The sequence below is a fragment of the Streptomyces sp. NPDC047061 genome, from assembly GCF_040643955.1.
Classification (GTDB): Bacteria; Actinomycetota; Actinomycetes; order Streptomycetales; family Streptomycetaceae; genus Streptomyces.
The window spans coordinates 1-112,245 of the sequence record NZ_JBEYVI010000029.1 but is presented as its reverse complement, the minus strand read 5'-3'; the positions used below and the strand labels follow the sequence as shown (position 1 = coordinate 112,245).

Below are 112,245 nucleotides of genomic sequence, written 5' to 3'. Positions count from 1 at the left end.
CCGACGGATAGCGGTGCATCGCGCCGGGCGGCAGGCCCACGTCGTCAAGCGCCGCCAGCACCCGCTCGCGGATGGTGTCCTCGGGCAGACCCAGGTTGTGGCGCAGCGCCTCGGCGAGCGTGTCGCCGATCGTGTGGGCGGGGTTCATGGAGCCGTACGGGTCCTGGAAGACGACCTGCATACGGCGGGCCAGCAGCCGGCGGTCCGCACGGGAGCTGTGGGTGATGTCCGCTCCGTCGAAGGCGACGCGGCCGCCGGTCGCGGGGACCAGTCCGAGGACGGCCGAGCCGATGCTCGACTTGCCCGAGCCGGACTCGCCCACCAGGCCGACGGTTTCGCCGGGACGCACCGTCAGATCCACGCCGCGTACCGCGTTGACGGCCCCGCCGCGACGGCCGGCCCTGCGGTAGGTGACGCTGAGGTCGCGCACATCGAGGAGCGCGGCGGTGCCGGTGTGTTCAGTCATGCGCTGCTTCTCCGATCAGCTCGGCGGGCCGGATGCACCTGGCCGAGCGCTCCAGGGCCGCCAACTGCGAGATGACGACCGGCTTTTCGCGGCACTCCTCGGTCACCCGCGGGCAGCGGTTCTGGAAGTGGCAGCCGACCGGCCACTGCGAAGGCGGCGGTACGGCACCCTCCACGGCGGGCAACGGCTCGCCCGGCACCGCGTGGTGCGGGTCGGAGCTCAGCAGGCCGGCGGTGTAGGGATGGGCCGGTGCGGTGACGAGTGCGGTGACCTCGGCCTCTTCGACGACTTCGCCGGCGTACATCACCACGGCCCGGTCGCACAGGTCGGCGAGCACGCCCCAGTCGTGGGTGATGAGGATGACGGCCGTTCCGGACTTCCGCAGCTCGCGCAGCAGGTCGAGGATTTCGGCCTGCACGGTCACGTCGAGCGCGGTGGTCGGCTCGTCGGCGATCACCAGGACCGGGTCACCGGCCAACGCGGCCGCGATGCCGACCCGTTGGGCCATGCCGCCGGACAGCTGGTGCGGGTAGCTCGCCGCGACGCGGGCCGGGTCGGGCAGCCGTACCAGCTCGAAGAGTTCCAGGGCGCGCTGCCGGGCCTCCTTGCGGGTGCAGCCGGTGTGGACGCGGACGGCCTCCGCCACCTGGGCGCCCGCGGTGAACGACGGGTCCAGGCTGGAGATGGGGTCCTGGGAGATCCATCCGATACGACGGCCCCGTATCCGGTGCAGCGAAGCGGCGTCGGCGTGGGCGAGGTCCTCGTCCTCGAACCGGATGGTGCCGGAGGTGATCTCGCCGCCGGGGGGCAGCATGCCGAGCAGCGAGGTGGCCGTGACGGTCTTTCCGCAGCCGGTCTCGCCCACGATGCCCAGCACCTCGCCGGCCCGCAGGTCGAAGGAGACGTCCCGGATGACGTCGGTCGGTGCCCCGTCGACGGGCAGTGCGACGGTCAGTCCGCGGACCGACAGCAGTGCGTCCGGTGCGGGTTCGGCCGGCGTGGTGAGGGATGTCCTGGGTGCCGCGAGCAGGTTCTGCCGAGCGGCGCGACGACGGGACGGCGGCTTGTCGGCCGGGGGCGCGTACCGCTCGGCCAGGGTGTCGCGCAGCGCGTCGCTGAGCAGGCCGAGCGCCAGGATGAAGCTGATGATCATGAAGCCGGAGGGGACGAGGAGCCAGGGGTCGGTGCCGATGTTCTTGGACGCCTCGGCGATCATGCTGCCCCAGCTGGCCTGGGTGGTGCCGAGGCCGAGGAAGCCGAGGCCGGTCTCGAGGAGCACGGCGTAGGCGCCGTACACCGAGGCCTGGACGAGCACGACGCCGGAGACGCGGGGCAGCACATGGCGGCGGATGATGACCCGGTCGCGGATGCCGTTCGCGACGGCGGCGCGGATGTACAGCTCCTCCTTGACGCCGAGGGTGGCCGAGCGGACGACCCGGGCGAGCAGCGGGGCGCCGAGCAGGCCGTTGGCGGCCATCGCGGCGCTCTCGTTGCCGGTGAACACCGAGAGGACGACCAGCAGCACGATGATGACCGGCACGGCGGAGACGAGGTCGGCGGTCTTGAGGACGAGCCGGTCGAACCATCCGCCCCGGTACCCGGCGAGCATGCCCGTGGGGACACCGAGCGTCAGATACACGGCGAGGGTGATCAGGACGCCGAGCAGGGTGACCTGCCCGCCGTGCATGAGCCGGCTCAGCACGTCCCGGCCCAGCTCGCCGGTGCCCAGCCAGTGGGCAGCGCTCGGGGGTTGCAGCGCGGCCGTCAGATCCTGCTCGTCGGGGCCGTAGGGAGCGATCCAGTCGGCGAGCAGGGTGGCGAGAAGCACCAGCAGGAGGTAGCCGGCGGAGGCCACCGCGGTGGGCTTGCGCATGAGCCGGGCGGTGAGGCCGCGCGAGGTGACGGCCGCTCGCCTGACAGCGGGGGCGGTCTCCGCGCCCGTGCGCCGGGAATCCGGGCTGCCGGAGTCCGTGCTCTTCGGGTCCACACCCTTCATGTCGGTGCCTTTCATGTCCGCACCTTCGGGTTGAGCATCGTGTACACCACTTCGATCAGCAGGTTGATCAGCATCACCGTGACGGTGAAGACGAGGGCCACGCCCTGGACCATCGGGATGTCCTGCGTGGTCGCGGCGGTCACGGCCAGCCCGCCCAGGCCGGGCATCACGAACAGGGTCTCGGCGAGGACGGTGCCGCCGAACAGCGTCACGACGACCACGCCCAGCACGGTGACGATCGGGGCGGCGGCGTTGCGCAGCACGTGCCGGAAGATCACTGACCGTTCCGGGATGCCGCGCGCCCGCAGCACCCTGACGTACTCCCGGTTCAGCTGGGTCAGCACACCGTCCCGGGTCTGCTTGGCCACCGGCGCGGTGGCCGGTACGCCGAGCGTCAGCACGGGCAGCACCAGCGACTCGAACCACTGCGTCGGCGACTCGGTGAAGGGGACGTACCCGGTGGCCGGGAAGAGCGGCAGCTGCACGGCGAACGCCGTCATCAGCACCAGGCCGAACCAGAAGTTCGGCACCGCCAGCCCGACCAGCGAGATGCCGTCCACGGCCCGTCCCAGCCAGCCGCCCTTCAGCGCGCTGAGGACACCGAGCGCCACCCCGGCGACGGCGGCCACCAGGATCGCGCCGCCGATGAGCGACAGCGTGACGGCCAGCCGGGAGCTCAGCTGGTCGCTCACCGGTACGCCCGAGGTGATGGAGTCGCCCAGGTCGCCGTGGAAGACGCCGGTCAGCCAGTCCCAGTAGCGGACCGGCAGGGAGTGGTCGAGGCCGAGCTGGGCGTCGAGTGCCTTGACCTGGGCGGGGCTCGCGTTCGCGCCCAGGATCGTACGACCGGGGTCGCCCGGGACCAGGCTGGTCAGGACAAACGTCAGAACGGAGACGCCGAACACCACGGGGACGGCGCCGACGAACCAGCGGAAGAGGATCCTGTGCATCTCACCTCACTCCTTTCTTGGGCCGGGCGGCCCCCGTTGTCAGGCCGGGGGCCGCCCGGAGCGCTTACTTGGTGGCGTAGAAGGCCAGCGGACTGGCGAAGGGCGCGCCCGCGCTCACCTTGACGCCGCCGGTGCCGGGGCGGACGTAGTAGTTGACGGGGGTGAAGGCGACCGGGGCGTACCAGGCGTTCTTCACCAGGTACTCCTGCATCTGCTGGTCCAGCGTGGCCCGCTCGGCGGGCTCCGCGGCGGCGGCCTTGTTGAAGAGGCTGGTCAGTTCCGGGGCGGTGCTGCCGAAGCCGTTGAAGACCTTCGAACCGGGCATGAACAGGTCCAGGCCCTCCAGGTACATCGGCTCCTCGGTGAAACCGCCGGAGACCGCCGGGTACTTCTTGTTGGTCTGGTTCTCCACGAACGAGGTGATGCTGGTGACGGCGGTGACCTTCACCTTGATGCCGACCTTTTCGAGCTGGCCGGCGATGGCCTGGGCCATGGTGTCGAAGCCGACGAACGTGGCGGCGAGGACGGAGAGCTGGAAGCCGTTCGGGTAGCCGGCTTCCTTGAGCAGCTGCTTGGCCTTGGTGGGGTTGTAGGTGTAGTAGTCGGCGAGGTCCTCGGAGTAGCCGTCGCCGCCCTTGATGACGGTCTGGACGGTCGGCGTACCGCTGGAGCCGAGCAGCGCCTTCGTCACCGCGTCCCGGTCGATCGCGTAGTTGATCGCCTGCCGGACCCGGACGTCTCCGAGCGGCTTGGAGACCTCACCGGCGCGGTCGATCAGGCTCAGTCCCTGCAGGATCACCGGCAGTCCGACGGTCGACATGCCCGCCGACTTGGCGGAGGCCGCGGAGGTGTAGTCACCCTTGTAGACGTCGATCTGCCCGGTCTTCATGGCGTTGACCGCGGTCTGACCGTTCTGCACGATCTTCATCACGATCTTCTTGTAGTTCTGCTTGGACTTGTCGTAGTAGTCCGGGTTGGCGGTGTAGGTGTAGTGGTCGCCCGCCACGCTGTCGGAGGGCGAGTAGACGTAGGGGCCCGCGCCCGCGCTGGCCTTGGTCGGGGTCAGGGCCGTGGGGTCGGCCAGGCCCTTGGGGCTGATGATCTGGCCGATGCCGTAGGACTGGGTCAGCAGGGTCGGCAGGATCGGGTTCGCCTTGGCCAGCTTGATGGTCAGCCCGAGGTCACCCGAGGTCGTGATGGTCGCGTCGGCCAGATAGTGCGCCTGGTTGCCCTGCGCCTTCTTGGCGTACTCCAGCGACGCCTTCACCGCCGCGGCGTCCACAGGGGTGCCGTCGGCGAACTTGACGCCCGAGCGGAGCGTGACGGACAGCTCCTTGTTGCCGCTGCCGACGTACTTCCAGGACTTCGCGAGCGCCGGTTCGACCTTGCCGTCGGGGGAGAGGTAGAACAGCGACTCGTACGACAGCATCGTGAAGTCGACGAAACCGAGGTCGAGGCTGCCCGGGTTCATGGTGGGCGGCGCCTGCTGCTCAGCGACGGTCAGGGTGTCGCCGGCGACCTTGGTGCCGCTGGTGGAGCCACTACCGGCGGCGCCACCACCGGTGCTGCCCCCGCACGCGGCCAGCGTGAGGGTGAGGGCGGTGCCCAGGGCGGCAAGGCTCAATCCGGAACGGGCGAGCCGACGTGTTCTCGGCGCGGCCGGTCGGGGTGCGGCATCGTGGGACGTCATTGTCTCTCCTTGCTCTGAGCTCGGCGGGACGCGGCTGCGCCCTCGGGGCGGGGATGCACTGGGTCAGTCCGCCGGAGGGTCGGCTCCGCGCACGTCGGCGGAACGGCCGTGAGGGTCAGGGGGGATGCGCGGCCTGAGCGGCGTGTACCGGACGTGGACCACGGAAGTCGCACGGACCGGTGGTGTCCTGTGGGGGCGTCCGCCTGCGCCTGTTCTGCGGGAGTGGGCGAGTCGGCCTAAGGGCCGAAGGGGGAGGGGTCGCGTCGCGAGGACCGCTGTGCGGCAACGGCCATGGGCCGTGTGACGTCGGCGGTCACCGATGAGCGGCGTCGAACCGGAGGTGCTCCCGCTGCTCGCAGGGTGATGCTCAGGGGTACTGCCACACCGGGGGCTGGCCGGTGAACCGGGGCGAGATCGACCCGGTGCTGTAACCCTGCTGAAACGGTGCGGCGGTGTCTAGCGGTCGTACAAGAGCAAATTGGTCACAGATCCGAAAGATAAGCATGCGGGACGCGCTCTGTACGGCTGGTTCGCCGCGCTGCGGGCGGTTGGCGCGGTTGCAGCCGTGCCGGTCTCAGCCCAGCAGGCCGTGCAGTGCGCCGGCGGTCGCGCGGATGGGATCGGCCCAGCTCAGGAGCGTGTCGCGGGACTCCAGGTAGGTGATGGCCGAGATGCTGACGCCGCCGACGACAGCCCCCTTGGTGTCGCGGACCGGCGCGCCGATGCAGCGTACACCGATCTCGTTCTCCTCCTCGTCGAGGGCGTAGCCCCGCTCGCGTACCTGCGCGAGTTCCGCGCGGAGGTCGGTGAGGTCGGTGAGGGTGTGCTCGGTGCGGGCCGCCAGTCCGACGCGCTCCATCAGCGCGGTGAGTTCGTCGTCGCTCAGGCCGGAGAGGATGCACTTGCCGATCGACGTGGCGTGCAACGCCAGTTGCATGCCCACCCGGGACGAGGTCTGCACCGGCTTGGGGCTGGCCACCTTGATGAGGCAGGTGGCCGCGTCCCCGGTGCGCACCCCCAGATGCACGGTGCTTCCGACGTGCCGGCTGAGCACTTCGAGTTCGGCGCGCATCACCTGGTCCTCCTCGCAGCCCTGGGTGACGCGGGCGGCGAGGGCTCTCAGCCGCGGCCCGGGGCCGTAGCCGCCGGTGCCGTCGGAGGCGAGGAAGGACGTCGCCACCAGGTTGTTCAGGATGCGGTGCGCGCTGGCCTTCGGGACCCCGGCCGTCGTGGCGACCTCGCCCAGGCGGTGCGGATATCCGGGCGCCACGGCGGCTTCCAGCAGGTTGAGGGCCTTGTCGGTGGCGTTTCCCGCGAGGGAGGCACGTCCCCCGCGACCTCCAGTCTGAGAGTCCTCCGAAAATTCGATCCCGGCCATTGACAGGCTCCCGTCTCACGGTTTCACTGATGAGCGTTCCGCTAGAGGATACGCCATTCCACGTAACGGAACGCCGCCCGGAGTGGCGGAGCCGGAGGGCTGCCGGCATCCGTCCCGGAGGATCCCGGGCTCTTATGTGAGACCCACCGAGAGGACAAGCCCCGTGGCCGAGAAGGTTCACAAGGTACGCACGACACTCGAGCAGATGGCAGAGATCGAACAGCAGTGGATCGACGAGGTCCAGGAAGACCAGGAGCTCACCACTTTCGGTCTCTACCCCCAGCCCTCGCGCGGAAGCGCGGATGCCCAGGGCAGCTACCAGCTCTACCTCCCGCCGCAGTACGAGACCGAGCCGGAGCGGCGCTTCCCTGTCATCTACTGGCTGCACGGCGGGTTCGGCAATGCCCGGCAGGGTTCAGAAATGGTTGCGCGGATCGACAAGGCGATCCGGGGCGAGGTCATGCCGCCGGCGATCGTGGTCGTACCGCAGATCCTGCCGATCGGCTGGTACGTCGACTCCAAGGACGGCGCCCGCCCGCTCGCCCAGATCACCGCCTTCGACCTGGTGCACCACATGGACACCACCTACCGCACGATCCCCGAGGCCCAGGCCCGCACCGTCGAGGGCTTCTCCATGGGCGGGTTCGGCGCCCTGCACCTCGGCCTGAAGTACCCGAAGGTCTTCGGCAAGGTGTCCGCGGTCGCCCCCGCGATCCTGCGCGACCTCAAGGACGAGCCCGAGGACCGGGTCAACAACACCTACTTCGGCGACCAGGAGTACTACGACCTCTGCCACCCCTGGAGCCTGGTCCTCGCGGGCGCCCCCGAACTGCGCCGCACCAGCCAGGTCCGGCTGCTCTCCGGCCGCCTCGACACCCGCCTCGCACCCACCATCCGCGACCTGGACAACCGCTTCACCGACCTCGAAGTGCCGCACGACTTCTTCGAGTTCCCCGACGCCGACCACGAGTACGCGGACATCATGGACGGCTACGGCGACAAGTACTACGCCTGGTGGCGCACCGCCTGATCATTTCCCCCCGGCCGCGCGGGGCGGCCGGCGCCAGGCCTTGGAGGCCTGGCGGCGCCCCGTGAGCCGACCTCCGGTCCCTTGCCCGCCGTCGGCGGGTGAGCGGACCCGCCCCCGCGCGGAGCGGGCGGCTCTCCGGCGCGGGCAGCGGCGGCTGTGTCTCCTCACCGGTCCGCGGCCCGCGGCGCACCCCGCCGCCACCGCACCGCACCGCATCGCATCGCACACGCCGCGTTCCGCGAAGACGGACGGTGTGCGCCGTCCCGGCGGTAGGCCGGGACCGTACGTGGCCGGACTTCTGCGGCTGTTCCTGCTCTTGCTTCGCCGTGGCCTGGCGTGGCGTGGCAGGCATGCCCGCCCCGCGGCGCACAGGCTCTCCCGACGCGGACATGGTTCATCGGCCGGCCGCGTCCGGCAACTCCAGGAAAGAGCAGGAAAGAGAACGCGCATGCCCCTTCCATGCCCCACGGCGCGTACCGAGTACGGTCTCGTCTCCGGGACCGATGCCCTGCTGCCCGGAGTCACGGCGTACAAAGGGGTTCCCTACGCGGCGAGCACGGAGGGCCGGAACCGCTGGCGCGCCCCGAGCGCACTCGCCGCCTGGGACGGCACCAGGCCCGCCGACACCTTCGGCCCCATCTGTCCCCAGCCTCCCTCCGAACTCGCCGATCCGGCGCTCCCGCGGGGCGAGGACTGTCTCAACCTGAACATCTGGACCGCCGCCGGGCAGCCGGACGAGCGCCTCCCCGTACTGGTCTGGCTGCACGGCGGTCGCTTTCTCTACGGCTCCGGGAGCGACCCGCAGTACGACGGATCCGCCCTCGCGGCCAAGGGCCTGGTGGTGGTCACCGTCAACAGCCGTCTCGGCGCCCTGGGTTACCTCGCCACACCGGAACTAAGCGCCGAATCGGCCGACGGAACCTCCGGCAACTACGGCCTGCTCGACCAGATCGCCGCCCTGCACTGGGTGCGGCGCAACATCGCGGCCTTCGGCGGCGACCCCGGCCGGGTCACGATCGCCGGTCAGTCGTCCGGGGCCGCGTCCGTGATGGACCTCGTCTACTCCCCGTCGGCCGCCGGCCTCTTCCACGCGGCCGTCGCCGACAGCGCCGTACTGCATCCCAGGGATCCGGCGATCGCCACCCTCGCCCCCTCGCACCGCACCCTCGCGCAGGCGGAGCGGGATGGGGCCGCCTACGCGCGCGAGCGGGGCGCCGCCACACCGGAGCAACTGCGCGCCCTGCCGCTCGACACCCTGGTGAGCGGCAGCGCGGCCGACGATCCCCGCATCCCCGGAACTCCGCCCCCGCCACTCTTCAGGCCGGTCGTCGACGGCACGGTGCTTCCCGACACCTACGCCGGTGTCCTTGCCGCCGGCACCCAGAACGACGTACCGCTGCTGCTCGGGAACAACCGTGACGAGAGCGGAGCCGGGCCCGGCGTCGCGCTGACCGTGGAGGAGTACGAACGCCGGGCGGCCGGTCGGTACGGGGATTTCACGGCGGAGTTCCTGACGCTGTATCCGGCGACGACCGACGCCCAAGCGAGCGCGCGGCACACCGCCGCTCGTGCTGACTCCGCACGCACCAGCACCCACCTGTGGGCGGGGGAGTGGGCCAGGGGCGCCCGCAGTCCGGTCTTCACGCACTTCTGGACCCGCACCCCGCCCGGCCCCGAAGGGGCGGCGCGCGGGGCGTTCCACGGGTCGGAGATCCCCTATCTGCTCGGCTCCCTGCACGCCCTGGACCGGCCGTGGACCGAGGCGGACCGGCACACGTCGGCGCTGCTGACCGCGTACCTGGCCAACTTCGCGGCGACCGGCGATCCCAACGGTCCGGATCTGCCCGCCTGGCCCGCGACCCGTCCCGACCGGTCCGAGGTCTTCGAGTCCGGCCAGGGCTGGGCCCCGATCCCGCTGGCCGACCCGGCGCGGACGGACTTCCACCGCCGCTTCCTCCAGGCGCAGACCACCGCCTGGTGACCGCGACCTCCCACCGAAAGGCACCAAGCACATGCGACTGACCCCCATCACCAGCCTCACCGCGGAGCAGACCGAACTCCTCGAAACCATCGTCGGACCCGGAGTCGAACCGCCCCCGCCGTTCCTCGTCTGGGCGCGCAACATGGAACTGGCCCACTGGGTCGAGAACCTCGGCCGCTACTGCCGCAACGAGTCGCGCTTCCCGCAACGGCTGCGTGAGCTGAGCGTGCTGATCGCGGGCCGCCACTTCGACAGCCAGTCCGCGTGGAACGCCCACATCCAGCAGGCGGTCGAGGAGGGCGTCCCGGCCGAGTGCCTGGAACGGCTCGCGCGCGGTGAGGACCCGGAGTTCAAGGCCGACGACGAGCGGGTCTTCCACGCCTTCGCCCACGAGATGCTCTACGACCACTTCGTCACCGACGAGACCTACGCGCAAGCGCTGGCGCTCTTCGGGGAGGAGGGCGTGCTCGACCTGATCGGCTGCATCGGCAGCTTCTCCATGTCCGCGATGATGCTCAACATCTTCCGGGTCCCCCTGCGGCCCCACCTGCCCCGCCCGTTCGCCGACGTGGACGGCTTCCGCAAGGTCGCCGGGGGCGAGGCCTGATGCCGCGTTCGCCGCTGCAGATGCTCGACGGACTGCTCGGCCAGGAAGGCATGGAGAGCGCGGCGCACCGCTTCGTCCTCGGCGGTCCCTTCGGCGCGGAGCCGGCCGAGGTCTCCGCCGCGCGGCTGGCGCACTTCGCCGACGCGGGCGGACTGCTGGTCGAGACCTCGCACAGCTACGCCAAGGGCCAGGCCGAGGTCGCGATCGGCCCCTGGCTGCGCCAGAACCCCGGCACACTCGGTGTGGCCACCAAGGTCGGCCACGATTTCACCGGCGCGGACATTCCGCTCAGCCGCGACACCGTCCACGGCCATGTACGGGCCGCGCTGCGCAGCCTGGGCGTGGAGACCATCGACGTCCTCCTCTACCACTGTGACGACCCCGACCGGCCCGTCGCGGAACTCGCCGACACCCTGGTGAGCCTCGTCGAGGCCGGCTACGTCCGTCGTGTCGGCGCCTCCAACTGGCCCGCGCAGCGCCTGTCCGCCCTCACGGCCGAACTGGCCGAGCGTGGCCACACGCCGGTGGCCAGTTACCAGTTCAGCCTCGCCGAACCCGACCCGGCGCACCTGGGCGGCAGCCTCCACGCGGACCGTGCCGTCCTCGACGTCGTCGGCGAACACCGGCTGCCGCTGCTCGCCTGGTCCTCCCAGGCCCGCGGCTACTTCGCTCGCACCGAGCCGCGGGAGATCAACGGGAGACCGGACCCGTACGACACGGTGGACAACCGGCACCGCCGCCGGCGCTGCCTGGAACTCGCCGACCAGCTCGGCACCCGACCGGAGACGGTGGCTCTGGCCTGGACTCTCCACCACCCGCAGGTGTGGCCGTCGATCGGCGCCAGGACGACCGAGCAGATCGATCGATCGCTGGAGGCCCGCCGGCTCCAGCTGACGGACGCCCAGGTCGGCTGGCTCCGGCACGGCCGGTGAGGGACCAGGGATTCGCGACCGGGCGGGGTTTCGCTCCGCCGCCCGGCCGTCGTGTCTCCGCGAAGGTCGCGGTCGGCGTGGTGTCCGTCGCCGCGAACTTCATGGCGATCATGGACACCACGATCGTCAACGTGGCCCTGCCGGCCCTCGGCCACGACTTCTCCGTGGACACCTCCGGCCTGAGTTCCGTCAACGTCGGTTACCTCGTGGCGATGGCCGTCTTCATCCCCGTCTCCGGCTGGCTCACCCACCGCTTCGGCACCCGCCGCACCGCACTGGCCGCACTGCTGCTGTTCACCGCGGCCTCCGGCCTGTGCGCCACGGCCGACTCCCTGATGGCGCTCACGGGTTACCGCGTTCTCCAGGGGGCGGGCGGCGGTCTGCTGGCTCCCGTCGGGATGACGATGATGCTGCGTGCCTTCCCCGTGGCCGAGCGGTTGGGCGCGCAGAGGTACCTCATGCTGCCGACCGCCGTCGCGCCGGCCCTCGGCCCGGTCCTCGGCGGCTGGCTGGTCGACACCGCCTCCTGGCACTGGGTGTTCCTCGTCAACCTGCCCGTCGGGACGCTCGCCCTGCTCTTCGGGCTGTGGACCCTGCCCGACGTCCCCGGAGCGGGCGCGCCCCGCTTCGACCTTGCGGGCTTCGTCCTGGCGGGAGGCGGCCTCGCCGCCGTCCTGTACGCACTCACCAGAGCCCCGGACCGCGGCTGGGGGAGCGGGCACACCCTCGTCCCGCTGCTGGGTGGCGCAGTACTGCTCACGCTGATGGTGCCCTGGGAACTGCGCGCCAGGCATCCCATGATCGACCTGCGGATCGTCGAGGACCAGCTCTTCCGCACCACCCAACTGGGCCTGCTCCCGATGGGGGCCGCCTTCATGGGCGTGCTCTACCTCTACCCGCAGTTCCTCCAGACCGGCCTCGGCTACGACGCCCTCCACGCGGGACTGTCCACCTTCCCGGAGGCACTGGGCATGCTGACCGTCAACCAGCTCATGCCCCTCCTGCACGCCAGGGTCGGCCCCAGGCGTCTGATGGCCGCGGGCGGCGGGGGCGCCACACTGATCATCGTGTTCCTGGCGGCTGGAACAGGTGACTCGCCGTCCTTCACGCTCTACCCGGCCATGTATCTGCTCGGCTGCTCGGTGGGTCTCCTGTTCGCCAGCGGTCAGAACGCCGCCTTCGTCACCATCCCGCCCTCCCGCACGGCCGACGCCACCACCGTGCTCACCATGCAGCGGCAACTCGCCGCGGCCTGCGGGGTGGCCCTGGCCGGAACCCTCGCCGCCCACGGCTACCGTGCCGGCTTCCTCACCATGGGGGCGGTGAGTCTGTGCGCCGCCCTCTTCTCCCTCCGGGTCAGCGACCGCCGGGTCCGGGAGGGTTACCGCGCGGACAACGCCCGCACAGCGTCCGCTCATCGGGCGCCTGCGGCGGATCCCTGACGGATCCGTATGCTGGGCGTCCCGGTGGCCGGGACAATCGGTCCGAAGAATGGACATCGCTCCGCCCGCACCTGACGGCAGCGCGTGTGAGGTGGTCGCAGTGCTCAGAACCGATGTCCGGCTGGAATGGTTTCTCTCCTTCCTCGCCGTGGTGGACACCGGCAGCTTCGGCGCGGCGGCCGAGTCCACGCACCGCTCGCAGCCGCGCGTGAGCATGCATGTCGCCGCGCTGGAGCGGGAGGCCGGGGTGGCACTGTTCGACCGGCGCAGACGTCCCGTGGCACTGACCGACGCCGGCGCCGCCCTCGCCGACCACGCCCGCCGCATCCTCGGGGAACTGCACCTGGCGGAGGAGGCCATGGCCGCCCGGCGCGGCACCGCGCGGGGCGTGGTGACGCTCGGCAGTTACCCGAGCCCGAGCGCGGCGTTCGTCCCCCGTGTCCTGGGCGGGCTGGCCCGGACGAACCCTGACATCGAGGTGATCCTTTCCGACCACTCCATCCCGGTCCTGGACGAGGCCTTCGCCGGCGGGCGGATCGATGTCTGTCTGCGGCCGCTGACCCCGCCCCCCACCTCCAAGTCCCTGCGCCACCAGACCCTGTGGTGGGAGCCACTGGTCGTCGTCCACCCGCCGGACCATCCGCTCGCCGCGGTCCCGGGACCGCTGCCGGTCGCCGCCCTCGCCGAACACCCGGTCATCACCATCGGGCGGGCCGAGGACATGGCCTTCGAGTGGTACAAGCTCTTCCGCGACCGCGGCCAGGACCTCCAGCCCGTGCACACGACGAACCAGCCCCAGACCGTCATCGGACTCGTCCGGGAGAACCTGGGCGTCGGCATCATGAACGCCCTGGCCGCGCGTGTCTCGGACACGACGGGCGTCGCCGTGCGCCGGCTGGAGGGGGACTGCGGTCGGCGTGTCGCCGCGTTCTGGGACGCGTCGCGTCCGCTGACGCCCGCCGCGCGCACCCTGTTCCGCCACCTCGGCACCACCCCCATCCCCGAGGGAACGGAACCGGCGCCCGCCGAGGACGTCGCGGGAGTCTGAGCGCCCAGCGTGAGCCGAACGCTTCATCAGCAAAGCGAATACAGGCATTCGAAACGTGTGCTTAACGCGCTCGACATGCCCGCCTAGCCTCGTCATGCGGACGGCCCCGCAGGCCGCACCCCCCACCCCGCCCTCCCCGCCCGCTCGCACCGCACTGGAGCCCGCATGTCTCCAATTACCGAGAGTAATCAAGAGGATGCTCGGAGAGACGCCCCGTCCCCGCCCAGAGGCCGGGCCTTCCGGGGCACCCGCTGGGGGATCATCTCGGTGGTCTTCGCCGGTACCGCCGTCAACTACCTCGACCGCGCCAACCTCAGCATCGCGCTGCCGTACATGAAGGACGACCTGCACCTCTCGGGCACGGTCTCCGGCCTCCTCCTCGGCGCCTTCTCCCTGACCTACGCGCTGATGCAGTTTCCGGCCGGCTGGCTGGTCGACAGACTGGGCCCGCGCAGGCTCTACGGCTACGCCCTGATCGCCTGGTCGGTGGTCACCATGCTCGTCGGCGCCGCCACCGGCCTGCTCGTCCTGGTACTGCTGCGCATGCTGCTGGGCGTGGCCGAGTCCCCCGCCTACCCGTCCAGTGCGAAGATCGTCTCCAGGTGGTTCCCGCTGCGGGAACGTGCCACCGCCGCCTCCGTCTTCGACAGCGGCGCCCGGATGGGCAGCGCCGTCTCCCTGCCGCTGATCACCGGCGTCATCGCCTGGCTGGGCTGGCGCGGCGCGTTCGTCGCCGCCGGCCTGGTCGGTCTGGCCTTCGGCGTGTTCTGGCTGAGGTTCTACCGCGACCCGGAGGACCACCCGCGGCTGTCCGCCGAGGAACTCGCCTACATCCAGGCCGACTCGAAGGCCGAGACCGCGACCGCGGCGGAGACCGGGACTCGCGGCGCACGCGAACCCCTGCCCTGGATCGCGCTGTTCAGGCACCGGGCCACCTGGGGCATGATGCTCGGCTTCTTCTGCCTCTCCTTCGTCCTCTACTTCTTCATCACCTGGTTCCCGTCCTACCTGGTCGACGCCCGCGGCTTCGACCTCCTCAAGCTCGGTTTCTTCGGCATGATCCCGGCCCTGTGCGCCATGCCGGCCGAATGGCTCGGCGGACTGCTCCAGGGGCGCCTGATCGCCCGCGGCAGGAGCGTCAACTTCGCCCGCAAGGTGCCCCTGGTCAGCGGCCTGGTACTGGCCTCCGTGATCGTGTTCGCCGGTTCCGCCCCCAACGCGGCCACCGCACTGATCCTGCTGACCGTCTCCTACTCCGCCCTGACCTTCGCCGCCTCCAGCCTGTGGGCCATGCCCTCCGACATAGCCCCGACCCCGGGCAACGTCGCCTCCCTCGCGGGCATCCAGGGCTTCGGCTCGAACTTCGCGGGCTTCCTCAGCCCGATCGTCGTGGGCTCACTGCTCGACGCCGGAAACGGCTCCTACGGTGTGCCGCTGACCGTCGCCGGTGGCGTGTCGATCGCGGGCGCCCTCGTCTACGGCCTGGTCATCGGCCGCATCGAGCCGCTGGGGAGCGCCAGGTGAGTTTCCTCGACTCGCTGAAGGGCGCGGGCTGCGTGGCGGTGCTGCGCAGCCGGTCCGCAGCCGACGCCGTGACCACCGCCCACGCCCTCGTCGAGGCGGGCATCCGAGGCATCGAACTCACCTTCACCGTGCCGGACGTCCTGACCGCCGTGGACCGGCTCCGCGCCGAACTGCCCGACGACGTCCTGGTCGGTCTGGGGACCGTGACCCGCCCCGAGCAGGTCAAGGACGCGGTGGCCGCCGGAGCCCGGTTCCTGGTCAGCCCCGGTACGGACGCGGGTCTCGGCCGGGCCCTCGCGGACAGCCAAGTCCCCTTCCTCGCGGGGGCGTTGACGCCCAGTGAGGTGATGGCGGCCATCGCGTACGGGCCCGCCGCCGTCAAGCTGTTCCCCGCCTCCGCCGTCGGTCCCTCCTACCTCAGGGCCCTGCGCGGCCCCTTCCCCGAGGTGCCGGTCGTGCCCACGGGAGGCATCGGCCCGGACAACGCCGCCGACTGGATCGGCGCCGGAGCCGTCGCCGTGGGCGCGGGCGGCTCGCTCGCACCCGTGGACGCCTCTCCCGAGTCCCTGGACCGGGCCCGCGAGACGGCCGTCGCCCTGCTCGCCCGTATACACAGCGCTGGAGCCTCTTCGTGAAAGTCGTCATCACCGACTCCGAGTACCCCGACTTCGACATCGAGCGGAAGGTGCTGGAGGAGGCCGGACTGAGCGTCGTCCGCGCCCAGGTCCGCACCCCCGATGAGGTCGCCGAGGCGGCCCGGGGCGCCGACGCGCTCATCGTCCAGTGGGCGAAGGTCACCGACGAGGTGTACGAGGCCGCGCCCACCGTCGGCCTGGTCTCCCGCTACGGAGTCGGCGTCGACAATTTCGACGTGGCGGGCGCCGAGCGGCGCGGCATCTGGATCGCCAACGTCCCCGACTACGGCACCCAGGACGTCGCCGCCCACGCCTTCGCCGGCGTCATGGCCGGCGCCCGCCACCTCAAGCAGTACGACGCGCTCAGCGCCCGGGGCACCTGGGACTACCTGGCCACCGGCCCGGTCCGCAGGCTCTCCTCGCTGACCATGGGCGTCCTCGGCATCGGCCGCATCGGCCGCACGCTGGCCGCCGGCGCGGCACCCTGGTTCGGGTCCGTCATCGCCTACGACCCCGCGCTGCCGGACGCGGCATGGCCGGCCGGTGTCGAACGAGTAGGCCTGGACGAGCTGTTCCGGCGCTCCGACACGCTCTCGTTGCACCTTCCGCTGAACGCCGACACCCGGCACATCGCGGACGCCCGCCGACTGGCCCTGATGCCCCCCGGCGCGATCCTCGTGAACACCGCTCGCGGCGGGCTCGTCGACGAACGGGCCCTGTACGACGCCCTGGAGTCCGGACACCTGGCGCTCGCGGCGGTGGACACCTGGACCGACGAGCCCGTGCCCGCCGACCACCCCCTGGTGGGCCACCCCAAGGTCATCGCCACCCCGCACGCCGCCTGGTACTCCCAGGAGGCCGAGGAGGAGGTACGCCGCCGGGCCGCCCTCAACGTCGCCACCTGGGCACGCACCGGTGCACCGGACCACGCCGTGGTCGCCGGCACCCGCAGCCCGCGCTGACCCGCACAACCCCGCCCCGCACCCCGCACCCCGCATTCTCAGGAACGAAGGAGCATCCATGCCCGCCACCTATCCGCAGCAAGTCATCGAAGCCTTCCGCGCGATCACCACCGCCTCAGTCGCCGACGCGGTGGAGCAGGTCGGGGTCCGCGGCTACCTCGACGGCGCGATCAAGCCGGTCGCCCCCGGCAAGATCGTCGGCCCGGCGGTCACCGTCCGGGAGGTGCCCGCCGAAGGGGCGCAGGCACCCGTCCACGCCCTGCAGGCCATCGACGAGTCCGCGCCGGGCAGCGTCATCTGCATCGCGGCCGACGGCGCGGACGTCGCTGTCTGGGGCGGTCTGATGACCGCGGGCGCGGTGGCCAACAAGCACGCCGGCGCGATCCTCGACGGCGGTGTACGCGATGTCGAGGAGATCAACCGGGACTTCGCCTTCCCGGTCCAGGCCCGCAGCGCGGTGCCCGCCACCACCCTGGGCCGGATCAAGACGATCTCCCTCAACGAGCCCGTGGTCCTCGGCGGAGTGACCGTCGAGCCCGGCGACCTGATCGTCGCCGACGGCGACGGCGCCGTCCGCATACCCGCCAGCCACGTGGGGGAGGTCCTCATCCTCGCCACCGAGATCGAGGAACGGGAGAAGGAGCAGACCAAGCTCATCCTCGAAGCCGGATCCCTGCGCGAGGGCCTGGCCAAGTACGGCCGGATCTGACCCATGGCCCATATACCCACTAGCCCCGCCGACATCCTCGCCCTCGGCGAACCGATGCTGGAGTTCAACGCCGACGCCGACGGAGCTCTGGAGAACGCCGGGTCCTTCGCGGTCGGCTACGGCGGCGACACCTCCAACTTCGCCGTGGCCGCCGCCCGTTCAGGCGGCCGTACGGCCTATGTGACCAGAGTCGGCGACGACGCCTTCGGTACCGTTCTCACCCGGCTGTGGCAGAGCGAGGGCGTCGACACGAGCCATGTCGCCCGGGAGCCGGGCGGCCGGACGGGCATCTACTTCATCGCCCGCGGCCCGGCCGGACACGGCTTCACCTACTACCGGGCGCACTCACCGGCCAGCCGGCTGACTCCGGACGACGTCCCCGAGCAGGCGGTCGGCGAGGCCCGGCTGCTCCACGTCACCGGCATCACCCAGGCGATCAGCACCAGCGCGTGCGACGCGGCCTTCCACGCCATGACCGTCGCCCGTGCCCACTCCACCCTCATCACCTACGACCCCAACCACCGGCCCGCGCTCTGGCCCGAGGACCGGGCCCGCGCGGTCATCCTGCGCAGCCTCGAACTCTGCGACATCGCCCTCCCCAACATCGAGGAGGGGCGCATGCTCACCGGCGAGGAGACACCCGAGGCCGTACTCCGTGCGCTGCGCGCCCGGGGCCCGAAGGTGGTCGTCCTGAAGATGGGGGAGCAGGGGGCACTGGTGGCCGACGACGCGGGCGTGACACATATCCCGGCATACCCCGTCACCCCGGTCGACGCCTCTGGGGCGGGCGACACCTTCGACGGGGCGTTCGCCGCCCGTCTGGTCGAGGGCGCCTCGCCGCTGGAGGCCGCCCGGTACGCGGCGGTCGCCGCGGCCCTCACCACGACCGGTCACGGCGCCGTCCGGCCCATTCCCGGCCGCGCCGAGGTACTGAGCCGACTGACCGCGGCCGAGCACGAGTTCTCCCGAGGAGAGGCACACGCATGAAGCGACGTACGTTCATCACCGCGACCACCGTGTCCCTGACGGCCACGGGACTCGCCGCCCCGGCGTCCGCCTCCACGGGCCGGAAACCCGGGTACGAAGTGGTCCACCGCTTCCGGGCGGCGATGCCCACCGGTGTCACCGTGTCCCGTCACGGCCGGATCTTCGTCAACTACCCTCGCTGGGGCGACGACGTCCCCTTCACCGTGGCCGAGATCCGCGGCGGCAGGGCCGTGCCCTTCCCGGACGCCGAGGTCAACCGCGAGGACGCCGCCGACCTGGCCGGGCACTTCCAGTCGGTGCAGAGCGTCGTCGTCGACCCCGCCGACCGGCTGTGGATCCTCGACACCGGCAGCCCGCTGTTCGCCGCCTCCGCCTACGGCGGCCCGAAGCTGGTGGCGGTCGACCTGCGCACCGACCGGATCGTGCGCAGGATCCTCTTCCCGTCCGACGTGGTGCCCTCCGACGGCTACCCGAACGACGTGCGCTTCGATCTGCGGCGCGGGGCCGAGGGGATGGCGTTCATCACCGACTCGGGCGGCGACAACGGCGTCATCGTCGTCGACCTGGCCACGGGCCGCTCCTGGCGGCGGCTGACCGGAGACCCCTCGGCGCTGCCCGACCCGGACTTCCTGCCCGTCATGGACGGCGAGCCCTTCATGAACCGGCCGGCGGGGGCGGCACCGACGCACTACGAGGTCGGCTCGGACGGCATCGCCATCAGCGACGACGGCAAACTGCTCTACTACTGCCCGCTGTCCAGCCGCCGTCTGCAGAGTGTGTCCGTCGACGTGCTCGCCGATCCCGACGCCACCGAGGCGGACGTCGCCGCCACCGTGGTGGACCTGGGCTACAAGCCCATGGCCGACGGACTGGAGAGCGACGACAAGGGGCGGCTGTACGGCGGCGACCTGGAGCACGACGCCCTGTGGCGCCGCAATCCGGACGGCACCTACGACACCCTCGCCCAGGGATCCGAGCTGGTCTGGATAGACACCCTCTCCGTCTCCTCCGACGGCCACATCTACGCCATCGCCAACCAGCTCAACCGCCAGGCCCCCTACCACGAGGGCGTGGACCTGCGCCGCAAGCCCTATCTCCTCATCCGGGTGCCGATCGACGCGGGCCCGGTGCGGCTGCGGTAGCAGGAGGCCGAGCGACAACGGGGCAGCGGCTGACGCATGGGTGCCGCCACCGGGTCCGGACCGGCTTCGACAGCAAGTCCGGACCCGGCCGTGTCGTCGGTTCCTGGGCGAACCGGTGCGCCAGGAACTCGCCGTCACGGGCCCGGGGGCTTCTTGACGGCCGCCGAGCCCAGCGGGTCGAGGAGCCGAGCAGCGCGGGCGCGTGGGGCCTCGGGATGAGCGGCTACCAGGCGCGGGCGGCCTGCCGGAGGAGGTCGCGGACGCGCAACACGTCGGGGTTGGTGTCGGCGCCGGGCCGCTGGACGAGGAAGAGGGTGTTGAGCGGGGGCTCCTCCGGTTCGTGCAGGAGTGCCAGTCGGCCCGAGTCCAGGTAGTCCTGGCACAGCGAGCGGGGCAGCACGCTGTAACCGGCCCCGGCGTTGACCGCCGACAGCACGGCGTACAGATTCGGCACGGTGAGGGCGGCGCGGGCGGTGAGCTGCCTGCCGAAGACAGTGCGCCAGTAGCGACGCACGATCGGCAGGTCCTCGGCATATGTCACCATCGGAACCTTGTGCAGCGCCGCGCACAGGGCGTCGACACGGGGCCGGGCGGCGAGATGTTCGGCCCAGGCGGGGCTCGCGACCAGTACGTACTCCTCGTCGGCGAGCGGCACCGACTCCAGCGCCCGGCCGCGCGGCCGGCGGGTGGCGATCACCAGGTCGTGCCGGCCGGAGCGCATCTCCTCCAGCAGCGGCTCCGGCAGGCCCTGAGTGACGCGCAACTGGACGCCGTCGGCGACGAGCGGGACGAGGGCGGGCAGCACCCGGACGCACAGCAGCTCCGACGGCCCGGCCAGATGCACGGGCGTGATCGGCGCGCCCGTGTCCTCCAGTATGGCCAGCGCGTCGAGCGGGCTCGCGATGTGTCCGGCGAGTTCATGGGCGTAGGGGGTCGGTTCCACACCCCGCGGCAGCCGGGTGAACAGGTCCCGGCCGGTCTGCTGCTCCAGGGTGCGCATCTGCGCGGTCACGGTCGGCTGGGACAGCCCGAGCAGTGGGGCTGCGGCTGTGAACGAACCCGAGCGGTACACAGTCAGGAACGTGCGCAGCAGATTCAGGTCCGCGTGCGCAGGCAACTGCTTGCCACCGGCCGCAGGAGTCACTTCCAGGGCCCGGCCCGCAGGCTCCTCCGCAGTGATGGTCTGCTTCTTCATGGGTGCCAGCTTAACGACCGGTCATATCGGAGTTCCGATGGAAGGAATCGGCATACCTATTGGTGAGCGGATGGTGCTTCGGCCTACCGTCCTCTCTGTCGCCGAGTGGCGACTCACCGCCCGAGTGGCGACGATGCGGCCAGAGGCATGGGAGAAAGCACGTGGCGAGGATTCTGTTCGTGATGACTGGAGCCGACCGGTGGACGCTGGCTGACGGCACCACCCACGCCACCGGTTTCTGGGCGGATGAGGCGGTGGTGCCGTACGAGGCTTTCCTGTCGGCCGGCCACGAGATCACCGTCGCGACGCCGGGCGGCGTGGTGCCGCCGGTGGACCCCGCCAGCCTGGCCCCGCAGGCCAACGGGGGCGAAGAGAACGCCGCGGCGGTGCGGGCCGTCGTCGAGGGCGCCGCGGAATTTCGCACCCCGGTCGCCCTCACGGACGTACGGCTCGACGGCTTCGACGCCGTGTACGTCCCCGGCGGCCACGGTCCGATGGAGGACCTGGCCGTCGACGCCGATTCCGGCCGCATCCTCACCCGGGCCCTGGAGGCCGGGCTTCCCGTCGGCGTCGTCTGCCACGGGCCGGCGGCCTTGCTCGCCGCCGTCAAGGACGACGGCACCAACGCGTTCGCCGGTTATCGGATCACTGCGTTCACCAACACGGAGGAGCGGCTGGCCGGCAGTGCCGACAACGCGAGGTGGCTGCTCCAGGACCGGCTCACCGAGGCCGGCCTGAAGGTCGAGGTGGGCGAGCCGTGGGCCCCGCACATCGTGGTCGACCGGGGCGTCGTCACCGGCCAGAACCCGGCCTCCGCCGGCCCGCTCGCCGCCGAACTCCTCAAGAAGCTTTCCTGACACCGCACTTCACCGTAAGGACACCCGCATGACCACGCAGAACGCGATCAACTGGCCCGAGAAGTACCTTCCCGGCACCGGCGACAACTTCGTCTCCAACGAGGTGATCGTCAAGGGCGTCACCGCCGCCCGGGTCTGGCACTACCTGACCGACACCTCCGAGTGGGAGGGCTACTACGACAACGTCGCCGACATCTCCTTCCCCCAGGGCGGCGGCCCGGAACTGAAGGACGACCAGGTCTTCAGCTTCGGCACCTTCGGTTTCCCGCCGCTCGCCGCTCATGTCGTGGAGTTCCAGACCCCGGCGGAGGGCACTCCCGGCCGGCTTTCCTGGACGGCGAAGCAGGACGGCAAGCCCGAGGAGCGCCTCGACGTGCTGCACGCCTGGCTGGTGGAGGACCTGCCCGGCGGCCGGGTACGGATCCTCACCCAGGAGACCCAGATCGGCGCACCGGCCGCGGCCCTGGCGAACGAGCGCCCGAACCCGATGCTCAACGGCCACCAGGCCTGGCTCGACGGCCTGATCCGCGCCGCCGCCGAGTAGACCCTCGTCCGGGTGTGCCCGTCAGGACGGGCACACCCGGCGCTTCGTCTGCCCACCGCACCGCAGGATTCAGGAAGTTGACGTCATGACCGACAAGCTCACCGTGAGCGTCCTGGGCACCGGCATCATGGGTGCCGCGATGGCGCGCAATCTCGCCCGGGGCGGACACACCGTCCGCGCCTGGAACCGGAACTACGCCAAGGCCGAACCACTGACCGCCGACGGCGCGTTCGTCGCGGACACCCCCGCCGAGGCCGTGCGGGGCGCCGACGTCGTCCTCACCATGCTCCACGACGGAGCCGCCACGCTGGACGTCATGCGGCAGGCCGCCCCCGAACTGCGCCCCGGCACCGCCTGGGTGCAGTCCGCCACCGCCGGCATCGAGGCCATCGCCGGCCTGGCCGTACTGGCACGTCAGCTCGAACTCGTCTTCTACGACGCCCCGGTGCTCGGCACCCGCCAGCCCGCCGAGGCCGGACAACTGCTCGTCCTCGCAGCTGGACCGGTGGACGGACGGGAGAGGGTGACGCCCGTCCTCGACGCGGTCGGCGCCCGCACTGTGTGGACCGGTGCGGACGGAGCGGAAGCTACCGCCACCCGGCTGAAGCTGGTCGCCAACAGCTGGGTCATCGCGACCACCAACGCCCTGGGTGAGGTCCTGGCCCTGGCCCAGGCACTCGGCGTCGACCCGCAGAGCTTCTTCGACGCGATCGCCGGCGGCCCTCTCGACATGGGCTACCTGCGTGCCAAGTCCGGGCTGATCCTCGACGACCGGCTTTCCCCGGCCCAGTTCGCGGTGGCCACCGCCGCGAAGGACGCCCGGCTGATCGTCGAGGCCGGCGAGAAGAACGGCGTCCGCCTGGACGTCGCCGCCGCGAGCGCCCACCGCCTGGAGCGCGCCGTCGCACAGGGCCACGCGGACAAGGACATGGCCGCCGCCTACTTCGCCAGCTTCGACGAACAGCACTGATACACGGAGACGAGATGTCCAAGCCGCCCCTGCCACCCGAGGCGCAGGACCTGCTGCGCCGCCCCAACCCGGCTGTCATGGCCACGCTTCGCTCCGACGGCACGCCGGTGTCCACACCCACCTGGTACCTGTGGGAGGACGGCAGTGCGCTGATCAGCCTGGACGAGGGCCGCGTCCGCCTGCGGCACCTGCGCCGCGATCCTCGCCTGACCCTGACCGTCCTCGACGGCGGCGACTGGTACACCCACGTCACCCTGATCGGCCGGGTCGTCGACACGTATGAAGACGACGGCTTGACCGACATCGACCGCATCGCCGGCCACTACACCGGCAAGCCCTACCCGGACCGGGTCCGGGCCCGGGTCAGTGCCTGGATCGAGGTGGAGCGCTGGCACGGCTGGGGCCAGCACAGGGACAGCGACCAGGCATTCACCTGAGACGAGGACGAGAGGCAGCGGGAGACGTTCCCGCCCGCGTCGCCTGATCCCCGGCCACAGGGGCCGGACAGCCGGGCTCGGCCATCGCCCCTGGTTCCCCCGGTCTCCTCCTTGTTCACGATGACGAAGAACCGGGTCACGAGAACGAGGTACGCGTACTGAGGCTCGTCCGGAGCATCGTCACGCCACACGGAGGCGTTGCTGTCCCCGTACATCCCTACGGTGGAGGATCCATTCGCGGGTTGAGGCGTCCGACTGCACGGCCACGAGAACCGGAACACTCGTGATCCGCCGGACAGACCTCAGACGGGATCGACCCCGGGGGTCCGGGGGTCGGCCGGCGCAGTCGTGGGGCGCTCGTGTTGCGGCTCGGGATCGGGTTCGAGCGCGTGGTCCCTGAGAGGGGTCTCCCGGATGAGGAGGGCCAGCGCCAGGCCGAGCAGGGCGGCGGGAGCGGCGAACAGGAAGAGATCGGCGATGCCGTCCCCGTAGGCGCTCTTGACGATGGTCCGCAACGGTTCGCGGAGCGTGGACAGGTCGGGAACGCTGCCCTGGGTGTCCGACGCCGCCTTCGGCGCGCCGATGCGGGCGAGTCCGTCGGAGACGTAGTGGGTCACACGATTGGACAGGAGCGCGCCGAGAGCGGAGACGCCGACGGTGCCCCCGAGCGAGCGGGTGAACGCCACCAGGGAACTGGTGGCGCCGAGGTCGGTCGCGTCGGCCTGGTTCTGTGCCGCGAGCACCAGGTTCTGCATGCTCATGCCGAGCCCGAGCCCGGTGAGTGCCATCGCGGTCGCGACCTGCCCGTACGGGGTGTCGTAGTGCAGCCGGGCCAGCAGGGCCAGCCCGGAGGTCAGCAGGATGCCACCCGAGATCAGCCATGCCTTCCAGCGCCCGGTGCGGGTGATGAGCCGGCCGGAGACGGTGGAGGCCAGGAACAGGCCGGCGATCATCGGGATGGTCATGAGTCCCGCCTTGGTGGCGGAATCGCCGCGGGCGAGTTGGAAGTACTGGCTGAGGTAGACGGTGGCGGCGAACATGGAGGCGCCGACGAAGAGCGAGACCGAGGTGGCCAGGGCGATGGTGCGGTTGCGGAACAGCCGCAGCGGGATGACCGGGTCGACGGCCTTCGTCTCGGTCAGCGCGAACAGGGCCGCCAGGACGACGGATCCCCCGAGCATCGCGTAGGTCTGCCACGAGTTCCAGGGATACGAGTCCCCGGCCAGCGTCACCCAGACCAGCAGCAGGCTCACCGTCGCCGTGATCAGCGCGGCACCCAGCCAGTCCACCTTCTTGCCGCCGGTGCCGCCGGGCAGGCGCAGCGTCCGCTGCAGCACGCCCAGGGCGAGTACGGCGAACGGCACGCCGACGTAGAAGCACCAGCGCCAGCCGAGCCAGGACGTGTCGGTGATGACGCCGCCGATGAGCGGGCCGGCGACGGTGGCCACAGCGAACACGGCGCCGAGGTAGCCGTTGTAGCGGCCCCGCTCGCGCGGCGGGATCATTGCGGCCAGGACGATCTGGGACAGCGCCGTCATGCCGCCGGTGCCTATGCCCTGGACGGCGCGCATCGCGATGAGGAGCGCGGTGCCCTTGGCGAGCCCGGCGAGGACGGACCCGGTCACGAAGATGACGAGAGCGGTCTGGATCAGACGCTTCTTGTCGTAGAGGTCGGCGAGCTTGCCCCACAGGGGGGTGGACGCCGTCATCGTGAGCAGGGTCGAGGTGACGACCCAGGTGTAGGAGGACTGGGTCCCGCCCAGGTCGGAGACGATGTGCGGGAGGGCGTTGGAGACGATCGTGGAGGACAGGATTGCCACGAACATGCCAAGCAGAATCCCGGACAGGGCCTGCATGATCTGACGCTGTGTCATGGCGGCGGGGACGGGGGTGGACTGCGGGGAGTGTGATGCGTCGACGGTGGGCATGGGTGCTCTCAAGGTCGTGGATGTGCGGTGGGGGACGCCGTGGCGGACGTGCGGTGCGGGACGCCGTGGTGGATGCGCACGGCGGCCCGCACCAGCAGGCGATCAGTGGCCGTTCATGACCCCGAGGGAGTCGAGCATCGCGAGGAAGTCCGTGGTGTCCCAGTGTTCGACGATCACGCCGTCCTCGAAGCGGAAGGTGTCGGCGGTGGTGAAGTCGACGGCTCGCCCGGTGGCCGGGAGGGGACCCAGATCGCCGAGGTGGTATCCGTCCCAGCGGCTGCGGGTGATGACCCGGTCCCGCTCGGCCACCATCTGCACCTGGTACGCGCGTCCCTTCTGGAAGACCTTGCGGAATCCGACGAACTCCTCGTTGAAGTGGGAGGCGCCGTCGGGGGCGCGGCCGGTGTTCTGGATGTAGACGTCGGCCATGCCGTAGGCGTCCTCGGCGTTGCCGGTGGCCACGACCCCTTCGTACATGGCACGTACCTGGGACTTGTGCCAGTCGGGCCTGGTGGTCTGCCGGTTGACGCCGATACCGAAGGGCGACCCGGGCTTCTCGTCGAAGAGCGGGATGCTCGGGGGGATCAGACCGCACTCGGCGAGGATGCGGTAGCTGTCCTCGACCTCCCAGTGTTCGACCAGCCGGCCGGCCCGGTGGCGGAAGAAGTGGTGGTTGCCGATACGGAAGCTCTTGCCCGTGGGCTCGTGTCCGGCGTACGGCCCTTCGTGGGTGCCGGAGACGTAGGTCCGAAGGGCGAGCAGGTCGCCCTCCACGACGACTCCGACGTTCTCGTGGATCTCGTAGGTGAGGTCGGGGAAGGCTCTGCGCAGGGTGAGCAGTCGGTTCTTCTCGCCGTTGCGGCCGGTGGTTCCGGTGCGACGGTGGCTCTCGTAGGTCGGGGCGAGTACGCGGTCGATGTCGTCGTCGGTGCCCTCGTTGAGCGCTTTGAAGTACTCGCGGACGACGAGGTCGGCCTGTTGGTTCTCCCAGGTGAGGTGGAAGCCGTCGAGGCTGGTGGCGGGGATGAGACTCACGGTGGTGTCGCCTTTCCGGTCTTGCTGAGTCGCGTTCTTCGAGTTCCCGCGGTGCGGTCGGTCAGAGCACGCCCATCATGTGGGCGATCTTCTGGTCGGCTTCCTGGTCGGGCAGGGAATCGACGAGGTCGAGGATCTTCTGGTCCGCGGGGTCGGTGAGCACCCGCGTCGGCGGGTTCGGGTCGGCCAGCAGGCCGGCGATCTGGGCGGCGACGTCCTTCGGGTCGACGCCCCCGTCCGCCGCCTCGAGGTCGGCCTTGGCGAAGCGGCGCAGCGACTCGCCGTACAGGGCGTCCTGTTCGGGCGTCAGACCGTCGATGAGGGCCTGTTGGTTGCGAGCCGCCTTGGGGAGCGCGTTCGTACGCATCTTTCCGGCGCGGACGATGGTGATCGGGATGGACCAGGGCAGCAGTTCGCGGCGGAGCAGGTCCATCAGCCCCTCCATGGCGAACTTGGAGCCAGCCAGGATCCCCTTGTACGGCAGCGCGACGTGGCCGGTGAGCGAGCCGATCTCGACTATGCGGCCGTGGCCGCGACGCAGGGCCGGCAGCAGTGCCTTGATGGTGGCCACATGCCCGAAGACGTTCACGTCGAACTGCCGGCGGATTCCCTCCATGGAGACGATCTCCATCGGTCCGGGCACGAGGATGCCGGCGTTGCTGATCAGGGCGAACAGGCCCTGGTCGCCGATCTGCTCCTCGACGGTGCGCGCCATCGCCTCGACCTGGGCGTCGTCGGTGATGTCCATGACGATCGGGGTGACCCTGCCCCCTGTGGCCGCGGACAGGTCGTCGGACTCCGCCTCGTCGAGGGTGGTTCCGAAGACGCGGTAGCCCTGTTCGGCCAGCAGCATCGCGGTTGCCCTTCCGAGGCCCTCGGAAGCTCCGGTGATGACGACGGCTTGGGTATGGTCGGCCATGAGTGTCCTCCTCAAAGGGTGACAAACGGCATTTTGTGAATGGACTCATGAGCGAGTGCGGGTGTTTCGTCATGAGTGCGTGAGTGAAAATATCGCAATCACACAATCATAGGTGAAATGAGCGGTGTCAAGTCTGGTGGTTGTGGTGGCTGTGTGCGCTCCCTGTGGGGTGCGTGATGCCCGGGTCGACCCTCACGTGCCGCTGGGTCGTACGGATGGGGCCGGCCGTGGCCGGTGTCGCCTTCGGGTGGGCGGTGGTGGTGCCGGGGGGTGGGTCGACGCTCGGGGTCGCGACTGCCGCGCTGCCCCCACTGTGCGCAGCCGAGATCGCCGCGTGGCGGTCGGCGATCTCTTCCGGGGCGAGTGGGCCCTCAGCGTGGTACCGGCTCGTCACCGCCTGGCGCGTACCGGGCGGGGCGCGGCTGGTGTCCGGTGTGCTGTCCGCCTCGAAGAGGCCTCTGGGGCGCGCCCTCCTCGGCGATCCGCAGAAGGGATTCCGCCAACTCCTTGCGCGGGGCCGCGTACTTCGCCGCCCGGATGGGGCGCGGATCGGGCGGCGTGAAGGCGCGCCGCCCTCCGATGTGCGTGTCCGTGTCGGCGCTGCTCTCGCCGGTCGGAGCCATGGCCGCGAGTCTAGCGAGCGTTAGCTTTTACCTGAATAGTGGCCGCTCGAGAGCTCGTGCGGCTGTTCGGGCGCATGGGGCGACTTGACCTTTCGCTAAATCACAGTAACTTAGGTGATTAAGTGATCGGTGGTGCTCGGTAGACCCCCATGGGGTGCACGGCCGGTCAAGGATTTCGCAACCTCCCTGGAGGCCAGGCATGACAACCCAAGCCGCCGTAGCCGAGCGCAAGGCTCTCGTCGAACGGTCACTGCACGTCGGAGACCCCCTGGCCGACGCCGTGATCGCGGAGATGGACGAGCTCGGGGCACCGGCACGAGGCACCTTCAACGAGGGCCTGGAGAAGGGGCTCGCGTCGCTCCAGGACGTGCCGCCCGCGATCGCTGCCCTGCTGGCCGAGGTCCAGGCCGTTCCGGACTGGGTGGACGCGGAGAAACTGGCCAGGGGTGAGACCGGGTACCTGTCCGTCGAGGTGCAGTGGACCCAGATCGCACTGGCGCTCGGCTCGCTGCTGCCCGAGTACAGCACGCCCCGTATCGCGGGCGTCCTGGCCGGCACTGGTCGGCTGGTGACGATCACCCAGCGTCGGCTGCAGGAGACGGGCAAGTGGCTCAACAGCGTGGCCCTGCCCGGCGGGATGCTGCTGGGCGGCCCTGGCTACCTGGACACCGTGCAGGTGCGGCTGATGCACGCGCGAGTACGCAAGACCCTGCTGAAGCACGGCCACGACACCGCGACCCTCGGGACGCCGATCAACCAGGTCGACCTGGTGCGCACCTGGCTGGACTTCACCTACAGCCCCCTTGAGGCCCTCCAGAAGCTGGGCATCACCTTCACCGACGACGAGATGGCCGGTCTCTACGGCTACTGGCATTACGTGGCCTACCTCCTCGGTGTCGACCCGGACCTCTACCAGAGCATCACCAACCACCAGGAGGCGGGGGAGTGGTACGCCGCGATCGCGGCGGTCAGCGGTGAGCCGGACGAGAACTCCGTCGCCCTGACCGCGGCCACGATCGAGGTCCTGACGGGGATGCTGTCGCAGATGACGTTCAAGACCCCCCTGCCGCTCACCAAGGACCTCGTGGCGGCCTTCGCCCGTCGCATCCTGGGCGACGACCTCAGCGACCGGCTGGGCGTGGCCACGTCCGAACTGGTGCCCCTCGTCGAGTTGTTCGCGCAGGGCAACCGGCAGTCCCGGCGCTGGCTGCGGCTCTCCGACGAGGCATGGCAGCAGGGGCTGAAGGAGAACATCGCGGCCCGACGCTTCCTGATCAGCCTCACCGAGGGCGCCACCGTGTACGAGCAGAACCTGGCCGCCTGATCAACGGATTGAGGATTTTCCCCCCATGACTGAGAGCATCACCAGCGAACCACTGCCCCTGGACGACTCGTACGGCAGCCCGGTGTCGGCCGCGAGTCTCGACCGTGCCGTGGAGGCGCTGACCGCGAACGGCTTCACCGTGCGGACCGTCGACACCGTCGAGGACGCGCGGCGTCTCGTGAACGAAATCCTGCCGACCGACAAGGCTGTATTCACCTCGACCAGCGAGACGCTGCGCCTGTCCGGCATCGCCGAGGACATCGACGGCTCCGGCCGGTTCGTCAGCGTCCGCGCCGGCCAGGCGGACTGGGACCTGCGCGCACGGTACGACGAGGTCCGCCGTACGCGATCGGCCCCCGACGTCGTGGTGGGCAGCGTCCACGCCGTCACCGAGGACGGGCGCCTGGTCACAGCCTCCGCCAGTGGCAGTCAGCTCGCCCCCTACTCCTCCGGCGCCGCGAGCGCCGTGTGGGTCGTCGGCGCGCAGAAGATCGTCCCCGACCTGGAGTCGGCACTTCGCCGGATCGAGAGCTACTCCTACCCCAAGGAGGACGCGCGGGCCCAGCAGGCATACGGCCAGCGCAGCGTCGTCGCCAAGATCCTCATCACCAGCCGGGAGATCGTGCCCGGTCGTGGCACGGTCGTTCTCGTGCGCGAAGCCATCGGGTTCTGAACCCACCCCTCCCTCCCTCACCACCTTCCCTCAGCACCTCCCCGGAGTCAGCGATGTTCATCGTCACCGTCATACTCGCCGTCCTGCTGGCTCTGGCCTTCCTGGCCGCGGGTCTGCCCAAGATCGCAGGACAGGAGAAATCCGTTGCCCAGGCCGACCACCTCGGTGTTCCGCAGGGTGTCAACCGCGGCATCGGCGGCCTGGAGGTCCTGGGCGCCCTGGGCACCGTCGCGGGCCTGTGGGCTGCCTGGCTGGGTGTCGCGGCCGGCGTAGGCCTGGGTCTGCTCATGGTCGGCGCGCTGGGCGCGCACGTCCGGGCCAAGGACCCGGGCAAGGCGGTGGCACCGGCCACGGTGTTCGGACTGCTCGCCGTGGCGTACGTCGTGCTCCGGGCGGCGACCGCCTGAGGAAGCAGGCGCGCCGGGGAGACGCACGGCAGAAGGCGGTCGCCGACCTGGTCGGCGACCGCCTTTCCCTCTGCCTGGTCACTTGCCCGACCTCTGTTCACCTGCGGAGGAGCCGTGGAGCGTCTGGAACGGATGCGTCGCCATGCCGAGTCGGCGGTGGAGCCGGATCCCGGCGCGTTCGTCGAAGGCATGGCGGAAGGCGTCCGCATGGGCCGGGGCGACGCGGTCGTCGCCGGCAGCCTGTGGGAGCCTGAGCCCGGTGTGCTGATCGTCGAGGCGACCGTCACCTACCGCTACGAGAGCGAGGTGACCGAGCCTGTCCCTGTGACGAGCGTCTTCCGGTGGCGCGAGGACGAGGTGGTGGACCTGTGCGTCCACATGGACAGCGCGCGGACCTCAGCGTCTCTCGTAGCGGCTACGGCACGGACGTACCAGGGAGGCGCTGCTCGGCCCGGACCGTCCCGCCGCGCGTGGTGTGGCGGGTGCCCCAGCGATCGGACAGTTGCGCCACCGGAAGAAGCCCGTGATTGCCCTCGGCGAAGCCGTGGGCGCGCCGAAGACGGCGTGACGTGTTGTCGGCGTCCGGGACTTCGCAGATCAAGTTGCGGACGCGGATCAGACGCAGCCGGATGGGCTCCTCGCCGTAGCGGATGGAGTCGGTGATCAGCTCGTTGACGGCCAGCCCGGTGACGCAGGCACACTTCTACGGACCCTACTGCGTCAGGCGCTCCAGGGCCTGCGCGCGGGCTGTGGCCACGACGGACGGGGCGCACCGCAGTTCCCAGGTGGCGACGTGGGAACTGTCCAGGGCGCGGGCCCGCGCGACGAGGAGAGCGACGTCGGCGACTGGCTGATCGGGCAGGAGCCGGCCCAGTGCGGTATCGCACCCATGTTTCCAGCGACGGATTCGGAGCGGTGAGAGTGCGGCGCAGCAGCGCGCTGTCGGCGTCGTTGTCGCGCCCGCCTGCCTCGATCAGTCCGTCGGTGTACAGAGCGAGCAGACTGCTCTCCGGTACGTCGAGCACCACCTCTCGAGGAGGAGGCACAGTCGCCGTTGCCCGCCTCTCCAGCAGCATGCCGCTGGCGCGGTACGACAACAGGTCCGGGCCCGGCGGCGTCGCGGTGATCGGACGGCCTTGGCGGGAACGACGCCCATCCGGTCGGTCAGCCGTGTGCGGCGACCTGCCAGCGGTGGACAGGGCGCCGAGCGCCAACGCGGCTGTGCCCTGGATGTCGGCGTTGCAGGTGAGCAGCCGATCCGGTAGCGGGTGTACCCGGGCACCCGGGCCGGCCGTTCCCGTTGCCCGAGTGGTGCTCAGACGCCTTGCCCGGAACACCTGTTTTCGGCAACCTGCGCCGGCACAGGTTGCCGAAAACAGGCCGCGCGTGGGCGGTGGCGAAGTCCTCCCGCTGGAGCAGCGTGTCCGGCGGCTCGGTCTCGACGGCGCGGACGAACGCCTCGATCAACTCGTCGTACTCGGCGCCGGTCAGACGGCGCTCTCGCCGCCCGAGATGGCCAGTGCCCCGGCAGGCAGCGTTTGCCCGTCAGGGAGCGGCGTCCGGTGCGTGCTGTCGGCATGCCGACCGAAAGTCCTCGTACTGGATGTACTTGGGCTTTCGGCCGGTGTGGCGAGTGGGGGTACCCCCACCATGGGAGCGTGCCGGGCGTCACGACGGGGCGAACGTCGCCTGCCGGGGCACCAGGGTCGGCCGGGCCGAGGGCGGCTCGTTCGCGCGGGCTGAATGCCCTTGCCTTGTCGAGGAGCGGGTCGGCGAGGAGCGTGGCGCCGCGGTGGGGGGCAGGAGGATCTCGGTCATCACGAAATCGGGTGGGTTGCCTGCCACTACGGCAGTACGGGTGCTGCCGTACTGCCCGCCGGCGGGGCGGCGCGGGGAGGCCGTCCTCCACCGCCCCGCCGGGATTGGGGGCGCGCCCGGATCAGGGGTAGTAGGGGCCCTTCTTCTCGTGCGCGAGGATGTCCTCCACCAGGGCCTTCAGGTTCGCGAGGGACTGCGTCTCGGTGCCGGAGGTCACCGTCCTCGACTCGTCCGAACCGGCGCCGTCGACGGTCCGCCGGAACACCGTGGTCTCGCCGACCGCCTCGAAGGTGTACGAGATGCTGCCGGGGCCGGGCACGAGCGCGATCGTGACGCGCTTGGCACGCTCGTACTCCGTGACCTCCCAGGTGAGTTCCCTGGTGCCCTCGCCGGTACGGATGAACTCGGTGAAGGTGTCACCCGGGAGGAACGGACGCTGGACCGTGCCGGTGACGGACCGGGTGAGGATGTGCCACTCGGGCCAGTAACGGACCTGCGTGATGAGGTCGAAAACCTGCTCGACAGGTCCGTCGATGGTGATTTCCTTGTGGATGGGGTCCACGAGAGTTCTCCAGGTTGTGGGGTGTGGAAGAAACTTATGAAACGAACGAGACAGAAAGAACGAGGTGAAACGGACGAGACGGAACGGACGGTGTGACGGGGGCCGGGGCGTCGAGTCCTGGCCGGGTGGTCTGCCCTTCTCGCTGGTCAGTTCTTCTTGAGCAGTGCTCCGGCGCCGTCGGCGACGGTTTCCAGGCCGAGGGTGCGCAGGACCTTCCACGAGGTGGCGGCGGCCGCGGTGACGATGGGCAGGCCGAGGCGCTTCTCCGCGGCGGGGATCGCGGGGAGGGACGGCATCTGGACGCAGGCGGAGAGGACGACGGCGTCCACGCCGCGGGTGTCGAGGTCGGCGGCGATGTCCGGGAGGCGGGAGGGGTCCAGGCGGCCGACGGCGAGGTTGTCGTCGACCTCCAGGCTGATGGAGTCCTGGACCTCGATGCCCTCGGACTCGATGTAGCCGGCCACCAGCGCGGTGAGGGGCTTCATGTACGGGGTGACGATGGAGACCTTCCGGGCACCGAGGTGGTGCAGGCCCTCGACCAGCGCGCCGGCGCTGGACAGCACGTCGACCGCGCAGCCGTTCTCGGCGGCGGTCCGGGTGAGGTCCTCCTCGATGCCGCGGTGGACGCCGTTGCCCTGGGACATGATCGCGACCAGGCAGGCGTAGGCCATCACCTCGACCTGCGCGTCGGCGAGTTCGATCGCCGCCCGGCCGGCGTCGGCGTTCATCGCGGCCAGTTCGCTCTTCTCGACGGTCTTCATGCGCATGCGGCTCGCGTGGAAGGTGAACTGGTCACCCGTCAGCTCGCTCTGGCGGCGGAGTATCTCGGGGATCTCCGTCTCCATCGTGGTGTTGGAACTCGGCACCAGCAGGCCGATCCGGTGACTGGACATGGCTTTCCTTACGGTGTGTCTCAGAACTGGGTCTGGGAAGGGCGGTGAAGCATGGACAGGTACAGGTGGTCCAGCAGGGGCCACACGTACTCGGGGTTCTGCAGGTGCGGGTTGTGGCCCGCGCCGGCCAGCACGGTGGCCTCCGAGCGCAGACTCACCAGGTCGCGCGGCTGTGACAGCGGATCGTGTTCGCCCGTGGCCAGGACGGTCTCCTGGGCCCGGCACGCGGCCAGCAGCCCAGGCAGATCCGGTGCGCCGACCGCCAGCGAAGCGGAGTCGGCCACCATCTCCCACTGATCGCCGTCGCCGATCACGAGCGAGTCGCACAGGGCAGAGCCCGGATCGACCACGTCGTCCATGGCGGCGACCCTGAGCACCTGGCACACGGCCTCGTCACGGGAGGCGAAGACCCGGGCGGGCGCCGCCGCAACGGCGGCCAGCATGGCCTTCTCGCTGTCGGACCAGGCCGGTCGCACGCCGATCGCGCAGACGGTGGACACGTCGATGCCGAACCATCCGCTGGCCAGGGTCAGTGCGACCGCGCCGCCGAGCGAGTGCCCGAGGACGTGTACCGGAGTGCCCGGCGTGACGTGTTCGGCCACGGCCTGCGCGACATGCGCGGCCATCCTGCCGTAGCTGTAGTGGGACAGCCGGGTGGAGCGGCCGTGGCCGGGCAGGTCCGGGACCAGCCAACTGCCCGGCCAGCGCTCCCCAAGGATGCTTTCGAGGCCGTACCAGACGTCGCCGTTGACCAGCGCGCCGTGGAGCATCAGCAGTACGGGGCCGTCCGCTGTGCCGCCGAAGCGCAGCCGGACGCCGTTCTCGGACACCGACCGGTCCGTCAGCGACCTGGGGGATGACATGGCGCCGCCTCCTACCCGCGCCGGGTCTGGTCGAGGTAGTCGAAGACGGGCTTGGCGGGGGACAGGGCCAGGTCGGTGTTGATGTGGCTGGCCGAGACGACCTCCAGCACCGGCAGGTCCGCCAGCGGAGCGAGAGCGTGCTGGAACAACTGAAGCCGCGCCGGTCCGGCCCATGCCTCCTTGACGGTGATGTCGGTGATCTGGGTGCGGACCAGGTCGGCGACCCGGGGCTTGAAGTCGTAGCCCGGCACGATCTTCACCATGTAGGTCGGGACGCTGATCTGGCGGCGGGCCTCTTCCTTGTCGAGCACCCGGTGCTTGTAGCCCATGGTCGCGGTGGCCACCCGCAGGGTCCCGAAGTCGAGGGTGCCCACGAGCGTGCCGTGGTCGACGTAGAGGCTGGGCTTGCCCATCACCTTGGGGTACGCGGACAGCTCCCGGCCGCCGGCCGTGGCCGGGAAGTTGTCCAGGTACATCGAGTGCAGGTACTCGCCCTGTTCGCCCTCGAAGTCCACCGGGATCGCGATGCCGGCCTCGGTGTAGGGGCCGAAGCCCCCTACGTCGCCCATGTGCATGATCTCGAAGCGCACCAGCGGCTCGCCGACCGTCAGCGGCTCGGGTACGACGGCCCGCAGCGCCTCGGGGTCGGTGCGGTAGACGATGTTGAGGTACTCCCGGTCGATGAACCGGGTACCGGACGGGATGGGGTATGCGGGTGCGGTCAGCGGGGTGTTCAGGCTGCGGACGACGTCGTCGGCTTGCATGACACGGCTCCGATCAGGCGTTGCGCCAGGTGGCCAGGTAGTCGGAGTCCTCGGTGGCCAGCGCGGCCTCCCCGAGGTCCAGTGGGCGGAAGGTGTCGATCATGACGGCGCGCAGGTTCTTGATCTCGATGCGGCCGGCGTTGTACGCCTCGGTGGACCGCTCCAGCTCGTTGGTGTGCGGTCCGTGGATGAATCCGGCGGGATGCCAGGTGATCGCGCCCGCTTCGATGCCGTGTCCCGACCGTGCCCCGCCCGCGGCGTCCACGTAGAACATCAGCTCGTCGGAGTCGACGTTGGCGTGGTTGTAGGGGACGATCACCGCGTCCGGGTGGTACTCCACCTTGTGCGGGACGAAGGAGCAGATCACGAAGCCCGGCGCCTCGAAGGCCTGGAAGGTGGGCGGCGGCTGGTGGATCCGGCCGATGATGGGCTCGTAGTCGTCCATGCTGAACGCGTACGGGTAGAGGTGGCCGTCCCAGCCGACGACGTCGAAGGGGTGATGGGCGTAGGTGTAGACGGTGCCGCCGGCCCGGTGGCGGACGTACACGTCCACGTTGTCGCCCTCGACGATCAGGGGCTCGGTGGGGCCGCGCAGGTCGCGTTCGCAGTAGGGGGAGTGCTCCAGGAACTGGCCGCTGGTGGACACGTAGCGCTTCGGGGGGCGGATGCCGCCGTTCGACTCGGCGATGAGGAGGCGTACCGGCTCGTCCCCGGTCGGTATCCAGCGGTGGGTGGCGGAGGTCGGCATGATGACGAAGTCGCGGGGGCCGACCTCCAGCGCGCCGAAGACGGTCTCGACGCGGGCGGTGCCGGACTCGACGAAGTACATCTCGTCGCCCATGGCGTTGCGGTAGAGGGGGCTGGGCCGGTCGGCGACCACGTAGCTGACCCGCACGTCCTCGTTGCTGGCGAGCAGGCGGCGGCCGGTGATCGCGTCACCGCCCTCGTCGACCTTGTGGGTGTGCACCAGGCGCGGCTTGAGGGGGTGGTTCGGCGTCGTCTGACGCCCGTCGATGTCCCAGGCGGCGACCGCGACGACGTCGGTCGGGGCGTAGGTGTGGTAGAGGAGGGCGGAGTCGGAGGAGAAGCCCTCGGTGCCCATCAGCTCTTCGCGGTACAGCCCGCCGTCGGGCTTGCGGAACTGGACGTGGCGCTTGTGGGGCACCTGTCCCAGGGAACGGTAGAACGGCATGTCGGCTCCAGAAGGTGAGTGAGGGGTGGGGCGAGGGGGCTCAGGAAGCGTCGACGCGTTCGCCGAGCCACTTCGTGACGATCTCGCCGGCCTTCTCGCGCGGGTTGTAGTCGGTCGGCGCGTTCGGGAGCAGGAAGAGGTAGTGGTGGGCGTGGGGAAGGCCGGTGAACGTCTTGTCGGTCGCCGGGATGCGGGAGTAGATCTCCTCCTGCTCCTCCGGGTAGGCGTCGGTGTCGCCCATCGGCGCGACCACGAGGGTGGGCACGGTGATGTGCTCGGCGGCGTGGGTCCACTCGGCTCGCGCGGACAGGCCGCTCCAGGTCGACAGCCAGGCCCGCGCGGTGAGGATGCGGCCCAGTGCGTTGGGCCCGTAGGAGCCGCGCAGCGGGTGGCCGCCGGAGAAGATGCTGCCGGGGACGCGGTGGTTGGGGTGGATGGTCGGATCGGTGTGCGCCGGGTTGGCGACCGTGCCGTAGATGCTCATGAACGGCGACATGAGAGCCCTGCGGGCGGTGGGCGAGCCGAGGTTCTCACGGTCGACCGCCTGCCGCGCCTCCTCGTAGCCGGCGATCAGGGCGCGGGCGATGACGTCCAGGCGGCGGGCGCGGGCGCGCTGGCCCGCGCGGTACTCGGCGAGCCATGCGGTGTCGTACTTGCTCGGCTCCGGGAACGGCTGGTAGCCGTTGGCGGGGTTGAACATGTCGAGGGCCGGGTCGATCGCCGTGGGGTTCGACTCGTCGACGACGGCAGGGTCGAGCATGTTGAGCATGATGATGCCCTCGCCGGCGTGCGGCGCGAGGGCGACGTAGAAGTCGGCGGGCGGCATGTCCTCCTCGGCGAACCGGGTCGGTGTGCCGTGCGGGCCGTGGGTGTCCCGCTCCTCTGGCGGGAGGGACGCCTGCCACTGGTAGTACGACAGGAGCGAGGTGCCTCCGCTGCTGCCGATGAGGACGATCTTCTCGAAGCCGCGGTCCTTCAGTAGCCGGATACCGGCGGCGGTGTCGCGGATCACTTCCTCGTGGACCATGTCGCTGTCGTTGTTCAGCGCGCGGCTGGTCTGGCCCCACACCGCGTAACCGGCTTCCAGGAGATAGGGGCTCAGGTACTGCCGGGACTGGTTCTCCCGCGGGTGCATGAACACCGCGACCGTCTTCGGGCGGGGCCCCGGGGGCAGGTGCAGCAGCCCGAAGGAGAACGCTCCGTCGGAAGCGGTGATGTCGATGAACTCCCGCTGCGTACCGGTCGGGAGCTGGTCCATCCGGTAGGCGTTCACGCTGCCCCGGGCGCGGCGCTCGGGGGCGACGAACAGCTCCGGGAGCGGCGCGTCGGGGAGTCGGTACCTGCTCTGCGTGGTCATGTCGGGTCCTTACACGGGCGACAGGGGTTGCCGTAAAACTATGAATCACATATTCATATGGGAAACATGGAAAGTCAAGAGGGCGCCGGCCGTGCCGGCGAGAGACCGCTGTCTTTGATGAAGAGGGGCCATGCTCATGTCGAACGAGTCCGGTGGCGCCGGGAACCCGGGTCCTGCTACGGACGACGGTGACGTCCTGAACCCCGACGTCCCGATGCAGCAGCAGATCTACCGGCAGCTACTTGCGGAGATCCTCGACGGTCTCTGGGTGGGCCGGACCGACTTCCCGGGCGAGCGCGAGTTGGCCGAGCGGTTCAAGGTCAGTGTGGTGACCGCCCGGACGCCCCTGGAGCGCTTGGGCGAGGAGGGCCTGGTCGAACGCAGCCGGGGCAAGCGCCCCAGGGCCATGTACGCCCCGCCGGGTCCCGGCGACGCCGACGGCCTCCCGGTCTTCTATCCCGAGGAGGAGGTGTCCGAATACGGCTTCGAGGTCCTGCAGGTCGGGGTCGACGTGGCCCCCGCGGGGGCATGCCGCGTCTTCGGACTCCCGCCGGGCAGCCGACTGTGGCAGTGCGTCCGCCTGCGGGTCCACCAGGGCATCCCGTATGTCGTCTCGCTCAACGTCCAGCTGCCCGAGACCGGCGAGCGGCACAGCCTGGAGGACCTGAACACCAAGCCGATGATGTCGATCCTGAGCGCGGAGGGCGTCGATGTCATGACGATCCGCAGACGACTGCATGCCGGCACCGCGCCGCCGCTCGTCTCCCGTCATCTGGGCCTGTATCTCGGCACGCCGGTGTCCGTGTGCGTGTTGACCCTGCTGGACGCAGATGACGTCCCCGTCGAATGGACAAGGGCGTACGTCGACCCGAGGCTGCCGGTCCGTGAAGAGGTCCGTGACGTCTACAAGGGCTATTGGACGATTCCTCGTCCCGAGATGGGCTGAACCGCCTGCGGGCGGCGTCCGGGGCAGGGGAGGAGTGCCGGGCGCCGCCCGCGCTGTCCATTCGGGACCGGGCCCGGACGAGACGTCCGGACCGGCCCCCGGATCAGGCCGGCAGGTACACCGACTGCCACTCCAGGTAGGAGCTGAGCCCCTCCGGACCCAGCTCACGGCCCAGACCACTGGCGCGCTTGCCCCCGAACGGGGAGTTGAAGTCGAGCCGGTAGCCGTTGACGCCGATGCTGCCGGTGCGGACCCGGCGCGCGATGGCCGCGCCGCGCTCCACGTCGGTGGTCCACACCGTGCCCCCGAGGCCGTACTCGGAGTCGTTGGCGAGTGCCACGGCCTCGTCGTCCGAGTCGTAGGGGGTGACGACGAGGACGGGTCCGAAGATCTCCTCGCGGAAGATGGTCATCTCGGGCCGGACGTCGGCGAAGACCGTCGGCTCCACGTACCAGCCGCGGTCGAGTCCGGCCGGGCGTCCGCCGCCGGCCGTGAGCCGAGCGCCCTCGGCGTGGCCGGACGCGATGTACCCCTCGATGCGCTCGCGCTGCGCGGCGGAGACCACCGGTCCCACGGCGGTGGCGGGGTCGAGAGGGTCGCCGACCCGCAGTCCGGAGGCCATGGCCGAGACGGCGTCGAGCACCTCGTCGTAACGGCTCGCGGGTGCGAGGAGTCGGGTGCTGCCGTAGCAGGTCTGGCCGTTGTTGAAGAACGAGACGCTCGGGAGCCCCTTGATGGTGGCGTCGAGATCGGCGTCGTCGAGGACGATCGCCGCCGACTTGCCGCCCAGCTCCAGGGTGACCGGGCGCAGCAGTCGCCCGCAGACCTCGGCGATCGAGCGGCCGGCCGTCGTGGAGCCGGTGAAGGCGACCTTGTCGACGCCGGGGTGGGCGACGAGGGACTCGCCCGCTTCGAGCGCGCCGGGCACGATGTTCAGCACACCGTCAGGCAGGCCCGCCTCAGCGGCGGCCTCGGCCAGGACGTAGGCGTCGAGGGAGGTCTCCAGGGCGGGCTTGAGAACGATCGCGCAGCCCGCCGCGAGCGCGGGCGCGACCTTCATGATCGCAAGTGTCTGCGGGTAGTTCCACGGCACGATCGCGCCCACGACCCCGACCGGTTCGCGTCGCACGAGGGTGGTGGTGCCGGTGAAGGAGGGACGTCGCTCCTCCCACTCGAAGGTGCGGACGAGACCGGCGTAGTACTTCAGGATCGCCGCCGTGCTGAGCGCGTTGGCCTGTGGGGACATGGCGATCGGCATCCCGTTCTCGCGGGAGACCAGTCGGCCGAACTGTTCGGCCCGGGCCGCTATGGCGTCGGCGAACCGCTCCATAGTGTCGGCGCGTTCGGCAGGGCTCGCGGCGGGCCACGGCGCGCCCGGGGCGTCCAGCGCGCGACGGGCGGCGGTGACCGCGGCGTCGACGTCCTTGCCGCCGGCGACCGGGACGCGCCCGATCGGCTCCTCGGTGGACGCGCCGATGACGGTGTAGGTCTCCGAGCCGAGCGGCTGCCGCCAGCCGCCGTCGATGTAGAAGGAGGTGTGCTCCGTGAAGCTGTCCATGTGCATGTCCCTCGGTGGGGTCCAGGGCCGGTCCGGCCGTAGTCCGCACGACCCGCCGGCCCTGTAAACGGCTATTCATATGTGAATATACGCGCCGAGGGTGTGTGTGTCAGCGGGGTGCCATGCGAATTGCGCCGTCGAGGCGGATGACCTCGCCGTTGAGCATCGGGTTTTCGGCGATGTGCTGGACCAGCGCGGCGTACTCGTCGGGCCGGCCGAGTCGGCTGGGGTGGGGGACCTGGGCGCCGAGGGAGGCCTTGGCCTCCTCGGGCAGTCCGGCGAGCATCGGGGTCTCGAACAGTCCGGGGGCGATGGTCATGACGCGGATGCGGTGGTTTGCCAGATCCCGGGCGACGGGCAGGGTGAGGCCGACCACACCGCCCTTCGAGGCGGAGTACGCGGCCTGTCCGATCTGCCCGTCGAACGCGGCCACGGAGGCCGTGTTGACGATGAGGCCGCGCTCTTCGCCGCCCTCGGCCGGTTCCAGTGCCGCCATGCTCTCGGCTGCCAGCCGGATGACGTTGAAGGTCCCGATCAGGTTGATCTGGATCGTGCGGGCGAAGTCGGGCAGCGGGAAGGGGCCCTTTTTGCTCAGGGTGCGCGCGGCGGTGCCGATGCCGGCGCAGTTGACGGCGATCCTCAGGTCGCCGAGTTCGGCAGCCGCCGCCACCGCGGCCGTCACGTCGGTTTCGCTGGTGACGTCGGTGGGGGCGAAGACGGCCCGGTCGCCGAGTTCGGCGGCGGCCGTCTTGCCGTCGGAGGTGGGGAGGTCGGCGAGGACCACCGATGCTCCGGCGTGGTGGAGTCGTCGGGCGGTGGCGAGGCCGAGGCCGGAGGCTCCGCCGGTGATGAGGGCGACGCTGCCTGCGATGTTCATGGTGGTGTTCTCCTTGTGTTGCTGTGGTTGTGCGGGGTTGGTCACAGGCGTTCGATGATGGTGGCGTTGGCCATGCCGCCGCCTTCGCACATGGTCTGCAGGCCGTAGCGGCCGCCGGTGGCTTCGAGGTGGTTGAGGAGGGTGGCGAGGATGCGGGTGCCGGAGGCGCCGAGTGGGTGGCCGAGTGCGATGGCGCCGCCGCGTGGGTTGAGGCGTGTGGGGTCGGCGTCGAATTCGCGTTGCCACAGCAGGGGCACCGGGGCGAATGCCTCGTTCACCTCGTAGGCGTCGATGGTGTCGATGGAGAGGCCGGAGCGGTCGAGGATCTTGTGGGTGGCGGGGATGACTCCGTCGAGCATGAGGAGGGGGTCGGAGCCGGTGACGGCGAAGGAGTGGTAGCGGGCGCGGGGGCGCAGGCCGAGTCGCTGGGCGGTGGCCGCGTTCATGATGAGGGTGGCGGAGGCGCCGTCGGTGAGGGGGGAGGAGTTGCCGGGTGTGATGCGCCAGTCGATCTCGGGGAAGCGTTCGGCCCCGGGTGCGCCGGTGAAGGCGGGCCGGAGTCCGGCGAGTCCCTGGGCGGTGGTGGTCGCGCGGACGGTCTCGTCGATGGTGTGGCCGGAGACGGGGATGATCTCGTTGGTGAAGCCCCTGGCTTCGGTGGTGGCCCAGGCGCGTTGGTGGGAGCGTTCGGCGAAGGCGTCCAGTTCCTCGCGTTCCAGTTTCCAGCGGGTGGCGAGGAGTTCGGCGGATATGCCCTGGGGGATCAGTCCCTCGGGATAGCGGCGACGCAGCCCCTCGCCGGCGGTGTCGGCGCCGCCGGCGCTGGAGCCCATCGGCACCCTGCTCATCGACTCCACACCGCAGGCGATCACGATGTCGTACGCCCCCGCCAGCACGCCCTGGGCGGCGAAGTGGCCGGCCTGCTGGCTGGAGCCGCACTGGCGGTCGATGCTGGTCGCCGGCACCGATTCGGGGAAGCCGGCCGCCAGCAGTGCGGTACGGGTGATGTTGAACGCCTGTTCGCCGGCTTGCGAGACACAGCCGCCGATCACATCGTCGACCTGGGCGGGGTCGAGGCCGTTGCGCTCGACGAGGGCGGCGAGGACGGTGGCCAGGAGATCGGCGGGGTGGTGGCCGGACAAGGCGCCGCCGGGCTTGCCCTTGCCAGAGGCGGTACGCACGACGTCGACGATGACGGCATCGTTCATGCTGGGCATCTGAGGTCCTTCACTGTTGGGGCCGGGTACGGGTGTTCGGTACGCGTGGCCGACGGGGAGGTGGGACATGGGGGAGTGGTAGGGGGATGAGGTGTGCGGGCCGCCGGTCAGCGTCCGGTCCAGTGCGGGGCGCGCTTCTCGGTGAACGCGCGCGGACCTTCCTTGGCGTCGTCGCTGGTCAGGATCTGCTGGAAGACATCGTCGTTCTCGACCCAGGCCTCGGCCTCGGCCCGGACCTCGCCCCACGACATGAGCCGCTTGACCGAGTTCAGGGACAGGGGGGCGCCCTTCGCCACCTGTTCGGCCAACTCCATGGCGACGTCGACCGACTTGCCCGCGGGTGCGACCCGGTTGAAAAGGCCCCAGCGCGCTGCTGTGGCGGCGTCCACCGGAACGCCGGTGAGGGCGATCTCGCGGGCGATGTTGCGCGGTAGCCGGTGCTGGAGCCGGAGCACCCCTCCCGCGGCCGGGAACAGGCCGTGGTGCACCTCGGGCATGCCGAAGGTGGCGTTCTCGTCGGCGACCACCAGATCGCAGGCGAGGACGATCTCGGCGCCGCCACCCAGTGCCGGCCCGTTGACGGCGGCGATGACCGGCTTGTCGATCGGGTGCCGGACGATGCCCGCGAAGCCCCACTCGGGGTGCAGTGGATCCGTGGCGTCGCGGCCGGCCGCCGCCTCCTTGAGGTCCATGCCCGCGCAGAAGGCGCGCCCGGCACCGGTCAGCACGGCGACCCGCAACTCCGGATCGGTGGCGAACTCCTCCAGGGCCGCGCCCAGGGCGGCGGACAGCTCGGAGTTCACGGCGTTGAGGGCCTTGGGGCGGTTGAGCGTGATCAGAGCGATGTTGCCGCGCCGTTCCAACATGATGTCCGACTCCTTGGTTCACTGTCGTGCTGGCCTACTTAACGTACGTTAGAGAATGGGTGAGCGGAATAGGGGTGCGGCGAGTGATCGAGGGCTTGGTCGCGAGATTCAAAGCCCATAAATAGCGCCTTTTGTCGGAAAAAGTCCCGTGGCGCTAGATCGGTCAGGATGTTGACCTCTGCAGAGGCGGCTCAAGGTGCCCTAGCTAACGTTAGGTAACTCTCGGAGTCGCGAGGACCGCATGGCGATCGACTTCACCCTTGAGCTCGGGCCTGTCGAGCTCAAGGGCCGTACGGCCGGGTTCGTCCGGGCCGCCGTGCTCCCCGCCGAGGCGGAACTCCTCAGCGGCCGGGCGCCCCGACGTCTCGCTGTGCCGCGGGTTCCGGCGGGCGGCTCGGGGTGCCGGGGTTTTCGCCCCGACCGTTGCGAAGGATCTCGGAGGTCTCGGGCTGGGCACGTGTGGGCAGTCCGTCATCCCGGAGGAGGCCGGATCCGGACTGCTGGGCCCGCTCGCCCTGCACTGTGCGGCACCGGACGAGGGCGTGACGGTCGGGGAAGGCCTCGTCAAGGCGTGACCGTACTCTGCGGGCACCTGGGTGGGGCCTACCCGGAGCGGGAAAAATAGCGGGGGTTGGCCACGCCGAGCCGTGCGGCGGTGGCGGAGCACATGGTCTCCCGCACGGCGTGATCGGTGTGCGGGTCGACCTCGGCACGGCGGATCGCCAGCGCCAGGTCCCGTTCGTCACGGAAGCCGAGGCGGCGCAGCCCCTCCGCGTGCTCCGCGCGGGCCGCCGCCCCGAGCACGAGTTCGCGGGAGATCATGTCCAGCGTGTGCGTGGCGATCCGCCCGAGGTGCCGGGTGCGTGGGTCGGCCGCACCGCTCAGCTCGGTCAGCAGGGAGCCGACCGGAGTGAGGAGCTCGGCCGCGGACGGGCTCCCGAACAGGTCGGCGTCGGCGGAACCGGCCGGCGGCGCCGCGTTCGGAGTGGCCGGCAGACCGAGGAGGCACAGCAGGTCGTACTCGCACTCCGCCACGCGTCGACCGATGGCCAGCAGCTCCAACGCGTCCTGCGCCGGGCGGTTGCGTGCGCGCAGAGCCTGGACGCGGCAGAGCACGGCCCAGCGCAGCGTTCCGTAGATCTCCCACCAGTGGACCGCCTCCGGGTCGGGGGCCGTGCCGCTCTCGTCGGCGTACCCCCGGAAGAGTTCGGAGCGCGGACCGAAACCGCCGACGGGGCCCTCGGCGCCGAACCGCCAGGCCCGGACGCACAGCCATCCCAGGTCCTCCATGGGATCACCCCGGTGCACCAGCTCCCAGTCGAGCACCGCGCGGACGCCGTCCGTGCCGACGATCAGGTTGCCGTTGCGGAAGTCCCCGTGCACCACCGCTTCGCGGCCGGCCGCGGGCCGCTGGGCCGCCAGCCGGCGGAAGGCGAGTTCCAGGACGGGCAGGGGGGCACTGGTGGAGTGGTACATCCCGCGGAGCTGCTCCAGCGGGTCCTCGGATGCCAGGCCGGGGATTCGGTCGGGGTCCATCCGGTGGTGGACACGGGCGAGCACCTGTCCGAGCTCGTACGGCATCCGTGGCCGGACGCCCGCGAACTCCTCGTCGCGAAGCAGCCGCTGGGGCAGCGCCTGTCCGGGCACCCTCGTCATCAGGAGGTAGGAGGGGCCGAGTCCGGTGGCCCCCGAGTGCGACACCGACTCCCCGGGGGCGCGGTCGCACAGTCCCGGGACGGGTACACCGACCCGGGCCGCCTCGGTGAGGGCGTCCGCCTCACGCGCCATGCGCGCTGGGTTCTCGGCGCCCGGTGCGTCGCGCCTCAGGATCAGCTCGGCCGGGGGCTCGCCCGGGACCGTCAAGGTCAGGGCCCATGTCTCGGCGCTGGCACCACCGGTGAGGCGATGCAGTGCGGTGACCGTGCAGTCGGCGCTGTACAGCTCTGACAGACGGGCGCGGAGCGCGGTCGCCAACGCCTCTGTCCGAGATGTCTCCTGCGAGTGCGGGGAAGTCAATCCGTGGGTCCTTCCTGGGTGTGGCCGACCGCGGCCAGGGCGATCTCCTGGTAGCGCCGTACCAGTTCGGCCGCGCCGAGTTCTCCCTCGGGCCGGAACCAGGTGGCCACCGCGGTACAGGCCGTGACCACGAACCGGGCGGACTCCTTGGGACTCGGTGTGCCGAAGACGCCCTGCTGCACGCCGTCCGCCACCACGCGGTCGAACATCCGCTGCTGGGTGTCGCGCTTGGACATGACCAGCCGCAGGTCGGCGGGTTCGAGGCTGCGCAGTTCGGAGTTGCCGATGAGGCTCTCCAGCGGCCCGGCAGTGTGCGTGCCCACGTGCGCTCCGACGATGGCACGCAGCCGGTCCGCCGGATCGGTGCCCGCGTGGAAGAGCGCGTCCTCGGTGACGGTCACCAACTGGTCCATGGCGCGGTTCATGATGGCGACGAGCAGTTCGTACTTCGATCCGAAGCCGTTGTAGACGGAACCGACGCTGAGTCCGCTCTCCGCGGCGATGTCGCGCACAGATGTCCCGTGATAGCCCCGGGCCGCGATGACCCGGACGGCCGCGCTGATCACGGCGGCGGCCATGGCGTCATCCTCGTCGGTCACCAGCGAACTCGACTGTGGCGACGACGCCGACGCGGCGGATGCAGACAAGGCGTACACCTTTCGATGGTCAATGAACGATTGTTCACACGCCAGCCTATCGTCTGCATCGACTTGCATCCAGCTCGTTAAATCCCTTTGTCATGACGCTTGCCGCTGTCCATATCGAGCGTTAGGTTCGATGAACGATCGTTCATCGCACCTCATTGGAGAGGGCGGAGCCATGCATTTCGGCATCCCTGAGAACCTGCGAACGCTGCTGGTGGAGCTGGACGGCTTCATCGAGTCGGCCATCATCCCCTTGCAGGAACAGGACGACAACCAGCGCTTCTTCGACCACCGGCGGGAGTGGGCGCGCACCGACTTCGACGGCGGTGGTCTGCCCCGCCCCGAGTGGCGCGCGCTGATCGCCGAGATGCGGCGGCGGGCCGACAAGGCGGGTTTCCTGCGCCGCGACCTGCCGGCCGCGCTGGGCGGCTCGGAAGCGAGCAACCTGGAGATGGCCGTGGTGCGTGAGCACCTCGCGCACCGTGGCCTCGGGCTGCACAACGACCTCCAGGACGAGTCCTCCGTCGTGGGCAACTTCCCGTTCGCCCATCTGATCTGGAGGTTCGGCAGCGACGAGCAGCGCACCGAGTTCGGGGAACCCCTGGTCACGGGGGAGCGCGGACTCGGGTTCGCCCTGACCGAGCCCGAACACGGCTCGGACGCCACCTGGATGGCCACCACGGCGGTCCGCTCGGGTGGCGACTGGGTCGTCAACGGGGAGAAGCGCTGGAACACCGGTGTGGACACGGCCACCCACGACCTCGTCTTCGCCCGCACCTCGGGCAAGCCCGGGGACGCCCTGGGCATCAGCGCCTTCATCGTCCCCATCGACGCGCCGGGCGTCGAAGTGGGCCTGTTCCGCTGGACGTTCAACATGCCCACCGACCACGCGGACGTCGCCCTGCGCGGCGTACGGGTGCCGGACTCGGCGATCCTCGGGGAGGAGGGGCGCGGCCTGGAGGTCGCCCAGGCGTTCGTGCACGAGAACCGGATCCGGCAGGCGGCATCCAGCCTCGGCGCGGCGCAGTACTGCGTCGACCGCGCGGTCGCCTACGCCCGGGAGCGGGTCACCTTCGGCCGGCCGCTGGCCGAGCGCCAGTCCGTGCAGTGGCCACTCGTGGAACTGCACACGGACGCCACGGCACTGCGGACGCTGATTCGAGCCACCGCGCGGGACCTCGACCAGAGGGCGCACGCGGACGTCTCCACATTTGTGTCGATGTGCAACTACCGCGCCAACCGGCTGGTGTGCGAGGCCGCGGACCGTGCCATGCAGGTGCACGGCGGCATGGGGTACAGCCGGCATCTGCCGTTCGAACACATCTACCGCCACCACCGGCGCTACCGGATCACCGAGGGCGCGGAGGAGATCCAGATCCGCAAGGTGGCGGGCCAACTGTTCGGCTTCACGGGCGGAGGGAAGTGACATGGCCGAGGTAATGGGCGCAGAGAACACCCCTGTCGGCCCGGGTGAGCACATGTCCCGGTACCGGGGCGTGGCATACGGGGAGCAGCTGGCGCGGCACGCACGGCAGCGGCCCGACCGGCCCGCCCTGAGCTTCGGTGACCGGACCCTCACGTATGCCGAGCTCGACACACGGGTCAACCGGCTCTGCAGGACCCTGGGTTCGCTCGGAGTGGGCCCCGGCGACCGGGTCGCCGTGCTGATGCGCAACCGTCCGGAGGTGGTGGAGTCCTACTTCGCCGCGATGCGGCTCGGCGCGATCACCGTACCCGTCAACTTCCGGATGACCGCGGCCGAGGTGCGGTACATCCTCTCCGACAGCGGGGCGAAGGTCCTGGTGGCCGACGGCGAAGCGGCGGCCGTCGCACACGCGTGCCTGTCCGGAGCAGAAGGCGAGCCGGGCGCGGACCTGACGGCCGTACTGCTGGCCGGGGGCCGTCCCCCGGACGTGGGCCCGGTGGCGGTCGGCTACGAGGAGGCACTCGACCCGGACGGCTCACCGGTGCACGTGCCGGTCGGTGATCACGACCCCGCCTTCATCATGTACACCTCGGGAACCACCGGCCGGCCCAAGGGGGCTGTGCTCACCCACCTCAACCTCATGATGAACTCGCTCAACTGTCTGCTCGTGCAAGGCGTCACGGACGACACCGAGGTCTACTACTCGGGCCTGCCGCTCTTCCACATCGGCGGGCTCAACGGGATCCTCATCTATATGACGGTGGGCGGTCGTTCCATCGTCACGGCCTCGGGAGACTTCAGCGCCGCCGAGGCCATGGCCGAGATGGCGCGTGAGCGGGTCACCGCGTGCTACTTCGTGCCGACGCAGTGGAAGGAGATCTGCCGCCTCCCGGACATCGGCGGCCGTGACCTGGCCCTGCGCCGGATCTCCTGGGGCGCCTCCGTCGCACCGCCCGCCGTGCTGGAGGCGATGGCACGGACCTTCCCCGGCATACCGAACTTCAACATGTTCGGGCAGACCGAGATGAGTTCGGTGACATGCGTACTGCGCGGGGACGACGCCCTTCGCAAGACGGGGTCGATCGGCAGGCCCGTGCCGAACCTGGAGGTCCGTCTGTTGGGCCGGGACGGCACCGAGGTGGGGCCGGGGGAGGTCGGTGAGATCGTCTACCGCGGTCCGACCGTCATGCGGGGGTACTGGAACGCCCCCGAGGCCACCCGTGAGGCCTTCCGCGGCGGCTGGTTCCATTCCGGAGATCTCTGCGTGGTCGACGACGACGGCTTCTACCGGGTGGTGGACCGGGCCAAGGACATGATCATCTCGGGCGGGGAGAACATCTACTGCGCCGAGGTGGAAGCCGCCATCGAAACCCACCCCAAGGTCTCCGACGTTGCGGTGGTCGGCGCCCGGCACCCCCGGTGGGTCGAGACGCCCGTCGCGTTCGTGGTGCCGGCCGACCCCGCAGACCCGCCCACCGAGCAGGAGATCATCGCCCACTGCCGGGAGCGACTGGCCTCCTACAAGAAGCCCACCCGGGTGATCCTCGCCGCCTCGCTGCCCCGAACCGCGACGGGCAAGGTGCAGAAGTTCCTGCTGCGGCAGCGGGTCGGCACCGGTCAGGACTGAGACGACACACGGCCGGCACCGCGGAACCGGCCGTGCCCGCCATACCGACTACCGAAGGGAAGAATCGTGGGCAGAACAGCAGACGGAGACCACCTCGAGGGCGAGTGGACCGCCCCCGGATTCAGTGTCGACGGCAGAGGCAAGGTCGTCGGCCTCGTCAACGACAACGTGCCGAACAACTGGGGCCGTTGGGGCGAGGGCGACCAGCGCGGCACGGCCAACTTCATCACACCGGAGGTCGTCGCCGCCGCGGCATCGCTGATCCGGACGGGACGGACCGTCAGTCTCGCGGTGCCACTGGATGCCACCGGTCCCGTGCACCCGACGCGACCGGGCGTGGTGCACCTCTTCGGCTACAGCGGCGCCGACCATGTGGTCGGCAGCGACCTCGGCCGTATCGCCCCCGGGTTCCAGGGGGCCGACGACTACCTCTTCATGCCGCTGCAGGGCAGCACCCAGTGGGACGGACTCGCCCACATCTTCCACCGGGACGCGATGTACAACGGCTTCTGGATGGGGAACGTGGAGGGGTTCGCCGGCGCGCGCAAGTGCTCGATCCAGCTGATGAAGGACAGCCTGACCAGCCGTGGTGTCCTGCTCGACGTGGCCCGGCAGCTGGGGGTCGAGCGCTGTGAACCAAGGGTGCCCATCACCGCGCGCCTGCTCGACGAGTGCGCCGAGACCCAGGGGGTCGAGATCCGTACTGGGGATATTCTGCTGGTCCGCACCGGACACGTCCCGTGGTTCTACCGGCTTGCGGACAAACAGGAGTTCTGGACGTCCGGCGCGCCGGGGCTCTCCCTGGACACCGTCGAGTGGATCCACCGCCACGAGATCGCCGCACTGGCGGTGGACAACATCGCGGTGGAGGTGGAGCCGAGCGAGGACCCCGACCGTCCCGTGTATCCCTTGCACGTACGGCTGATCCGAGACCTCGGGCTGACCCTCGGCGAGGTGTGGTGGCTGGAGGACCTCGCCGCGGAGTGTGCCGGGACGGGCCAGTACGAGTTCTTCCTCACGGCGTCCCCGCTCAACATCACCGGGGGCGCGGGATCCCCGGTCAATCCCGTCGCCATCTTCTGACGACGCGCTTCAGACGCCCCGGACGACGGGGCATCCCCACGTGTGGCCCTCTATTTCGTCAGGCGAGGCGTGGGGTGCGCGCTCGGTGGAAAGCGCTGTCGCGGAGGATCGGGAACGGGGCGTTGAACCGGTGTCTCGTCCGGAATGTGGGCCCCACGCGCGGTGAAACGGCTGACGCGCCCGAAGGCGACGATGTCGGTGACGCCGACCACAGCGGTGGCACCGCCGGTCGGCGCCGCGTCAGCGGCGCCCGTGGCGCCCCGTCGAATTGCGGGACGACGCTGCCGGCCCGGACGGTCTCCACCTTGCCGGAGCCCGCCATGGCCTTGAGGCCGGTCGCTCGCTTCTGTGCGGTCAAGGTGCTGCCGGGGCCGGCGATCCGGCGGTGGCCGAGGGCGCGCAGACAGGTGAGCGCGCCGGTCGGCGTCCTCTCGGGCGTTGGGGATGACGTTCAGGACCTCGTCGGGCAGGCCGGCCTCATGCGGGCCGTCGGCCACCTGCAGCCCGTAGGAGGTCGGCGCGTCCTCGCCGGCCTTGAGCAGACCGTCAGCGGCGCGGTGGCGACCCGTACGTCGAGGATGAGCGGGGCGTTCCAGGGGGGCGGACGCGGCGAGCACACCCGGCGGTTCACGAGGGGCCAGGCCGAGCGCACCTGACTGGTGCGCGGCGAGGACATCTCCTCGTGGGGCGGTAATCGCGGCGGCGGCTTCGCGCAGGACGTCGGCCGCCACAGCGAGGTTGAAGATCACCCACGGAAGAGTGCTGAGTCAGCGTGCTTCTGGCGGCACCCGCGCTGCAGGAAAAAAAGGGCTTGACCTTTCGCTAAATCACAGTAACTTATGTGATTAAGAAATCGCTGATGCTCGGTGACCACCGCCATAGTGCCGACTGCGGAGCCGCATAGGCCGACCGGCGACAAGGCCCTGACGGAAACATCGATGTCAAACGCATTTTGGTGGCTCTATGCGGAGCCACCGTGGACCACCGCAACGTGGCCGTCTGAGCCGCACGACAAGGAATCCCCCATGACTGAGATCACCACCAGCCAGCAACTGCCCGTGGACGAGACCTTCAGCATCCCGGTCTCCGCCGCGAGCCTCGACCGGGCCGCGGAAGCCCTGAGCGCGAACGGTTTCACCGTACGGGTCGTGGACACGGCTGCCGACGCCCGTCGGCTCGTCAACGAGATCCTGCCGACGGACAGGGCCGTCTTTGCTTCCACCAGCGAGACGCTGCGTACCTCGGGCATCGCTGAGGACATCGACGGTTCCAGGCGTTTCAACAGCGTGCGGGCCGGCCAGGCTGACTGGGACCTGAGGGAACGGTACGACGAGGTGCGCCGTACTCGGTCGGCCCCCGACGTCGTGGTGGGCAGCGTCCATGCCGTCACGGAGGACGGGCGCCTGGTCACAGCCTCCGCCAGTGGAAGCCAGCTTGCCCCCTACGCGTCCGGTGCCGCGAGCGCGGTGTGGGTGGTGGGGGCACAGAAGATCGTGCCCGATCTTGAGACCGCCCTGCGCCGGATCGAGACCTACGCCTACCCCAAGGAGGACGCGCGCGCCCAGCAGGCGTATGGCCAGCGAAGTGTCGTCGCCAAGGTCCTGATCACCAGCCGGGAGATCGTGCCCGGTCGCGCCACCGTCGTCCTGGTGCGCGAAACCATCGGATTCTGAATCCTCTCTCGCGCCTGATTCCGTCCCCCTGTTTTTCCCCGGAGTTCAACGATGTACATCACAGCCGTCGTATTGGCCGTCCTGCTGGCACTGGCCTATCTGGCCGCAGGATCTTCCAAGGCCCTCGGTCAGGACAAGGCTCTCGCGCAGGCGGATCACCTCGGTGTTCCCCACGGCGTCAACCGGCTCATCGGGGTCCTCGAAGTCCTCGGTGCCGCAACCGTCGTGGTCGGTCTGTGGGTGGCCTGGCTCGGAGTCGCGGCCGGAGCCGGCCTGGCTCTGCTCATGGCCGGTGCTGTCGGCGCCCATCTCCGGGCCAAGGATCCCGGCAAGGCGGTCGTCCCGGCTCTTGCACTCGGGTTGATCGCGTTGGTCTACGTCTTTCTCCGTCTGGCCACTGCCTGACACGTCTGTGACGGAGCGTGTCAGGCAGTTGAGTGACCGCCGGTCGGCTGATCGTGACCGGCCGATCGGCGGTCGCGTTTCCTCTGGAAGGAATCACATGGACCATCTGGAATGGGTGCGCCGCCACTACGCTGAATCGGCTGTCGCGTTGGACTCTGAAGCTTTCGTCGAGGGCCTCGGCGAAGACGTCCGCATGAGCCGCGGGGTGACTGTCGTGGTGGGGCGGGAGGAGATCCGCAAGGCCTTCGCGCAGATGCAGACCGCCGGCCTTCAGGCCATCAAGCACGACATCGCGGGCTTGTGGGAGCCGGAGCCCGGGGTGGTGATCGCCGAGGCGACCGTGGCGTACGAGTACACGACAGGAGCGACTCCCGCTGTCCCCGTGGTGAGCGTCTTCCGCTGGGACGGGGACGAGGTCGTTGACATTCGTGTGTACATGGACAGCGCGCAGGCACCGCAGTCGCCCTCGTAGTCGGTGTGCCCGCACCACACAGCCCTGCTCGGACCAAGCCGTCGTATCGTCTGTGGCCGAGCAGGGCTGTTTTCGTGAAGGCGCAAGGTGCGGAAGACCGGACACCTGGCGGTTACGTACTCTCCCCGGCGTGGTGGAGTCGTCGGGCGGTGGCGAGGCCGAGGCCGGAGGCTCCGCCGGTGATGAGGGCGACGCTGCCTGCGATGTTCATGGTGGTGTTCTCCTTGTGTTGCTGTGGTTGTGCGGGGTTGGTCACAGGCGTTCGATGATGGTGGTGTTGGCCATGCCGCCGCCTTCGCACATGGTCTGCAGGCCGTAGCGGCCGCCGGTGGCTTCGAGGTGGTTGAGGAGGGTGGCGAGGATGCGGGTGCCGGAGGCGCCGAGTGGGTGGCCGAGTGCGATGGCGCCGCCGCGTGGGTTTAGGCGTGTGGGGTCGGCGTCGAATTCGCGTTGCCACAGCAGGGGCACCGGGGCGAATGCCTCGTTCACCTCGTAGGCGTCGATGGTGTGGCCGGCGACGGGGATGATTTCGTCGGTGAAGCCGCCGGCTTCGGTCGCCTGCGATCTGGTGGTCGCCGACGAGAACGCCACCTTCGGCATGCCCGAGGTGCACCACGGCCTGTTCCCGGCCGCGGGAGGGGTGCTCCGGCTCCAGTACCGGCTACCGCGCAACATCGCCCGCGAGATCGCCCTCACCGGAGGACGATCTTGCGGTGCAGTGGATCCGTGGCGTCGCGGCCGGCCGACGCCTCCTTGAGGTCCATGCCCGCGCAGAAGGCGCGCCCGGCACCGGTCAGCACGGCGACCCGCAACTCCGGATCTGGTGAGAGGCGCTCCAGTGCGGAGCCGAGAGCGGCGGAGACCTTCGCGTTCACGGCGTTGCGGGAACGGGGACGGTTGAGTGTGATCCGGGCGACGCCACCGTGCCGCTCCGTCGTTACCGCAGCCGTGGGTCCCTCCGTTGAGGCCGCGGGCATGGTGGCTGGCTCCTGAGGCCTGCCCCATTGGCTTGATTTAACGATCGTTAGGAACGGTAAGGCTGTCGCTTCCGGAACGTCAAGGAGTTTCTGCGGCATCCTGGGCAGATTGACCTCCGAATCGCCTCGGAGAGCTTGACCCGCGTCGCTGATGATGCCTAGCGTTCGAACGAACGTTAAGTAACAGCCCTCCCGGAGTCGTGAGGACCGCATGGCGATCGATTTCACCCTTGAGCCCGAACTGGCCGAGCTCGGCGAGCGTACGGCCGAGTTCGTACGAACCACCGTGCTGCCCGCCGAGGCGGAGATGCTCCGAGGCCCTGGTGGGCCGGACGACTCGCTGCGTCGGAGGCTGCAGCGGGCGGCTCGGGATGCCGGGGTCTTCGCCCCGACCGTTGCGAAGGATCTCGGAGGTCTCGGGCTGGGCATGTGTGGGCAGTCCGTCATCCTGGAGGAGGCCGGATACAGCCTGCTGGGCCCGCTCGCGCTGCACTGTGCGGCACCGGACGAGGGCAACATGCTGTTGCTGGAGCGGGTCGCCGATGCCGCTCAGCGGGACCGTTTTCTGGTGCCGCTGGCTGCCGGGGAGGTGCGGTCGTGTTTCGCCATGACCGAGCCCGCGCCGGGTGCCGGCTCGGACCCGTCTCAGTTGGCGACCACGGCCCGCCGGACCGCGGGCGGGTGGATGCTGGAGGGGCGCAAGTGGTTCATCACCGGTGCTGAGGGAGCCGCCTTCGCCATCGTCATGGCACGGACCGGCACGGGCACCGATCCGGCGGCGACCATGTTCCTGGTGCCGGCGGACACCCCGGGCTTCCGTGTCGTCCGGCACATTCCGAGTCTTGACCAGGGTTTCACCGGCGGGCACTGCGAGATCGAGCTGGACGGCTGTGAGGTCGGTGACGACGCGGTTCTCGGTGAGGTGGGCAAGGGTTTCGCCTACGCGCAGGTGCGGCTGGCCCCGGCCCGGCTGACCCACTGCATGCGCTGGCTCGGGCTGGCCCGCCACGCCCACGACCTGGCCCTCGGCTACGCGGCCGAGCGTACCGCCTTCGGTAGCCGGCTCGGTGAACTCGGCATGGTGCAGCAGCAGTTGGCGGACAACGAGATCGATCTCGCCGCGTCCCGTGCGCTGATCCGGGAGGCTGCCTGGGTCCTCGACCAGGGCCGCTCGGGCAAGCACGAGTCCTCTGTCGCGAAGACGTTCACCGCTGAGGCGGTCGGCCGGATCGTCGACCGGGCGGTACAGGTGTGCGGTGCCCTCGGTATCTCCGGGGACCTGCCCCTGTCGGCGTATCTGCGCGAGGTGCGGCCCTTCCGCATCTACGACGGCCCGTCCGAGACCCACCGCTGGTCGATCGCCCGCCGAGCACTCAGAGCCGCCACCACGAAGGAACCGAAGCTTGAAGGAGCCGAGGGGATGAAGGAGCCGAAGCGATGAAGAGCACGATGATGGACCGGGACCTCCAGATCGGCGATCTGCTGCGGTACGGACAGCGGGTGCACACGCGCAGCCGTGTGGTGCGCTGTTCCCAGGACGGCGGCGGGTCCTGGACCTTCGCCGAGACCGCCGAGCACGCGGAGCGGCTCGCGGCCGCGCTGACCCGCCTGGGCGTGGGGCGTGGCGACCGCGTCGCCACCCTGAGCTGGAACACCCTCGAACACATGGCCGCGTATCTGGCGGTGCCGTCCATGGGCGCCGTCCTGCACACCCTCAACCTGCGCCTCCACCCCGACCAGCTCGGCTACATCATCAAGCACGCCGACGACCGGGTGATCGTCGTCGACTCCACGCTGCTGGGTCTGCTCGGCCACGTGCGTGACCACCTCTCCACCGTCCGCCACGTCATCGTCATCGGCGGCGGCGCGCCCCTGGACCTGCCCGGCCACATCCAGGTCCACGACTGGGAGACGCTGCTCGCCGCCGAGGAGCCCGGCTTCGTCTGGCCGGAGGTCGACGAACGTTCCGCCGCCGCCCTCTGTTACACCACCGGTACCACCGGAGACCCGAAGGGTGTGGCGTACAGCCACCGCTCCGTCTGGCTCCACACCCTGGGCATCTCCAGCGGCAACGGCGCGGCCATGACCGACCGGGACCGGCTGCTGCCGATCGTGCCGATGTTCCACGCGAACGCCTGGGGCTGGCCGTACGCCGGCTGGCTGGCCGGCGCCGACCTCATCATGAACGGGCGTCACCTGCACATCCCGGCCCTCGCCTGCGTCATCAACGAGGAACGGCCCACGGCGGTCGCCGCCGTCCCCACCCTCTGGAACGGCCTGCTGCACGAGGGGCGGGAGCACGACCTCGACCTGTCCTCCGTCCGGCTCGCCGGCTGCGGCGGCTCCAGCCCCTCGCGTGCCCTCGTCACCGGCCTCAAGGAGCACTACGGCGTCAGTCTCGTCCAGGGCTGGGGAATGACCGAGACGAGTCCGCTGGCCAGCTGGTCGGCGCCGCCGCGCGACACCTCGGAGGACGAGGTTGTCGACTGGCTTGTGAAGAGCGGCCGGGTGATGCCGTTGGTCGAGGTCCGCGTCATGGGCATGGACGGCACCGAGCAGCCCTGGGACGGAACGTCGGCCGGCGAACTCCAGCTGCGCGGACCGTGGGTGACCGGCGCGTATCTGCACACCGAGACCACGGCCGAGAAGTTCGACGACGGCTGGCTGCGCACCGGTGACCTGGGCACGGTCGGGCCCGGCGGCTGGATCGTCGTACGCGACCGGCTCAAGGACGGCATCAAGAGCGGCGGCGAGTGGATCTCCACGGTGGAACTGGAGAACGCCATCGCCGAGCACCCAGACGTCGTCGAGGCCACCGTGGTCGGCGTACCCGATCCCAAGTGGGACGAGCGCCCCCTGGCCTGTGTCGCGCTCGCCGAAGGCGCCACCGTATCCGCGGCCGACCTGCGGCGATTCCTCGAAGGCCGGGTCGCGAAGTGGTGGATTCCCGAGCGTTGGACGTTCCTGGACGCCATCCCGAAGACCAGTGTCGGCAAGTACGACAAGCGTGCTGTGCGGCGGCTGTACCGGGAGGGCGAGATGAGCATCGAGATCGGCGGCAAGGACACATGAACGGCGACGACACCACGGCCCCCAGCGGCGGGAGCGCCGAGACCGTGAGCCTCGGCATCGCGGGCCGCGGCCCGCTGGCGGGCCTGCGCGTCCTGGAGATAGCCAGCATGGCCCCGGGGCCCTTCGCCTGCACCGTGCTGGCCGACCTGGGCGCGGAGGTACTGCGCGTCGACCGCGCCTCGGACGTCGATCCCGGCACCCTCGGGTCCGTCGATCCGCTGGCCCGGGGCCGGCGCTCGCTGGCTGTCGACCTGAAGCATCCCGAAGGCGCTGCCCTCGTCAGGCGCCTGGCCGCTCAGGCCGACGTCCTGGTCGAGGGATTCCGGCCCGGGGTCGCCGAGCGCCTGGGCATCGGTCCGGAGGACTGCCGGGCCGTCAACCCCCGGCTGGTGTACGGACGGATGACGGGCTGGGGGCAGAGCGGCCCGCTCGCTCCGCGCGCCGGGCACGACATCACCTACCTGGCCGTCTCCGGCGCTCTCGGCCTGATCGGACCGCCGGACCGGCCGCCGGTTCCGCCGGTGAACCTGGTCGGGGACTTCGGCGGGGGCGGGTTGCTGCTGGCCTTCGGGATCCTGGCCGCGCTGTACGAACGCGAGCGCTCGGGCCTGGGCCAGGTCGTCGACGCCGCCATGGTCGACGGAGCCGCGCTCCTCACCACCGCCCTGCACGGCCTGCGCACGGCCGGGCAGTGGGCAGGGGACCGGGGCGAGAACCTGCTCGACGGCGGAGCGCCCTTCTACACCACGTACGAGACGGCCGACGGCGGCTACGTGGCGGTCGGTCCGCTGGAGGAGCGGTTCTACGCCCAGCTCCTCGACGGCCTCGGCCTGGCCGGTGACTCCGAGCTGCCCGGCCAGTACGACCGTGAACGCTGGCCTGAGCTGCGGCAGCGACTGGCCGCCGCGTTCAAGGAACGCACCCGTGACGAGTGGACCGCGCTCTTCGAACCGACCGACGCCTGCGTGGCCCCGGTGCTGAGTCCCTGGGAGGCGCACCTGCACCCGCACAACGCTGCGCGCACCGTCTTCACCGAGGCCGGCGGTGCACGTCAGCCGGCGCCGGCGCCCCGCTTCGACCGCACCCCGGGCCGGATCCAGGGACCCTCGCCGGTCGTGGGCCAGGACTCGCGCGGCGCCCTCGCCGACTGGGGAGTCGACGCTTCCGAAGCCGCCCGCCTGCTGGATGCCGCGGTGGTAGTCCAGCATCCGCACACAGGAGAGAACCGATGAGACTGGGCCTGAGCATGGGGCACTGGGGACGCGCCGGAGGCGCGGAACCCCTGGCGCTCGCGCTGGAGGCGGAACGCCTCGGCTACGACGTCGTCTGGGCCGCCGAGGCCTACGGATCGGACGCGGTCAGCGTGCTGTCCTGGCTGGCCGGCCGGACCTCCCGCATCGGACTGGGCTCCGCGGTCATGCAGATCCCGGCCCGCACCCCGGCGATGACCGGTATGACGGCGGCGACACTGGACGCCCTGTCGGACGGCCGCTTCCACCTCGGCCTCGGAGTCTCCGGGCCGCAGGTGTCGGCCGGCTGGCACGGGGTCGAGTTCGGCAGACCACTGGCCCGCACCCGTGAGTACATCGGCGTGGTGCGCAGTGTCGTACGACGCGATCTCGTCCGTCACGACGGCGACCACTACCCGCTGCCCCTCCCGGGGCCGGGCGGCCGACCCGGCAAACCACTCCGCCTGATCATCCATCCGGTACGGGAGGAGATCCCCGTCTACCTGGCGGCCGTCGGTCCGCAGAACATCCGTCTCGCCGGTGAGATCGCGGACGGCTGGCTCGCCCTGTTCCACGCACCGTCCCACGCGGACGCGAATCTCGCGCAACTGCGCGAGGGGCGAGGAGACCGAGGTCTGGCGGGCTTCGACATCGTGGCGAGCGTCCCGGTCTCGGTGGGGGACGACCTCGACATCTGCGCCGACCGGGTCCGCTCCTACACGGCGCTCTACGTCGGCGGCATGGGAAGCCGCGAGAAGAACTTCTACAACGCCCAGGCCCGCGCCCTCGGTTACGAGAAGGAAGCGCGGACGGTGCAGGACCTCTACCTCGCGGGCGAGTCCGAAGCCGCCGCCGCCGAGGTGCCGTTCGGGCTGATCGACGAGACGAGTCTGCTCGGGCCGGTGGACCGGATCGCCGACCGGCTCCGTGCCTTCGCCGCGAGCGGAGTCACCACCCTGTCCGTCATCCCGCACGGCGACGGCTACGAGGAGAAGGCGGCCTGTCTGGCCACCGTCGCCGACGCGCTGCACCGCGCGAACATCTGAGGAGAGAACAGCCATGGAACGAACGCTCTACGAACAGGATCACGAGGACTTCCGGGAGATCGTGCGGGAGTTCGTCGCCCGCGAGGTCGTCCCGCACCAGGAGAGCTGGGACGCCGAGCACCTCATCGACCGGGGAGTGTGGACCGCCGCCGGGAAGCAGGGCCTGCTGGGTCTCGCCGCTCCCGAGGAGTACGGCGGCGCGGGACAGGACGACTTCCGCTACCGGACCGTGATGATGGAGGAGTTCGCGAAGGTCGGCGCGGCCTCCCTGGGCTCGGGGTTCAGCGTCCAGGACGACATCGTGCTGCCGTACCTTCTGGACCTCGGCACCGAGGAACAGAAGCGGCGCTGGGTGCCGGGCATCTGCGCGGGGGAGACCATCACGGCCATCGCCATGACCGAGCCCGGCGCGGGCAGCGACCTCCAGGGCATCCGCACCACGGCCGTCCGGGACGGTGACGTGTGGGTGCTGGACGGGGCCAAGACGTTCATCACCAGCGGCATCCACTCGGATGTGGTCATCGTGCTGGCGCGCACGGACCCCGCCGCCGGAGCGCGCGGCATGAGCCTGTTCGTCGTCGAGCGCGGGATGCCCGGCTTCACCCGGGGCCGCAAGCTCGACAAGATCGGCCTGCTCGCCCAGGACACCGCCGAGTTGTTCTTCGACTCGGTGCGGGTCCCGGCGGCCAACCTCCTGGGTGTCGAGGGGCGCGGCTTCATGCACCTGATGGGGCGGCTACCGCGCGAGCGGATGGCCATCGCGGTGTCGGCCCAGAGCGTCACCGAGACCGTGCTGGCCCAGACCCTGGACTACTGCGCCGAGCGGACCGCCTTCGGGCGCCCGGTCGCCGACTTCCAGCACAGCCGCTTCCTGCTGGCCGAACTGACCACCGAGGCCGACATCACCCGGGTCTATCTCGACCGGGCCATCGAGGCCCTGAACGACGGCACGCTCACCGCCGTGGACGCGGCCAAAGCGAAGTGGTGGGCCACCGAACTCCAGACGAAGACGGTGGACCGCTGCCTCCAACTCCACGGCGGCTACGGCTACATGAGGGAGTACCCGATCGCCCGCGCCTTCCTCGACTCCCGCATCCAGACCGTCTACGGCGGGACCACCGAGATCATGAAGGAGATCATCGGCCGCGACCTGGCCGCTGCCAGGAAGGGGACCGCCCGGTGACACGGAACCGCGTTTCCCGGCGCCGCGTCGGACCGGCCGGAGCAGGACCGGTGACGCCATGACGCACTCGTCCTCGCCCGCGGAGACCGCCGGCACGACCGACCCACCCGGTCTCGACCTCGGTGCCGTCAGCCGATGGTTCGACGCGAACGTCCCCGGCTGCCAGGGGCCGCTGTCCGCGAGGGTGCTGCACGGCGGACGTTCCAACCTCACCTACCTCGTCTCCGACGGCCACTCACGGTGGGTCGTACGCCGTCCGCCGCTGGGCGGTCTCACCCCCTCGGCACACGACGTCGGCCGTGAGTTCCGGGTGATGTCCGCCCTCCGGGGCAGAGGGGTGGCCGTTCCCTCCGCGGCCGCCCACTGCACCGATCCGTCCGTGATCGGCGTCCCGTTCACCGTCGTGGCCTACGTCGAAGGGCGGGTCCTGCGTTCCCGTGCGGACGCCGCCGGCCTCACGCCGTACGACCTCAAGCGGTGCGCCGACGGTCTCGTGGAACAGCTGGCCCGACTGCACGCCGTCCCGTACGCCGAGGCAGGGCTCAGCGGTTGGGGGCGGCCCGACGGCTACCTGCGGCGCCAGCTCGACCGCTGGCGCACCCAGTGGGACCTCGTCGCCACCCGTCCGCTGCCCGGACTCCCGCGCCTGCACAAGGCGTTGGAGGAAACCTTGCCGACGGAGAGCGCCGCCTCGATCGTGCACGGCGACTTCCGGGTCGACAACACCATCCTCGATCCCACCGACCTGAGCCGGGTGCGCGCCGTGGTGGACTGGGAGTTGTCCACACTCGGCAATCCGCTCGCCGATCTCGGCACGTTCCTCGCCTACCGCGACCCCGCGGTCGACGCCCTGCTCGACACCCCGGCAGCCACGGCCCCGGGGTTCCCGGGGCAACTCGAACTCGCCGAGCAGTACGCCCTGCTGACCGGCCGGGACATCACGCTGTTGCCGTTCTACCTGGCGCTCGCGTACTTCAAGATCGCCGTGATCGCGGAGGGCGTCCACGCCCGCCATCTGAAGGGCGTCACGGTCGGCGACGGCTTCGCCGGCGCGGGCGACTCCGTGCCCGAACTCGTCACGGCCGGACTGGCGGCCCTCGGCCGCAGGGGTGCGGTCCTGTGACCGGCACCCGGCGGGCGGCACTGGTCACCGGTGCCTCCCGCGGCATCGGCCGCGCCATCGCACGGCGGCTCGCGCAGGAGGGATACGACCTCACCCTCACCGCCCGCGACGGCGACGCCCTGCGGGCCGCCGCCGAGGAGTTCGCCCGCCTGGGTGCGCGCACCGAGGTGGCCGCCGGCGACATGTCCGACGAGGACGGCGTACGGAGCGTGGCAGACCTCCACCGCGCGGCGTACGGGAGGCTGGACGCGCTGGTGGTCAGTGCCGGCGTCGGCTCGGCGGCACCGCTGGGCGGCTACCCGATGTATCGCTTCGACAAGCAGTTCACCGTCAACGTCCGTGCGCCGTTCGTCCTCATCGACAGCTGCCTGGACCTGCTGCGGGAGACCGTCGCCTTCTCCCCGGAAAGCGGCACGAAGATCGTGGCGATCTCGTCCATCACCGCGTCCGCGCCGGAGCCGGGACTGGCGGCGTACGGAGCGAGCAAGGCAGCACTGGTCGCGCTGTGCGAGGCGGTGAACACCGAGGTCTCCGCGGACGGGGTGGCCGCGACCGCGATCTGCCCGGGCTATGTCGACACCGACATGAGTGCCTGGATGCACGACCGCCTCGCCCCGAGCGAGATGGTGACCAGCGAGGACATCGCGGAACTCGTCCTCGCTCTCACCCGCACCTCCCGGCGCGCCGTGGTACCGCACCTGCCGGTCGTACGCGCTGGAAGCGAACTCTGGCGGGCCTGACGGTACTTGGAGCCGCGGCGCCCTTCTGGCAGTTGTCCGAAAGGTGCCGGCCGTGTGCCATGGCAATGCGGCGAGCAGCATTTTGTCGTGAGTCCCGATGTGTCCTGGCGAACACCTGTCACCTGCACTCCGAGGATTGCTGGAGGCGGACCCAAGGCTGCCCTGAGTGAACGGAAGAGTAGCCGCAGCCTGCGGGGAATCGGCGCCAGTGGCCGAACGGCAAAATGCGCCTGCCCAACTCGTGGGCAGGCGCATCGGACTCGCGTGATCAGGCCTGCAGGTAGACCGACTTCCACTGCAGGTACGCGTTCAGCCCCTCGGGGCCGTATTCGCGCCCCAGGCCGCTGGCGCCCCGGCCACCGAACGGGGCGGCGAAGTCGAAGTTGTAGCCGTTGAGGCCGATTGTGCCGGTGCGCACCCGGCGCGCGATGGCCATGCCCCGCTCCTCGTCGGAGGCCCAGACGCTGCCGCCGAGACCGAACTCGGAGTCGTTGGCGAGGGCAACCGCCTCGTCATCGGTGCTGTACGGGGTGACGGTGAGAACCGGGCCGAAGATCTCCTCGCGGGCGATGGTCATCTCCGGCCGGACGTCCGCGAAGATGGTCGGCTCCACGTACCAGCCTCGCTCGGTGTGGGCGGGACGGCCGCCGCCGGCCGTGAGCCGGGCACCTTCGGACCGGGCGGAGGCGATGTAGCCCTCGACGCGCTCACGCTGGCGGGCGGTGACGAGCGGGCCGACCGCGGTGGCGGGGTCCAGCGGGTCTCCGACCGGAAGGCCGGAGGCGAGCGCGGAGACCGCGTCGAGGACCTCGTCGTACCGGCCGGCGGGAGCGAGGATGCGGGTGCTCAGGTAGCAGGTCTGTCCGTTGTTGGCGAGCGAGGTCTCCGGGAGGCCCGCGATGGTGGCGTCCAGGTCGGCGTCGTCCAGGATGATGGCCGCGGACTTGCCGCCGAGTTCGAGGGTGACGGGGCGCAGCAGGCGTCCGCACACCTCGCCGATGGCGCGGCCGGCCGGCGTGGACCCGGTGAAGGCGACCTTGTCGACACCGGGGTGCGCGACGAGGGCCTCGCCGGCTTCGAGGCCGCCGGGCACGATGTTGAGAACGCCGGGCGGCAGACCCGCCTCGGTGGCCGCTTCGGCGAGGACGTAGGCGTCCAGGGATGTCTCCAGCGCGGGCTTGAGGACGATCGTGCATCCGGCGGCGAGCGCGGGTCCGATCTTCGTCATCGCGAGCATTTGCGGGTAGTTCCACGGCACGATCGCCGCGACGACACCGACCGGCTCTCGCCGTACGACCGTGGTGGCACCGGTGAAGGCGGGGCGACGTTCCTCCCACTCCAGCGTCCGGGCGAGGCCTGCGTAGTACCGCAGCAGCGCGGCCGGGCCGTAGGCGTTGACCAGTGGGGACATGGCGATGGGCATGCCGTTCTGGCGGCTGACCAGTCGGCCCAGTTCGTCGGCGCGGGCCTCGATGGCGTCGGCGAACCGCTCCATGGCGTCGGCGCGCTCAGCAGGGGTCGAGGCGGCCCAGGGCGCGCCGGGCGTGTCGAGAGCGCGGCGGGCGGCGGCCACCGCGGTGTGGACATCCTTCGCACCCGCGACGGGGATGTGGCCGATCCCTTCCTCCGTGGAGGGCGAGACGACGGTGTACGTCTCCGTGCTGAGCGGTTGCTGCTGCTCGCCGTCGATGTAGAGGGAGGAGATGTCTCGGTAGGTGTCCATATGGGAGTCCCTGTGATCGGCTCGGGGAAAGAAGGAGAAGGGAGCGGGTCTCAACGGGGGTGAGGCGGCCTCGGCCGGCCGAGGCCGCTGGTGGGGAACTGGTCGCCGAAACCGTGCCGGGGCGCGGATCCAGCATTTCCCGGTCTGTCGCCGTCTGTCTGCGGCCCGCTGCCGCACGGAGCGGACGTGCGGCAGCGGAGGCGTGTTCACGGTGTTCGGGGACGATCAGGGCCGTGCCGCTGTGTGGATCAGGCACGGCCAGGGCTTCCCGAACTGACCTGCGTTTGCCTCTTCAACGATTTGATCTAACGATCGTTAATGCAAGCTAGGTCAGGGGTGGGGAAGCCGTCAAGCAGTCGGACGGAATCGGGGGAGCGGCTTTCACCTGCTGCTGCGGCGACTCGCCAGAGCTGTGGGGAAAGGCGGCCCCGAGTTGGTGGCCTGAGTGGACTCGGGGCCGCGGCGCCCGGTGGACACCCGTGCTGATCCGACCCGGAGCCGCCATGGTCACGCAATTTTCGATAGTCAGTTCGATTGTGGGCCTTGCTGTCTCTGGCCGCAGGCGCCGCGCAGTCGCCATGGCGCCGGGGCGTGCGTGCGCCGCGGACCGATCACTTCGCCCGAACGCGCGGAACGGGCCGTACTCGGGCTCCCACGGTGCGCAGGGCGATCGCCACATAGCGGTCGGCGATGTCCTCGGGTGTCAGTGACCCGTCCATGCGGTACCAACCGCTGACGGCCTGGCACATGCCGAGCAGGGCCCGTGTGGTGTCGGGGGCCCGGTCGACCTCGAACAGCCCCTGTGTGACGCCCTCTTCGACGGTCTCCAGGAGGAGCTGTTCCAACTCCTTGCGCAGCGCCGCGTACTTCTTCCGGTTCTCGGGCTCCAGATAACGCAGTTCGGCGTCGAGCGCTGCCGTCGCCGCCCGATGTGTCATGTGGAGGACGATGCACTCGACGACCTGGGCGAACCGGTCCAGCACCCGCCCCTCCGCCTCCGTGTCGGCGAGCCGTGCCCGCCGCAGTACCTCGCCCATGGCGCTTTCGAGCAGTGCCACCAACAGGCCCTGTTTGTTGCCGTAGCGGTAGTAGATCATCGGCAGGCTGACCTCGGCCTGACGGGCGACGTCACGTACCGACGTGCCGTGGTAGCCGTGCTCGCGGAAGTTGTCCAGAGCAGCCACCAGGATCGGAGGGAGGGCGAGGGGCGCGAACTCGCGCCAGTCGTCGATCCGCACCTCGGGATCCGAGGTCGCCTGTTCCTTGGGCGCCGCTGGTACTTTTCCCGCCATCTACCTTCTCCTTGCCCCTGCAGCCGACAACTGGCCATAGCAGTCTAACGAACGCTAAGTCGGTCAGAGGAGGTGAATGGCGGCCGACGGAAGATTCGCAGGCAAGTACACCCTGCCAGGCCGTGCCCAGGTCAGAGCGGAAGCTCTCCGATCTGCTGGCGAGCGCCCTCGAACAACAGGTTGATTCGCTTCTGACGGTACCTCGCGCCGACCCTTTCGAGGTAACGGCGTCCGCCCGCGGTCCGATCGAGGACGGCGGAGGCGGCGAGGTTCTTCGTGACGACAGCAGGCACCATCCACGGCAGCCCCACCGGTATCCGGAGCTCCCGCATGCTCTCCTTCCCCAGGAAAAACCGCAGTATGCCGAGCAGGCGGGCACGCGCGTACCAGGAACGAAGGGGGTGCAGTCGACCACGGTCAACACGGCTTTCCCCTTCGAGGATCGCCAGGGTCAAGTCGCCACCGGCGTCCGTCTGGCCGCTCTGGGTGATGAGCACGTGATAGTTGAAGGCGTTCTGTTCGCGTTCCGTGTCGAAGAGCCAGTCCTCGTTGATCCCGAGGAGCCAGCCGACGTACTTCCACAGGTGCATGAACGCGGCGGCGTCCTCGGCGCTCACCCGCCAGCCCAGGAACCGCGTCCCCATGAGGAGGATGCTGTTGAACAGGCCGAGAGTGCTCGCCTGGTCCGTCTGGTTGATGGGGAGTCCCCAGCGCTTCGTGTCCCAGCGCCCGTTGTGCTCGTACCGGTCGTTCATGAGTGCGTGTATCAGCCGCACGTGGACGGTGAGCTTGAAGCCCTGCCCGTCGCGTCGCATCCCGCCTGCTCCGGCGACCGCGTGCGTCCAGGTCTCGGTCTCCCCGAGTCGCCGCATGGCCTTCGAGCTCGTCAGTGCGCCCGTGAGCGCCAGCAGGTCGGCGGGCCCCCCGTACCGGTAGGAGCCGATGAGGGAGAGATTCAGCAGGACGTCGGTCGACACGCGCCCCATGCGCCACAGCACGCCGGCGCCCCGCTCGACCAGCTCGAAGTCGACCCAGTCCGGCACCTCGTCGACCACGGCGAAGAACCGCACGAGTGCGTCCGGCGCGTCAGGGACGGCGTCGATCCCCTCGTCCAGTGCCTTCTTGAACTGCGCCATGGTGACGCGACCGGCCGGGTCGGTGCCGTCGGTGCGCATCGCCTGGACCAGTTCGGCGCCCAGTTCGTCACGCTCGTACAAACGGCGGCCTATCAGGTCGAGCAGCTTTTCGTCGATCTGCTCGACGCCGGCTACGCGGTGCAGGATCTTGCCATGACGGGTACTCCGCTCCGGAGCTTCGCGGAAGCGCTGAGGATATGGCGATGCTGCTCGAGTGTCTTGTGCGGGGAGTGAGGGAGATGTCATGCTCGAAATGCTGACACGAATATTTACTCGCGTTCAATTCGCGTTTTAGGGATGAGAGCCGTGACCTCCAAGACGCATCGCGCTACCAGGCGCGCACCCAAACAGGACCGATCTCGGGCCATGGTCGAGCGGATTATCGCGGCTGGTCGCGAGGTCCTGGTGGAGCGCGGGTACGAGGGAGCCAGCACCAGCCGTATCGCTGCCAAGGCGGACATCAGTCCCGGTTCCCTCTACCAGTACTTCCCTGACAAGGAGGCCATCCTTGCCCAGGTGCTCGACCGGTACACCGAGCGGCTGAACCGTCGCATAGCTGACGCGTTCGTGGCCAACCTCGACACCGCCGACAGTGTGCGCGCCACTGTCGAGGCCATCCTGGACGTTCTGGAGACCGACGTCGGCCTGCTCCGCGTGGTCTACGAGCAACTACCTCGTAAAGCCAACACCCAACGGGCCGAATGCATGCGACGCATCGACGACCTCGTGAGCACCTCGCTGTTGTTCAGGCACCCCCGCTCGGTGAGGCAGGTGGATGCGGCCGCCTGGATCATGGTGCGCGCCGTGGAGTCCGTGGCGGTCGGGTACATCCTGGAAGCGCCGCCCGTCAGCCGCGATGCGATCATCTCCGAACTCACCCACCTCGTCGCGGGTTACCAAGCCGGTCTGGTGGCCTCGAGCAGCCGGACCGTACTGGTCGCCGGAGCGCCGCGTCTCAAAGGGGTGCCCGAGATCTACGGTGTCCCGTTCCTTTCCTAGCGGGCTTGGGCTTGCCGTGTGCCGTGTGGCCCTCTCTCCGCCGTCGCGAGACGCCGAGTTCGAGTGGGTGGCTTCGACCGGGCGTGGCGCGTCGTCGATGGTCGGTCCCGCCGTCACCCGGCGTCGGGCAGCGTGTGCAGGCCTGCGTCCGGAGTTTCAGATCGTTGACGAGGTTGTTGCGGACGAGGACCTGCTCAAGGCCCGGGGGTAGCCGGCAGTGACCTTCCGGCCCGGAACGGTCGTACACCTCGCGCTTGTCGACGGGCTTGCCGGTGTGCTCGTCGGTGAATCTGCCGCCGGTGTTGAGTGTGACGGACATCGCGTCGTCGACGACGATCCGGCCCTTCTTGGCGATCAGGAAGGGTTGAGGGGGGCGTTGCCCCAGTTGTGGTTGTGGTCGTCGATGCCGCGGAGCGTCACGTCGACACCGTCGAGGGTGAGCGTCGCCTCCACCGTGCTCACCGGGACCGGCGCGACCCAGCCCAGCAGCTTCTCGCCGGCGCCCCGGCTGTACTTCGTGTAGGTCGACCGAGAAGGGGTTCGCGGCGATCCGTACGTCGCAGCGGTCCCCGGACGCCGAGAACTGGTCCGGGGAGAACGTCAGCCGGCGCTCGTTAGTGGTGCCGTCGGGTCGCTCCAGATCGATCCCGATCACGGGAGTCAGTGGCAGTGTGGGGGCGAGCATCGGCTTCGTGTAGAAGGTGATCACCAGCGCCGAGCCGTCCTCCAGGTGGGTGTCGAAGTACCACCACTCGTAGGTGGTGTCGCCCGGATCGGTGCGCAGGTCGTCTTCCGGCGGTTTGACGGCGTGCTTCTCAAGGCCGAGGGGACGGGGTGTCGGCCAGGTAGGCCCGCACTGGTCTTCCTCCAGCATCGACTGTACGGTCGTTAAGTGGCGGCATGTTCGAACGCTTTACGGTCGGAAAGTGATATGCTTAACGTTCGTATAGTTGAATTGCGGGAACAAGTGGTGGTTCGGTGAACGTTGCGGAGCGGTCGAGAGAGAGGATCGCCCAAGTTGCCCTCGATCTGTTCGTCGCGAACAGCTACGAGGGAACCTCCCTACAGATGATCGCGTCCCTGTTACGTATCACGAAGCCCGCGATCACCTATCACTTCGGCTCCAAAGAGGATTTGCTGGCGGCCGTGGCGGAACCTGCCTTCGTGGATGCGGAGAAGTATTTCCACTCGCTGGAGCGGCAGCCGGCGAGTGCGGCCCGCAGACGCGAAGCACTGTCCGGCTATGTCGATCTGCTGGTGAAGCACCGGAGCCTGATGGTCTTTCTTCTCCAGGACGCCGGAGTGGTGCGAAACCGGGCCTTGAAGGAGAGGGTGACCCGCCTCGCCGAACGGCTGATGCAGGCGTTCGTCCGGGATCCTGCCGACACCGGCGAGCGCGTGTACATCGCCGCCGCACTCGGCGGTCTGCGGAGCGCCACCGCCGCCTTCCCCGAGCTCTCGGACTCCGAGCTGCATACGCACCTGCTGGAGGCCGGCCGACGCATGCTGTCCCGCCCCGCCCGGCGGTCCCCGGCGCCGGCGGACCCGCCGGCGTGAGCCCGGTGCGGTGACCCGCGCTATGCCGACGGGCTCGCCCGAGCAGGTTGAGGAAGGGTTTGTTCGGCCCAGATCGTCTTGCCGCGGGCGGTGTGGCGGGTGCCCCACCGGTCGGCCAGCTGGGCCACCAGGAGCAGTCCGCGACCGCCCTCGTCGAACACCCGGGCACGGCGCAGGTGCGGTGATGTGTTGCTGCCGTCCGTGACCTCGCAGATCAGGGCACGGTCGCGGATGAGACGGAGCTGAATGGGCTCCTCGCCGTAGCGGATCGCGTTGGTGACCAGCTCGCTCACCACGAGCTCCGTGACGAAAGACGCCTCCTCCAATCCCCACTCGGTCAGCCGCTCCACGGCCTGCCTGCGGACGGTGGCCACGGCGGCCGGGTCGGCGGGCACATCCCACGTGGCGACCTGGGAGGCGTCCAGGGCGCGGGTCCGGGCCAGGAGCAGAGCGACGTCGTCGACCGGCCGACTGGGCAGAAGAGCGGCCAGCACCTTGTCGCACAGGTCTTCCAGAGGCTGGTCCTGCGTGCTCAGAGCGGTGCGCAGCCGTGCGCTCCCCGCCTCGACGTCACGATCGGCGGCATCGATCAGACCGTCGGTGTAGAGGGCGAGAATGGTGCCCTCCTGCAGGTCCAGGACAGCCGTCTCGAAAGGCAGCCCGCCGATGCCCAGGAGCGGACCCGCGGGGACCTCGGGAAATTCGGCGGTACCGTCCGGGTGGACCAGCACCGGTGGCGGATGCCCCGCCCGCGCCAGAGTGCAGCGGCGCGAGACGGGGTCGTAGACCGCGTACAGGCACGTGGCGCCCACCTCGCTCGCCGACTCCCCACCAGCGCCCGCGGCCTCCCCCTCCGCCGCCTGGTCCAGGCGCAGCACGAGATCGTCGAGGTGAGTGAGGAGCTCGTCGGGCGGCAGGTCCACGTCGGCCAGGGTGCGGACCGCCGTCCGCAGGCGGCCCATCGTGGCGGAGGCCTGGATCCCGTGGCCGACGACGTCGCCGACCACCAGTGCGACCCGCGCTCCGGACAGCGGGATGACATCGAACCAGTCGCCGCCTATGCCGGCCTCCGATCCGGCCGGCAGATATCTGCCGGCCATCTCGACCGCCGCCTGTCTGGGCGGACGCTGTGGGAGCAGATTGCGTTGCAGCGCGATCGAGGTGTTTCTCTCACGGGCGTAGCGGCGCGCGTTGTCCACGCAGACCGCGGCCCGAGCCGTGATCTCCTGCGCCAGCAGCAGATCGTCGTCGTCGAAGGGTTCGGGCGTGCGATGGCGGGTGAAGAAGACGAAGCCCAACGGGGTCCCGCGTGCCCTCATCGGAACCAGCAGGAACGAATGGATTCCGTACTCCGCCATCTTCGCCACCAGGTCGGGACGCTCGCGGAGCCATTCGGGAGCCGTCTCCGGGCTCGCGTCGTAGCGAGCGGCGATGCCCGCGGCCAGCGCGTCCGCCAGCGGTGAACCTTCGGGGAAGTGGCTCAGTTCGCCCGGCTGGAACCTGGCCTCCGGACAGCCTTCCAGAATCGAACGATTGGCCGCGCGGCGCATCGCGGTGGCATCCGCCGGCCAGCCGGGTTTGGCCTCCTCGCCGCTGTAGACGGGATCGAGCAGGTCCACTGCGGCGAAGTCGGCGAACCGCTCGACGGCCAACTCCGCCAGTTCCTCAGCCGTACGCACGACCTCCAGGGTGGACCCGATCCGGACGCTCGCCTCGTTCATCACATCCATTCGACGTCGGGCCCGGGCCGCGTCGGTGATCTCCCGCGCGATGGTGGAGGCGCCGTACACCCGGCCGGCGGGGTCCTTGAGCGGCGTCGTGAGCAGGGACCATGTGTGCGGTCGCGCGTGCTCGGTCGCGCGCGCCACCACCTCCTGGCACACCGGTGCACCGGTGTGGACCGCCTCGCCCACCGCCTTCGTCAGGTCGTGGTGCAGCGGCCCTGCGCCGAGTTCGTCGGTACGGTGGCCGATCACGTCGCCCGGTCGCAGGTCCAGCAGCCGGAGCGCCTCGGCGTTGGCGCAAGTCACCCGTGCTTCCGTGTCATGAAGCAGCAGAGCGACAGGAAGCTGGGGGAACGACCGTTCCAGCAAGCCGTCTCCGCCGTCAGCCGTCGGGGCCGGAGGACTGCTCAGCAGCCAGATCCAGCTCGTCTCTCCTCGGATGTCCCACTGGGGAACGGCATGGACGCGAACGCTGACCCGGCTGCCGTCGGCCCGGCTCAGCGGCATCGTGGCCGTCCAGTCCATCCGCCTGGCCAGGCCGTCTTCGGCGGCGGGCGGGAGGGGCGCGGCCAGCAGGTCGGTGGCCGGACGTCCCAGGACCCCGTCGGCCTCATAGCCGAGCAGCTGCGCGGCCTCGGCGTTCCAGGCGCTCACCAGGCCGCGGGCATCCAGGGGCACCGCGGCAGTGCCTTGTACACCACCGTCGCCGTGATCGTCGTGCCAGCAGACCTCGTTGTCCATGACAGCTCACTTCGGCATGACACGGGCGAAGCCGTGCTCGGCACACGGTCGCCGATGTCCCCATCCCAGAATCGTGCTTCACACGTCTCGCGACAACCCGTTGCACAGCCCGACGGGGCTGCCCGGTCGAGGCAGCCCCGACGTCAGGCCGCCGAAGCGGGGATCACTCCCATCCGGCCGCTCTGGTAGTCCTCGATGGCCTGGTTGATCTCCTCGTGGGTGTTCATCACGAACGGTCCGTAGGCCGCCAGCGGCTCCCCCAGCGGTCGGCCCCCCAGGAGCAGCACCTCCATCTCGCCGGTGCGGTTGACCTGGCGGTCACCGGCCGTCACCGTCAGTGTCTCGCCCGCTCCGAAGTAGGCGATCTGCCCCTCGACCGCCGGTCGCCGCTCGGCTCCGAACGAACCCCGCCCGGACAGGACGTACGCCATGGCGGAGAAGTCCGGCCGCCACGGCACGCGAAGCCGGGCTCCCGGTGCGATCGAGGCATGGGCGAGGGCGATCGGGGTGTGCGTGACGCCGGGGCCGCGGTGACCGGCGACCTCGCCGGCGATGACGCGTACCAGTGCGCCACCGTCCCCGGAGGTCAGCAGCGACAGCCGGGAGCCCCCGATGTCCTGGTAGCGCGGGGCGGTCATCTTGAGCGTGCTCGGCAGGTTCACCCACAACTGCACGCCCTGGACGACACCGCCCTCCATGACCAGCCGTTCCGAGGGGCTCTCGTGGTGCTGGACACCGGCGCCCGCCGTCATCCACTGGGTGTCGCCGCCTCGGATGACTCCTCCGCCGCCGTGTGTGTCCTCGTGCTCGATCTCGCCGTCGATCAGGTAGGTAACGGTCTCGAAGCCGCGGTGTGGGTGCCAGGGGCGCCCTTTCGCCGTCCGCGGCTCCACGACGGTGTCGGCGCGGTGGTCGAGCAGGAGGAAGGGGTCGGCCATCCGCATGCCCGCGCCGGGGATGGGGAACACCCGGCGGACGCCGAAGCCCTCTGTGGGCGCCTCGTCCACACCGGTCTTGAGGTGGGCGACCGGGCGGTCCGCGGCGATGCCGTCCAGGTCCGGGATGCGGGGCAGGACCAGTAGGTCCGGAGCGGTTACCGCGGGCATGAGAACCTCCCGTGAGCACGCGAGTGGAAGCTGGTCGGCGCCGTCATGACGTGGCCGCCACGACGCCGTAGCGGGGGGTCCACCGAGTCAAGGCGATGGCCTCGCGCAGTTCCTGCTCGGTCGCCTTCGGTGCCACGCCGTCCTCGACCGCAGCGAGTGCGGCGGCCAGCGCGATGTCCCGGGCCGCCTCCCGCATGCCGGCGAGCGGCGGCAGCAGCCGGGCCGGTCCTTCACCGGCGTCCTGTGCCCCTGCGGCACACCGGGCGACGGCGCGGGCGGCCGCGACCAGCATCCGGTCGGTGACCCGGGTCGCGCGGCTCGCCGTCACCGCGAGCCCGATGGCGGGGAAGACGTACACGTTGTTCGCCTGGGCCACCGGCACCTCCTGCCCGTTCACCAGCAGCGGCGGGAACGGCGAGCCGGTGGCGATCAGCGCCCTGCCGTCTGTCCAGCGGGCGAGGTCGGCCGGATCGGCCTCGGCGTGCGAGGTCGGGTTGGAGAGCGGGAAGATGATCGGCCGCTCGCAGGCCGACGCCATCTGCCGGACGATCTCCTCGGTGAACGCGCCGTGCGCCGTCGACAGCCCGATCAGGGCGGTGGGCGCGATGCGGCGTACGGTCTCGGCGAGGCTCGTGCCGTTCCAGCCCACGGCCTCGGTGTCCTCGCGCGCGTACACGCGTTGTTCGTCCGTCAGGCCGGTGCGAGAGCGGGTCAGCAGGCCGTCGATGTCCACGACCCAGAAGCGCCCGGCGGCCTCGGCCGCCGACAGGCCCTCGTCGATCATGGCCGTCCGGATCATGTCGGCGACGCCGATGGCGGCGGAACCGGCGCCGAGCACCACCAGACGCTGCTCGGGCAGCGGCGTACCGGCCACGGACGCGGCGGTGGACAGGGCGCCGAGCGCCACCGCGGCTGTGCCCTGGATGTCGTCGTTGAAGGTGAGCAGTCGGTCGCGGTAGCGGGTGAGGATGGGGCGCGCGTGCGGGGTGGCGAAGTCCTCCCACTGAAGCAGCGTGCCGGGCAGCTCCGCCTCGACGGCCGAGACGAACGCCTCGATCATCTCGTCGTAGTCGTCTCCGGTGAGGCGGTGTTCGCGCCTGCCGAGGTAACGCGGGTCGGCGAGCAGTTCCTCGTTGTCCGTGCCGACGTCGAGGAGGACCGGCAGAGTACGGGCGGGGTCGATGCCGCCGATGGCGGTGTAGAGGCTGAGCTTGCCGATCGGTATGCCCATGCCGCCGACACCCTGATCGCCCAGGCCGAGGATGCGCTGCCCGTCGGTGACGACGATGACGTTCACGTCCTCGTCGCCGTGCGGACGATTGCGCAGGATCTCGCGGAATCTGTGCCGGTCCTCCCAGGAGAGGTACAACCCGCGGGGCCGACGGTAGATCGAGCTGAAGCGGCGGCAGGCCTCACCGACGGTCGGGGTGTAGATGACCGGCAGCAGCTCTTCCAGGTGGTCGGTCACCAGGCGGTAGAAGAGGACTTCGTTGGTGTCCTGGAGCTGCCGCAGGTAGATGTGCCGGTTCAGCGCCTTGTCGTAGTCGTGGAACGCCTCGTAGGCGCGGCTGACCTGTTCGTCGAGGGTTTCCACGGCGGGTGGCAGCAGGCCGTCGAGGCCGAGGTCGGCCCGTTCGCGTGGGCTGAAGGCCGTCCCCTTGTTGCGGAGTGGGTCGGCGAGGATCGTGGCGCCCTGGGCGTGGGGGTCGGTCATTGCTCGTTCCATGAGGGTCGAGGACGATGGGGAGGGTACGGATCAAGGCCGCGGAATATTGCGCAGGTTGGCCCTGGCCAGGTCCAGCATCTTTCCCACGCCTCCATTGAGTACCGTCCGTCCGGCGGAGAAGGCGAAGCCCTTCACGTGCTCGCCGCTGATGTGCGGGGGGATCGACAGCGCGTTGGGGTCGGTCACCAGGTCCACCAGGCACGGCCCGTCGTGAGCCAGCGCCTCCTTGAGAGCGGCGCGGATCTGCCCGGGTTCCTCGACGCGGATGGCGTGGATCCCGATGGCCTGGGCGATGGCGGCGTAGTCGACAGGCTCGTGGTCGGTCTCGTGGTCGGGCAGGCCGTCGGCCATCATCTCCAGCTTGACCATGCCGAGCGAGGAGTTGTTGAAGACGATGGTCTTCACCGGCAGGTCGTGGAGTTTGACCGTGAGCAGTTCGCCCATGAGCATGCCGAGTCCGCCGTCCCCGGACATCGAGATCACCTGTCGGTCGGGGTAGGCGAACTGCGCGCCGATCGCGTGCGGCAGTGCGTTGGCCATCGTGCCGTGCAGGAACGAACCGATCACCCGGCGGCGCCCGCTGGGCGTGATGTACCGGGCCGCCCACACGTTGCACATGCCGGTGTCCACCGTGAACACGGCGTCGTCGTCGGCGAGTTCGTCCAGGATCGCGGCCGGGTACTCCGGATGGATCGGCACGTGGCGATCGACGTTGCTGGTGTAGGCGGAGACGACGTTCTCCAGGGACTTCGTGTGGCGCCGCAGCATCCGGTCCAGGAACGAGCGGTCCTGCTTGCGGTCGACCAGCGGCAGCACCGTGCGCAGCGTCTGCCCGACGTCGCCGTGCACACCCAGTTCCAACGGCGTGCGCCGCCCGATCCGCCCCGCGTCGTGGTCGATCTGCACGGTGCGGGCCTGCGGCAGGAAGTCGTCGTACGGGAAGTCGGTGCCGAGAAGCAGCACAAGGTCTGCCTCGTGCATCGCGTCGTAACAGGCGCCGTAGCCCAGCAGCCCGCTCATGCCGACGTCGTACGGGTTGTCGTACTGGATCCACTCCTTGCCGCGCAGGCTGTGGCCGACCGGCGCGTTCAGCCGGGCCGCGAGTTCCATGACCTCGTCGTGCGAGCCCTGGACGCCGGCGCCGCAGAAGAGCATGACCTTCTCGGCGGCGTTGAGCTTCGCGGCGAGATCCCAGACCTGCTCGGTGGGTGCTGTGACCCGGCCGCGGGTGGTGACGAAGTTGCTTGATCCGGTGGGGTTGTCGGCGGGGGCGTGGGCCAGGTCGCCGGGCATGACCAGCACGGAGACACCGTTGTCGGCGATGGCGCGCTGTACGGCGATCCGCAGCACCCGGGGCATCTGGGAGGGCTGGCTGACCATCTCGCAGTATGTACTGCACTCGGTGAACAGCCGCTCGGGGTGGGTCTCCTGGAAGAAGCCGGTGCCGATCTGCTTCGAGGGGATGTGCGAGGCGAGTGCGAGCACGGGAGCGCCGGAGCGGTTGGCGTCGTACAGGCCCTGGATCAGGTGGGTGTTGCCCGGTCCGCAGCTGCCGGCACAGACGGCGAGGCGTCCGGTGAGCTGGGCCTCGGCTGCCGCGGCGAACGCCGCCGCCTCCTCGTTGCGTACGTGGACCCACTCGATGCCGTCGGTACGGCGGATGACGTCCACGATGGGGTTGAGGCTGTCGCCGACGACGCCGTAGATCCGCTCCACCCCGGCTTGTAGCAGCACGTCCACGAACTGCTGCGCCACGGTCGGGTTGCGCATTGCGTTTCTCCTCGGGAGTTCTTGCATGACGAAGGGGGTGGGGACGGGGATGCGTACGTCGTGCGGATGCGGTGGGGAGCGGGAAGGAGGGCCGGGCACGTCGGTGCCCGGCCCAGGGGTCAGCTCTTCTTGAAGAGTGCGCCGGCGTCGTCGGCCACGGTTTCCAGGCCGAGGGTGCGCAGGAGTTTCCAGGAGGTGGCGGCTGCTGCAGTCACGATGGGCAGGCCGAGGCGCTTTTCGGCGGCGGGGATGGCGGGCAGGGAGGGCATCTGGACGCAGGCGGAGAGGACGACGGCGTCCACGCCGCGGGTGTCGAGGTCGGTGGCGATGTCGGGGAGGCGGGAGGGGTCGAGGCGGCCGACGGCGAGGTTGTCGTCGACTTCGAGGCTGATGGAGTCCTGGACCTCGATGCCCTCGGACTCGATGTAGCCGGCGACGAGTGCGGTGAGGGGTTTCATGTAGGGGGTGACGATGGAGACTTTGCGGGCGCCGAGGTGGTGCAGGCCTTCGACCAGTGCGCCGGCGCTGGAGAGGACGTCCACCGCGCAGCCGTTGTCGGCGGCGGTGCGGGTGAGGTCTTCTTCGATGCCGCGGTGTACGCCGTTGCCCTGGGACATGATGGCGACGAGGCAGGCGTAGGCCATGACCTCGACCTGGGCGTCGGCGAGTTCCACGGTGGCCCGGCCGGCGTCGGCGTTCATGGCGGCCAGTTCGCTCTTTTCCACGGTCTTCATCCGCATGCGGCTGGCGTGGAAGGTGAACTGATCACCCGTCAGCTCGCTCTGGCGGCGGAGGATCTCGGGGATCTCCGTCTCCATCGTGGTGTTGGAGCTTGGTACCAGCAGGCCGATCCGGTGACTGGACATGGCTTTCCTTCGGGATGGTTGAGGGCCGGTCAGGCCGTGAGGAGCAGGTTCTCCAGGAGGGGCCAGACGGACTCGGGATTCTGCAGGTGGGGGTAGTGGCCCGCACCGGCCAGGACGGTTGCCTCGGAGTGCGTTTTGAGCAGGTCGGACGGCGGGCACAGCGGATCGTGCTCGCCGGCGGCCAGCAGGACTTTCCGGGCCCGGGACGCGGCGAGCAGGCCGGGCAGATCGGGTGCTCCGACCCCTAGGGACGCGGGGTCGGTCACGGTCTCCCACTGATCCCCGTCGCCGATCACGAGGCGGTCGCACAGCGGCGACGCGGGGTCGACGGCGTCACCCATGGCGGCGACCGCGAGGACGAATCGCACGGCGTCGTCATGGGTGGGAAACACCGGTGCCGGTGCTGCCGCCGCGGCCGCCGTCATGGCCAGCTCGTCATCGGTCCACAGGGGCTTGGTGCCGATCGCGCAGACGGTGGACACGTCGATGCCGAACCATCCGCTGGCCAGGGTCAGTGCGACCGCGCCGCCGAGCGAGTGCCCGAGGACGTGCACCGGCGTGCCCGGCGTGACGTGTTCGGCCACGGCCTGCGCGACATGCGCGGCCATCCTGCCGTAGCTGTAGTGGGACAGCCGGGTGGAGCGGCCGTGGCCGGGCAGGTCCGGGACGACCCAGTTGCCCGGCCAGCGCTCCGCCAGGATGCTTTCGAGGCCGTACCAGACGTCGCCGTTCCCCAGCCCGCCGTGGAGCATCACCAGCACGGGTCCCTCCGGGCAGCCTGAGCGGCGGAGGTACAGGCCGCTCTGGGAGGCGGCCCTGCCCGGCAGAGCGTCGGATGTCATCGTGGAGTCTCCCTACGGGCGCTGAACGTGGTCGAGGTAGCTGAGACGGGTCGGCGGGGGCGAGAGACGGCTCCTTGTTGATGTGGCTGGCCGAGACGACCTCCCCCGCCAGCAGGTCCGCTGGGGGGGAGCAGCAGGTTGGGAATGTGGCACCTGCTCTGTGCGGTAACGGCGGGTCCTCGCATGGGCGACAGGGGGTAGCGATCTCGGGTGGGTATGCAGACTGGTCCTGGCGAGGACAGCGCTTGAAAACCTCGAATCACATATTCATAGAGGAAAGATGGAAAGTCAAGCGAGGGTCGGTCATAATGGCGTGAGAAACTTGAGCACCCGATCAGGAGAGGCCGTGTACATGCCGAACGAGTCCGCTGCCGCCGACACCCCGAGTCCGGCGGTGGACGACGGTGACGTCCTGAACCCGGACGTCCCGATGCAGCAGCAGATCTACCGGCAGTTGCGCGCCGAGATCGTCGACGGCCTGTGGGTCGGTCGGACGGACTTCCCCGGGGAGCGTGAACTCGCCGAGCGATTCAACGTGAGCGTGGTGACCGCCCGTACTCCTCTGGAGCGCCTCGGCGAAGAGGGGCTCGTGGAGCGCGGCCGCGGTAAGCGCCCCCGTGCCGTCTACGTTCCGACGGGCCACGAGGCCAGCGGCGGTCTCCCTGTCTTCTATCCCGAGGAGGAAGGGTCCGAGTACGGGTACGAGCTCCTTGAGGTCGGTGTGTGCGTCGTTCCCGCGGAGGCCTGCCACCTGTTCGGACTGCCGGCGGGAAGTCGGCTCTGGCAGTGCGTCCGACTCCGGGTCTTCGAGGGTGTCCCCCACCTGGTGTCGCACAATGTCCAGCTGCCCGAAGTAGGTCAGCGCCACAGCCTGGAGGACCTGAGGGCCAAGCCGATGATGTCGATCCTGAGCGCGGAGGGAATCGATGTCACCACCATCCGCAGACGGCTCTACGCCGGCACCCCACCGCCCATCGTCTCCCGGCACCTCGGTCTCTATCTCGACTCGCCGGTGTCCGTGTGTGTCATGACGCTGCACGACGAGAACGGCGAACCCATCGAGTGGATAAGGTCGTACGTTGACCCGAAACTGCCCGTCGGTGAGGAAGTCCGGGACGTTCACAAGGGGTACTGGACCATCCCCATGCGCGGGGCGAACTGACCGAGAGCGCCGCTCACGAGAGGTGCGAGTCCGGTAGTAGCTCGGGGTATCAGCCGGGATCAGGTCGGTGAGTGGTCCGACGACGCTGTACGACGAGAAGCCGCGACGCGGGCCCGCCAAGACCAGCCGCAGCCAGGGCTCAGTGATGTTCCCGCAGGCTAGGTGCGAGAGTATTTCTGCTCGTTGGTAGCCTCGGTCGCCATGATGTGCGCTTGGATCCTGCCGATGCTGCTTGTGCTCTGCGGCGTGGCCGTCGCGACCGGGCTGATCGTCGGGGGGAACTCGGACGCAGCCGTGGTGGTCCTGGTGGTGTTCCCGCTTTTCGCATGCGTCAACTCGCCCCTGATCTTCCCGAGGTCGATCGGTGCCCAGGAGGCACAACGTCGCAGCGCACTCGACGGCCGGCCGGTCGTCTTCTGGCGACCGGGCTGCGCGTACTGCATGCGGCTGCGCATCCGGCTGGGCCGCAACGCCCACCGGCTGCATTGGGTCAACATCTGGCGTGACCCCGCCGGAGCCGCCGTGGTGAGGGCGGCCAACGACGGCAACGAGACCGTGCCGACGGTAGTTGTGGCGGGTCGGCCGCATACCAACCCCGATCCCGAATGGGTGCGCGAACGGCTCTCGCCTTCGGCCTGACGAGAAGCTGTGCGCCGCCGCAGGCCGATGGACGTGGGGGAGACAAGCTCACACCGGGCGGACGAGCCTGGTGTCGTAGGCGAATATGGCGGCCTGGACTCGGTCCTTGACGCCGATCTTGGAGAACACCCGGCTGACATGTGATTTGACGGTGGACGGCCGGTGCGTGACCAAGTGGACCAACCCGGTCAAGATGAGGAGCGTTCCCGTCCTGTCCACGTCCACCGGCCTGATCTACGGTTCGGCCCAGGACCCCGAGCTGGCCGCCGACGGGACCTACGTCTGGTATGCCGAAGCCATCGACTTCCGTACCGGCAAGACGGTATGGAAGAAGCGCGTCGGCGCCGGCGGCAGTTACAACGACGTCGGCATGATCCTCGTACTCGGCCCGGACGGAACGCTCTACGACAGCGTTCGCGACGGCGTAGTGGCTGTGAAGGACAGTCGTGAACGACCGAGCTGAACTTCGGTCCTCCGCGTGAATTCTGGTCATGGCTGTCGGGCAGGTTCTGGGTGAACCGCATCAAGGCGCCGGATCTGGTCCCTGCCAAACCATCGGTCCCTGAGCCAGCCCGGTCCGCACAGATACGGGCCAGAAACAGCGATCATCCGCTCCAAGACGCTCAGTCCCGTTGGGATCGGCTGTCCGAGGCTGCTGCAGAGGCGTTCCTGACGGGCGGCGACCAGGCCGCGCCAGCGGGCACGGCCGAGCTGGACCATGCCTGACCAGTGGAAATCAAGTGATCCTGCTCGGTTGGGATTCGGCTTCTGAGTCTCTCCTGTGTACCGCCGACCCGCTGGCCGGGGAGCGTCGGTGCGCCTCTGGTCCAGTGGCGCAGGACGGGCACCGGGGCGCACCGGGCCTGTCGTCTCTCGATGCCGCCCTGGCCTCCCTGTCGCTGGTGCGGGTCTCGGCCGGGCGGCCGCAGAGATCACTCCGTGCGACGGCCGTACTATCCTGTACGGATGCTGGAACGTCGTACCCAGGCCGAGCGCCGGAGTGACTCACAGGCCCGACTGGTGGCGGCCGCGATCCACCTTCTGGGCACTCGGGGCTATGCGGGCGCGTCCCTCGCGGAGATCGGCAAAGCGGCCGGACTCAGCCGTGGACTGGTCAATCACCACTTCGGCTCGAAGGAAGCCTGTATGCGCGCGGTGGTGACGGCGATCCGTGAGAGGGCGCGGACGCACCTCTCCAGCGACCTGCGAGGAGTGGCCGCGCTGGATGATCTCTTCGACGTCTACTTCGGCGGCCTCGCTGACCGCGACGACCCCAGTGCGCGGGCGTTGTACGTGCTGCTGGTCGAGGGGATCACGGCGACCCCCGGCCTGCGTGACGCCATCGCCGAGACGAACATGGTGGTGCGGCAGCTGATCGTGGAGATGATCGGCGACGAAGCCGCTGATCCGGAGGCCGCCGCGGTGGTGGTGGAAGGGATCCTCAGAGGGGTCGCGCTCCAGTGGCTGGCCGACCCCGACGGTGTCGAACTGGCTGCGGCCGCCGACGCGGCGAAGGCTGCGGTGCGCGGACTGTTGGCCGCCTGACCTCATCGACGGGTATCCGGAGCAGGAGTTTGGGCAAGATACTTGTCGAACGTTCAGCGAGTTTGTTTAACTGAGGGCCCCTGCTACCAGAGGTGGTCAATGTGGACGATCTCGAACCCCTTGCCCTGGCCGAGCGACGTGACGAGCCGCTGCTCGTCGCCGGCAACAGATTGCATCCGTTAGCCCCGTCGACGGAGTCGCCGTACGCGATCGAGGCGGTCGGGAACGTGCATGTGATCGATCCGATGCTGCGGGGCGCCGTGTAGCCGGGACCGGCTGAAAGGTGTCGGCGGGCCTGGACGCATCGTGGCCGCGCGATGCGGTGGAGGCGGCGCCGACGACGGTGAGACGGAGTCGACGCCCATCCGCGAGTCCTGGCAGCCCACCGGCTTCCATGGTCTCGGGCTGGCCGACCACCGATCGCCCGAGCCGGAGCGCATGCTCGCCGAGCGTGCCGCCGGAACCTGAGCACATCCGGTCCGTCGGATACATGGCGGAACCGACGAACAAACCTGACGCCGATGAAGGCGTGCCGGCATCGGCGGACGAGCACGGGCCGCCGATGCCGAAGCGCCGTCGCTGTCCGCGCCGGTGCCGGCAGGTTCGACCGAGGTCCGCGATCATCACGAGCCCGGCTCCGGAGCCGCCGACCGGGCCCGTACCGCCGACAACGCACACATCGCTCACCGCCGTCGAGCCGAGGGCTGTCGTACCCACGTCACCTCGTGAGTCGTCCGGTGGATCGGTCTGCACTTCCTCGGCTCCCTCCGGGCAAGCCGGGGCCACTGGCCAGGCACTGCCGGTCGACGGCGACAACCTCCTTTCCCTGTCTACTTGAGGAGCACATCTATGTGGAGCAAGGAATCCCTGTTCATCGGCGGTAAATGGGTGGCACCCGCGACCAGCCGAGTGATCGACGTCGCCTCGCCCTCCACGGAGGAGGTCGTCGGGCGGGTGCCGGAGGCGTCCGCCGCCGACGTGGACCGCGCCGTGCTCGCCGCGCGCTCCGCGTTCGACACGGGGCCGTGGCCGAGGATGACGCCCGCCGAACGGGCCGACGTGCTCGTGCGCGTCGCCGACGGTCTTGCCGCCCGGGCCGACGAGCTGACCCAGCTGATCACCTCGTCAACGGGTCTCCCGATCACCGTGACCCAACTCGCGCACGTCATGATGCCCCAGTTCTACGTGCGCCACTACGCCGATCTAGCCCGCACCACTCCGCTGGAGGAGTACCGGGCAGGCCTCACCGGGAAGTTGCACATCCGTCAGGCGCCGGTCGGCGTCGTGGGTGCGATCATCCCGTGGAACATCCCGCTGCTGGCGACCGCGGCCAAGCTCGGCGCCGCGTGGGCGGCCGGGTGCACGGCGGTGCTCAAGCCGTCGCCGGAGACCCCCCTCGACGCGTTCGTCCTGGCGGAGATCTGCGAGGCGGCGGGGATGCCGCCGGGCGTGCTCAATCTCGTACCGGGAGGTGCGGAGGCCGGAACCGCGCTGGTCGCACACCCCGGTGTGGACAAGATCACGTTCACCGGGAGCACCGCGACCGGCCGGGCCATCGCCGAGGCCTGCGGCCGTACGCTGACCGGCTACGCGCTGGAGCTGGGTGGCAATGCCGCCGCCATCGTGCTGGACGACGCGCCGATCGGCGATGTCGCCGCAGGGCTGGTGCAGTCGGCACTCGCCGCGAACAACGGTCAGGCCTGCATCGCTCAGAGCCGGGTGCTGGTGCCGAGGTCGAGGGCGGCCGAGCTGACCGACGCGCTTGCGGCCGCGGCCCGTGAGATCCCGGTCGGTGACCCGTTCGACCCGGCCACCCTGGTCGGGCCGCTGATCACCAGCCGGCATCGTGAGCGGGTGAGCGACCTGGTCGCTTCCGGGCGTGCGGAGGGCGCGACGGTGTGTGCCGGTGGTGGCGTCCCCGCGGGGCTCGAACGCGGCTGGTACTTCGAGCCGACGGTGCTCGCCGGCGTGGACAACGGCATGCGGGTGGCCCGGGAGGAGGTCTTCGGCCCGGTGGTCACCGTGATCAGCGTGCAGGACGAGGACGAGGCGGTCGCGATCGCCAACGACACCGAGTACGGGCTCTCGGGGTCGGTGTGGTCGGCCGACCTGGAGCGCGCGGCGGCCGTCGGCCGGCGTATCGCGGCCGGTCAGATCTGGCTGAACGACAGCTTCACGCTCGATCCGGCGTGTCCGTTCGGCGGTTGGAAGAACTCCGGCACGGGCCGGGAAGGCGGGCCGGAAGGCCTGCACGAGTACCTGCAGACCCAGACCACGTTCCGTCCGGCTGAAAGGCCCCAGTCATGATCATCACTGCCGCTGTCGTCGAGGAGAAGTCCGGTCCGTTCCAGTTGCGCGAGCTGGAACTGGAGGAGCCGCGAGCTGACGAGATCGTGGTCCGGATGGTCGCCGCGGGGATCTGCCACAGCGATCTGGCCGTGCGCGACCAGTACCTTCCGATACCCCTGCCGATCGTCCTCGGACACGAGGGCGCCGGGGTCGTCGAGGCCGTCGGCTCCGGAGTGACAGCCGTGGTACCGGGGGACCGGGTGCTGCTGAACGCGCAGTCCTGCGGCAACTGCGAGGCCTGCGTGGCCGGGCGCATGTTCGCCTGCGACCGGGGCGCGGAGCTGAACTTCTCGGGTGGCCGTCCGGACGGCAGCACCGGGCTCTCGGCGGACGGGGCACCGGTGCACGGGAAGTTCTTCGGGCAGTCCAGCTTCGCCACCCACGCGCTGGCCCATGGGCAGAGCGTCACGGTGCTTCCCGCGGACCTCGATCTCACGCTGGCCCCGGCGTTCGGGTGCGGAGTGCTGACCGGTGCCGGCGCCGTGATGAGCGGGCTGCGGGCCGGGATCGGAGACACCATCGTCGTGTTCGGCACCGGCGGCGTCGGCCTCGCGGCGGTGATGGCGGCACGCGCCGTCGGCTGCACGACCGTCGTGGCCGTGGACCGGGTGCAGGCCCGTCTCGACCTTGCACGTGAGCTGGGCGCCACCCATGCCGTACTGGCCGGTGGCGACGGCCCGGACCTGCTGGAGCGCGTCCGCGCGGTCGTGCCGGCCGGGGCGCACCACAGCGTCGAGACCACAGGCGTGCCCGAAGTGTCGCAGGCGGCGGTCTTCAGCCTGCGCAACGGCGGAATGTGCGCCCAGCTCGGGGTGCCTCCACTTGGTACCACCGTCGGCCTCGACATGGCCATGCTGGCGCTCTCGGGCATCGGGATTCGCGGGATCACCTCCGGCGGAGTGCCGCCGAGGTTCCTGCAGCCCCGGCTGATCGAGCTCTACCGGCAGGGGCGCTTCCCGGTGGACAAGCTGGTCACCCACTACCCGTTCGCGGACATCGAGCTGGCCGCCAGGGACTCCCAGCGCGGTACATCGGTGAAGCCGATCCTGCTCTTCGGGGAATCGTGACGCTGCTGCGGGCATGGTGCGTTGCGGCGCCCGCTGCGAGGTAGAGGCTGTGCTTGAGGGGGCGCCCAGGCCACCGTGGCCGAGGCGTCGCAGGTGGGGCGTCGGTGCCTCCTCCGCTGTGCCGTGTTCCGCATGGTGCACGGACAGCGGGACGGATCTGTTGCTCCCGTGCGCGATCACCAGTTCGGCAACCGCACACCGGCGAACGGCACGGTGCTGATCCGACCGAGCCGTTCCCCCCCCGTGTGCGCGTGGGCGTCGTGGCGGAGAACAGGCCGTCGCCCAGCCGCGGTTGCTGCATGTCACCAGCATCACGCAGGCCGTCAGAACCACGGCGTGCGACGCGGCCTTGCACTCGATGACGGTCGCGCGCTCCCACGGCATGCTGATCAGGTACGGCCCCACTCACTGGCCCACGCTGTGGTCACGGGAGCGGGGTGCGTGACGTGATCCTGCGCAGCCTGGAGCTGTGCGACATCGCGCTACCCCGCATCGGGGAGGGCCGGATACTCGCCGGTGAGGAGACATCGGAGGCGGTGTTGCGGGCGCAGTGTGTTCGGGGCTCCATGCAGTCGTCATGAAGCTGAGGCAGGACGGGGCGCCGGTGGCCGAGGGCGGCGAGTCGACCCGTGTCGGGCGCACTGGGTGACTGCCTTGGACGCTCCCGGAGTGGGGGATGCCCTGGACGGGGCGTTCGCCGCCCGGTTGGTGGAGGGGGCCTCGCCGGTGGCGGCGGCACGCTACGAGGCGGTGGCCGCGGACCTGACCACCACGGCACCGTGCCGGCCGGCCGGTCCCTGGTCGCCTGGCCGTACCGCGCCACCTCGCCCCCGCCCACCGCTGCCTGAGCCCGCGGCGGCTGCGAGAGCCGACCTGCCGGTTCGATCGCCTGGCGTCCTGCTCACCGGCCCGGCGGCAGGGCCGCACCCGAGCGCAGGTGCTGTTTCAGCCATCGCTCAGTGGTGCTCACGTGCTGTAGTGCGGCGGCCTGGCTCAGCCAGATGTCCCGGTTGGACAGCGCGTTGAAGATCGCTTCGTGTTCGGCGAGGGTGCGGGCTGCGGAACGGTCGTCGACCCGGCCGCGCCAGATGCGGGCCCGCAGGGTTCGGCCGGAGATGCCCTCCAGAAGGGTGAGGAGGGTCTCGTTGCCGGTGGCGGCGATGACGGCGCGGTGGAAGGCGGCGTCGTGGGCGTTGAGTCGCTCCACGTCGTCGCGGGCTTCGCGCATGGCGTCCAGGTGCGTCTTGACCTCGGCGAGCTGTTCGTCGGATATGCGGGTGGCGGCGAGCGCGGTGGCGGCCGGTTCGAGGAGCCGCCGTACCTCCATGAGGTCCTGCAGGGCGGCCGAGTCGCCCTGCAGCAGTTCCACCGCCCCGCCCAGTCCCTCCAGGAGCAGGCTCGGCTGGAGGGAGGTCACGTAGGTGCCGTCGCCCCGGCGGACCTCCAGGACCCGCGCCACGGACAGTGCCTTGACCGCTTCCCGGGCGAGGTTGCGGGACAGGCCGAGCTGGGCGGCCAGGTCCGGTTCCGGCGGGAGCTTCGAGCCGGGAGGCAGCACACCCGTACGGATCAGCTCACGGATCTGCTCGATGGCCTTGTCCGTCAGAGACAACGCGAACTCCTCCCCTGTCCGCTCCCCGCGGGCACGTCCGACCTGATCAGTCCTTGGACACGGAGATCATCCCAGAGGTCTTCGGGGATGTGCTCTCGGTGGATTTCCACGTTTCGCGCGACCTGTTCCGTATTCCGCATACCGAGGGTGACATTGATGATACTGGGGTGGGTGCGAGGGAAGGCGATCGCCGCGGCGGGCAGGGTCGTCCCGTGCGCCGCACAGACCTCGGCGATCGCCAGGGCGCGGGCGACCAGAGCCGGCGGGGCGTCCTGGTAGTCGTACTTCATTCCTTCGGCGGGCCGGTCCCGGGAGAGCAGTCCCGAATTGAACACGCCCACCGCCACCACGCTCTTGCCGAGCTCCCGGGCGGCCGGCAGGACGTCGTCCAGGGCGGACTGGTCCAGCAGTGTGTAGCGCCCGGCCAGCATCACCACGTCGGCGGGGGTCTCACGCAGGAATCGGGCGAGCATCGCCGACTGGTTCATGCCCGCGCCGATCGCGCCGATCACCCCCTGGTCGCGCAGTTCGGCGAGTGCGGGCATGGCCTCCTCGGCGGCCTGCCGCCAGTGGTCGTCGGGGTCGTGCAGATAGACGACGTCCAGGCGGTCGAGGCCGGTGCGCTCCAGTGTCTCCTCGATGGAGCGGAGTACTCCGTCTCGGCTGAAGTCCCACTGCCGGCGCAGATCGTCGCGCACCACGAAGCCTTCGGTGTCGACGCCCCGCGGCTGCTCGTTGGGCACGAGCAGGCGGCCCACTTTGGAGGACACGACATACGCGTCGCGCGGTCGGCCCCGTAGCGCCGCGCCCAGGCGCCGCTCGGAGAGGCCGAGCCCGTAGTGCGGCGCGGTGTCGAAGTACCGGATACCTTCCTGCCAGGCCGTCTCGATCGCGGCCGCCGCGTCCTCGGCGGGGGTGACCCGGTACAGGTTGCCGATGACGGAGGCGCCGAAGCCCAGCCCGGTCAGTTCGACCGAGGTGTCGGCGATCCGCCTGCGTCGGATGGTCGGAGGTGTCAATTCTGCTCCCGTGCGATGTGCGTGGTGCGGTCGGTCATCGTCTGACGGCGACCGAGGCGCCGGACATGAGCGCCTCCACCTCGGTGAGCGACGCCATGGAGACGTCACCGGGGGTGGTCATGGTGAGGGCGCCGTGGGCGGTGCCGTAGGCCAGGGCCCGTGCCAGCCGGGCGGTAGTCAGCGGGCTTGACCAGGTGTCCACTTCGGTCAGCAGGCCGTGGATCAGGCCCGCGGCGAAACCGTCGCCGGAGCCGATGCGGTCGAGGACCTGCAGAGCGGGCATCCGGGGGCCGGCGACGAAGCCGGTCTCGGCGGACCAGGCGGCCGAGGACCAGTCGTTGACGCCCGCGGAGGGAACCTCACGCAGGGTCGTCGCCAGCACCCTGGCCTTCGGAAGCCGCTCCGCCACGGCGGTCAACGCGTCCGGCACCTCGCCGGACGGTATCCGCAGCTCACCCGGGCGGGGCCCGGCCAGGCCCAGGGCGCCCACCACCACGTCGGCATGCCGGGCGAGCCGCAGATCGGCCTCGCGGGCCCGATCCGCACCGCCCCGGCCGGACCACAGGCTCGGGCGGTAGTTCGGATCGTACGAGACGGTGACGCCGTGGCGGCGCGCCGCCGCCATGGCCTCGTCCGCGACATCCACGGTGGTGTCCGACAGACCGGCGAAGACACCGCCGGTATGGAACCAGCGCACCCCGCCCGCGAAGACCTCGTCCCAGTCGACGTCCCCCTCGCGCAGTCGGGAGACGGCGGTGTGCGCGCGGTCGCTGACGCCGAGCGCGCCACGGATGCCGTAGCCCCGCTCGACGAAGTTGAGGCCGTTACGGGCGGTTCGGCCGACGCCGTCGTCCGGTACCCAGCGGATGAACGAGGTGTCCACGCCGCCCTGCAGGATCAGGTCCTCGACCAGGCGGCCCACGGCGTTGTCCGCGAGGGCGGTCACGACGGCCGTGCGCAGCCCGAAGCAGCGGCGCAGCCCTCGTACGACGTTGTACTCACCGCCGCCCTCCCAGACCTGGAAAGAGCGCGTGGTGCGGATCCGTCCTTCGCCCGGGTCGAGGCGGAGCATCACCTCGCCGAGGGCCACCACGTCGGTCACCTCGTGCTCCTCTCCACGGCCTCCGCGGTCAGCCGCTGGACCGCCTCGAAGTCGCCGCGCCCGAGATGGGAGGCGGTGGCCATCCAGCTGCCTCCGACGGCGAGGACGGCGGGTTCGGCGAGGTACTCGGTCAGCCGCGGCGCGCTGATCCCGCCGGTCGGCACGAAGCGCACGCCCGGGAAGGGCGCCGCGAGCGCCCGCAGGGTCCGGATGCCGCCGAGGGGCTCGGCGGGGAAGATTTTCACGGTGTCGAGGCCGGCCCGCAAGGCGCGCATCAGTTCGGTGGCGGTGGCGATGCCGGGTACGACGGGAACTCCCAGTTCCCGGCATTTCATGACGACCTGCTCGTCGAAACCGGGGGAGACGACGAAGCGGGCGCCGGCCGCCACGGCCCGCTCCGCCTGTTCGGCGCTGAGCACCGTGCCGGCGCCGACGGCGAGTCCGCCGTGGGCCGCCATCGTCTTGAGCACCTGTTCGGCGCCGGAGGTGCGGAAGGTGACCTCGGCGCACCGGGCGCCGCCCGCCGAGAGCGCGTCGGCCAGCGGGGCGGCGGTGGCGATGTCCGGGACGGTCAGCACCGGCACCAGGCGGGCGCCGGCCAGGACGGAGGCGATGGTGCCGCTCATCGGCCCATCCATCCGCCGTCGACGGGCAGGACGGTGCCGTGGACGTAGGCGGCGGCGTCCGAGGCGAGGAACACGGTGGCGCCGGCGAGGTCGTCGGCCCTGCCCCAGCGTGCGGCCGGGATGCGGTCGAGGATGGCCCGGCTGCGGGCCGGATCGTCCTGGAGGGCCTGAGTGTTGTCGGTGGCGATGTAGCCGGGAGCGAGGGCGTTGACGTTGACGCCGTGCGGGGCCCATTCGTTGGCGAGCGCCTTGGTCAGGCCGGCGATTCCGTGCTTGGCCGCGGTGTAGCCGGGGACGTTGATGCCGCCCTGGAAGCTGAGCAGCGACGCCGTGAAGATGATCTTCCCCTGCCCCCTGGCCACCATCGCGGCGCCCACCGCCCGCGTCAGGACGAACTGCGCGGTGAGATTGACCTGCAGCACCGACTCCCAGTCGGCGTCGGGGTGTTCGGCGGCGGGTGCGCGGCGGATCGTGCCCGCGTTGTTGACCAGGATGTCCACCGGCCGTTCGCGCGTCGCGAGGTTCGTGCCCAGCTCCCGTACGGCGCCGGGGTCGGCGAAGTCGGCGCGGATCGCCTCGAAGCCCCGACCCGCCGCGACGACGTCCTTCTCCACGTCGCTGCCGGACTCCTCCAGCGCCGCGCTCACGCCGATGACGTCCGCCCCGGCCTCGGCGAGCGCCCGGGCCATGGCCCTGCCGATGCCGCGCCGGGCACCGGTGACGACGGCGAGCCGTCCGGTCAGGTCGAAGGCGGTCATACGGCGGCTCCCCGGGCGTCGGCGGTGCAGTCCACGAGGATCTTCATCACGTCACCGCCGGCCTCCAGCGCCTCGAAGGCGGCGGGCGCCTCGGTGAGGGGCACGATCCTGCTGATGAGCCGCTCGGCCGGAACGGTGCCGTCGGCGACCAGTGCCACCGCCTTCTCGAAGTCGGAGCGGTCGTACAACCGGGCGCCCACCAGGGTGAGTTCGCGCCAGAAGAACCGGTGCAGGTTCACCTCGCGGGGCCGGGGGTGGATGGCGACCAGGCACAGTCGGCCGCGTACGCCCAGAACCTCGACCGCGGTGTTCACCCCGCCCGCCGCGCCGGAGACCTCGAACGCCACGTCCGCGCCCGCGTCGCCGGTCCACTCCCGGACCCGTTCGGCCACGTCGTCGCCGGCGGGATCCCAGGCGGCCAGCCCCAGCTCCTCGGCCAGTGCCCGCCGGTGGGCACTGAGCTCCGCGACGCGTACGTCCGCCCCGGCGGCGCGGGCGACCAAAGCGATCAGGATGCCGACGGGCCCGCCGCCGACCACCACGACCCGCTCACCCTCGCGGACCGCGGCCCGGCCGACGTCGTGCACGGCGACGGCAGTGGGCTCGACGAGCGCGGCGCGGTCCAGCGGGAGGGAGTCGGGCAGCCGGATCAGGGTGGCGGCGGGCACGGTCCAGCGTTGCTGCATGGCGCCCGGGGAGTCGATGCCGATGAAGTCGAGGTGCTGGCAGATGTGCCGGTGGCCGGCGCGGCAGGCCGGGCACACGTCGTCCCAGCGCAGCGGCATCACGGTGACCGCGTCCCCGGGCGCCCAGCCCGCGACGTCCGGACCGACGCGGACGACCCGGCCTGACATCTCGTGCCCGATCACGGCGGGCGCCGCGACCCTGGCGTCCATGTCGCCGTGGAAGATGTGCAGGTCGGTGCCGCAGATCCCCACGTAGGCGGGGGCCAGCTCCACCTCGCCGGGACCGGGGGGCGGGTTCTCGGTGGTGGCGGTGTCCAGGGAGCGCGCGGCGAGGTAGCGCACGGCGAGTGTCATGTCAGGGTCCCTTCAGCGCGGACGCCGATGGTGAGGAGCAGGTTGGCGTAGGTGCGGGTGTCGGCGGTGACGATCGTCAGCGCCAGGTCGGGGGAGCGGGCGGCGTCGTAGAACTCGAAGCGGCCGAGTGTGGAGACCGGGACGGGTGCCAGCCGGGCGCGGTACTCCGCGATGGCCGCAGGTTCCGGTTCGCCCTCGGGCGGCACCATCACATGGGCGGACTCGACGGGTACGGCCCGCAGCAGCACGTCGAGGACGGTGGTGACGTCGAGCAGGCCGGGGGCGAGGTTGAGGTGGACGGTTGTGGCGCGCTCGCCGGTGGCGGTGCTCGCGGGGTAGTGGCCGTCGGCGAGCAGGATCCGCGCGCCATGGCCGGCCCCGGCCAGCGAGGCGAGCATTGCGGGGTGGAGCAGTTCGGTCAGGAGCACGAGGTCGTCTCCGTCCTCTCGGGAAGGGCGAGGCGGTAGAAGCCGGTGGCGGTGTCGGCGAGGACCGCCGAGGTCTCGGCCGGGGAGCAGTCGGCGAGGAGTTCCTCGACGGTGGCGGCCCAGCGGTTCCAGCCGCCGGCGAGGACGCAGACCGGCCAGTCCGAGCCGAACATCAGCCGGTCGGGGCCGAACGCGGTCAGCAGGACGTCCCACACGTGGCGGATGTCGTCGATCGTCCACCGTTGGTGGTCGGCCTCGGTGACCAGACCCGACACCTTGCACCGCACCTGCGGGTGGCCTGCGAGTCGCCGCACGTCCCTCTCCCAGTCGGCGAGTTCGCCTTTCGCGATGGGTGGCTTGCCCGCGTGGTCGAGGACGAGCGGGAGCTCGGGGACGCGTTCGGCGAGCCCGACGGCCTGGTCGAACTGGTGGTCGCGGATCAGTACGTCGTACCCGAGTCCGCGCTCCGCCACCGCCCGCAGCCCCCGCTCCACGGACGGCCGTTGCAGCCACCCGGAGTCCGGCTCGGCCTGCACCAGGTGTCGTACGGCCCGCAGCCACCCGCCCCCGGGGCCGGCGCGTAGCTCGTCGAGTACGTCGCCGATCGCCGGGGAGGTCAGGTCCGCCCAGCCGACGACGGCGCCGATGAGCGGGTCGGTGTCCGCCAGCGCGAGGAACTCCCGTGTCTCGTCCAGCGAGGTCACGCACTGGACGAGGACCGTGCGCGCCGGCCGCCGTCCCGCGAGGGCACGGGTCGCGGAGGCGCGCAGGTCGTCGACGCCGAAGGTGCGGCGGATCGGCTCGTGACCGGGCTCGTGCAGCCACGACTGGGGGCGGTGGTCGAGGTTCCACACGTGGTGGTGGGCGTCGACCAGGGGCAGTGGGTCAGACACGGGCCGACCAGACCGGACCGTCGGGGTAGGTGTACTCCTTCAGCGACTCGGGGTGCATCTGCGCGCTCAGGCCGGGCAGGGTGGGCGCCAGGTAGTGGCCCTCGACGATGCGCACCGGGTCGACGAAGTGCTCGTGCAGGTGGTCGACGTACTCGATGACCCGGTCCTCGGTCGTCCCGGACACGGCGGCGTAGTCGAACATCGACAGGTGCTGGACCATCTCGCACAGCCCGACCCCGCCGGCGTGCGGGCAGACCGGGACGCCGAACTTCGCGGCGAGCAGCAGGATCGCGATGTTCTCGTTGACGCCCCCGACGCGCGCCGAGTCGATCTGCACGATGTCCACCGCACCGGCCTGGAGGAGCTGCTTGAAGACGACCCGGTTGGCGATGTGCTCCCCGGTGGCGACCTTGATGGGGCTGACCGCCTTGCGGACGGCCGCGTGGCCGAGGATGTCGTCGGGGGAGGTGGGTTCCTCGATCCAGTAGGGATCGTAGGGAGCCAGGGCGCGCATCCAGTCGATGGCGGGCTGTACGTCCCAGCGCTGGTTGGCGTCCACGGCGATCCGGATGTCGGGGCCGACGGTCTCGCGGGCGGTGCGCATCCGGCGTATGTCGTCCTCCAGGGACGCGCCGACCTTGAGCTTGATCTGGGTGAAGCCGTCGGCGACGGCCTCGCGGGCCAGGCGGGCCAGCTTCTCGTCGGAGTAGCCGAGCCAGCCGGGCGTGGTGGTGTAGGCGGGGTATCCGTGGTCCAGCAGATGGCCGATGCGCTTCTCGCGGCCCGGCTCGGCGCGGCGCAGGATCTCCAGCGCCTCCTCGGGGGTGAGGGCGTCGCTGAGCCAGCGGAAGTCGACCTGGGCGACCAGTTCCTCGGGAGTCATCTCCGCGAGGAAGCGCCAGACGGGTCTGCCGGCGCGCTTGGCCGCGAGGTCCCAGGCGGCGTTGACGACGGCACCGGTCGCCATGTGGATGGCGCCCTTCTCCGGTCCCAGCCAACGGAGTTGGGGGTCGTGGACCAAGGAGCGGGAGAATGCGCCGAGGTCACCGCAGACCTCCGCGACGGACCGGCCCACCACGTGCGGGGCGAGTGTGGCGATGGCGGCGGCCTGGGCGTCGTTGCCGCGGCCGGTGGTGAAGGCCAGGGCGTGGCCCTCCAGGCCGTCGCCGGCGTCGGTGCGCAGGACCACATAGGCGGCCGAGTAGTCGGGTTCGGGGTTCATCGCGTCCGACCCGTCCAGGTGCTCGGACGTCGGGAACCGCACGTCCAGAACGTCCAGGGCGGTGATACGGGCGGTGGCTGTGGACAGGCCAGATGACATGGCGACAACTCCTGTGAGTGCAGGGGGGATTAGGGCCCCTGGGACGAGAGACGGGGAGCGTGGGGGATCCCGGGCGGCCACCGGGGCCGCCCCGGATCACTCCTGGACCTTGCCGCCTGTGATGCGTGAGATGGTCAGTGCGACCAGGATGATCAGGCCGTTGAGGGCGCCGATCCACTGGGCGGGGACGCCGCCCAGCGTGAGGACGTTCTGGATCATGTACAGCAGCAGGATGCCGCTGAACGCGCCGAACATGGTGCCCTTGCCGCCGTTGAGGCTGATCCCGCCGATGACGGCGGCGGCCATGACGGTGAAGATGTAGCCGTTGCCCTGCGCCGAGGCGACGGAGGCCAGGCGTCCGGACAGCAGCAGTCCGGCGAGGGCGGCGAGCACGCTGCCGGTGACGATGACGATCCACAGCACCCGGTCGGTGCGGATGCCGGCGGCCTTCGACGCGTCGACGTTGCCGCCGATCGCGTACAGCGAGCGCCCGAAGCTGGTCCAGCCCAGGACGACGATGGCGACGGCGAACAGCGCCAGGCAGATCCAGATGGAGGCCGGCATGCCGAACCATTCGGCGGTGCCCAGGTACAGCATCGACTCCGGCAGTTGGAAGAAGGTCTGGCCGCCGGAGATTCCCGTCAGGACACCGCGCAGCACGATCAGCATGCCGAGGGTGACGATGAAGCCGTTGAGCCCGAAGCGGATGATCAGCAGGGAGTTGATCACGCCGATGAGCGCGCCGACGGCGAGTGTGACGGGAATCGACCAGGCGCCGGGGAGCAGCCCGAGCCCGTGCCCGGCGCCGGTCGGCACCACCAGCCAGGCGGCGACGCCGGGTGCCAGGCCCATGGTGGACTCCAGCGACAGGTCCATCTTCTTGACGATCAGGATCATCGTCTGGGCGAGGACCAGCAGCGCCATCTCGGACATGGTCTGCAGGACGTTGATGAGGTTGTCGGCCTGCAGGAAGACCGGGTTGACGATCTGGCCGACGATCGCGATGACGATGATCGCCGGCACCAGGGCGAGGTCGCGCAGCCGGGCCAGCGGTATCCGGCCGCCGAGCAGTGCCGTGCGCCTGACCGGCGGCTCGGCGGTGTCGGGGGCGGCGGTGCCCGCGAGGACGGTTTCAGGCATGGAGGTCCACTCCTTCCATCGCGGCGACGAGGTCGTGGTCGTGCCAGCCGCGGGCGATCTCTGTCGTCACCCGGCCCTGGAACATCACCAGGATCCGGTCGCACATGCGCAGGTCGTCGAGTTCGTCGGAGGCGATGAGCACTCCGGTCCCGGTTGCCGCGGTCTCCTCGACCTTGCCGAGGAGGAACTCCTTGGAGCGCACGTCCACGCCCGCGGTCGGGTTGATCAGGACCAGCAGCCGGGGGTCGTCGGCCAGGGCACGGGCCATCACGACCTTCTGCTGGTTGCCGCCGGAGAGGGCGGAGACGGGCAGTTCGGGCCCGGGTGTCTTGATGGCCAGGTTCTCGATCATGCCCTCGGCGAGCCGATCCCGCCGGGCCCGGTTGAGGAACCCGTTCCCGCCGAGCCGGTGGGGCACGGACAGCGTGGCGTTGTCCGCGATCGACATGTCAGGCACGTAACCCTGGTGGTGGCGGTCCTGGGGGACGAACCCGGCACCGGCCGCCAGCGCGGCGGGCACACTGCCCGGCCGCGGCCGGTTCCCGGCGATCTCCACCTCTCCGCCGTCCGCGGCCCGCAGTCCCACCACGGTCTCGGCGACTTCGGTACGGCCGCTGCCGGCGGCGCCCGCGAGACCGACGATCTCACCTGCGCCGATCCGGAAGGTGACGTCGTCGTAGGTGTCCGCGCCCAGCCCCCGGACACTCAGGGCTGCCGTGACTCCGGCGTCCAGGGTGCTCGCGCGCTCCTCGTGCCGGTCGGCGGCCGCCTCGCCGGTCATTGCCGCGACCAGTTCGGTACGGGGAAGTTCGGCGACCGGCGCCGTCAGGATGTGCCGGGCGTCCCGGAACACCGTCACCATGTCGCAGATCTCGTAGATCTCCTGGAGGTGGTGGCTGATGAACAGGAAGGTGACGCCCTGGCGTTGCAGGTCGCGGATGCGGTCGAAGAGCCGGCTGATCGCGGGTCCGTCCAGCTGGGCGGTGGGTTCGTCGAGGATGATGAACCGGGCGCCGAAGGACAGCGCGCGGGCGATTTCGACGAACTGCCGCTGCTCGACGCTGAGTTCGGCGGCGGGCGTCTGCGGGTCGACGTCCACCGACCAGGTCGACAGCAGGTCCTGTGCGCCGTGGCGCACGCTCTGCCAGCTGATCAGCCTGTTCCGGCCGTGCTGCTGCCGGTTCAGGAAGAGGTTCTCCGCGACGGTCAGGGTGGGGATGATCGTCGACTTCTGGTACACGCAGGCCACGTTGCGGCGCCAGGCGTCGCGGTCCGTGAGCCGGGGTGCCGGGGCGCCGCCGAAGGTGACCGTTCCCTCGTCCGGGGCCTGAAGCCCGGTCAGAACGGACACCAGGGTGGACTTGCCGGCGCCGTTGCGGCCGACGAGAGCATGGGTCTCGCCGGACCTGATGGTGATCCGGGCGCCGTTCAGGGCCACCGTCGGACCGAATCGTTTGACTATGCCCGTCGCCTCGACGACGGGCGGGTCCGCCGGGACCCGTCCGCCGTCCGCCGGGGCGGGCGCGGGGCTGACTGCTCGCTCCCCGTCACTCATCTCAACCGCCTTGTGCTCGATAGCCGCCGGGGTTCTGACGGGGCGTTCAGAGGTTGTTGCCCCACAGGGACGTGTCGTCGCTCTTGACGCTGGTCACGCCGCCGTAGGTGCCGCCGTCGGCGGTGACGAGCGGGGCGGAGAGCTGGTCCTCCAGCAGACCGGCGCGGACCTGGATGATCGTGCTGTCGTGGTCGGTCTTGCCGGGCTTGAAGGTCTTTCCGTCGATCGCGGCCTTCAGGTAGTACAGGGCGTACTTGGCATACTGGTCGGCCGGCTGGGACACGGTGGCGTCGATCTGCCCGGCGGCGATGTCCTTGAGCTCCTCGGGGATGCCGTCGTTGGAGACCACGAAGACGTGCTTCTTGTTCTTCGGATCCACCAGCAGCCCCTTCTGCTTGAGTACCTGGAGCGTGCCGGCGAGGGCGAAACTGGACTCCATGTAGACGCCCTTGATGTCCGGGTGGGCGGTGAGGTCCGTCTGCAGCTTCTGCGCGGCGACGGCGCCGTCCCAGTTGGTGGCCTCACCGAAGACCGTGATGCCGGGGTAGTTCTTCTTGATGCAGTCGTTGAACGCCTCCGTGCGGTCACGGCCGTTGATGGAGTCCAGGCCGCCCTCCAGCATCACGACCTTGCCCTTGCCGCCCAGTTGGGTGCCCAGGTACTGGCACGCCTTCTCGCCGTAGGCGCGGTTGTCGGCGCGGACCACCATGAAGACCTTGCCGCTGTCGGGGCGGGTGTCGACGGTGACGACCGGGATCTTCTTCGCCTCCAGCTGCGCCAGCGTCGGCGCGATGGCGGCGGTGTCCTGCGGTGCCATCGCTATGCCCTTCACACCCTGGCTGATGAACGTCTGGACGTTGGCGGTCAGCTTGGCGACGTCGTTCTGCGAGTTCGTCGTCTTCAGGGAGACGCCGAGCTGCTTGGCGTACTCCGGCGTGTACTTGATGTACGAGTTCCAGAAGTCGGTGTCGGAACGCGGGTAGTCGACGCCGACCAGCGGCTTGTCGCTCGACGACGCCGAGGTGCCGGATCCGCTGCCGCACGCGCTGAGCAGCGCCAGTGCGGACAGGGCGGCGGTGGAGCAGAGGGCGGTTCTGAGTCTCATCGGTACTTCCTCGCGCTGGTCCCGGAGCGGGAGAGGTTTCACCGGCGCGACAGCTGTGTGTCGCGTTTGGATTGATGGGATGTATGTATAGGGCGCCCTCAAGGTCCTTGTCTAGCCCTTGCGGACATCTCCGAAAAATCGCAGCTCATTTGGGGCCGCAGGGAGGAGGGAGTGATGCCTGGAGGCCTAAATACATCCCATTAATCGTCGCCAGTCCGTGATCGATGGAGACCGTGCGGCGTCAGAAGACATGCGATGTCTGGAGGTATCCAAAACCAACAAAACAACATAAAAGCCGTGAAATGCCCACTCTCGTTAGGCTTTTCATCCCTGCACGGGCGTTGACATCCGGGGGACACATGGCCGACCTTCGTCCGTGACAACCGGCGTCCCGGACCTCATGATCCGCGCCGGCCGCTCCTCCCCGCCCTCCTCAGCCGGCCCTCCTCCGTACCAGGGATGTCCCATGCCGAATTCGATCAACAGACGCCGGTTCCTGGCCGGTGCCACCTTCGTCGCCGCGACCGCCGTCGCCGGAGGCATGTTCGGTGCCGACGTCGCGCAGGCCGCGCCCAGCACCTACACACCCGACTGGACTTCTGTGGACCAGCACCCGCCCGCCCCCGAGTGGTTCCAAGACGCCAAGTTCGGCATCTACTTCCACTGGGGCGTCTTCAGCGTCCCCGCGTACGACAGCGAGTGGTATCCGCGCAACATGTACGCGAGCGGCAGCAACGCCAACAAGCACCACATCGCCACCTACGGCCAGCCCTCGGCGTGGCCGTTCCACAACTTCATCAACGGAGCGCAGGACCTGGCGGGCAACACGGTCCAGTTCGCCCCGAAGCTGAAGTCGGCCGGGGGCAACTTCGACCCGGACGAGTGGGCCCAGCTGTTCGCCGACGCGGGCGCGAGGTACGCGGGACCGGTCGCCGAGCACCACGACGGCTTCTCGATGTGGGACAGCCAGGTCAACGAGTGGAACTCGGTCGCCAAGGGGCCCAAGCTCAACCTGCTCCAGCTGTTCTCGACGGCCATCCGCGCCAAGGGCCTCAAACTGCTGGTGGCCATGCACCACGCGTACAACTTCAACGGCTACTACGAGTACGCGCCGGCCCAGACCGACAGCAGCCTCAAGAAGCTCTACGGCCAGCTGACCACCGCGCAGGAGAACCAGCTCTGGTACGACAAGCTCAAGGAAGTGATCGACCTGGCCCAGCCGGACATCCTCTGGCAGGACTTCAAGCTGGACTCCGTCGACGAGACCCAGAGGCTGAACTTCCTGTCGTACTACTACAACCAGGCCAACAGCTGGGGCAAGGAGGTCGTCGCCACCTTCAAGGACGGTCTCGACGCCAAGGGTGAGGTCTTCGACTTCGAGCGGGGCGGCCCGGCCGACCTCACCGCCCCGTACTGGCTGACCGACGACAGCATCTCCAGCTCCAGCTGGTGCTACACCCAGGGCATCGGCTACTACAGCACCCAGCAGATGCTGCACTCGTTCCTGGACCGGGTCAGCAAGAACGGGAACCTGCTGCTCAACATCGCGCCGATGGCCGACGGTACGATCCCGCAGGCGCAGAAGGACATCCTGCTCGGCATCGGCGACTACCTGCAGCGCTTCGGGGAGTCGGTGTACTCGACCCGGGCGTGGACGGCGTACGGCGAGGGCCCGACCAAGATGGGCGGCGGCGCGTTCACCGCCCCGCAGGCCGGTACCGCGCAGGACATCCGCTTCACCCGCAACAAGGCGAACAGCGTCCTGTACGCCACGGTCCTAGGCTGGCCCGGCAGTTCACTGACGATCAAGACGCTCAGCTCGGACCGGATCGACGTCTCCTCGCTCACCTCGGTGAAGCTGCTCGACTCGACCGCCGGCAGCTACATCAGCCTGGCCGCGCCGACGCAGAACTCCACCGGCCTGACGGTGACGCTGCCGTCCTCGGCGCCCTTCACCGCCGGCGCCTACGTCCTGAAGCTCACCTTCTCCGGGAGCATCCCCGGCCTGCGCCCGCTGGGCGGCGCCGTCGGCTACCAGGACGTCAGCTACGCGGGCACGGCCGCCGTGCTCCCTCTCGGCGAGTACACCGCGATCGACCTGACCGCGGCCGGACTGGGTCCCCTGACGCTGTCCTCGCTGCGGCTCGCCCCCGGCTACCAGGTCATCGGCTACTCCGGTGACTCCTTCACCGGCACCTCCTGGACCTTCACCGCGGACAACCCCGACCTGCGGGTCACCGGCAACAACGACAAGGTCACCTCGCTGAAGGTGCAGTTCAACCCGGCCACGTACCTCCGGATCACCAATGTCACCGACGGTCTCGTCCTGGACAGCGGCGGCAACGTCGCCTCCGGCTCCAACCTCAAGCAGTGGAGCTGGGACGGCAGCACCAACCTCCAGTGGCAGGCGGTCGCCGTCGGGAACGGCTACCACAAGCTGGTCAACCGCACCAACGGCATGGTCGCCGACGGATGGGGCGCCACCGCCAACGGCTCCGCCGCCCGGCAGGCGGCCTGGAACGGCGGCAACAACCAGCAGTGGATGATCACTCACCGCGGCGACGGCCGCTACTCGATCGCCAACCGCACCACCGGCCTGGTCCTCGACGGCGGCGGCAGCGTCGCCTCCGGCTCCGTCACCAAGCAGTGGACGTACGACACCAGCACCAACCTGCTGTGGACCTTCACCGCCCTGTGACCCGCGTCGGGGCACCGATGCGGCGGCCGAGTGGTGTGGCATCACGGGCGCGGCGACCGGCATGAGGGGGCTCGGGGCCGGCCGGTCGCCGCGGCCTCGGCGTCGTGGGGAGACAGCCGGTGCCCGATCCGGTTCCGCAGGGCAAGGCCGAGAGGACCCGGCGGTGATCTGCACGGCCCAGAGCCCCGGCCGCCATGACAGAAGTCTTCGTCTGTGATCCGGCAGCCGAGTTCCTTAGCGTCAACGGTCAGCTGCTGGACCTCCCCCGTACGAAGGGGGCGGGCTACTTTCCGTGGAAGTCCGGGCGGCGTTTCTCGCGGAAGGCGGCGAGACCTTCGGTGAAATCTGCGGTGGCGAACAACCGGGACTGGCCCTCGCGTTCAAGGGCGAGGGCGTTCTCCAGCTGTGCCAGGGAGTGGGCGTCGAGGGCTCGCTTCGTTGCGGCGAACGCCGCCGTCGGACCCTCGGCCAGCTGAGTCACCAGGCGCTTGACCTCGGTCTCGAAGTCGTCGTCGGGTACGACGTGGCTGATCAGCCCCCATTCCGCGGCGAGCGGCGCGGGTACACGTTCGGCGAGCATGGTCATACGGCCGGCGCGGGCCCGGCCGATCGCCGCCGGCACCAGCGCGCTCGCGCCGCCGTCCGGCATGAGTCCGACGTGCGCGAACGCCAACAGGAAGTAGGCCGACTCGCGGGCGACGACAAGGTCGGCGGCCAGCGCCAGCGAGCAGCCGACGCCGACCGCGGGGCCGTTGACCGCTGCCAGCACGGGTTTCGGTATGTGCCGAAGGGCCAGGGTCAGGCGGCCGGCCGCATCGATCGTGCCGGTGTCGGGCCCGTCACCGGCGAGGTCGGCACCGGCGCTGAACGCGCGCCCCGCGCCGAGGAGCACCACGACCCGGATGCTCTCGTCCTTGCCGGCCTCCTCGATCGCCTCGGCGGTGCGGGTCAGCGTCTCCGTGGTGAGCGAGTTCAAGCGGTCGGGCCGGTTCCATATGACCCGCAATACGGATCCATCGCGCTGGAAGAGGGTGGGGTCGGTCATGAAATAGCCTGTCCTTCGTTCTGAGTCGTGGCGGTTTCTGGTGACAGGAACGTAGGGGCCGTCGTCGGGGTGCGGCACCGCGGACACGCACTGGCAACGCTCCGCGAGTGGGACGGCGCACGCGCGGACGTGGCACAGCCCCCGTGCGGCGCGCTGCAGCCACGTCCGGCGGTGCCAGGCTTCTTCGGTCTCTCAGTCCTTGCGCAGCACGTGGACCACGCAGACGGCGCCGAGGCCCACCATGTGGGTCAGCCCGACGCGCGCCCCGGCGTGCTGCCGTTCCCCGGCCTCACCCCGAAGCTGGACCGTGACCTCCGCGACCTGGCCCACGCCCGTGGGGCCGACGGGATGCCCCATGGACAGCAGCCCGCCCGAAGGACTGACGGCGACACGGCCTCCGATCTCGAATTCGCCGTCCTCAAGGGCGGCGGCCGCCCGACCCGGCTTGCACAGGCCCATGGCCTCGACGTAGAGCAACTCCTCGATGGCGAAGGCGTCGTGGAGCTCCACGACATCGAGGTCGGTCGCCTCGACACCTGCCTCCGTCAACGCCTGCTCGGTCGTCTCGCGGGTGAGGGCCGCGTCGAAGTTCTCGAGGTCGTACACAGTCTCCGAACGCGCGGCCGAGGAGAGGACCCGCACCGCTCGTGTCCGGTCGAGACCGAGACGGGCAATGGCGTCGTCGGAGGCGACGATGACGGCAGCCGCACCCTCACCGACCGGGCAGCACTGCAGTTGGGTGAGCGTCCCACTGATCTGAGGCGGGGCGAGAACCTCCTCGATCGTGCGGGGCCCGCGGCGCTGGGCGTTGGGGTTGAGGGCGCCGTTGCGGCTGTTCTTGACCGCGACGGCGGCGAGCTGCTCGGGCGTGACCCCGTGGTCGTGCATGTAACGGGCAGCCAGCAGGGCGAAGTGCGTCGGCGGCGCGACCCGGTCGCCCACGAGGCTCTGGAGCCCCGCGGCACGCTGGGGATCCGTGACGTTCAACGGCTTGTCCACGCCCACGGCGATGGCCACGTCGCACAGCCCCGCGGCCACCTCCATGCACGCCTGACGGAACGCCGAGGAGCCCGAGGCGGAGGCGTTCTCCACCTGGACCATGGGGATGCCGCTCGCCCCGAGGTGGCGGTACATCAGGCGCGACAGGGCCATGCTCGTGACCGCGGTGCCGGTGTAGGCGCTCTCCACGTCGCTCCAGCGCAGCCCGGCGTCCGCCAGGGCCGCCCGCACGGAATGAACGCCGAGCCGGGTGTAGGGCGTGCTGCTGGGACGCTGGTACGGGTGCAGGCCCACCCCGACCACATGGACCGGGCGAAGCTGCGCAAGGGGGGTCCTCATGAAGGGGCTCCGTTCGTGGTGACGGCCGCTGCGGGAGAAGCGGTGAAGACGGGCTCGACCAGTTCGTCACCGTTGTCCTCGGTCCGGACCACGGCCCACTCGGCCGACACCCTGTCGCCGATCCGTACGTGATCCGCGGCGGGGGCGAGGGTCGCGCGGATGAGCGGGCCGGCGTCGAGCTGGATCTCGGCGATGGTGAACGGAACCGGAGCCTTCCCCCGGTGCAGGTGGATCTGGGCGAGGGAGTAGACCGTGCCGCTGGCCGCGATGGACTCGGGGCGCAGGTCCGTCTCCGGCGCACCGCATTTCTCGCACCCGATCGCGAGCGGAGGGAAGTAGACGCGTCCGCACGCGCTGCATGCATTGCCGTGCAGCGTGGGACGGTCCTCGACCCCGTCATAAAGGGTCGATTGGTCAGGAATCTTCATGGGCACGTCTCCTTTGGCGAACATACTTGTTAACCGGACAGCAAGTTAGTACGGTGAGGTCATGTCGTCCAGCACTGCTGATCGAACTCCCACCAGAGCAGCTTTCGCCCGGTCGGAGTCGGCTCGGCAGGTCGGGCCCTCGGCTCCGGTTCGCGCCTGCTGGGCGCGTGGCCCACAAGGCTCAGGAAACGGTCAAGGCCTGCTGGAACATGCCAGGCCGGGGGAGCGCAGGAGTCACAACCGCTTATCGCGATGAGCGACGCCGGTTTCCCCGCCAGGGCGCTGCGACCGCCGACTCCTGCGGCTGAAGAAGTCTGCTGTCCACTCCCGGGGCGAGGCTCCGCTCCGTGCGAGCCGGACGCGGACCCGCCTGTCACAGGGCGCGCCCCCCTTACCGAGAAGTGGTCCAGAGAGCAATTCCTGACGGTACTGAGAGAGGGGCACCAGATGGATCCCGAGCACGGAACAACGGAGTACTGGGCTGGGGTGCAGCCGGACAAGCCGGCGGTGATCTGCGGTGACGCGGTCATGACCTACGGCGAATGGAACGAACGCGCCGATCGAGTGGCCGAGGGACTGGCCGCGCTGGGACTGCGCCAGGGTGACCGTCTGGGAATGCGGTTCCGTCTGGGCATCGAGTGGTTCGTGATACAGCGGGCCCTGCAGAAGCTCGGCGTCGCCCAGGTCGCGGTGAACTGGAGACTGACCCCCGAAGAGGCGATGTACATCGTCCGCGACAGCGGGGCCAAGGGGCTGGCCTGCAACGACGAGGATCCCACTGGGTGGGGCACATCCGACGTGGGCTTCCTGGTCACCGTGGGGCAGGCGGCAGGCGGCCCTGGCGCGCGGTACGACGACCTGGTGACCACCCCGGTCGTGGAACACCGCTTCGGCCCGCTTCAACCTTCCCTGGTTCTCTACACGTCGGGAACCACCGGCGCGCCCCGCGGCGTGCCTCCGACCGAGCCGACGGACGCGAGGCACGCGGACCGCCTCGCCCGTTACGGCGCCACGGTGGCCGGCGTTCCGCCCTACCCCGGTCATGCCGTCACGCTGATGACGCTGCCTGTCCACCACGGAGCCGGCAACCTCTCCGCGACGATCACCTGCGCGGTCGGAGGCACAGTCGTCGTACTGGATCCGTACGACGCCGAGGACGCGCTGCGACTCATCGACCGGCACAAGGTCCAGGTGTGGGTGGCGGTCCCGACCATGCTGCTGCGCATCAAGAGCCTGCCCGAGGCGGTCCTGGACCGGTACGACCTCTCCTCCCTCACCGCCCTCACCACCGGTGCCGCTCCCGTGCCGCACTCGCTCAAGGAGTGGATCATCGGCCGGCTCGGCGACGACCTCCTGTGGGAGCAGTACGGTGCCAGCGAGGTCGGGATGATCTCGTTCACGCCTCCCGAATACCAGCTGACCAAGCCCGGAACCAGCGGCCTCCCCTACGAAGGGGTTGAGATCGCCATCGTCGACGAGGACTGGAACCGGCTTCCCGCGGGGGAGACCGGGGAGATCGCGATCAGCAGTCCCGTCGTGATCGACCACTACCTCGGCGACGACGTCCTGGAAGAGCACGTGCTCAAGGACGGCTACTTCCGTACCGGCGACGTGGGGCACCTCGACGAGGACGGCTTCCTGTACGTCACCGACCGCATCAAGGACATGATCGTCGCGGGTGGTGTCAACATCTATCCGGCCGAGATCGAAAAGGTGCTGCTCCAGCATCCCGCCGTGGCCGACATCGCGGTGATCGGCGTGCCCCAGGACGACTTCGGTGAACAGCCCATGGCCTACGTCGTCACCAAGCCGTCGGCCGTGGTCACCGAGGAGGAACTGGTGGAGTTCCTCGACGGCCAGCTCGCCTCGTACAAGAAGCCGCGCAAGTTCGCCTTCATCGACGAGCTGCCCGTCAGCCCCATGGGCAAGATCCTCAAGAGGGAGCTGCGAGCTCCGCATTGGAAGGGACGCGCAAGGAATGTCTGATTCGACCGCGGCAACGTCGGATGTCCCGCACCAGGCGGCGTCACTCCAGGAACTGCTCGACCTGCGGGGGGAGGTGGCTCTGGTGACAGGAGCGGGGCAGGGCGTCGGCGCGACGGTCGCCCGCTACCTGTCGGCGCAGGGAGCCGCCGTGGCCGTGAACGACTTCCGCCTCGAACGCGCGGAGGAGGTCGCCGCGAAGATCCGGGCCGAAGGCGGATCCGCTCTCGCGTTCCAGGCCGATGTCACGGACTTCGCCGCGGTGCAGGCCATGGTGGGCGAGGTGGCGGAGCGCCTCGGGCCGGTGTCCGTTCTGGTCAACAACGCCGGCAACGCCGGTGCCGGGACCAGCGTGCCCGACGGCCGGCCGTTCTGGGAGAGCGACCCGGCGGACTGGGAACCGTTCCTGGCGGTGAACCTCAACGGGGTACTGAACTGCAGCCGTGCCGTCGTGCCCGCGATGGTCGAGAGCCGGCACGGACGCCTCATCACCGTCATCAGCGATGCCGGCAGGGTCGGTGAAGCGGGTATGGAGGCCTACTCCGCGGCGAAGGCGGGCGCGGCCGGCCTGATGCGCTCGCTCGCCCGCAGCCTCGGACGGCATCAGATCACGGCGAACTGTGTGGCCATCGGGTTCACGAACACCCCTGCCGTGGCCCAAGCGGTGGAGAACCCCGAGCTGTCCCGCAAGGTGCTCGGCGCGTACATCATCCGCCGTGTCGGCGAGCCCAGCGATGCCGCGGGCATGGTGACCTACCTGGCCTCCCGGGCCGGCAGCTGGATCACCGGGCAGACCTATCCCGTCAACGGAGGCTTCAGTGTCAACCAGTGACCGCGTCGAACAGCCCAGCGGGGCCGACGCCATCCTCACGGAACGGCGGGATGATCACATCCTGATCATCCGGATGCACCGGCCGCACCGGCGCAACGCCTTCGACGGCGCCACCGCGCACGCCCTGGAAGCGGTGATCGACGACTACGAGGCGGACGACCAGCTCCGCTGCGCGATCATCACCGGATCGGACACCGTGTTCTCGTCCGGGCAGGACCTCATCGCCGCCGCCTCCGGTGACATGGCGGGGGCCAAGCGTCGCGGTGGATTCGGGATCATGGGGCAGCCGCCGCGCAAGCCGATCATCGCGGCCGTCGAGGGCCATGCCCTCGCCGGAGGGCTGGAGCTGTGCCTGGCGTGCGACCTGGTCGTCTCCTCCCGCACCGCCACCATGGGCCTTCCCGAGGCCGCGAGGTCGCTCGTGGCCATGGGCGGCGGCTGCTTCAGGCTGCCCCAGCGGATCCCCTACCACCTGGCCATGGAACTGGTCCTCACCGGCAATGCCTGGCCGGCCACCCGCTTCGCCGAACTCGGGCTGGTGAACAGGCTGACCGAACCCGGCCAGGCACTTGCGGGTGCTCTTGAACTCGCGCACGACATCGTCCGCGCCGGACCGCTGGCCGTGCTGGCCGGCAAGCAGATCGTCCAGCACGCGTACGAGTGGACCGACGACGAGGCCTGGTCGAACCAGATGGAGTACGTGAACACCGTGCTCGGCTCGGAGGACATGCACGAGGGACTGCGTGCCTTCGCCGAGAAGCGGCCCGCGCAGTGGAAGGGGCGCTGACGATGATCATCGAACCCACTCTCCGCTCCGACCTGCTGGCGGGGCAGGCGGCCATCGTCACCGGAGGCGCCCGAGGCATCGGTGGCGCCACTGCCACGACCCTGGCGGCCAACGGTGCCCGGGTCGTGATCGCTGAGGTCGACCAGGTCAAGGCCGAAGCCGCGGCCAAGTCGATCAACGAGGCCTTCGGCGCCGGCACCGCGACGCCGTTCATCGCCGACCTCGTCGCCCCGAGCGCATGCGACGACCTGGTCAACTTCACCCACGAAAACCTGGGCTCCGTGGACATCGTCGTCAACAACGCGGGCTATGCCTGGGACGGCCGTGTGCACGACATGACGGACGAACAGTTCCAGGCCATGCTGGACATTCATCTGGTCGTCCCCTTCCGGCTCGCCCGGGCATGCGCGCCCGTCTTCCGTGCCGCGGCCAAGGCCGACGCCTCGGCGGGAGTGGTCCGGCATCGCAAGACGGTGATGGTCTCCTCCATGGCCGGTTCCTGGGGACTGGGCGGCGCGGCCAACTACGCCGCGGCCAAGGCCGGCATGTTCGGTCTGGTGCGTTCGCTCGCCAGGGAATGGGGTTCCATCCACGTCAACGTCAACGCCGTCGCTTTCGGCATCATCCAGACCCGCTTCGCTCTTCCCCAGTCCGACCATGAGGTCATTCAGACCGGTGGGCGTACGATCAATGTCGGTATGTCCGCGAAACAGGCAGAACGTATGGGCATGCGGGTTGATCCCGACCGGGTCGTCACCGACGAGGAAATGTACGGTTCCAAGGCGATGCCGGGAATCACTCTCGGTCGCACGGGCACCATTCGTGAGGCCGCGGACGCCATCTTCTGGCTGTGTTCTCCGCTGTCGGAGTATGTCACCGGTCAGGTGATTCCCGTGAACGGCGGCGCTCAGGGAGGTATGAGCTGAGCAGGGTCGGATTTCACTAGGCCGGAGGCAGGAGACAGAACCGTGGTAGGAACCCCCTTCATCCTGTGGTCGTGAATTTCGTGAATCGCTTCAACTTCCGTTGATCTCGGGCTGTTTGTCCGCTCTCATCGATCCGGAAGGTCAGATTCCATTCCTGTGAAGGGGTTGGTTATGCCCATGTTCAATGTGGCGGGGAACAGCCGATCGGTCGGGACGCGCAGGCTCCCGTTCCTCGTTCTCACCACCGCGGTGGTCACGGCAGTGGCGACAGGGGGCGCGTTCGCGGCGCCGGTCTCTCTTACTCCACCGCCCCCGATCGCGAACACGCAGGACCCGTCCGCGGGGGCGGACTTCGTCGGAAGCCCGGCTGCGGCGCAGCCGCTTCCGCCGAAGCCGGTGATGCGTCCTGACGTCACGGGCGTGCACGGTGACAGCGGCAACACCAAGGCGTACGACGGGCCGGCACCCCTCGGCAAGGACCTTCAGGTCACGAGCGTGGCCGGCGTCGGGGGGCCCATCCTGCCCTTCCCGATGCCGGACGGGCGCGTGACCGCGATCCAGCTGAATGCGTCGGACGTCTCGGTCAAGGCGATCTCCGCGGTGGACCCGACGACGATGGCGGTGCAGGCCAGCTGGACGGCTCCCGAGGGCCAGAAGCTCAACGGGTACATGTACCAGAGGGCCGACGGGGCGATCCTGGCCACCAGCAAGCAGGGGCATGTCTACGTGCTGCAGCGCACGGACACCGCGCAGAAGACCGTCATCACCCTGAAGCGGGACATCGACCTGGCTTCCATGGGGGTCCTGGGCCCCTCGGAGAACCTGCACTCCGCTGCCTTCGACGCGGACGGGGGTATCTGGTTCGTCACCGGCGCGGTCACCGGGGCCAGCGCGCAGACCGCGACCACCACCACGGTCGGCCACATCGACGAAGACGGCAGGGCTCGCGTCGTTCATCTCAAGGACCAGGTGGTGGAGAACGGCTTCGCCGTGAAGAACACCACCGCGTACATCGTGACCGGCCCGGCGGGCGCCGCTGACCATGCGAACGCGGAGGGGCACATGTACGCATTCGGTCCCGGCGGCGGGAAGGCACCGCGGATCCTGTGGCAGCAGGACTACGACTCCGGCAGTGCGACCAAGCCCGGCGGGCTGAGTCGGGGCTCCGGCAGTACCCCCACCCTGCTGGGGAGTCGATACGTCGCGATCACCGACAACGCCGACCGGCAGTCCAATATCCTTGTCTACCGCCAGAAGACGGCCCACGGCGGCGGGTCACAGCTGGTGTGCAGTGTGCCTCTGGGCGCCAAGAACGTCAGCAGCAGCAATGACAACGGCATGATCGGCTACGTCGCGCACGGCGTGGCGAGTCTCGTGGCTCAGAACACCTACGACCAGCCCACGATCCTCCCCAGTGCCGGCATCAACGGTTCGTGGAACGACAACTCCGTCATGACGGGCGGGATGCAGCGAGTCGATGTCACTCCGGACGGCCGATGCGTGACCAAGTGGAACAACCCCGTGCAGATGAGGGGTGTCCCCGCCCTGTCCACGTCCGCCGGTCTGGTCTACGGTTCAGCCGAGGATCCCAAGCTGTCCGCTCAAGGCACCTACGTCTGGTACACGGAGGCCATCGACTTCCGAACCGGCAGGACGGTGTGGAAGAAGCGCGTCGGAGCGGGCGGCACCTACAACGACATCGGCATGGTCGTCGGCCTCGGCCCCAACGGAACGCTCTACAGCCCCGTCCTGGGCGGTGTGGTAACCGTCAAGGACAGCCGCGAAGCCCTGAACTGAAGGTCGCACGGGCTCGGACCGTCAACACCCCTTGGCTGCCGCAGTTCACCGTCGGCCGGAGGATGAGGCTGCCACGGAGCGGTCGGTCTGGGCAGAGGGTTCGAAGCCGTAGACGGAAAAATGGAGCCGGGCCGACGCTCGGAAGCGATGGGATATCAGTAGCTTCCTCACGCTGACGCTGTTCCCTCACGACAGGGCGCAGGGTTTTGAAGGGAGTCCTGTGACATCCCTCAAGGACGTCGTCTTCGATTTCTACCGGAGAGCAAACGGGTCAAGAACCGGGTTCGTCGCGACCTGGGCGCGACCGATGCAGCCACAGAGGCCAAGCGGCTGTGTGCGCTGGGGGCAACGGTGCAAGCCGAGCGTGAGAACTGGATCACGATACAGGATCCCGATGGGAACGAGTTCTGCCTCATGCGCTCGTGAGCGCGACCACGTCCCGGCCATAAGGAGCAGCGGGCTTCGGGTCCACACCTCGAAGCTCCGCTGTCGTGGCATCGCCGCCACGGTCGTGAAGCTCGGCGGACGTCCCACCCCTCATGCGGTAATCGACGCAATTGGTCCATAGGAATTGACAATTACTCAACCTGTTCCTGGGCACGTTGGATGTGTGGAGCGCAGGAAGTAAAACGAGCAGAACCTCAAGCGGTTCGTGAACCAATCCACCTGGGATCCCGTGCCGGTGCAGCGCCGGATCCGCGAACGCGTGCTGCCGGTCATCGCCCCGACGGCCTGAGGGCTCGACGACGTGTCGGTGCCCAAGGGCGGAATGATGTCGGGCGCCATGGGCCCGCAGCACTGCGGGGCCACGGGCAGACGCACCAACTGCCAGGTCGCGGTCACCCACGTGACCGCGGCCCATGCCTTCCACGCCGAACAATGGCTGGCCCCAAAAGTCCCCGGGCGGGGGCTCACTCACTACCAGACCCTCGACGCCCTCCAGGACGTCTTGAGGTGCTGGGCCGACATCTGCACCACCTGCCACCGACCCCTGCCCGGCAGGACCAGGCCAGGATCAAGGCAGACCTAACGGAGTCCTCGTAGTTGTGCACCTCCCGCCACAGAGCGGTGCTGAGCAGATCAAGTCGTACCGGTTGCCGTTACGTGGAGCGGAGAATGAGCGGGTACGCTTCGAACCGCTCTACCCCGTCGAAACACACCTCGGCTGTGCCTGTCTGACTACTCAGTCCTTGATCTCGCAGATCACGGCGCCGGACGTGAGGGACGCGCCGACCTCGGCGGCGAGGCCCTTGACGGTGCCGGCCTTGTGCGCGTTGAGCGGCTGTTCCATCTTCATCGCCTCGAGTACGACGATCAGGTCGCCTTCCTTGACCTCCTGGCCTTCCTCGACGGCGACCTTGACGATCGTGCCCTGCATGGGCGAGGCGAGGGTGTCGCCGGAGGCGACCGGGCCGGACTTCTTGGCGGCCCGGCGCTTCGGCTTGGCGCCGGCGGCCAGACCGGTGCGGGCCAGGGTCATGCCCAGGGACGCGGGGAGGGAGACCTCCAGACGCTTGCCGCCGACCTCGACGACGACCGTCTCACGGCCGTTGTCCTCCTCGGCCTCGGCGTCGGCCGGGGCGGCGAAGGGCTTGATCTCGTTGACGAACTCGGTCTCGATCCACCGGGTGTGGACCGTGAACGGGTCCTCGGAGCCGGTGAGCTCGGGCGCGAACGCCGGGTCGCGGACGACGACACGGTGGAAGGGGAGGGCGGTGGCCATGCCCTCGACCTGGAACTCGTCCAGGGCACGGGCGGCCCGCTGCAGGGCCTCGGCACGGGTGCGGCCGGTCACGATCAGCTTGGCCAGGAGGGAGTCCCAGGCCGGGCCGATGACGCTGTCGGCTTCGACGCCCGCGTCCAGGCGGACACCGGGGCCCGAGGGGCCGTCGAAGCGGGTGACGGTGCCGGGGGCGGGCAGGAAGTTGCGGCCGGGGTCCTCGCCGTTGATGCGGAACTCGAAGGAGTGTCCGCGCAGGGCGGGGTCGTCGTAGCCGAGTTCCTCGCCGTCGGCGATCCGGAACATCTCGCGGACCAGGTCGATGCCCGCGACCTCCTCGGTCACCGGGTGCTCGACCTGCAGGCGGGTGTTGACCTCCAGGAAGGAGATCGTGCCGTCCTGCCCGACCAGGAACTCACACGTGCCCGCACCCTCGTAGGCGGCCTCCTTGAGGATGGCCTTGGAGGCCCGGTACAGCTCGTCCACCTGCGCCTCGGACAGGAACGGCGCGGGCGCCTCCTCGACGAGCTTCTGGTGGCGGCGCTGCAGCGAGCAGTCGCGGGTGGAGACGACGACCACGTTGCCGTGCTTGTCGGCCAGGCACTGCGTCTCCACGTGCCGGGGGCGGTCGAGGTAGCGCTCGACGAAGCACTCGCCACGCCCGAACGCGGCCACCGCCTCACGGACCGCGGACTCGTAGAGCTCGGGGACCTCTTCGAGGGTGCGGGCGACCTTCAGGCCGCGACCGCCGCCGCCGAAGGCCGCCTTGATGGCGATCGGCAGGCCGTGCTCGGTGGCGAACGCGACGACCTCGTCGGCGCCGGAGACCGGGTCGGGGGTGCCGGCCACCAGCGGGGCACCCGCACGCTGGGCGATATGACGGGCCGCCACCTTGTCACCCAGATCACGGATGGCCTGCGGCGGCGGGCCGATCCAGGTCAGACCCGCGTCCAGGACGGCCTGGGCGAACTCGGCGTTCTCCGACAGGAAGCCGTAGCCCGGGTGGACGGCGTCCGCCCCCGCCTCACGCGCCGCGTTCAGGACCTTGTCGATGTCCAGATAACTGGTCGCCGGGGTGTCACCGCCCAGGGCGAACGCCTCATCCGCGGCGCGGACATGCAGAGCGTCACGGTCCGGATCCGCATAGACGGCCACGCTCGCGATTCCAGCGTCCCGGCAGGCCCGGGCCACGCGGACAGCGATTTCGCCACGGTTGGCGATGAGCACCTTGGTCAGCATGCCCACTCCAGTACCGAGCCGTCGCCGACGTCGCAGGCTGCCGGGATGATGCCTCCGACGATGACGCTGAGGTCACCCGCTGCCGGTTGTCTCTGCTGTTTGACCATCGCGTCCACTACCGGCAGATGGGCACTCGGGTGAACTCCCGGTTCCTGGCTCGGGGCGTCTTCGGCTATGACGATGGCGACGATTGCCTGGGTGCGGTGGTGAGGTTCGTCGAGTCCGCGCTTGGCGATGACCGCCTGGGTGTACGGAGCCGGGGCGGTACCGGATCGCTCCGTGTCTTCTTGGAGGACGTTCATACTCACTCCGGGAGAGTTGGGCAGGGCTGGCTTGTTCAACGGGGCCAACAGGAGATGCGCCAGGTTGTTGGTCCCGGCTGTGCGAGAGAGCCGGGCGGCATGGTGCGTCTCTTGTCAGCCCATTGATTCAGCGGCTCGGGCGTTTCAGGGACGGCTGCTGCCGCTGCGCCGCGGGCTCGGACCACCGCGAGTGCGGCGGCCAGCTCCTCCGGGGTCGGGTTGCCCCGTATGACCTTGATCGTCACAGCGGCTCTCCTTACAGGGGGATGTTGCCGTGCTTCTTCGGG

Annotated in this window: 107 protein-coding genes and 3 pseudogenes (1 of these 110 only partly in view); 54 read left to right on the top strand and 56 right to left on the bottom strand. The window is 69.9% G+C overall.

Features of this window, described 5'->3' with window-relative positions; translation table 11 throughout:
- From ABZ887_RS33715 to ABZ887_RS33695, 5 genes are all read right to left on the bottom strand, one after another.
- Positions 1-466: the 5' portion of an oligopeptide/dipeptide ABC transporter ATP-binding protein gene (locus ABZ887_RS33715; RefSeq protein ID WP_361297790.1), read on the bottom strand. The gene continues 536 nt to the left of window position 1, outside the view; 466 of the gene's 1,002 nt are visible here — the first part of the coding sequence; the start codon lies at positions 464-466; its stop codon lies beyond the left edge, outside the window.
- Positions 459-2,477, bottom strand: a complete 2,019-nt coding sequence (locus tag ABZ887_RS33710) for a dipeptide/oligopeptide/nickel ABC transporter permease/ATP-binding protein (RefSeq protein ID WP_361297787.1) — start codon at positions 2,475-2,477, stop codon at positions 459-461. The genes ABZ887_RS33715 and ABZ887_RS33710 overlap by 8 nt, the downstream gene beginning before the upstream one ends.
- Complete coding sequence (locus tag ABZ887_RS33705) at positions 2,474-3,412, bottom strand: ABC transporter permease (RefSeq protein ID WP_361297784.1); 939 nt, start codon at positions 3,410-3,412, stop codon at positions 2,474-2,476. The genes ABZ887_RS33710 and ABZ887_RS33705 overlap by 4 nt, the downstream gene beginning before the upstream one ends.
- A gap of 64 nt (positions 3,413-3,476) precedes the next feature.
- Entirely contained in the window at positions 3,477-5,102 is a 1,626-nt protein-coding gene (locus ABZ887_RS33700; protein WP_361297781.1) for an ABC transporter substrate-binding protein, read from the bottom strand.
- A gap of 574 nt (positions 5,103-5,676) precedes the next feature.
- Entirely contained in the window at positions 5,677-6,480 is an 804-nt protein-coding gene (locus tag ABZ887_RS33695) for an IclR family transcriptional regulator (protein ID WP_361297778.1), read from the bottom strand.
- A 205-nt stretch (positions 6,481-6,685) separates the two neighbouring features.
- On the opposite strand from ABZ887_RS33695, the gene ABZ887_RS33690 reads away from it, so the two are divergent.
- The 12 genes from ABZ887_RS33690 (at position 6,686) to ABZ887_RS33635 (ending at position 19,479) form a co-directional block, all read left to right on the top strand.
- On the top strand, positions 6,686-7,510 hold the full coding sequence (locus tag ABZ887_RS33690) for an alpha/beta hydrolase-fold protein (RefSeq protein WP_361297775.1): 825 nt from the start codon (positions 6,686-6,688) through the stop codon (positions 7,508-7,510).
- A gap of 448 nt (positions 7,511-7,958) precedes the next feature.
- On the top strand, positions 7,959-9,491 hold the full coding sequence (locus tag ABZ887_RS33685) for a carboxylesterase family protein (RefSeq protein WP_361297772.1): 1,533 nt from the start codon (positions 7,959-7,961) through the stop codon (positions 9,489-9,491).
- A gap of 31 nt (positions 9,492-9,522) precedes the next feature.
- Complete coding sequence (locus ABZ887_RS33680) at positions 9,523-10,098, top strand: carboxymuconolactone decarboxylase family protein (RefSeq protein ID WP_361297769.1); 576 nt, start codon at positions 9,523-9,525, stop codon at positions 10,096-10,098.
- Positions 10,098-11,030, top strand: coding sequence for an aldo/keto reductase (locus ABZ887_RS33675; RefSeq protein ID WP_361297766.1), 933 nt, complete (start codon positions 10,098-10,100; stop codon positions 11,028-11,030). The genes ABZ887_RS33680 and ABZ887_RS33675 overlap by 1 nt, the downstream gene beginning before the upstream one ends.
- Entirely contained in the window at positions 11,027-12,472 is a 1,446-nt protein-coding gene (locus tag ABZ887_RS33670; protein ID WP_361297763.1) for a DHA2 family efflux MFS transporter permease subunit, read from the top strand. Before ABZ887_RS33675 ends, ABZ887_RS33670 begins: the two co-directional genes overlap by 4 nt.
- Positions 12,473-12,572: 100 nt before the next feature.
- The gene (locus tag ABZ887_RS33665) at positions 12,573-13,520 is read left to right on the top strand and encodes a LysR family transcriptional regulator (RefSeq protein WP_361297760.1); all 948 of its coding nucleotides are present in this window, start codon (positions 12,573-12,575) and stop codon (positions 13,518-13,520) included.
- A 267-nt stretch (positions 13,521-13,787) separates the two neighbouring features.
- A complete protein-coding gene (locus tag ABZ887_RS33660; RefSeq protein WP_361297757.1) occupies positions 13,788-15,044 on the top strand; it encodes an MFS transporter in 1,257 nt (418 codons plus the stop codon).
- Complete coding sequence (locus ABZ887_RS33655) at positions 15,041-15,679, top strand: bifunctional 4-hydroxy-2-oxoglutarate aldolase/2-dehydro-3-deoxy-phosphogluconate aldolase (RefSeq protein ID WP_361297754.1); 639 nt, start codon at positions 15,041-15,043, stop codon at positions 15,677-15,679. The genes ABZ887_RS33660 and ABZ887_RS33655 overlap by 4 nt, the downstream gene beginning before the upstream one ends.
- Positions 15,676-16,641 (top strand): C-terminal binding protein, encoded by a 966-nt coding sequence (locus ABZ887_RS33650; RefSeq protein ID WP_361297751.1) that lies wholly within the window; start codon positions 15,676-15,678, stop codon positions 16,639-16,641. The genes ABZ887_RS33655 and ABZ887_RS33650 overlap by 4 nt, the downstream gene beginning before the upstream one ends.
- A gap of 58 nt (positions 16,642-16,699) precedes the next feature.
- Positions 16,700-17,350: an RraA family protein gene (locus tag ABZ887_RS33645; protein ID WP_361297748.1), complete on the top strand. Its 651-nt coding sequence runs from the start codon at positions 16,700-16,702 to the stop codon at positions 17,348-17,350.
- A 3-nt stretch (positions 17,351-17,353) separates the two neighbouring features.
- The gene (locus tag ABZ887_RS33640; RefSeq protein WP_361297745.1) at positions 17,354-18,337 is read left to right on the top strand and encodes a sugar kinase; all 984 of its coding nucleotides are present in this window, start codon (positions 17,354-17,356) and stop codon (positions 18,335-18,337) included.
- The gene (locus tag ABZ887_RS33635; RefSeq protein WP_361297743.1) at positions 18,334-19,479 is read left to right on the top strand and encodes an L-dopachrome tautomerase-related protein; all 1,146 of its coding nucleotides are present in this window, start codon (positions 18,334-18,336) and stop codon (positions 19,477-19,479) included. The genes ABZ887_RS33640 and ABZ887_RS33635 overlap by 4 nt, the downstream gene beginning before the upstream one ends.
- 223 nt (positions 19,480-19,702) lie before the next feature.
- Here ABZ887_RS33635 and ABZ887_RS33630 read toward each other — a convergent pair whose 3' ends face one another.
- The gene (locus ABZ887_RS33630; protein ID WP_361297742.1) at positions 19,703-20,674 is read right to left on the bottom strand and encodes a LysR family transcriptional regulator; all 972 of its coding nucleotides are present in this window, start codon (positions 20,672-20,674) and stop codon (positions 19,703-19,705) included.
- A gap of 161 nt (positions 20,675-20,835) precedes the next feature.
- Here ABZ887_RS33630 and ABZ887_RS33625 point away from each other — a divergent pair, with 161 nt between their 5' ends.
- The 5 genes from ABZ887_RS33625 to ABZ887_RS33605 all read left to right on the top strand — a co-directional run bounded on the left by ABZ887_RS33625 (position 20,836) and on the right by ABZ887_RS33605 (position 23,769).
- A complete protein-coding gene (locus ABZ887_RS33625; protein ID WP_361297741.1) occupies positions 20,836-21,531 on the top strand; it encodes a type 1 glutamine amidotransferase domain-containing protein in 696 nt (231 codons plus the stop codon).
- Between the two features lie 28 nt (positions 21,532-21,559).
- A complete protein-coding gene (locus ABZ887_RS33620; RefSeq protein WP_361297740.1) occupies positions 21,560-22,075 on the top strand; it encodes an SRPBCC domain-containing protein in 516 nt (171 codons plus the stop codon).
- Positions 22,076-22,160: 85 nt separating this feature from the next.
- Positions 22,161-23,045, top strand: a complete 885-nt coding sequence (locus tag ABZ887_RS33615; RefSeq protein WP_361297738.1) for an NAD(P)-dependent oxidoreductase — start codon at positions 22,161-22,163, stop codon at positions 23,043-23,045.
- 14 nt (positions 23,046-23,059) lie between these two features.
- Entirely contained in the window at positions 23,060-23,482 is a 423-nt protein-coding gene (locus tag ABZ887_RS33610; RefSeq protein ID WP_361297735.1) for a PPOX class F420-dependent oxidoreductase, read from the top strand.
- A gap of 83 nt (positions 23,483-23,565) precedes the next feature.
- Complete coding sequence (locus ABZ887_RS33605) at positions 23,566-23,769, top strand: Imm7 family immunity protein (RefSeq protein WP_361297914.1); 204 nt, start codon at positions 23,566-23,568, stop codon at positions 23,767-23,769.
- A 15-nt stretch (positions 23,770-23,784) separates the two neighbouring features.
- Here the strand turns inward: ABZ887_RS33605 and ABZ887_RS33600 are convergent, their stop codons facing one another.
- The 4 genes from ABZ887_RS33600 to ABZ887_RS33585 form a co-directional block, all read right to left on the bottom strand.
- The gene (locus ABZ887_RS33600; protein ID WP_361297911.1) at positions 23,785-25,356 is read right to left on the bottom strand and encodes an MDR family MFS transporter; all 1,572 of its coding nucleotides are present in this window, start codon (positions 25,354-25,356) and stop codon (positions 23,785-23,787) included.
- Between the two features lie 156 nt (positions 25,357-25,512).
- Positions 25,513-26,445, bottom strand: coding sequence for an ester cyclase (locus ABZ887_RS33595; protein ID WP_361297732.1), 933 nt, complete (start codon positions 26,443-26,445; stop codon positions 25,513-25,515).
- Between the two features lie 61 nt (positions 26,446-26,506).
- The gene (locus ABZ887_RS33590; protein ID WP_361297730.1) at positions 26,507-27,364 is read right to left on the bottom strand and encodes an SDR family NAD(P)-dependent oxidoreductase; all 858 of its coding nucleotides are present in this window, start codon (positions 27,362-27,364) and stop codon (positions 26,507-26,509) included.
- Between the two features lie 371 nt (positions 27,365-27,735).
- Positions 27,736-27,987, bottom strand: coding sequence for a hypothetical protein (locus ABZ887_RS33585; protein ID WP_361297727.1), 252 nt, complete (start codon positions 27,985-27,987; stop codon positions 27,736-27,738).
- A gap of 199 nt (positions 27,988-28,186) precedes the next feature.
- Between ABZ887_RS33585 and ABZ887_RS33580 the strand changes: the two genes are divergently transcribed.
- Genes ABZ887_RS33580 through ABZ887_RS33570 form a run of 3 tightly spaced genes read left to right on the top strand, consistent with a single transcriptional unit; the run spans position 28,187 to position 30,391 of the window.
- On the top strand, positions 28,187-29,311 hold the full coding sequence (locus ABZ887_RS33580; protein WP_361297724.1) for an oxygenase MpaB family protein: 1,125 nt from the start codon (positions 28,187-28,189) through the stop codon (positions 29,309-29,311).
- 25 nt (positions 29,312-29,336) lie between these two features.
- Positions 29,337-29,984, top strand: coding sequence for an LUD domain-containing protein (locus ABZ887_RS33575; protein WP_361297721.1), 648 nt, complete (start codon positions 29,337-29,339; stop codon positions 29,982-29,984).
- Positions 29,985-30,037: 53 nt separating this feature from the next.
- Positions 30,038-30,391: a DoxX family protein gene (locus tag ABZ887_RS33570; RefSeq protein ID WP_361297718.1), complete on the top strand. Its 354-nt coding sequence runs from the start codon at positions 30,038-30,040 to the stop codon at positions 30,389-30,391.
- Between the two features lie 78 nt (positions 30,392-30,469).
- On the opposite strand, the gene ABZ887_RS33565 is transcribed toward ABZ887_RS33570, so the two are convergent.
- The gene (locus ABZ887_RS33565) at positions 30,470-30,769 is read right to left on the bottom strand and encodes a hypothetical protein (RefSeq protein ID WP_361297715.1); all 300 of its coding nucleotides are present in this window, start codon (positions 30,767-30,769) and stop codon (positions 30,470-30,472) included.
- A gap of 415 nt (positions 30,770-31,184) precedes the next feature.
- Here ABZ887_RS33565 and ABZ887_RS33560 point away from each other — a divergent pair, with 415 nt between their 5' ends.
- The gene (locus ABZ887_RS33560) at positions 31,185-31,310 is read left to right on the top strand and encodes a hypothetical protein (protein WP_361297712.1); all 126 of its coding nucleotides are present in this window, start codon (positions 31,185-31,187) and stop codon (positions 31,308-31,310) included.
- A 245-nt stretch (positions 31,311-31,555) separates the two neighbouring features.
- Here the strand turns inward: ABZ887_RS33560 and ABZ887_RS33555 are convergent, their stop codons facing one another.
- The 7 genes from ABZ887_RS33555 to ABZ887_RS33525 all read right to left on the bottom strand — a co-directional run bounded on the left by ABZ887_RS33555 (position 31,556) and on the right by ABZ887_RS33525 (position 37,840).
- Complete coding sequence (locus tag ABZ887_RS33555; protein WP_361297709.1) at positions 31,556-31,858, bottom strand: hypothetical protein; 303 nt, start codon at positions 31,856-31,858, stop codon at positions 31,556-31,558.
- Positions 31,859-32,330: 472 nt separating this feature from the next.
- A complete protein-coding gene (locus tag ABZ887_RS33550) occupies positions 32,331-32,771 on the bottom strand; it encodes an SRPBCC family protein (RefSeq protein ID WP_361297706.1) in 441 nt (146 codons plus the stop codon).
- 146 nt (positions 32,772-32,917) lie between these two features.
- Entirely contained in the window at positions 32,918-33,664 is a 747-nt protein-coding gene (locus ABZ887_RS33545; RefSeq protein ID WP_361297703.1) for an Asp/Glu racemase, read from the bottom strand.
- Positions 33,665-33,684: 20 nt separating this feature from the next.
- Positions 33,685-34,527, bottom strand: a complete 843-nt coding sequence (locus tag ABZ887_RS33540; protein ID WP_361297701.1) for an alpha/beta hydrolase — start codon at positions 34,525-34,527, stop codon at positions 33,685-33,687.
- Positions 34,528-34,538: 11 nt separating this feature from the next.
- Positions 34,539-35,291: an acetoacetate decarboxylase gene (locus tag ABZ887_RS33535; protein ID WP_361297698.1), complete on the bottom strand. Its 753-nt coding sequence runs from the start codon at positions 35,289-35,291 to the stop codon at positions 34,539-34,541.
- A gap of 13 nt (positions 35,292-35,304) precedes the next feature.
- Complete coding sequence (locus ABZ887_RS33530) at positions 35,305-36,483, bottom strand: cupin domain-containing protein (RefSeq protein ID WP_361297695.1); 1,179 nt, start codon at positions 36,481-36,483, stop codon at positions 35,305-35,307.
- 40 nt (positions 36,484-36,523) lie between these two features.
- Positions 36,524-37,840, bottom strand: a complete 1,317-nt coding sequence (locus ABZ887_RS33525) for a hypothetical protein (protein WP_361297692.1) — start codon at positions 37,838-37,840, stop codon at positions 36,524-36,526.
- Positions 37,841-37,976: 136 nt separating this feature from the next.
- Between ABZ887_RS33525 and ABZ887_RS33520 the strand changes: the two genes are divergently transcribed.
- Positions 37,977-38,786, top strand: a complete 810-nt coding sequence (locus ABZ887_RS33520; RefSeq protein ID WP_361297689.1) for a GntR family transcriptional regulator — start codon at positions 37,977-37,979, stop codon at positions 38,784-38,786.
- 103 nt (positions 38,787-38,889) lie between these two features.
- Here ABZ887_RS33520 and ABZ887_RS33515 read toward each other — a convergent pair whose 3' ends face one another.
- From ABZ887_RS33515 to ABZ887_RS33490, 6 genes are all read right to left on the bottom strand, one after another.
- On the bottom strand, positions 38,890-40,344 hold the full coding sequence (locus tag ABZ887_RS33515; RefSeq protein WP_361297686.1) for an aldehyde dehydrogenase: 1,455 nt from the start codon (positions 40,342-40,344) through the stop codon (positions 38,890-38,892).
- A gap of 109 nt (positions 40,345-40,453) precedes the next feature.
- Entirely contained in the window at positions 40,454-41,221 is a 768-nt protein-coding gene (locus ABZ887_RS33510) for a 3-hydroxyacyl-CoA dehydrogenase (RefSeq protein WP_361297683.1), read from the bottom strand.
- A gap of 41 nt (positions 41,222-41,262) precedes the next feature.
- Complete coding sequence (locus tag ABZ887_RS33505; protein WP_361297908.1) at positions 41,263-42,429, bottom strand: acetyl-CoA C-acyltransferase; 1,167 nt, start codon at positions 42,427-42,429, stop codon at positions 41,263-41,265.
- 116 nt (positions 42,430-42,545) lie between these two features.
- Positions 42,546-43,304: a crotonase/enoyl-CoA hydratase family protein gene (locus ABZ887_RS33500; protein WP_361297680.1), complete on the bottom strand. Its 759-nt coding sequence runs from the start codon at positions 43,302-43,304 to the stop codon at positions 42,546-42,548.
- A 603-nt stretch (positions 43,305-43,907) separates the two neighbouring features.
- A complete protein-coding gene (locus tag ABZ887_RS33495; protein WP_361297677.1) occupies positions 43,908-45,278 on the bottom strand; it encodes a phosphotransferase family protein in 1,371 nt (456 codons plus the stop codon).
- Between the two features lie 38 nt (positions 45,279-45,316).
- Complete coding sequence (locus tag ABZ887_RS33490; RefSeq protein ID WP_361297674.1) at positions 45,317-45,919, bottom strand: TetR/AcrR family transcriptional regulator; 603 nt, start codon at positions 45,917-45,919, stop codon at positions 45,317-45,319.
- A 220-nt stretch (positions 45,920-46,139) separates the two neighbouring features.
- Between ABZ887_RS33490 and ABZ887_RS33485 the strand changes: the two genes are divergently transcribed.
- The 3 genes from ABZ887_RS33485 to ABZ887_RS33475 all read left to right on the top strand — a co-directional run bounded on the left by ABZ887_RS33485 (position 46,140) and on the right by ABZ887_RS33475 (position 50,100).
- Positions 46,140-47,390: an acyl-CoA dehydrogenase family protein gene (locus ABZ887_RS33485; protein ID WP_361297671.1), complete on the top strand. Its 1,251-nt coding sequence runs from the start codon at positions 46,140-46,142 to the stop codon at positions 47,388-47,390.
- Position 47,391: 1 nt separating this feature from the next.
- A complete protein-coding gene (locus ABZ887_RS33480; RefSeq protein WP_361297668.1) occupies positions 47,392-49,017 on the top strand; it encodes an AMP-binding protein in 1,626 nt (541 codons plus the stop codon).
- Between the two features lie 66 nt (positions 49,018-49,083).
- The gene (locus tag ABZ887_RS33475; RefSeq protein ID WP_361297665.1) at positions 49,084-50,100 is read left to right on the top strand and encodes a cyclase family protein; all 1,017 of its coding nucleotides are present in this window, start codon (positions 49,084-49,086) and stop codon (positions 50,098-50,100) included.
- Between the two features lie 50 nt (positions 50,101-50,150).
- Here the strand turns inward: ABZ887_RS33475 and ABZ887_RS33470 are convergent, their stop codons facing one another.
- Positions 50,151-50,849, bottom strand: a complete 699-nt coding sequence (locus ABZ887_RS33470) for a hypothetical protein (RefSeq protein WP_361297662.1) — start codon at positions 50,847-50,849, stop codon at positions 50,151-50,153.
- Between the two features lie 276 nt (positions 50,850-51,125).
- On the opposite strand from ABZ887_RS33470, the gene ABZ887_RS33465 reads away from it, so the two are divergent.
- The 3 genes from ABZ887_RS33465 to ABZ887_RS33455 all read left to right on the top strand — a co-directional run bounded on the left by ABZ887_RS33465 (position 51,126) and on the right by ABZ887_RS33455 (position 52,650).
- Positions 51,126-51,773 (top strand): LUD domain-containing protein, encoded by a 648-nt coding sequence (locus tag ABZ887_RS33465; RefSeq protein WP_361297659.1) that lies wholly within the window; start codon positions 51,126-51,128, stop codon positions 51,771-51,773.
- 51 nt (positions 51,774-51,824) lie between these two features.
- Positions 51,825-52,178 (top strand): DoxX family protein, encoded by a 354-nt coding sequence (locus tag ABZ887_RS33460; RefSeq protein WP_361297656.1) that lies wholly within the window; start codon positions 51,825-51,827, stop codon positions 52,176-52,178.
- Between the two features lie 97 nt (positions 52,179-52,275).
- Complete coding sequence (locus ABZ887_RS33455) at positions 52,276-52,650, top strand: nuclear transport factor 2 family protein (protein WP_361297653.1); 375 nt, start codon at positions 52,276-52,278, stop codon at positions 52,648-52,650.
- A 252-nt stretch (positions 52,651-52,902) separates the two neighbouring features.
- Here ABZ887_RS33455 and ABZ887_RS33450 read toward each other — a convergent pair.
- Positions 52,903-53,154: pseudogene (locus ABZ887_RS33450) on the bottom strand (steroid 3-ketoacyl-CoA thiolase); the annotation flags it as partial.
- On the opposite strand from ABZ887_RS33450, the gene ABZ887_RS33445 reads away from it, so the two are divergent.
- Complete coding sequence (locus ABZ887_RS33445) at positions 53,153-53,407, top strand: enoyl-CoA hydratase-related protein (RefSeq protein WP_361297650.1); 255 nt, start codon at positions 53,153-53,155, stop codon at positions 53,405-53,407. The pseudogene ABZ887_RS33450 and the gene ABZ887_RS33445 overlap by 2 nt on opposite strands.
- Here the strand turns inward: ABZ887_RS33445 and ABZ887_RS33440 are convergent.
- A complete protein-coding gene (locus ABZ887_RS33440; RefSeq protein WP_361297647.1) occupies positions 53,343-53,627 on the bottom strand; it encodes an enoyl-CoA hydratase-related protein in 285 nt (94 codons plus the stop codon). The two genes, ABZ887_RS33445 and ABZ887_RS33440, sit on opposite strands and share 65 nt — an antisense overlap.
- A 211-nt stretch (positions 53,628-53,838) precedes the next feature.
- Between ABZ887_RS33440 and ABZ887_RS33435 the strand changes: the two genes are divergently transcribed.
- The 7 genes from ABZ887_RS33435 to ABZ887_RS33405 are packed head-to-tail and all read left to right on the top strand — an operon-like array spanning position 53,839 to position 62,020.
- Positions 53,839-55,068, top strand: coding sequence for an acyl-CoA dehydrogenase (locus tag ABZ887_RS33435; RefSeq protein ID WP_361297644.1), 1,230 nt, complete (start codon positions 53,839-53,841; stop codon positions 55,066-55,068).
- Complete coding sequence (locus tag ABZ887_RS33430) at positions 55,065-56,699, top strand: long-chain fatty acid--CoA ligase (RefSeq protein WP_361297641.1); 1,635 nt, start codon at positions 55,065-55,067, stop codon at positions 56,697-56,699. Before ABZ887_RS33435 ends, ABZ887_RS33430 begins: the two co-directional genes overlap by 4 nt.
- The gene (locus tag ABZ887_RS33425; RefSeq protein WP_361297638.1) at positions 56,696-57,931 is read left to right on the top strand and encodes a CaiB/BaiF CoA-transferase family protein; all 1,236 of its coding nucleotides are present in this window, start codon (positions 56,696-56,698) and stop codon (positions 57,929-57,931) included. The genes ABZ887_RS33430 and ABZ887_RS33425 overlap by 4 nt, the downstream gene beginning before the upstream one ends.
- Positions 57,928-58,974, top strand: a complete 1,047-nt coding sequence (locus ABZ887_RS33420) for an LLM class F420-dependent oxidoreductase (protein WP_361297635.1) — start codon at positions 57,928-57,930, stop codon at positions 58,972-58,974. Before ABZ887_RS33425 ends, ABZ887_RS33420 begins: the two co-directional genes overlap by 4 nt.
- Before the next feature lie 13 nt (positions 58,975-58,987).
- Complete coding sequence (locus ABZ887_RS33415) at positions 58,988-60,157, top strand: acyl-CoA dehydrogenase family protein (protein ID WP_361297632.1); 1,170 nt, start codon at positions 58,988-58,990, stop codon at positions 60,155-60,157.
- A gap of 58 nt (positions 60,158-60,215) precedes the next feature.
- Positions 60,216-61,280, top strand: a complete 1,065-nt coding sequence (locus ABZ887_RS33410) for a phosphotransferase family protein (protein ID WP_361297629.1) — start codon at positions 60,216-60,218, stop codon at positions 61,278-61,280.
- Positions 61,277-62,020: an SDR family oxidoreductase gene (locus tag ABZ887_RS33405; protein ID WP_361297626.1), complete on the top strand. Its 744-nt coding sequence runs from the start codon at positions 61,277-61,279 to the stop codon at positions 62,018-62,020. The genes ABZ887_RS33410 and ABZ887_RS33405 overlap by 4 nt, the downstream gene beginning before the upstream one ends.
- 268 nt (positions 62,021-62,288) lie before the next feature.
- Here the strand turns inward: ABZ887_RS33405 and ABZ887_RS33400 are convergent, their stop codons facing one another.
- From ABZ887_RS33400 to ABZ887_RS33390, 3 genes are all read right to left on the bottom strand, one after another.
- Entirely contained in the window at positions 62,289-63,743 is a 1,455-nt protein-coding gene (locus tag ABZ887_RS33400; protein ID WP_361297623.1) for an aldehyde dehydrogenase, read from the bottom strand.
- 611 nt (positions 63,744-64,354) lie between these two features.
- Positions 64,355-65,035 (bottom strand): TetR family transcriptional regulator, encoded by a 681-nt coding sequence (locus ABZ887_RS33395; RefSeq protein WP_361297620.1) that lies wholly within the window; start codon positions 65,033-65,035, stop codon positions 64,355-64,357.
- A 131-nt stretch (positions 65,036-65,166) separates the two neighbouring features.
- A complete protein-coding gene (locus ABZ887_RS33390) occupies positions 65,167-66,252 on the bottom strand; it encodes an oxygenase MpaB family protein (RefSeq protein ID WP_361297617.1) in 1,086 nt (361 codons plus the stop codon).
- 225 nt (positions 66,253-66,477) lie between these two features.
- Here ABZ887_RS33390 and ABZ887_RS33385 point away from each other — a divergent pair, with 225 nt between their 5' ends.
- Positions 66,478-67,170, top strand: coding sequence for a TetR/AcrR family transcriptional regulator (locus ABZ887_RS33385; RefSeq protein WP_361297614.1), 693 nt, complete (start codon positions 66,478-66,480; stop codon positions 67,168-67,170).
- On the opposite strand, the gene ABZ887_RS33380 is transcribed toward ABZ887_RS33385, so the two are convergent.
- Positions 67,127-68,044, bottom strand: coding sequence for a hypothetical protein (locus ABZ887_RS33380; protein WP_361297611.1), 918 nt, complete (start codon positions 68,042-68,044; stop codon positions 67,127-67,129). The two genes, ABZ887_RS33385 and ABZ887_RS33380, sit on opposite strands and share 44 nt — an antisense overlap.
- Positions 68,045-68,148: 104 nt before the next feature.
- Between ABZ887_RS33380 and ABZ887_RS33375 the strand changes: the two genes are divergently transcribed.
- Positions 68,149-68,727 carry a helix-turn-helix domain-containing protein gene (locus ABZ887_RS33375; protein WP_361297608.1) on the top strand — a complete coding sequence of 193 codons (579 nt, stop codon included), beginning with the start codon at positions 68,149-68,151 and terminating at the stop codon, positions 68,725-68,727.
- 20 nt (positions 68,728-68,747) lie between these two features.
- On the opposite strand, the gene ABZ887_RS33370 is transcribed toward ABZ887_RS33375, so the two are convergent.
- The 6 genes from ABZ887_RS33370 to ABZ887_RS33345 all read right to left on the bottom strand — a co-directional run bounded on the left by ABZ887_RS33370 (position 68,748) and on the right by ABZ887_RS33345 (position 77,502).
- The gene (locus ABZ887_RS33370; protein ID WP_361297605.1) at positions 68,748-71,192 is read right to left on the bottom strand and encodes a SpoIIE family protein phosphatase; all 2,445 of its coding nucleotides are present in this window, start codon (positions 71,190-71,192) and stop codon (positions 68,748-68,750) included.
- A gap of 143 nt (positions 71,193-71,335) precedes the next feature.
- Positions 71,336-72,298 (bottom strand): pirin family protein, encoded by a 963-nt coding sequence (locus tag ABZ887_RS33365; RefSeq protein WP_361297602.1) that lies wholly within the window; start codon positions 72,296-72,298, stop codon positions 71,336-71,338.
- Between the two features lie 43 nt (positions 72,299-72,341).
- Entirely contained in the window at positions 72,342-74,012 is a 1,671-nt protein-coding gene (locus ABZ887_RS33360; protein ID WP_361297599.1) for an NAD-dependent malic enzyme, read from the bottom strand.
- Between the two features lie 42 nt (positions 74,013-74,054).
- Entirely contained in the window at positions 74,055-75,794 is a 1,740-nt protein-coding gene (locus tag ABZ887_RS33355; protein ID WP_361297596.1) for a pyruvate dehydrogenase, read from the bottom strand.
- Positions 75,795-75,913: 119 nt separating this feature from the next.
- Positions 75,914-76,660 carry an Asp/Glu racemase gene (locus tag ABZ887_RS33350; RefSeq protein WP_361297593.1) on the bottom strand — a complete coding sequence of 249 codons (747 nt, stop codon included), beginning with the start codon at positions 76,658-76,660 and terminating at the stop codon, positions 75,914-75,916.
- Positions 76,661-76,689: 29 nt separating this feature from the next.
- Positions 76,690-77,502 (bottom strand): alpha/beta hydrolase, encoded by an 813-nt coding sequence (locus tag ABZ887_RS33345; protein ID WP_361297590.1) that lies wholly within the window; start codon positions 77,500-77,502, stop codon positions 76,690-76,692.
- Positions 77,503-77,854: 352 nt separating this feature from the next.
- On the opposite strand from ABZ887_RS33345, the gene ABZ887_RS33340 reads away from it, so the two are divergent.
- Positions 77,855-78,664 (top strand): GntR family transcriptional regulator, encoded by an 810-nt coding sequence (locus ABZ887_RS33340; protein WP_361297587.1) that lies wholly within the window; start codon positions 77,855-77,857, stop codon positions 78,662-78,664.
- Between the two features lie 201 nt (positions 78,665-78,865).
- Positions 78,866-79,303, top strand: coding sequence for a glutaredoxin domain-containing protein (locus ABZ887_RS33335; RefSeq protein WP_361297905.1), 438 nt, complete (start codon positions 78,866-78,868; stop codon positions 79,301-79,303).
- Between the two features lie 48 nt (positions 79,304-79,351).
- Here the strand turns inward: ABZ887_RS33335 and ABZ887_RS33330 are convergent.
- A pseudogene (locus tag ABZ887_RS33330) lies at positions 79,352-79,459 on the bottom strand (LuxR C-terminal-related transcriptional regulator); the annotation flags it as partial.
- Here ABZ887_RS33330 and ABZ887_RS33325 point away from each other — a divergent pair.
- The 6 genes from ABZ887_RS33325 to ABZ887_RS33300 all read left to right on the top strand — a co-directional run bounded on the left by ABZ887_RS33325 (position 79,410) and on the right by ABZ887_RS33300 (position 84,264).
- Positions 79,410-79,766, top strand: a complete 357-nt coding sequence (locus ABZ887_RS33325; RefSeq protein ID WP_361297920.1) for a hypothetical protein — start codon at positions 79,410-79,412, stop codon at positions 79,764-79,766. The pseudogene ABZ887_RS33330 and the gene ABZ887_RS33325 sit on opposite strands and share 50 nt — an antisense overlap.
- Before the next feature lie 503 nt (positions 79,767-80,269).
- Positions 80,270-80,848: a helix-turn-helix domain-containing protein gene (locus tag ABZ887_RS33320; RefSeq protein WP_361297584.1), complete on the top strand. Its 579-nt coding sequence runs from the start codon at positions 80,270-80,272 to the stop codon at positions 80,846-80,848.
- Positions 80,849-80,949: 101 nt separating this feature from the next.
- Positions 80,950-81,114: a hypothetical protein gene (locus ABZ887_RS33315; RefSeq protein WP_361297581.1), complete on the top strand. Its 165-nt coding sequence runs from the start codon at positions 80,950-80,952 to the stop codon at positions 81,112-81,114.
- A 40-nt stretch (positions 81,115-81,154) separates the two neighbouring features.
- Positions 81,155-81,316, top strand: coding sequence for a hypothetical protein (locus ABZ887_RS33310; RefSeq protein WP_361297578.1), 162 nt, complete (start codon positions 81,155-81,157; stop codon positions 81,314-81,316).
- Positions 81,317-81,697: 381 nt separating this feature from the next.
- Complete coding sequence (locus ABZ887_RS33305) at positions 81,698-83,155, top strand: aldehyde dehydrogenase (protein ID WP_361297575.1); 1,458 nt, start codon at positions 81,698-81,700, stop codon at positions 83,153-83,155.
- Positions 83,152-84,264 carry an NAD(P)-dependent alcohol dehydrogenase gene (locus ABZ887_RS33300; protein ID WP_361297572.1) on the top strand — a complete coding sequence of 371 codons (1,113 nt, stop codon included), beginning with the start codon at positions 83,152-83,154 and terminating at the stop codon, positions 84,262-84,264. Before ABZ887_RS33305 ends, ABZ887_RS33300 begins: the two co-directional genes overlap by 4 nt.
- 901 nt (positions 84,265-85,165) lie before the next feature.
- On the opposite strand, the gene ABZ887_RS33295 is transcribed toward ABZ887_RS33300, so the two are convergent.
- The 12 genes from ABZ887_RS33295 to ABZ887_RS33240 form a co-directional block, all read right to left on the bottom strand.
- A complete protein-coding gene (locus ABZ887_RS33295; RefSeq protein WP_361297569.1) occupies positions 85,166-85,876 on the bottom strand; it encodes a FadR/GntR family transcriptional regulator in 711 nt (236 codons plus the stop codon).
- On the bottom strand, positions 85,867-86,895 hold the full coding sequence (locus ABZ887_RS33290; protein WP_361297566.1) for an aldo/keto reductase: 1,029 nt from the start codon (positions 86,893-86,895) through the stop codon (positions 85,867-85,869). Before ABZ887_RS33290 ends, ABZ887_RS33295 begins: the two co-directional genes overlap by 10 nt.
- Positions 86,896-86,929: 34 nt before the next feature.
- Complete coding sequence (locus ABZ887_RS33285) at positions 86,930-87,997, bottom strand: sugar kinase (RefSeq protein ID WP_361297563.1); 1,068 nt, start codon at positions 87,995-87,997, stop codon at positions 86,930-86,932.
- The gene (gene eda, locus ABZ887_RS33280; protein ID WP_361297560.1) at positions 87,994-88,623 is read right to left on the bottom strand and encodes a bifunctional 4-hydroxy-2-oxoglutarate aldolase/2-dehydro-3-deoxy-phosphogluconate aldolase; all 630 of its coding nucleotides are present in this window, start codon (positions 88,621-88,623) and stop codon (positions 87,994-87,996) included. Before eda ends, ABZ887_RS33285 begins: the two co-directional genes overlap by 4 nt.
- The gene (locus ABZ887_RS33275) at positions 88,620-89,381 is read right to left on the bottom strand and encodes an SDR family NAD(P)-dependent oxidoreductase (RefSeq protein ID WP_361297557.1); all 762 of its coding nucleotides are present in this window, start codon (positions 89,379-89,381) and stop codon (positions 88,620-88,622) included. Before ABZ887_RS33275 ends, eda begins: the two co-directional genes overlap by 4 nt.
- Entirely contained in the window at positions 89,378-90,421 is a 1,044-nt protein-coding gene (locus ABZ887_RS33270; protein ID WP_361297554.1) for an alcohol dehydrogenase catalytic domain-containing protein, read from the bottom strand. The genes ABZ887_RS33275 and ABZ887_RS33270 overlap by 4 nt, the downstream gene beginning before the upstream one ends.
- Positions 90,418-90,849 (bottom strand): RbsD/FucU domain-containing protein, encoded by a 432-nt coding sequence (locus tag ABZ887_RS33265; protein ID WP_361297551.1) that lies wholly within the window; start codon positions 90,847-90,849, stop codon positions 90,418-90,420. Before ABZ887_RS33265 ends, ABZ887_RS33270 begins: the two co-directional genes overlap by 4 nt.
- Complete coding sequence (locus ABZ887_RS33260; RefSeq protein WP_361297548.1) at positions 90,840-91,742, bottom strand: amidohydrolase family protein; 903 nt, start codon at positions 91,740-91,742, stop codon at positions 90,840-90,842. Before ABZ887_RS33260 ends, ABZ887_RS33265 begins: the two co-directional genes overlap by 10 nt.
- Positions 91,735-93,063: an L-fuconate dehydratase gene (locus ABZ887_RS33255; RefSeq protein ID WP_361297545.1), complete on the bottom strand. Its 1,329-nt coding sequence runs from the start codon at positions 93,061-93,063 to the stop codon at positions 91,735-91,737. The genes ABZ887_RS33260 and ABZ887_RS33255 overlap by 8 nt, the downstream gene beginning before the upstream one ends.
- A gap of 96 nt (positions 93,064-93,159) precedes the next feature.
- Positions 93,160-94,203 carry an ABC transporter permease gene (locus ABZ887_RS33250; RefSeq protein WP_361297542.1) on the bottom strand — a complete coding sequence of 348 codons (1,044 nt, stop codon included), beginning with the start codon at positions 94,201-94,203 and terminating at the stop codon, positions 93,160-93,162.
- Positions 94,196-95,758 carry a sugar ABC transporter ATP-binding protein gene (locus ABZ887_RS33245; protein ID WP_361297539.1) on the bottom strand — a complete coding sequence of 521 codons (1,563 nt, stop codon included), beginning with the start codon at positions 95,756-95,758 and terminating at the stop codon, positions 94,196-94,198. Before ABZ887_RS33245 ends, ABZ887_RS33250 begins: the two co-directional genes overlap by 8 nt.
- 46 nt (positions 95,759-95,804) lie before the next feature.
- Positions 95,805-96,863, bottom strand: coding sequence for a sugar ABC transporter substrate-binding protein (locus ABZ887_RS33240; RefSeq protein WP_361297536.1), 1,059 nt, complete (start codon positions 96,861-96,863; stop codon positions 95,805-95,807).
- A 466-nt stretch (positions 96,864-97,329) separates the two neighbouring features.
- Here ABZ887_RS33240 and ABZ887_RS33235 point away from each other — a divergent pair, with 466 nt between their 5' ends.
- Positions 97,330-99,561, top strand: coding sequence for an alpha-L-fucosidase (locus tag ABZ887_RS33235; RefSeq protein WP_361297533.1), 2,232 nt, complete (start codon positions 97,330-97,332; stop codon positions 99,559-99,561).
- Positions 99,562-99,844: 283 nt separating this feature from the next.
- Here ABZ887_RS33235 and ABZ887_RS33230 read toward each other — a convergent pair whose 3' ends face one another.
- The 3 genes from ABZ887_RS33230 to ABZ887_RS33220 all read right to left on the bottom strand — a co-directional run bounded on the left by ABZ887_RS33230 (position 99,845) and on the right by ABZ887_RS33220 (position 102,372).
- Positions 99,845-100,606: an enoyl-CoA hydratase gene (locus tag ABZ887_RS33230; RefSeq protein ID WP_361297530.1), complete on the bottom strand. Its 762-nt coding sequence runs from the start codon at positions 100,604-100,606 to the stop codon at positions 99,845-99,847.
- Between the two features lie 192 nt (positions 100,607-100,798).
- Positions 100,799-101,944: a thiolase family protein gene (locus ABZ887_RS33225; protein ID WP_361297527.1), complete on the bottom strand. Its 1,146-nt coding sequence runs from the start codon at positions 101,942-101,944 to the stop codon at positions 100,799-100,801.
- Positions 101,941-102,372, bottom strand: coding sequence for an OB-fold domain-containing protein (locus tag ABZ887_RS33220; protein ID WP_361297524.1), 432 nt, complete (start codon positions 102,370-102,372; stop codon positions 101,941-101,943). The genes ABZ887_RS33225 and ABZ887_RS33220 overlap by 4 nt, the downstream gene beginning before the upstream one ends.
- 447 nt (positions 102,373-102,819) lie before the next feature.
- Here ABZ887_RS33220 and ABZ887_RS33215 point away from each other — a divergent pair, with 447 nt between their 5' ends.
- The 7 genes and pseudogenes from ABZ887_RS33215 to ABZ887_RS33185 form a co-directional block, all read left to right on the top strand.
- Positions 102,820-104,358, top strand: coding sequence for an AMP-binding protein (locus tag ABZ887_RS33215; protein WP_361297521.1), 1,539 nt, complete (start codon positions 102,820-102,822; stop codon positions 104,356-104,358).
- On the top strand, positions 104,351-105,187 hold the full coding sequence (locus ABZ887_RS33210) for an SDR family oxidoreductase (RefSeq protein WP_361297518.1): 837 nt from the start codon (positions 104,351-104,353) through the stop codon (positions 105,185-105,187). Before ABZ887_RS33215 ends, ABZ887_RS33210 begins: the two co-directional genes overlap by 8 nt.
- Complete coding sequence (locus ABZ887_RS33205) at positions 105,174-105,974, top strand: crotonase/enoyl-CoA hydratase family protein (protein WP_361297515.1); 801 nt, start codon at positions 105,174-105,176, stop codon at positions 105,972-105,974. Before ABZ887_RS33210 ends, ABZ887_RS33205 begins: the two co-directional genes overlap by 14 nt.
- Before the next feature lie 2 nt (positions 105,975-105,976).
- A complete protein-coding gene (locus ABZ887_RS33200) occupies positions 105,977-106,900 on the top strand; it encodes an SDR family oxidoreductase (RefSeq protein WP_361297512.1) in 924 nt (307 codons plus the stop codon).
- Positions 106,901-107,299: 399 nt separating this feature from the next.
- Entirely contained in the window at positions 107,300-108,697 is a 1,398-nt protein-coding gene (locus ABZ887_RS33195) for a hypothetical protein (protein ID WP_361297509.1), read from the top strand.
- A 225-nt stretch (positions 108,698-108,922) separates the two neighbouring features.
- A complete protein-coding gene (locus ABZ887_RS33190; protein ID WP_361297902.1) occupies positions 108,923-109,123 on the top strand; it encodes a VOC family protein in 201 nt (66 codons plus the stop codon).
- Between the two features lie 202 nt (positions 109,124-109,325).
- Positions 109,326-109,541, top strand: a pseudogene (locus tag ABZ887_RS33185) (transposase); the annotation flags it as partial.
- A 339-nt stretch (positions 109,542-109,880) separates the two neighbouring features.
- Here ABZ887_RS33185 and ABZ887_RS33180 read toward each other — a convergent pair.
- Genes ABZ887_RS33180 through ABZ887_RS33170 form a run of 3 tightly spaced genes read right to left on the bottom strand, consistent with a single transcriptional unit; the run spans position 109,881 to position 112,203 of the window.
- On the bottom strand, positions 109,881-111,653 hold the full coding sequence (locus ABZ887_RS33180) for a biotin carboxylase N-terminal domain-containing protein (protein ID WP_361297899.1): 1,773 nt from the start codon (positions 111,651-111,653) through the stop codon (positions 109,881-109,883).
- Positions 111,650-111,958 carry a hypothetical protein gene (locus tag ABZ887_RS33175; protein ID WP_361297505.1) on the bottom strand — a complete coding sequence of 103 codons (309 nt, stop codon included), beginning with the start codon at positions 111,956-111,958 and terminating at the stop codon, positions 111,650-111,652. The genes ABZ887_RS33180 and ABZ887_RS33175 overlap by 4 nt, the downstream gene beginning before the upstream one ends.
- A 35-nt stretch (positions 111,959-111,993) precedes the next feature.
- Positions 111,994-112,203, bottom strand: a complete 210-nt coding sequence (locus ABZ887_RS33170) for an acyl-CoA carboxylase epsilon subunit (RefSeq protein WP_361297503.1) — start codon at positions 112,201-112,203, stop codon at positions 111,994-111,996.
- Between the last annotated feature and the right edge of the window lie 42 nt (positions 112,204-112,245).

What these genes read in the sequence shown, in the direction of transcription:
- ABZ887_RS33300 (WP_361297572.1), top strand. Translation starts at nt 83,152, where the DNA reads ATGATCATCACTGCCGCTGTCGTCGAGGAGAAGTCCGGTCCGTTCCAG.
- ABZ887_RS33345 (WP_361297590.1), bottom strand. Translation starts at nt 77,502, where the DNA reads ATGACATCCGACGCTCTGCCGGGCAGGGCCGCCTCCCAGAGCGGCCTG.
- ABZ887_RS33255 (WP_361297545.1), bottom strand. Translation starts at nt 93,063, where the DNA reads ATGTCATCTGGCCTGTCCACAGCCACCGCCCGTATCACCGCCCTGGAC.
- ABZ887_RS33175 (WP_361297505.1), bottom strand. Translation starts at nt 111,958, where the DNA reads ATGAACGTCCTCCAAGAAGACACGGAGCGATCCGGTACCGCCCCGGCT.
- ABZ887_RS33705 (WP_361297784.1), bottom strand. Translation starts at nt 3,412, where the DNA reads ATGCACAGGATCCTCTTCCGCTGGTTCGTCGGCGCCGTCCCCGTGGTG.
- ABZ887_RS33600 (WP_361297911.1), bottom strand. Translation starts at nt 25,356, where the DNA reads ATGACACAGCGTCAGATCATGCAGGCCCTGTCCGGGATTCTGCTTGGC.
- ABZ887_RS33520 (WP_361297689.1), top strand. Translation starts at nt 37,977, where the DNA reads ATGTCGAACGAGTCCGGTGGCGCCGGGAACCCGGGTCCTGCTACGGAC.
- ABZ887_RS33235 (WP_361297533.1), top strand. Translation starts at nt 97,330, where the DNA reads ATGCCGAATTCGATCAACAGACGCCGGTTCCTGGCCGGTGCCACCTTC.
- ABZ887_RS33455 (WP_361297653.1), top strand. Translation starts at nt 52,276, where the DNA reads ATGGACCATCTGGAATGGGTGCGCCGCCACTACGCTGAATCGGCTGTC.
- ABZ887_RS33610 (WP_361297735.1), top strand. Translation starts at nt 23,060, where the DNA reads ATGTCCAAGCCGCCCCTGCCACCCGAGGCGCAGGACCTGCTGCGCCGC.
- ABZ887_RS33480 (WP_361297668.1), top strand. Translation starts at nt 47,392, where the DNA reads ATGGCCGAGGTAATGGGCGCAGAGAACACCCCTGTCGGCCCGGGTGAG.
- ABZ887_RS33370 (WP_361297605.1), bottom strand. Translation starts at nt 71,192, where the DNA reads ATGGACAACGAGGTCTGCTGGCACGACGATCACGGCGACGGTGGTGTA.
- ABZ887_RS33635 (WP_361297743.1), top strand. Translation starts at nt 18,334, where the DNA reads ATGAAGCGACGTACGTTCATCACCGCGACCACCGTGTCCCTGACGGCC.
- ABZ887_RS33640 (WP_361297745.1), top strand. Translation starts at nt 17,354, where the DNA reads ATGGCCCATATACCCACTAGCCCCGCCGACATCCTCGCCCTCGGCGAA.
- ABZ887_RS33420 (WP_361297635.1), top strand. Translation starts at nt 57,928, where the DNA reads ATGAGACTGGGCCTGAGCATGGGGCACTGGGGACGCGCCGGAGGCGCG.
- ABZ887_RS33700 (WP_361297781.1), bottom strand. Translation starts at nt 5,102, where the DNA reads ATGACGTCCCACGATGCCGCACCCCGACCGGCCGCGCCGAGAACACGT.
- ABZ887_RS33220 (WP_361297524.1), bottom strand. Translation starts at nt 102,372, where the DNA reads ATGAAGATTCCTGACCAATCGACCCTTTATGACGGGGTCGAGGACCGT.
- ABZ887_RS33510 (WP_361297683.1), bottom strand. Translation starts at nt 41,221, where the DNA reads ATGAACATCGCAGGCAGCGTCGCCCTCATCACCGGCGGAGCCTCCGGC.
- eda (WP_361297560.1), bottom strand. Translation starts at nt 88,623, where the DNA reads ATGAGCGGCACCATCGCCTCCGTCCTGGCCGGCGCCCGCCTGGTGCCG.
- ABZ887_RS33335 (WP_361297905.1), top strand. Translation starts at nt 78,866, where the DNA reads ATGATGTGCGCTTGGATCCTGCCGATGCTGCTTGTGCTCTGCGGCGTG.
- ABZ887_RS33225 (WP_361297527.1), bottom strand. Translation starts at nt 101,944, where the DNA reads ATGAGGACCCCCCTTGCGCAGCTTCGCCCGGTCCATGTGGTCGGGGTG.
- ABZ887_RS33690 (WP_361297775.1), top strand. Translation starts at nt 6,686, where the DNA reads ATGGCAGAGATCGAACAGCAGTGGATCGACGAGGTCCAGGAAGACCAG.
- ABZ887_RS33430 (WP_361297641.1), top strand. Translation starts at nt 55,065, where the DNA reads ATGAAGAGCACGATGATGGACCGGGACCTCCAGATCGGCGATCTGCTG.
- ABZ887_RS33695 (WP_361297778.1), bottom strand. Translation starts at nt 6,480, where the DNA reads ATGGCCGGGATCGAATTTTCGGAGGACTCTCAGACTGGAGGTCGCGGG.
- ABZ887_RS33535 (WP_361297698.1), bottom strand. Translation starts at nt 35,291, where the DNA reads ATGCAAGCCGACGACGTCGTCCGCAGCCTGAACACCCCGCTGACCGCA.
- ABZ887_RS33685 (WP_361297772.1), top strand. Translation starts at nt 7,959, where the DNA reads ATGCCCCTTCCATGCCCCACGGCGCGTACCGAGTACGGTCTCGTCTCC.
- ABZ887_RS33275 (WP_361297557.1), bottom strand. Translation starts at nt 89,381, where the DNA reads ATGACCGCCTTCGACCTGACCGGACGGCTCGCCGTCGTCACCGGTGCC.
- ABZ887_RS33435 (WP_361297644.1), top strand. Translation starts at nt 53,839, where the DNA reads ATGGCGATCGATTTCACCCTTGAGCCCGAACTGGCCGAGCTCGGCGAG.
- ABZ887_RS33355 (WP_361297596.1), bottom strand. Translation starts at nt 75,794, where the DNA reads ATGCGCAACCCGACCGTGGCGCAGCAGTTCGTGGACGTGCTGCTACAA.
- ABZ887_RS33340 (WP_361297587.1), top strand. Translation starts at nt 77,855, where the DNA reads ATGCCGAACGAGTCCGCTGCCGCCGACACCCCGAGTCCGGCGGTGGAC.
- ABZ887_RS33525 (WP_361297692.1), bottom strand. Translation starts at nt 37,840, where the DNA reads ATGACCACGCAGAGCAGGTACCGACTCCCCGACGCGCCGCTCCCGGAG.
- ABZ887_RS33580 (WP_361297724.1), top strand. Translation starts at nt 28,187, where the DNA reads ATGACAACCCAAGCCGCCGTAGCCGAGCGCAAGGCTCTCGTCGAACGG.
- ABZ887_RS33675 (WP_361297766.1), top strand. Translation starts at nt 10,098, where the DNA reads ATGCCGCGTTCGCCGCTGCAGATGCTCGACGGACTGCTCGGCCAGGAA.
- ABZ887_RS33590 (WP_361297730.1), bottom strand. Translation starts at nt 27,364, where the DNA reads ATGGCCGACCATACCCAAGCCGTCGTCATCACCGGAGCTTCCGAGGGC.
- ABZ887_RS33645 (WP_361297748.1), top strand. Translation starts at nt 16,700, where the DNA reads ATGCCCGCCACCTATCCGCAGCAAGTCATCGAAGCCTTCCGCGCGATC.
- ABZ887_RS33365 (WP_361297602.1), bottom strand. Translation starts at nt 72,298, where the DNA reads ATGCCCGCGGTAACCGCTCCGGACCTACTGGTCCTGCCCCGCATCCCG.
- ABZ887_RS33585 (WP_361297727.1), bottom strand. Translation starts at nt 27,987, where the DNA reads ATGGCTCCGACCGGCGAGAGCAGCGCCGACACGGACACGCACATCGGA.
- ABZ887_RS33485 (WP_361297671.1), top strand. Translation starts at nt 46,140, where the DNA reads ATGCATTTCGGCATCCCTGAGAACCTGCGAACGCTGCTGGTGGAGCTG.
- ABZ887_RS33500 (WP_361297680.1), bottom strand. Translation starts at nt 43,304, where the DNA reads ATGTTGGAACGGCGCGGCAACATCGCTCTGATCACGCTCAACCGCCCC.
- ABZ887_RS33240 (WP_361297536.1), bottom strand. Translation starts at nt 96,863, where the DNA reads ATGAGACTCAGAACCGCCCTCTGCTCCACCGCCGCCCTGTCCGCACTG.
- ABZ887_RS33380 (WP_361297611.1), bottom strand. Translation starts at nt 68,044, where the DNA reads ATGCTGGAGGAAGACCAGTGCGGGCCTACCTGGCCGACACCCCGTCCC.
- ABZ887_RS33210 (WP_361297518.1), top strand. Translation starts at nt 104,351, where the DNA reads ATGTCTGATTCGACCGCGGCAACGTCGGATGTCCCGCACCAGGCGGCG.
- ABZ887_RS33415 (WP_361297632.1), top strand. Translation starts at nt 58,988, where the DNA reads ATGGAACGAACGCTCTACGAACAGGATCACGAGGACTTCCGGGAGATC.
- ABZ887_RS33200 (WP_361297512.1), top strand. Translation starts at nt 105,977, where the DNA reads ATGATCATCGAACCCACTCTCCGCTCCGACCTGCTGGCGGGGCAGGCG.
- ABZ887_RS33245 (WP_361297539.1), bottom strand. Translation starts at nt 95,758, where the DNA reads ATGAGTGACGGGGAGCGAGCAGTCAGCCCCGCGCCCGCCCCGGCGGAC.
- ABZ887_RS33515 (WP_361297686.1), bottom strand. Translation starts at nt 40,344, where the DNA reads ATGGACAGCTTCACGGAGCACACCTCCTTCTACATCGACGGCGGCTGG.
- ABZ887_RS33445 (WP_361297650.1), top strand. Translation starts at nt 53,153, where the DNA reads ATGGTGTGGCCGGCGACGGGGATGATTTCGTCGGTGAAGCCGCCGGCT.
- ABZ887_RS33620 (WP_361297740.1), top strand. Translation starts at nt 21,560, where the DNA reads ATGACCACGCAGAACGCGATCAACTGGCCCGAGAAGTACCTTCCCGGC.
- ABZ887_RS33710 (WP_361297787.1), bottom strand. Translation starts at nt 2,477, where the DNA reads ATGAAAGGCACCGACATGAAGGGTGTGGACCCGAAGAGCACGGACTCC.
- ABZ887_RS33680 (WP_361297769.1), top strand. Translation starts at nt 9,523, where the DNA reads ATGCGACTGACCCCCATCACCAGCCTCACCGCGGAGCAGACCGAACTC.
- ABZ887_RS33360 (WP_361297599.1), bottom strand. Translation starts at nt 74,012, where the DNA reads ATGACCGACCCCCACGCCCAGGGCGCCACGATCCTCGCCGACCCACTC.
- ABZ887_RS33540 (WP_361297701.1), bottom strand. Translation starts at nt 34,527, where the DNA reads ATGTCATCCCCCAGGTCGCTGACGGACCGGTCGGTGTCCGAGAACGGC.
- ABZ887_RS33400 (WP_361297623.1), bottom strand. Translation starts at nt 63,743, where the DNA reads ATGGACACCTACCGAGACATCTCCTCCCTCTACATCGACGGCGAGCAG.
- ABZ887_RS33530 (WP_361297695.1), bottom strand. Translation starts at nt 36,483, where the DNA reads ATGCCGTTCTACCGTTCCCTGGGACAGGTGCCCCACAAGCGCCACGTC.
- ABZ887_RS33410 (WP_361297629.1), top strand. Translation starts at nt 60,216, where the DNA reads ATGACGCACTCGTCCTCGCCCGCGGAGACCGCCGGCACGACCGACCCA.
- ABZ887_RS33615 (WP_361297738.1), top strand. Translation starts at nt 22,161, where the DNA reads ATGACCGACAAGCTCACCGTGAGCGTCCTGGGCACCGGCATCATGGGT.
- ABZ887_RS33350 (WP_361297593.1), bottom strand. Translation starts at nt 76,660, where the DNA reads ATGTCCAGTCACCGGATCGGCCTGCTGGTACCAAGCTCCAACACCACG.
- ABZ887_RS33195 (WP_361297509.1), top strand. Translation starts at nt 107,300, where the DNA reads ATGCGTCCTGACGTCACGGGCGTGCACGGTGACAGCGGCAACACCAAG.
- ABZ887_RS33320 (WP_361297584.1), top strand. Translation starts at nt 80,270, where the DNA reads ATGCTGGAACGTCGTACCCAGGCCGAGCGCCGGAGTGACTCACAGGCC.
- ABZ887_RS33545 (WP_361297703.1), bottom strand. Translation starts at nt 33,664, where the DNA reads ATGTCCAGTCACCGGATCGGCCTGCTGGTGCCGAGTTCCAACACCACG.
- ABZ887_RS33460 (WP_361297656.1), top strand. Translation starts at nt 51,825, where the DNA reads ATGTACATCACAGCCGTCGTATTGGCCGTCCTGCTGGCACTGGCCTAT.
- ABZ887_RS33570 (WP_361297718.1), top strand. Translation starts at nt 30,038, where the DNA reads ATGTTCATCGTCACCGTCATACTCGCCGTCCTGCTGGCTCTGGCCTTC.
- ABZ887_RS33425 (WP_361297638.1), top strand. Translation starts at nt 56,696, where the DNA reads ATGAACGGCGACGACACCACGGCCCCCAGCGGCGGGAGCGCCGAGACC.
- ABZ887_RS33270 (WP_361297554.1), bottom strand. Translation starts at nt 90,421, where the DNA reads ATGACACTCGCCGTGCGCTACCTCGCCGCGCGCTCCCTGGACACCGCC.
- ABZ887_RS33230 (WP_361297530.1), bottom strand. Translation starts at nt 100,606, where the DNA reads ATGACCGACCCCACCCTCTTCCAGCGCGATGGATCCGTATTGCGGGTC.
- ABZ887_RS33440 (WP_361297647.1), bottom strand. Translation starts at nt 53,627, where the DNA reads ATGCCCGCGGCCTCAACGGAGGGACCCACGGCTGCGGTAACGACGGAG.
- ABZ887_RS33395 (WP_361297620.1), bottom strand. Translation starts at nt 65,035, where the DNA reads ATGGCGGGAAAAGTACCAGCGGCGCCCAAGGAACAGGCGACCTCGGAT.
- ABZ887_RS33630 (WP_361297742.1), bottom strand. Translation starts at nt 20,674, where the DNA reads ATGAAGAAGCAGACCATCACTGCGGAGGAGCCTGCGGGCCGGGCCCTG.
- ABZ887_RS33215 (WP_361297521.1), top strand. Translation starts at nt 102,820, where the DNA reads ATGGATCCCGAGCACGGAACAACGGAGTACTGGGCTGGGGTGCAGCCG.
- ABZ887_RS33575 (WP_361297721.1), top strand. Translation starts at nt 29,337, where the DNA reads ATGACTGAGAGCATCACCAGCGAACCACTGCCCCTGGACGACTCGTAC.
- ABZ887_RS33305 (WP_361297575.1), top strand. Translation starts at nt 81,698, where the DNA reads ATGTGGAGCAAGGAATCCCTGTTCATCGGCGGTAAATGGGTGGCACCC.
- ABZ887_RS33465 (WP_361297659.1), top strand. Translation starts at nt 51,126, where the DNA reads ATGACTGAGATCACCACCAGCCAGCAACTGCCCGTGGACGAGACCTTC.
- ABZ887_RS33505 (WP_361297908.1), bottom strand. Translation starts at nt 42,429, where the DNA reads ATGAACGATGCCGTCATCGTCGACGTCGTGCGTACCGCCTCTGGCAAG.
- ABZ887_RS33250 (WP_361297542.1), bottom strand. Translation starts at nt 94,203, where the DNA reads ATGCCTGAAACCGTCCTCGCGGGCACCGCCGCCCCCGACACCGCCGAG.